At 73.3% G+C, this 112,850-nt stretch carries 108 protein-coding genes, 1 tRNA gene and 2 pseudogenes (2 of these 111 cut by a window edge); 77 read left to right on the plus strand and 34 right to left on the minus strand.

Going from position 1 to position 112,850, the window contains the following annotated elements; all coding sequences use genetic code 11:
- From murG to O7602_RS07415, 17 genes are all read left to right on the plus strand, one after another.
- A protein-coding gene (gene murG / locus O7602_RS07335; RefSeq protein ID WP_281587456.1) for an undecaprenyldiphospho-muramoylpentapeptide beta-N-acetylglucosaminyltransferase crosses the window boundary here: on the plus strand, window positions 1–586 show its 3' portion. 521 nt of this gene lie to the left of the window's left edge; the window shows 586 of its 1,107 coding nt (coding positions 522–1,107); its start codon lies beyond the left edge, outside the window; the stop codon is at window positions 584–586.
- A 31-nt stretch (window positions 587–617) separates the two neighbouring features.
- Complete coding sequence (murC, locus tag O7602_RS07340) at window positions 618–2,099, plus strand: UDP-N-acetylmuramate--L-alanine ligase (protein ID WP_281587457.1); 1,482 nt, start codon at window positions 618–620, stop codon at window positions 2,097–2,099.
- Window positions 2,096–2,914, plus strand: coding sequence for an FtsQ-type POTRA domain-containing protein (locus O7602_RS07345; RefSeq protein ID WP_281587458.1), 819 nt, complete (start codon window positions 2,096–2,098; stop codon window positions 2,912–2,914). Before murC ends, O7602_RS07345 begins: the two co-directional genes overlap by 4 nt.
- Window positions 2,915–3,162: 248 nt before the next feature.
- Window positions 3,163–4,278: a cell division protein FtsZ gene (gene ftsZ / locus O7602_RS07350; RefSeq protein ID WP_135241281.1), complete on the plus strand. Its 1,116-nt coding sequence runs from the start codon at window positions 3,163–3,165 to the stop codon at window positions 4,276–4,278.
- Window positions 4,279–4,287: 9 nt separating this feature from the next.
- Window positions 4,288–5,034, plus strand: coding sequence for a YggS family pyridoxal phosphate-dependent enzyme (locus O7602_RS07355; protein WP_281587459.1), 747 nt, complete (start codon window positions 4,288–4,290; stop codon window positions 5,032–5,034).
- A 194-nt stretch (window positions 5,035–5,228) separates the two neighbouring features.
- Window positions 5,229–5,933 (plus strand): cell division protein SepF, encoded by a 705-nt coding sequence (gene sepF / locus O7602_RS07360; protein WP_281587460.1) that lies wholly within the window; start codon window positions 5,229–5,231, stop codon window positions 5,931–5,933.
- A 28-nt stretch (window positions 5,934–5,961) separates the two neighbouring features.
- Complete coding sequence (locus O7602_RS07365) at window positions 5,962–6,267, plus strand: YggT family protein (protein ID WP_091059628.1); 306 nt, start codon at window positions 5,962–5,964, stop codon at window positions 6,265–6,267.
- Window positions 6,268–6,308: 41 nt separating this feature from the next.
- On the plus strand, window positions 6,309–7,115 hold the full coding sequence (locus tag O7602_RS07370; protein WP_281587461.1) for a DivIVA domain-containing protein: 807 nt from the start codon (window positions 6,309–6,311) through the stop codon (window positions 7,113–7,115).
- 73 nt (window positions 7,116–7,188) lie between these two features.
- Window positions 7,189–7,866, plus strand: coding sequence for a hypothetical protein (locus O7602_RS07375; protein WP_281587462.1), 678 nt, complete (start codon window positions 7,189–7,191; stop codon window positions 7,864–7,866).
- Window positions 7,867–7,868: 2 nt separating this feature from the next.
- Window positions 7,869–8,177 carry a DUF167 domain-containing protein gene (locus O7602_RS07380; protein WP_281587463.1) on the plus strand — a complete coding sequence of 103 codons (309 nt, stop codon included), beginning with the start codon at window positions 7,869–7,871 and terminating at the stop codon, window positions 8,175–8,177.
- 22 nt (window positions 8,178–8,199) lie between these two features.
- Window positions 8,200–9,705: a potassium/proton antiporter gene (locus tag O7602_RS07385; protein WP_281587464.1), complete on the plus strand. Its 1,506-nt coding sequence runs from the start codon at window positions 8,200–8,202 to the stop codon at window positions 9,703–9,705.
- A 218-nt stretch (window positions 9,706–9,923) separates the two neighbouring features.
- Window positions 9,924–10,343, plus strand: a complete 420-nt coding sequence (locus O7602_RS07390) for a TraR/DksA family transcriptional regulator (RefSeq protein ID WP_281587465.1) — start codon at window positions 9,924–9,926, stop codon at window positions 10,341–10,343.
- A 67-nt stretch (window positions 10,344–10,410) separates the two neighbouring features.
- Window positions 10,411–11,013 carry a signal peptidase II gene (gene lspA, locus O7602_RS07395; protein WP_281587466.1) on the plus strand — a complete coding sequence of 201 codons (603 nt, stop codon included), beginning with the start codon at window positions 10,411–10,413 and terminating at the stop codon, window positions 11,011–11,013.
- A complete protein-coding gene (locus O7602_RS07400; protein WP_281587467.1) occupies window positions 11,010–11,954 on the plus strand; it encodes an RluA family pseudouridine synthase in 945 nt (314 codons plus the stop codon). Before lspA ends, O7602_RS07400 begins: the two co-directional genes overlap by 4 nt.
- A 2-nt stretch (window positions 11,955–11,956) precedes the next feature.
- A complete protein-coding gene (locus O7602_RS07405) occupies window positions 11,957–12,832 on the plus strand; it encodes a hypothetical protein (protein WP_281587468.1) in 876 nt (291 codons plus the stop codon).
- A gap of 142 nt (window positions 12,833–12,974) precedes the next feature.
- Window positions 12,975–14,495, plus strand: coding sequence for an ATPase (locus O7602_RS07410; protein WP_281587469.1), 1,521 nt, complete (start codon window positions 12,975–12,977; stop codon window positions 14,493–14,495).
- 49 nt (window positions 14,496–14,544) lie between these two features.
- Complete coding sequence (locus O7602_RS07415; RefSeq protein WP_281587470.1) at window positions 14,545–15,546, plus strand: DUF2567 domain-containing protein; 1,002 nt, start codon at window positions 14,545–14,547, stop codon at window positions 15,544–15,546.
- Here O7602_RS07415 and O7602_RS07420 read toward each other — a convergent pair.
- Window positions 15,512–16,216 (minus strand): LON peptidase substrate-binding domain-containing protein, encoded by a 705-nt coding sequence (locus tag O7602_RS07420; protein WP_281587471.1) that lies wholly within the window; start codon window positions 16,214–16,216, stop codon window positions 15,512–15,514. The two genes, O7602_RS07415 and O7602_RS07420, sit on opposite strands and share 35 nt — an antisense overlap.
- 107 nt (window positions 16,217–16,323) lie before the next feature.
- Here O7602_RS07420 and hisD point away from each other — a divergent pair, with 107 nt between their 5' ends.
- The 12 genes from hisD to hisF all read left to right on the plus strand — a co-directional run bounded on the left by hisD (window position 16,324) and on the right by hisF (window position 24,719).
- Window positions 16,324–17,646, plus strand: coding sequence for a histidinol dehydrogenase (hisD, locus tag O7602_RS07425; RefSeq protein WP_281587472.1), 1,323 nt, complete (start codon window positions 16,324–16,326; stop codon window positions 17,644–17,646).
- Complete coding sequence (locus O7602_RS07430) at window positions 17,643–18,716, plus strand: histidinol-phosphate transaminase (RefSeq protein ID WP_281587473.1); 1,074 nt, start codon at window positions 17,643–17,645, stop codon at window positions 18,714–18,716. The genes hisD and O7602_RS07430 overlap by 4 nt, the downstream gene beginning before the upstream one ends.
- Complete coding sequence (gene hisB / locus O7602_RS07435; RefSeq protein ID WP_281587474.1) at window positions 18,713–19,324, plus strand: imidazoleglycerol-phosphate dehydratase HisB; 612 nt, start codon at window positions 18,713–18,715, stop codon at window positions 19,322–19,324. Before O7602_RS07430 ends, hisB begins: the two co-directional genes overlap by 4 nt.
- A gap of 120 nt (window positions 19,325–19,444) precedes the next feature.
- Window positions 19,445–19,612, plus strand: coding sequence for a hypothetical protein (locus O7602_RS07440; protein WP_281587475.1), 168 nt, complete (start codon window positions 19,445–19,447; stop codon window positions 19,610–19,612).
- A complete protein-coding gene (gene hisH / locus O7602_RS07445; RefSeq protein WP_281587476.1) occupies window positions 19,612–20,238 on the plus strand; it encodes an imidazole glycerol phosphate synthase subunit HisH in 627 nt (208 codons plus the stop codon). Before O7602_RS07440 ends, hisH begins: the two co-directional genes overlap by 1 nt.
- Window positions 20,231–20,551, plus strand: a complete 321-nt coding sequence (locus tag O7602_RS07450; RefSeq protein ID WP_281587477.1) for a hypothetical protein — start codon at window positions 20,231–20,233, stop codon at window positions 20,549–20,551. The genes hisH and O7602_RS07450 overlap by 8 nt, the downstream gene beginning before the upstream one ends.
- Window positions 20,552–20,570: 19 nt before the next feature.
- Window positions 20,571–21,299 (plus strand): bifunctional 1-(5-phosphoribosyl)-5-((5-phosphoribosylamino)methylideneamino)imidazole-4-carboxamide isomerase/phosphoribosylanthranilate isomerase PriA, encoded by a 729-nt coding sequence (gene priA / locus O7602_RS07455; RefSeq protein ID WP_281587478.1) that lies wholly within the window; start codon window positions 20,571–20,573, stop codon window positions 21,297–21,299.
- A complete protein-coding gene (locus O7602_RS07460; RefSeq protein WP_281587479.1) occupies window positions 21,296–21,787 on the plus strand; it encodes a RidA family protein in 492 nt (163 codons plus the stop codon). The genes priA and O7602_RS07460 overlap by 4 nt, the downstream gene beginning before the upstream one ends.
- Before the next feature lie 223 nt (window positions 21,788–22,010).
- Window positions 22,011–22,457, plus strand: a complete 447-nt coding sequence (locus O7602_RS07465; protein ID WP_281587480.1) for a MarR family transcriptional regulator — start codon at window positions 22,011–22,013, stop codon at window positions 22,455–22,457.
- A gap of 2 nt (window positions 22,458–22,459) precedes the next feature.
- On the plus strand, window positions 22,460–22,885 hold the full coding sequence (locus O7602_RS07470; protein ID WP_281590188.1) for an organic hydroperoxide resistance protein: 426 nt from the start codon (window positions 22,460–22,462) through the stop codon (window positions 22,883–22,885).
- On the plus strand, window positions 22,882–23,883 hold the full coding sequence (locus O7602_RS07475; protein ID WP_281587481.1) for an NADP-dependent oxidoreductase: 1,002 nt from the start codon (window positions 22,882–22,884) through the stop codon (window positions 23,881–23,883). The genes O7602_RS07470 and O7602_RS07475 overlap by 4 nt, the downstream gene beginning before the upstream one ends.
- A 68-nt stretch (window positions 23,884–23,951) precedes the next feature.
- The gene (hisF, locus tag O7602_RS07480; RefSeq protein WP_281587482.1) at window positions 23,952–24,719 is read left to right on the plus strand and encodes an imidazole glycerol phosphate synthase subunit HisF; all 768 of its coding nucleotides are present in this window, start codon (window positions 23,952–23,954) and stop codon (window positions 24,717–24,719) included.
- Window positions 24,720–24,773: 54 nt separating this feature from the next.
- On the opposite strand, the gene O7602_RS07485 is transcribed toward hisF, so the two are convergent.
- Both O7602_RS07485 and O7602_RS07490 read right to left on the minus strand, forming a co-directional pair.
- Window positions 24,774–25,235: a hypothetical protein gene (locus O7602_RS07485; RefSeq protein WP_281587483.1), complete on the minus strand. Its 462-nt coding sequence runs from the start codon at window positions 25,233–25,235 to the stop codon at window positions 24,774–24,776.
- 117 nt (window positions 25,236–25,352) lie between these two features.
- A complete protein-coding gene (locus O7602_RS07490) occupies window positions 25,353–25,985 on the minus strand; it encodes a hypothetical protein (RefSeq protein WP_281587484.1) in 633 nt (210 codons plus the stop codon).
- Window positions 25,986–26,044: 59 nt separating this feature from the next.
- On the opposite strand from O7602_RS07490, the gene O7602_RS07495 reads away from it, so the two are divergent.
- Both O7602_RS07495 and O7602_RS07500 read left to right on the plus strand, forming a co-directional pair.
- Window positions 26,045–27,496, plus strand: a complete 1,452-nt coding sequence (locus O7602_RS07495) for a PLP-dependent aminotransferase family protein (RefSeq protein ID WP_281587485.1) — start codon at window positions 26,045–26,047, stop codon at window positions 27,494–27,496.
- A 102-nt stretch (window positions 27,497–27,598) separates the two neighbouring features.
- The gene (locus tag O7602_RS07500; RefSeq protein ID WP_281590190.1) at window positions 27,599–28,870 is read left to right on the plus strand and encodes a low temperature requirement protein A; all 1,272 of its coding nucleotides are present in this window, start codon (window positions 27,599–27,601) and stop codon (window positions 28,868–28,870) included.
- Between the two features lie 72 nt (window positions 28,871–28,942).
- On the opposite strand, the gene O7602_RS07505 is transcribed toward O7602_RS07500, so the two are convergent.
- The 3 genes from O7602_RS07505 to O7602_RS07515 form a co-directional block, all read right to left on the minus strand.
- Entirely contained in the window at window positions 28,943–30,769 is a 1,827-nt protein-coding gene (locus O7602_RS07505; RefSeq protein ID WP_281587486.1) for a long-chain fatty acid--CoA ligase, read from the minus strand.
- Between the two features lie 101 nt (window positions 30,770–30,870).
- A complete protein-coding gene (locus O7602_RS07510) occupies window positions 30,871–31,821 on the minus strand; it encodes a terpene synthase (protein ID WP_281587487.1) in 951 nt (316 codons plus the stop codon).
- Between the two features lie 126 nt (window positions 31,822–31,947).
- Window positions 31,948–32,577: a TIGR03085 family metal-binding protein gene (locus O7602_RS07515; RefSeq protein ID WP_281587488.1), complete on the minus strand. Its 630-nt coding sequence runs from the start codon at window positions 32,575–32,577 to the stop codon at window positions 31,948–31,950.
- 192 nt (window positions 32,578–32,769) lie between these two features.
- Here O7602_RS07515 and O7602_RS07520 point away from each other — a divergent pair, with 192 nt between their 5' ends.
- Together O7602_RS07520 and O7602_RS07525 are read left to right on the plus strand one after the other, a co-directional pair.
- Window positions 32,770–34,644, plus strand: a complete 1,875-nt coding sequence (locus O7602_RS07520) for an ABC transporter ATP-binding protein (protein ID WP_281587489.1) — start codon at window positions 32,770–32,772, stop codon at window positions 34,642–34,644.
- Window positions 34,641–36,413 (plus strand): ABC transporter ATP-binding protein, encoded by a 1,773-nt coding sequence (locus O7602_RS07525; protein WP_281587490.1) that lies wholly within the window; start codon window positions 34,641–34,643, stop codon window positions 36,411–36,413. The genes O7602_RS07520 and O7602_RS07525 overlap by 4 nt, the downstream gene beginning before the upstream one ends.
- 16 nt (window positions 36,414–36,429) lie before the next feature.
- Here O7602_RS07525 and O7602_RS07530 read toward each other — a convergent pair whose 3' ends face one another.
- Genes O7602_RS07530 through O7602_RS07540 form a run of 3 tightly spaced genes read right to left on the minus strand, consistent with a single transcriptional unit; the run spans window position 36,430 to window position 38,539 of the window.
- Window positions 36,430–37,065 (minus strand): TetR family transcriptional regulator, encoded by a 636-nt coding sequence (locus O7602_RS07530; protein ID WP_281587491.1) that lies wholly within the window; start codon window positions 37,063–37,065, stop codon window positions 36,430–36,432.
- Entirely contained in the window at window positions 37,062–37,817 is a 756-nt protein-coding gene (locus O7602_RS07535; protein WP_281587492.1) for an ABC transporter permease, read from the minus strand. Before O7602_RS07535 ends, O7602_RS07530 begins: the two co-directional genes overlap by 4 nt.
- Window positions 37,814–38,539 (minus strand): ABC transporter ATP-binding protein, encoded by a 726-nt coding sequence (locus O7602_RS07540; protein WP_281587493.1) that lies wholly within the window; start codon window positions 38,537–38,539, stop codon window positions 37,814–37,816. Before O7602_RS07540 ends, O7602_RS07535 begins: the two co-directional genes overlap by 4 nt.
- A 107-nt stretch (window positions 38,540–38,646) precedes the next feature.
- On the opposite strand from O7602_RS07540, the gene O7602_RS07545 reads away from it, so the two are divergent.
- From O7602_RS07545 to O7602_RS07560, 4 genes and pseudogenes are all read left to right on the plus strand, one after another.
- Window positions 38,647–39,036, plus strand: a complete 390-nt coding sequence (locus tag O7602_RS07545) for a MerR family transcriptional regulator (protein ID WP_281587494.1) — start codon at window positions 38,647–38,649, stop codon at window positions 39,034–39,036.
- A gap of 163 nt (window positions 39,037–39,199) precedes the next feature.
- Window positions 39,200–39,784: pseudogene (locus tag O7602_RS07550) on the plus strand (phosphoribosyl-AMP cyclohydrolase); the annotation flags it as partial.
- Between the two features lie 228 nt (window positions 39,785–40,012).
- Window positions 40,013–40,447 (plus strand): phosphoribosyl-AMP cyclohydrolase, encoded by a 435-nt coding sequence (gene hisI, locus O7602_RS07555; protein ID WP_281590192.1) that lies wholly within the window; start codon window positions 40,013–40,015, stop codon window positions 40,445–40,447.
- A 40-nt stretch (window positions 40,448–40,487) separates the two neighbouring features.
- Window positions 40,488–41,060: a Trp biosynthesis-associated membrane protein gene (locus tag O7602_RS07560; protein ID WP_281587495.1), complete on the plus strand. Its 573-nt coding sequence runs from the start codon at window positions 40,488–40,490 to the stop codon at window positions 41,058–41,060.
- On the opposite strand, the gene O7602_RS07565 is transcribed toward O7602_RS07560, so the two are convergent.
- The gene (locus O7602_RS07565; protein WP_281587496.1) at window positions 41,053–41,328 is read right to left on the minus strand and encodes a hypothetical protein; all 276 of its coding nucleotides are present in this window, start codon (window positions 41,326–41,328) and stop codon (window positions 41,053–41,055) included. The genes O7602_RS07560 and O7602_RS07565 overlap by 8 nt on opposite strands.
- A 442-nt stretch (window positions 41,329–41,770) precedes the next feature.
- Between O7602_RS07565 and trpC the strand changes: the two genes are divergently transcribed.
- The 5 genes from trpC (at window position 41,771) to O7602_RS07590 (ending at window position 47,673) form a co-directional block, all read left to right on the plus strand.
- Window positions 41,771–42,574, plus strand: a complete 804-nt coding sequence (trpC, locus tag O7602_RS07570) for an indole-3-glycerol phosphate synthase TrpC (RefSeq protein ID WP_281590194.1) — start codon at window positions 41,771–41,773, stop codon at window positions 42,572–42,574.
- 36 nt (window positions 42,575–42,610) lie between these two features.
- Window positions 42,611–43,837, plus strand: coding sequence for a tryptophan synthase subunit beta (gene trpB, locus O7602_RS07575; RefSeq protein WP_281587497.1), 1,227 nt, complete (start codon window positions 42,611–42,613; stop codon window positions 43,835–43,837).
- A 4-nt stretch (window positions 43,838–43,841) separates the two neighbouring features.
- On the plus strand, window positions 43,842–44,645 hold the full coding sequence (gene trpA / locus O7602_RS07580) for a tryptophan synthase subunit alpha (RefSeq protein ID WP_281587498.1): 804 nt from the start codon (window positions 43,842–43,844) through the stop codon (window positions 44,643–44,645).
- A gap of 578 nt (window positions 44,646–45,223) precedes the next feature.
- Entirely contained in the window at window positions 45,224–46,474 is a 1,251-nt protein-coding gene (gene lgt / locus O7602_RS07585) for a prolipoprotein diacylglyceryl transferase (protein WP_281587499.1), read from the plus strand.
- Window positions 46,475–46,485: 11 nt separating this feature from the next.
- Window positions 46,486–47,673 (plus strand): NAD(P)/FAD-dependent oxidoreductase, encoded by a 1,188-nt coding sequence (locus tag O7602_RS07590; RefSeq protein ID WP_281587500.1) that lies wholly within the window; start codon window positions 46,486–46,488, stop codon window positions 47,671–47,673.
- Between the two features lie 10 nt (window positions 47,674–47,683).
- Here the strand turns inward: O7602_RS07590 and O7602_RS07595 are convergent, their stop codons facing one another.
- Complete coding sequence (locus O7602_RS07595) at window positions 47,684–48,526, minus strand: GNAT family N-acetyltransferase (RefSeq protein WP_281587501.1); 843 nt, start codon at window positions 48,524–48,526, stop codon at window positions 47,684–47,686.
- 145 nt (window positions 48,527–48,671) lie between these two features.
- On the opposite strand from O7602_RS07595, the gene gltB reads away from it, so the two are divergent.
- Window positions 48,672–53,330, plus strand: a complete 4,659-nt coding sequence (gene gltB, locus O7602_RS07600; RefSeq protein WP_281587502.1) for a glutamate synthase large subunit — start codon at window positions 48,672–48,674, stop codon at window positions 53,328–53,330.
- Window positions 53,323–54,825, plus strand: a complete 1,503-nt coding sequence (locus O7602_RS07605; protein ID WP_281587503.1) for a glutamate synthase subunit beta — start codon at window positions 53,323–53,325, stop codon at window positions 54,823–54,825. The genes gltB and O7602_RS07605 overlap by 8 nt, the downstream gene beginning before the upstream one ends.
- A gap of 103 nt (window positions 54,826–54,928) precedes the next feature.
- Here O7602_RS07605 and O7602_RS07610 read toward each other — a convergent pair whose 3' ends face one another.
- Window positions 54,929–56,464, minus strand: a complete 1,536-nt coding sequence (locus O7602_RS07610; protein ID WP_281587504.1) for a M1 family metallopeptidase — start codon at window positions 56,462–56,464, stop codon at window positions 54,929–54,931.
- Between the two features lie 198 nt (window positions 56,465–56,662).
- Between O7602_RS07610 and O7602_RS07615 the strand changes: the two genes are divergently transcribed.
- Window positions 56,663–57,448: an SGNH/GDSL hydrolase family protein gene (locus tag O7602_RS07615; RefSeq protein WP_281587505.1), complete on the plus strand. Its 786-nt coding sequence runs from the start codon at window positions 56,663–56,665 to the stop codon at window positions 57,446–57,448.
- Window positions 57,449–57,574: 126 nt separating this feature from the next.
- Entirely contained in the window at window positions 57,575–58,261 is a 687-nt protein-coding gene (locus O7602_RS07620; RefSeq protein ID WP_281587506.1) for a Type 1 glutamine amidotransferase-like domain-containing protein, read from the plus strand.
- A 9-nt stretch (window positions 58,262–58,270) separates the two neighbouring features.
- On the opposite strand, the gene O7602_RS07625 is transcribed toward O7602_RS07620, so the two are convergent.
- Entirely contained in the window at window positions 58,271–59,824 is a 1,554-nt protein-coding gene (locus O7602_RS07625; protein ID WP_281587507.1) for an MFS transporter, read from the minus strand.
- Between the two features lie 163 nt (window positions 59,825–59,987).
- On the opposite strand from O7602_RS07625, the gene O7602_RS07630 reads away from it, so the two are divergent.
- The 4 genes from O7602_RS07630 to O7602_RS07645 all read left to right on the plus strand — a co-directional run bounded on the left by O7602_RS07630 (window position 59,988) and on the right by O7602_RS07645 (window position 61,819).
- Window positions 59,988–60,581 (plus strand): TetR/AcrR family transcriptional regulator, encoded by a 594-nt coding sequence (locus tag O7602_RS07630; protein ID WP_281587508.1) that lies wholly within the window; start codon window positions 59,988–59,990, stop codon window positions 60,579–60,581.
- Window positions 60,582–60,632: 51 nt separating this feature from the next.
- The gene (locus tag O7602_RS07635) at window positions 60,633–60,845 is read left to right on the plus strand and encodes a hypothetical protein (protein WP_281587509.1); all 213 of its coding nucleotides are present in this window, start codon (window positions 60,633–60,635) and stop codon (window positions 60,843–60,845) included.
- A 71-nt stretch (window positions 60,846–60,916) separates the two neighbouring features.
- Window positions 60,917–61,330, plus strand: a complete 414-nt coding sequence (locus O7602_RS07640) for a hypothetical protein (RefSeq protein ID WP_281587510.1) — start codon at window positions 60,917–60,919, stop codon at window positions 61,328–61,330.
- A gap of 57 nt (window positions 61,331–61,387) precedes the next feature.
- Entirely contained in the window at window positions 61,388–61,819 is a 432-nt protein-coding gene (locus O7602_RS07645) for a hypothetical protein (RefSeq protein ID WP_281587511.1), read from the plus strand.
- 99 nt (window positions 61,820–61,918) lie between these two features.
- Here O7602_RS07645 and O7602_RS07650 read toward each other — a convergent pair whose 3' ends face one another.
- From O7602_RS07650 to O7602_RS07660, 3 genes are read right to left on the minus strand one after another with little or no spacing between them, the layout of a single operon-like run.
- Window positions 61,919–62,176: a hypothetical protein gene (locus tag O7602_RS07650; protein WP_281587512.1), complete on the minus strand. Its 258-nt coding sequence runs from the start codon at window positions 62,174–62,176 to the stop codon at window positions 61,919–61,921.
- Window positions 62,173–62,466 (minus strand): hypothetical protein, encoded by a 294-nt coding sequence (locus O7602_RS07655; protein WP_281587513.1) that lies wholly within the window; start codon window positions 62,464–62,466, stop codon window positions 62,173–62,175. Before O7602_RS07655 ends, O7602_RS07650 begins: the two co-directional genes overlap by 4 nt.
- Complete coding sequence (locus O7602_RS07660) at window positions 62,463–62,666, minus strand: hypothetical protein (protein WP_281587514.1); 204 nt, start codon at window positions 62,664–62,666, stop codon at window positions 62,463–62,465. Before O7602_RS07660 ends, O7602_RS07655 begins: the two co-directional genes overlap by 4 nt.
- A 211-nt stretch (window positions 62,667–62,877) precedes the next feature.
- Between O7602_RS07660 and O7602_RS07665 the strand changes: the two genes are divergently transcribed.
- A complete protein-coding gene (locus tag O7602_RS07665; RefSeq protein WP_281587515.1) occupies window positions 62,878–63,135 on the plus strand; it encodes a winged helix-turn-helix domain-containing protein in 258 nt (85 codons plus the stop codon).
- A gap of 199 nt (window positions 63,136–63,334) precedes the next feature.
- Here O7602_RS07665 and O7602_RS07670 read toward each other — a convergent pair whose 3' ends face one another.
- The gene (locus O7602_RS07670; RefSeq protein ID WP_281590195.1) at window positions 63,335–64,192 is read right to left on the minus strand and encodes a LysR family transcriptional regulator; all 858 of its coding nucleotides are present in this window, start codon (window positions 64,190–64,192) and stop codon (window positions 63,335–63,337) included.
- A gap of 90 nt (window positions 64,193–64,282) precedes the next feature.
- Here O7602_RS07670 and O7602_RS07675 point away from each other — a divergent pair, with 90 nt between their 5' ends.
- Window positions 64,283–65,008 (plus strand): SDR family oxidoreductase, encoded by a 726-nt coding sequence (locus O7602_RS07675; RefSeq protein ID WP_281587516.1) that lies wholly within the window; start codon window positions 64,283–64,285, stop codon window positions 65,006–65,008.
- A gap of 342 nt (window positions 65,009–65,350) precedes the next feature.
- Here the strand turns inward: O7602_RS07675 and O7602_RS07680 are convergent, their stop codons facing one another.
- From O7602_RS07680 to O7602_RS07690, 3 genes are all read right to left on the minus strand, one after another.
- A complete protein-coding gene (locus O7602_RS07680) occupies window positions 65,351–65,932 on the minus strand; it encodes a Fic family protein (protein ID WP_281587517.1) in 582 nt (193 codons plus the stop codon).
- A complete protein-coding gene (locus O7602_RS07685) occupies window positions 65,929–66,516 on the minus strand; it encodes a type II toxin-antitoxin system antitoxin SocA domain-containing protein (RefSeq protein WP_281587518.1) in 588 nt (195 codons plus the stop codon). Before O7602_RS07685 ends, O7602_RS07680 begins: the two co-directional genes overlap by 4 nt.
- Window positions 66,517–66,715: 199 nt before the next feature.
- Window positions 66,716–68,125 carry an alkaline phosphatase PhoX gene (locus tag O7602_RS07690; RefSeq protein ID WP_281587519.1) on the minus strand — a complete coding sequence of 470 codons (1,410 nt, stop codon included), beginning with the start codon at window positions 68,123–68,125 and terminating at the stop codon, window positions 66,716–66,718.
- 190 nt (window positions 68,126–68,315) lie between these two features.
- On the opposite strand from O7602_RS07690, the gene O7602_RS07695 reads away from it, so the two are divergent.
- The 3 genes from O7602_RS07695 to O7602_RS07705 all read left to right on the plus strand — a co-directional run bounded on the left by O7602_RS07695 (window position 68,316) and on the right by O7602_RS07705 (window position 72,624).
- Complete coding sequence (locus tag O7602_RS07695) at window positions 68,316–70,817, plus strand: FtsK/SpoIIIE domain-containing protein (protein ID WP_281587520.1); 2,502 nt, start codon at window positions 68,316–68,318, stop codon at window positions 70,815–70,817.
- Between the two features lie 244 nt (window positions 70,818–71,061).
- A complete protein-coding gene (locus O7602_RS07700) occupies window positions 71,062–71,898 on the plus strand; it encodes a hypothetical protein (RefSeq protein WP_281587521.1) in 837 nt (278 codons plus the stop codon).
- 462 nt (window positions 71,899–72,360) lie between these two features.
- Window positions 72,361–72,624 (plus strand): DUF6244 family protein, encoded by a 264-nt coding sequence (locus O7602_RS07705; protein ID WP_089157165.1) that lies wholly within the window; start codon window positions 72,361–72,363, stop codon window positions 72,622–72,624.
- Between the two features lie 7 nt (window positions 72,625–72,631).
- Here O7602_RS07705 and O7602_RS07710 read toward each other — a convergent pair whose 3' ends face one another.
- Window positions 72,632–73,981, minus strand: a complete 1,350-nt coding sequence (locus tag O7602_RS07710) for a pentapeptide repeat-containing protein (RefSeq protein ID WP_281587522.1) — start codon at window positions 73,979–73,981, stop codon at window positions 72,632–72,634.
- 150 nt (window positions 73,982–74,131) lie between these two features.
- Here O7602_RS07710 and O7602_RS07715 point away from each other — a divergent pair, with 150 nt between their 5' ends.
- Window positions 74,132–74,584, plus strand: a complete 453-nt coding sequence (locus O7602_RS07715) for a response regulator (RefSeq protein WP_281587523.1) — start codon at window positions 74,132–74,134, stop codon at window positions 74,582–74,584.
- Window positions 74,585–74,876: 292 nt separating this feature from the next.
- A complete protein-coding gene (locus O7602_RS07720) occupies window positions 74,877–75,773 on the plus strand; it encodes an alpha/beta fold hydrolase (RefSeq protein WP_281587524.1) in 897 nt (298 codons plus the stop codon).
- Between the two features lie 98 nt (window positions 75,774–75,871).
- Here the strand turns inward: O7602_RS07720 and O7602_RS07725 are convergent, their stop codons facing one another.
- From O7602_RS07725 to O7602_RS07735, 3 genes are all read right to left on the minus strand, one after another.
- Window positions 75,872–77,461: a GMC family oxidoreductase N-terminal domain-containing protein gene (locus O7602_RS07725; protein ID WP_281587525.1), complete on the minus strand. Its 1,590-nt coding sequence runs from the start codon at window positions 77,459–77,461 to the stop codon at window positions 75,872–75,874.
- Between the two features lie 67 nt (window positions 77,462–77,528).
- Window positions 77,529–78,395, minus strand: coding sequence for an aldo/keto reductase (locus O7602_RS07730; RefSeq protein ID WP_281587526.1), 867 nt, complete (start codon window positions 78,393–78,395; stop codon window positions 77,529–77,531).
- Window positions 78,396–78,472: 77 nt separating this feature from the next.
- On the minus strand, window positions 78,473–81,133 hold the full coding sequence (locus O7602_RS07735) for a SpoIIE family protein phosphatase (RefSeq protein WP_281587527.1): 2,661 nt from the start codon (window positions 81,131–81,133) through the stop codon (window positions 78,473–78,475).
- Between the two features lie 223 nt (window positions 81,134–81,356).
- On the opposite strand from O7602_RS07735, the gene O7602_RS07740 reads away from it, so the two are divergent.
- From O7602_RS07740 to O7602_RS07765, 6 genes are all read left to right on the plus strand, one after another.
- On the plus strand, window positions 81,357–81,722 hold the full coding sequence (locus O7602_RS07740; RefSeq protein WP_281587528.1) for a YciI family protein: 366 nt from the start codon (window positions 81,357–81,359) through the stop codon (window positions 81,720–81,722).
- Between the two features lie 304 nt (window positions 81,723–82,026).
- Window positions 82,027–83,475, plus strand: a complete 1,449-nt coding sequence (gene pyk, locus O7602_RS07745; RefSeq protein WP_281587529.1) for a pyruvate kinase — start codon at window positions 82,027–82,029, stop codon at window positions 83,473–83,475.
- Window positions 83,476–83,576: 101 nt separating this feature from the next.
- A complete protein-coding gene (locus O7602_RS07750) occupies window positions 83,577–84,461 on the plus strand; it encodes an acyl-CoA thioesterase II (protein WP_281587530.1) in 885 nt (294 codons plus the stop codon).
- Window positions 84,462–84,603: 142 nt separating this feature from the next.
- The gene (locus O7602_RS07755) at window positions 84,604–85,074 is read left to right on the plus strand and encodes an Rrf2 family transcriptional regulator (RefSeq protein WP_281587531.1); all 471 of its coding nucleotides are present in this window, start codon (window positions 84,604–84,606) and stop codon (window positions 85,072–85,074) included.
- A gap of 121 nt (window positions 85,075–85,195) precedes the next feature.
- Entirely contained in the window at window positions 85,196–86,296 is a 1,101-nt protein-coding gene (locus O7602_RS07760; protein ID WP_281587532.1) for a sulfite exporter TauE/SafE family protein, read from the plus strand.
- Window positions 86,297–86,645: 349 nt separating this feature from the next.
- On the plus strand, window positions 86,646–88,925 hold the full coding sequence (locus O7602_RS07765) for a cellulose binding domain-containing protein (RefSeq protein WP_281590197.1): 2,280 nt from the start codon (window positions 86,646–86,648) through the stop codon (window positions 88,923–88,925).
- Between the two features lie 169 nt (window positions 88,926–89,094).
- On the opposite strand, the gene O7602_RS07770 is transcribed toward O7602_RS07765, so the two are convergent.
- Together O7602_RS07770 and O7602_RS07775 are read right to left on the minus strand one after the other, a co-directional pair.
- On the minus strand, window positions 89,095–90,090 hold the full coding sequence (locus O7602_RS07770) for an LLM class flavin-dependent oxidoreductase (protein ID WP_281587533.1): 996 nt from the start codon (window positions 90,088–90,090) through the stop codon (window positions 89,095–89,097).
- A 61-nt stretch (window positions 90,091–90,151) separates the two neighbouring features.
- The gene (locus O7602_RS07775) at window positions 90,152–90,631 is read right to left on the minus strand and encodes an Lrp/AsnC family transcriptional regulator (RefSeq protein WP_281587534.1); all 480 of its coding nucleotides are present in this window, start codon (window positions 90,629–90,631) and stop codon (window positions 90,152–90,154) included.
- Between the two features lie 102 nt (window positions 90,632–90,733).
- Here O7602_RS07775 and O7602_RS07780 point away from each other — a divergent pair, with 102 nt between their 5' ends.
- Window positions 90,734–91,891, plus strand: coding sequence for a PLP-dependent aspartate aminotransferase family protein (locus O7602_RS07780; protein WP_281587535.1), 1,158 nt, complete (start codon window positions 90,734–90,736; stop codon window positions 91,889–91,891).
- A 70-nt stretch (window positions 91,892–91,961) separates the two neighbouring features.
- Here the strand turns inward: O7602_RS07780 and O7602_RS07785 are convergent, their stop codons facing one another.
- Window positions 91,962–92,696, minus strand: a complete 735-nt coding sequence (locus O7602_RS07785) for a transcriptional regulator (protein WP_281587536.1) — start codon at window positions 92,694–92,696, stop codon at window positions 91,962–91,964.
- A gap of 48 nt (window positions 92,697–92,744) precedes the next feature.
- Window positions 92,745–92,827, minus strand: a tRNA-Leu gene (locus O7602_RS07790).
- Between the two features lie 81 nt (window positions 92,828–92,908).
- Here O7602_RS07790 and O7602_RS07795 point away from each other — a divergent pair.
- From O7602_RS07795 to polA, 8 genes are all read left to right on the plus strand, one after another.
- Window positions 92,909–93,529 (plus strand): response regulator, encoded by a 621-nt coding sequence (locus tag O7602_RS07795; RefSeq protein ID WP_281587537.1) that lies wholly within the window; start codon window positions 92,909–92,911, stop codon window positions 93,527–93,529.
- A 48-nt stretch (window positions 93,530–93,577) separates the two neighbouring features.
- Window positions 93,578–94,738: a hypothetical protein gene (locus O7602_RS07800; RefSeq protein WP_281587538.1), complete on the plus strand. Its 1,161-nt coding sequence runs from the start codon at window positions 93,578–93,580 to the stop codon at window positions 94,736–94,738.
- A 260-nt stretch (window positions 94,739–94,998) separates the two neighbouring features.
- Window positions 94,999–96,165 carry a branched-chain amino acid ABC transporter substrate-binding protein gene (locus O7602_RS07805; protein ID WP_281587539.1) on the plus strand — a complete coding sequence of 389 codons (1,167 nt, stop codon included), beginning with the start codon at window positions 94,999–95,001 and terminating at the stop codon, window positions 96,163–96,165.
- Between the two features lie 95 nt (window positions 96,166–96,260).
- Window positions 96,261–97,211: a branched-chain amino acid ABC transporter permease gene (locus O7602_RS07810; RefSeq protein ID WP_281587540.1), complete on the plus strand. Its 951-nt coding sequence runs from the start codon at window positions 96,261–96,263 to the stop codon at window positions 97,209–97,211.
- A complete protein-coding gene (locus tag O7602_RS07815; RefSeq protein WP_281587541.1) occupies window positions 97,208–98,362 on the plus strand; it encodes a branched-chain amino acid ABC transporter permease in 1,155 nt (384 codons plus the stop codon). Before O7602_RS07810 ends, O7602_RS07815 begins: the two co-directional genes overlap by 4 nt.
- The gene (locus tag O7602_RS07820) at window positions 98,355–99,275 is read left to right on the plus strand and encodes an ABC transporter ATP-binding protein (RefSeq protein WP_281587542.1); all 921 of its coding nucleotides are present in this window, start codon (window positions 98,355–98,357) and stop codon (window positions 99,273–99,275) included. Before O7602_RS07815 ends, O7602_RS07820 begins: the two co-directional genes overlap by 8 nt.
- Entirely contained in the window at window positions 99,265–99,975 is a 711-nt protein-coding gene (locus tag O7602_RS07825) for an ABC transporter ATP-binding protein (protein WP_281587543.1), read from the plus strand. The genes O7602_RS07820 and O7602_RS07825 overlap by 11 nt, the downstream gene beginning before the upstream one ends.
- Before the next feature lie 107 nt (window positions 99,976–100,082).
- Window positions 100,083–102,782: a DNA polymerase I gene (gene polA, locus O7602_RS07830; protein ID WP_281587544.1), complete on the plus strand. Its 2,700-nt coding sequence runs from the start codon at window positions 100,083–100,085 to the stop codon at window positions 102,780–102,782.
- Window positions 102,783–102,861: 79 nt separating this feature from the next.
- Here polA and O7602_RS07835 read toward each other — a convergent pair whose 3' ends face one another.
- The 6 genes and pseudogenes from O7602_RS07835 to O7602_RS07860 all read right to left on the minus strand — a co-directional run bounded on the left by O7602_RS07835 (window position 102,862) and on the right by O7602_RS07860 (window position 106,109).
- Window positions 102,862–103,239, minus strand: a complete 378-nt coding sequence (locus tag O7602_RS07835; RefSeq protein WP_281587545.1) for a MerR family transcriptional regulator — start codon at window positions 103,237–103,239, stop codon at window positions 102,862–102,864.
- Between the two features lie 12 nt (window positions 103,240–103,251).
- A complete protein-coding gene (locus O7602_RS07840) occupies window positions 103,252–104,001 on the minus strand; it encodes an SDR family oxidoreductase (RefSeq protein WP_281587546.1) in 750 nt (249 codons plus the stop codon).
- Between the two features lie 53 nt (window positions 104,002–104,054).
- Window positions 104,055–104,399 (minus strand): annotated as a pseudogene (locus tag O7602_RS07845) (DUF3140 domain-containing protein); the annotation flags it as partial.
- On the minus strand, window positions 104,386–104,604 hold the full coding sequence (locus O7602_RS07850; RefSeq protein ID WP_281587547.1) for a DUF2945 domain-containing protein: 219 nt from the start codon (window positions 104,602–104,604) through the stop codon (window positions 104,386–104,388). The pseudogene O7602_RS07845 and the gene O7602_RS07850, both read right to left, overlap by 14 nt.
- 42 nt (window positions 104,605–104,646) lie before the next feature.
- Window positions 104,647–105,198 (minus strand): Uma2 family endonuclease, encoded by a 552-nt coding sequence (locus tag O7602_RS07855; RefSeq protein ID WP_281587548.1) that lies wholly within the window; start codon window positions 105,196–105,198, stop codon window positions 104,647–104,649.
- A 107-nt stretch (window positions 105,199–105,305) separates the two neighbouring features.
- Entirely contained in the window at window positions 105,306–106,109 is an 804-nt protein-coding gene (locus O7602_RS07860) for a methyltransferase domain-containing protein (protein ID WP_281587549.1), read from the minus strand.
- A 311-nt stretch (window positions 106,110–106,420) separates the two neighbouring features.
- Here O7602_RS07860 and rpsA point away from each other — a divergent pair, with 311 nt between their 5' ends.
- The 5 genes from rpsA to O7602_RS07885 all read left to right on the plus strand — a co-directional run.
- On the plus strand, window positions 106,421–107,959 hold the full coding sequence (gene rpsA, locus O7602_RS07865; RefSeq protein WP_281587550.1) for a 30S ribosomal protein S1: 1,539 nt from the start codon (window positions 106,421–106,423) through the stop codon (window positions 107,957–107,959).
- A gap of 159 nt (window positions 107,960–108,118) precedes the next feature.
- Window positions 108,119–109,297, plus strand: coding sequence for a dephospho-CoA kinase (coaE, locus tag O7602_RS07870; RefSeq protein WP_281590198.1), 1,179 nt, complete (start codon window positions 108,119–108,121; stop codon window positions 109,295–109,297).
- Between the two features lie 365 nt (window positions 109,298–109,662).
- A complete protein-coding gene (uvrB, locus tag O7602_RS07875) occupies window positions 109,663–111,774 on the plus strand; it encodes an excinuclease ABC subunit UvrB (RefSeq protein WP_281587551.1) in 2,112 nt (703 codons plus the stop codon).
- Between the two features lie 25 nt (window positions 111,775–111,799).
- A complete protein-coding gene (locus O7602_RS07880; protein WP_281587552.1) occupies window positions 111,800–112,636 on the plus strand; it encodes a helix-turn-helix transcriptional regulator in 837 nt (278 codons plus the stop codon).
- A 24-nt stretch (window positions 112,637–112,660) separates the two neighbouring features.
- Window positions 112,661–112,850, plus strand: the 5' portion of a protein-coding gene (locus tag O7602_RS07885) for a VOC family protein (protein WP_281587553.1). It continues 179 nt past the right edge of the window; the window shows 190 of its 369 coding nt (coding positions 1–190); its start codon is at window positions 112,661–112,663; its stop codon lies off the right edge, out of view.

The raw sequence follows: 112,850 nt of genomic DNA on the forward strand, positions 1-112,850 counted from the left end.
CGGGCTGGACCGGGCCGCCCTGCGGGACGCCGCGCGTGCCCACTTCGGGCTCCGCCCCGACCTGCCGGTGCTCTTCGTGGCCGGCGGCTCGCAGGGCGCCCGCTCGATCAACCTGGCCGTCTCCGGCGCCGCCAAGGAGTTGGCGCGCAACGGCGTGCAGGTGCTGCACGTGATCGGCGCCCGCAACGAGCCGGTCTCCGTCCCCTCCGACCTGCCGGTGCCGTACGTGACGCTGCCCTACCTGTCCGAGATGGAGCTGGGTTACGCGGCGGCCGACCTGATGCTGGGCCGGGGCGGCGCGATGACCTGCGCCGAGGTGGCCGCGATCGGCCTGCCCACGATCTACGTGCCCTATCCGCACAGCAACCAGGAGCAGAAGCGCAACGCGCTGCCCGTGGTGGACGCCGGCGGAGGGCTGCTCGTCGACGACGCCGAGGTGACCCCGGCCTGGGTGGAGCACACGGTGATCCCGCTGATCCGGGACACGCAGCGGCTCTGGGCGATGAGCCACGCCGCGGCCGGCTACGGTCGCCGCGACGGCGACGTGGCGCTGTTGAACTTCGTCTACGAGGCGGTGTCCCGCTGATGCGGGCCGTCGTGACGGGAAGGTACCTGACATGAACACCGCGCAGTTCACGCCCGCCGGCACCATGACCGCGGAGGATCTGGGCCGGATCCACCTGATCGGGGTGGGCGGCGTCGGGATGGCCGGTCTGGCCCGTCTCTTCCTCACCCGCGGGCTGCCGGTCTCCGGCAGCGAGTTGCGGGAGTGGCCGTCGCTTGCCGGCCTGCGGGCGCTGGGCGGGACGATCCACCCCGCTCACGAGGCGTCCAACCTCGACGGGGTGGACACCGTCGTCTACTCCTCGGCGATCCCGCAGGACCATCTGGAGATGGTCGAGGCGCGTCGCCGGGGCCTGCGCGTGCTGCACCGGTCCGAGGCGCTCGCCGCCGCGATGACCGGCCGGCGCACGGTGGCGGTGGCCGGCACGCACGGCAAGACGTCCACCACGTCGATGGTCACCATGGTGCTCCAGCAGGCCGGCACCGATCCGTCCTTCGTGATCGGTGGCGAGATCTCCGAGGTCGGCTCCGGCGCGCACCACGGCACCGGCGAGCACTTCGTGGTGGAGGCGGACGAGAGCGACCGCTCCTTCCTCATCTACCGCCCGTACGTGTCGATCATCACGAACATCGAGGCGGACCACCTCAACACCTACGGCGACCTGGCCAACCTGGAGGCGGCCTTCGCCGAGTTCGCCCGGCTCACCGATCCGGACGGTTTCGTCGTCACCTGCGCCGACGACGCCGGTGGCCGGCGGCTGGCCGAGACGCTGCGGTCCGAGGGGCGTCGGGTCTGGACGTACGGCGAGTCCGCCGACGCCGACCTGCGGATGAGCGAGGTGGTGTCCTCGGCGCGCGGCGTGCGTTACCAGGCCGAGATCGAGGGCCGGTCGCTGGGCGAGATCCGGCTGCCGATCCCGGGCCGGCACATGGCGCTCAACAGCGCCGCCGCGGTGCTCGCGGCGTACCTGCTGGAGCTGCCGGTGGCGGCGGCGGAGGCCGCGCTCGGCGCGTTTCCCGGCGTGCGGCGGCGCTTCGAGCGCAAGGGCGTGGCCGACGGCGTGCTCGTCTACGACGAGTACGCCTACCACCCGACCTCGATGACGCTTGCGCTCCAGACGCTGCGCGAGGTGGCCGGCGACGGCCGGCTGATCGTGGTCTTCCAGCCCTACCGGCTCTACCGCACCCGGGACCTCCAGGCGGAGATCGCCGCCGCGCTCGGCATCGCCGACGAGGTGGTGCTGCTGGAGGTCTTCGGCCCCGGCGAGCAGCGCGACCCCGGCGAGGGGTCGGCCGCGCTGCTCGCGGCGGTGCCGCTGCCGGCGGATCGGAAGGTCTTCGTCGAGGCGTGGGACGACGTGCCGGCCGAGGTGGCCCGCCGGGCCCGTACCGGCGACGTGGTGGTGACCATGGGTGCGCCGCCGATCTCGCTGATGGGTGACCAGCTGCTGGACGCCCTGGTGGCCCGGACCGGCGGCACCGCGGCCCCGGGCGTCGGCGTCGACCCGGACGGCGCGGCGACCACCGCCGGATGAGTCCCGGCCCGGCCCGCGGACGCACGGGCGGCCAGGACGGCGGGGCGGGGCGGCGGAGTCCGGTCCGCCGCTGGCAGCTGGTGCGGGCCGGCGCGGACGCGGTGCCGCCGTCCACCCGCCGTTTCATGGCCCGGGCCCGGCAGCGGCGGATGCGGGCCGCGCTGCCCTGGGCGGTGGCGGCGGCGGTGCTCTCGGGCGCCGGTCTGGTCGCCTGGACGGTGCTCGGCACCGGGCTGTTCGGCGTCCGCGATGTGCGGGTGGTCGGCGCGCGGCTGGTCACGCCGGTGGAGATCCGGGACGCCGCGGCGGTGCCGGACGACGCGCCGTTGGCGCGGGTGGACCTGGCCGCGACCGCCCGTCGGATCGGCACGCTGCCGCCGGTGGCGCGGGCCACGGTGGCGCGGGAGTGGCCGTCGACGCTTGTGATCCGGGTGGTCGAGCGGGTGCCGGTGGCGGCGGTGCCGCAGGGGGAGCGGTTCGCCGTGATCGACGCCGCCGGCGTGGTCTTCCAGCGCCTGGACCGGGCCCCCGACGGTTTGCCGCTGGTCCGGGTGGTCCGGCCGGGCCCGGACGACCCGGGTACCCGGGCCGGCCTGGCGGTGCTCGCCGCGCTCGGCGAGAAGCTGCGGGCCGAGCTGGTCACGGTGGACGTGGCGGGGCTGGCCCGGATCACGGTGCGGCTGCGCGACGGCCGGGAGATCTTCTGGGGCGACGCCTCCCGCAGCGCGGACAAGTCCTCGGTGGCCACCGCGTTGCTGCCGCGCCGCGCCGACCGGATCGACGTCAGCGCGCCGGACGTGGTCACGTTCAAGTGACCGGTGGGTCAGTGGGCGGGCGTTGTGTCGCTGGTCGCTCCGTCGGCGACACGCCGAAAGGGGTCCTTGGCTCCTGGCGCGGCGGCGCATACGTTGCCCCGAAGAGATCAGTGGTTGACATAACTCTAAGCCTCTAGTAGAGGGTTAGGGTTCTCGTCGCGGAGAGGTTCGCCGGAGTTGCTCCGCCGCTGGTCCGGCCAAGCCGTGTGGGGTCGGCCCATGCCAATCTCGAAGGGAAAGGACCGGAGATGACACCTCCGCACAACTACCTGGCGGTCATCAAGGTCGTCGGCATCGGGGGCGGCGGCGTGAACGCCGTCAACCGGATGATCGAGGTTGGGCTCAAGGGCGTCGAGTTCATCGCGATCAACACCGATGCGCAGGCGCTGCTGATGAGCGACGCCGACGTCAAGCTCGACGTGGGGCGGGAACTGACCCGAGGGTTGGGCGCCGGCGCGAATCCGGACGTCGGGAAGAACGCCGCCGAGGACCACCGCGACGAGATCGAGGAGGTGCTCAAGGGCGCCGACATGGTCTTCGTGACCTGCGGCGAGGGTGGCGGCACCGGCACCGGCGGCGCGCCGGTGGTGGCGAACATCGCGCGCAAGCTCGGTGCGCTCACCATCGGCGTGGTCACCCGGCCGTTCTCGTTCGAGGGCAAGCGCCGCCAGGTGCAGGCCGAGGCGGGCATCGAGGAGCTGCGCAACCAGTGCGACACGCTCATCGTGATCCCGAACGACCGGCTGCTCGCGCTCGGCGACCGCAACATCTCCATGATGGACGCCTTCCGCACCGCGGACCAGGTGCTCCTCTCCGGTGTCCAGGGCATCACCGACCTGATCACCACGCCGGGCCTGATCAACCTGGACTTCGCCGACGTGAAGAGCGTGATGAGCGGCGCGGGCAGCGCGCTGATGGGCATCGGCAGCGCCCGGGGTGAGAACCGCGCCGTCGAGGCGGCCGAGGCGGCCATCTCCAGCCCGCTGCTGGAGCAGAGCATGGACGGCGCGCGGGGGGTGCTGCTCTCCATCGCCGGCGGCTCGGACCTCGGCCTGTTCGAAATCAACGACGCGGCGCAGCTGGTCACCGACGCGGCCCACCCGGACGCCAACATCATCTTCGGCGCGGTCATCGACGACGCCCTCGGTGACGAGGTGCGGGTGACCGTGATCGCGGCCGGCTTCGACGGGGGCACGCCGGCCTACAAGGCGGTCGAGCCGCCGCGCAAGAGCAACCAGAATCCGCCCGCCCAGCCGAACGCGCCGGTGAGCCCGCCGGCCACCATGCCGGCCCCGCAGCAGCCGTCGCGCCGGGTGCTCTTCGACGACGTCGACGTGCCCGACTTCCTCAAGAACGGGTCCTGAGCCGCGCCGATGACCGACTCACCCATCGCGGTGCGACCCGAGCGTCGCGCCGAACTCGCGGCCGGCCTGACCCGGGTCCGGGCCCGCGTCGCGGACGCCTGCGCGGCGGCCGGCCGGTCCCGGGACGAGGTGACCCTGGTCGCGGTGACGAAGACCTACCCGGCCGCCGACGTGGTCGCGCTGGCCGGGCTCGGGGTGACCGACGTGGGGGAGAACCGGGACCAGGAGGCGGCACCGAAGGCGGCGGCGGTGACCGATGCCGGGGCCGCCCCGCGCTGGCACTTCATCGGCCAGTTGCAACGCAACAAGGCCCGTTCGGTGGTCCGGTACGCCGATGTGGTCCAGTCGGTCGACAGCGTGCGACTGGCCGCCGCCCTGGACGCCGCCGTGACCGGCGTCCGGGACCGGCCGTTGGACGTGCTGGTGCAGGTCAGCATCGACGGTGACCCGGCCCGGGGCGGGGCGCTGCCGGGCGCGGCCGAGCCGGAACGGGGGCTCGGGCCGGTGGCCGCGGCCGTGGCCGGGGCGGGTGGGCTGCGGCTGGCCGGTCTGATGGCGGTGGCCCCGCTCGGCTGGGAGCCGGATCGGGCGTTCGCCCGGCTGGCCGAGGTGGCGGCGGGGCTGCGGGCCGACCATCCGGGCGCGACGGCGCTGTCCGCGGGGATGAGCGGCGATCTGGAGAGCGCGATCGCTCACGGCGCGACACATGTCCGCGTCGGCAGCGCGTTGCTCGGCATGCGTCCCACGCTGGGGTAGCCTGGCCGCGACGGAAGCAAATTACATCAGTGTTGTTCAGGACGGCGTTTCCCGTAGCCGGGGGCCGTGGCGGGCGGGCCGCGAACCGCACGTCAGGGGATTGCCGATCCGGTCCGGTGGGCATGATCGTCCACTCGTGATCAGGCGACACGGCACGGGGGCGCGTGCCGCATGGCGGACGGAAGGGCGCGGGGATGGGTGCACTGCGCAAGGCGGGGGTCTGGCTCGGTCTCGTCGAGGAGGACGACGAGCGGGCGTACGAGGACGGTGGCTACGACAAGGGTGGCTACCGTGACTCGCGCTACCGGTCGAGCCGGTACGCCGAGGAGTTCGCCGACGAGGACGACGAGGAGCCGGAGGAGCCGCCGGCGCCCCGGACCCGCGCGGGCGACCGGGGTCGGCTGGCCGAGCGCGCCACGAGCCGCGGGGTCGACACCGACCGCTCCGACACCGAGCGTCCGGAGCGCGCGGAGCGGGCCGAGCGGGCCAGCGTCCGGTCGATCACCCGCTCCTCCGCCGGCGAGACGTCCGGCGCGCTGGCCTACCACACCCGGGACAACCTCGCCCTGGCGCCGCAGGCGTCGCCGCGTGAGCGGGCGGTGGTTCCGGAGGACGAGCAGCGCTACCAGATCACCACGCTGCACCCGACCACCTACCGGGAGGCCCGGACCATCGGCGAGCACTTCCGGGACGGGGTGCCGGTGATCATCAACCTCACCGAGATGGACGAGGCGGACGCCCGCCGACTTGTCGACTTCGCCGCCGGGCTCGCGTTCGGCCTGCGCGGTACGATCGAGCGCGTGACCAACCGGGTGTTCCTGCTCTCACCGGCCAACGTCCAGGTCACCGCGGAGGACAAGGCCAAGATCGCTGAGGGCGGCTTTTTCAGTCTGAGCTAGCCCGCACGACCGAGGGACGTCGCCTGCCGTGTTGTCGATCCTGTTCCAGGTGCTCTACCTGCTGCTCTACTTCTTCCTCCTTGTCCTTTTGGCGAGGTTTGTTCTGGGAGCCGTCCTGGCCTACGGCCGCCGCTGGCAGCCGGGGCGAGGCGCATCGGCAGGACTGGAAGTCGTGTGGAGCGTCACTGATCCGCCCCTGCGAGCGTTGAGGCGTGTGATCCCACCTCTGCGAATTGGTACCGTGAGCATCGACCTGGCCTCCCTTGTGCTCCTGGTTATCCTGTTCGTGCTGATGGAGTTCGTGTTACAGCGTCTGATCGTGGCGTTTGCCTGACCAGAGCGCTTTCGCGGCCGCAACTGACCCGAGGAGTTTCGATGCCGCTGACCCCGGCCGACGTCCACAACGTCGCCTTCAAAAAGCCGCCGATCGGCAAGCGGGGGTATGACGAGGAGGAGGTCGACGCCTTCCTGGACGAGGTCGAGCGCGAGCTGGCCCGTCTGATCGAGGAGAACAACGAGCTGCGCGCCCAGGTGGAGCGCGGCGGTCGGGGTGGCGCGCCCGCCGGCCCTGGCGGCGACGCCCGGCTCGCGGCGGAGCTCAACGACGTCAAGGCCCAGCTCGACCGGGTGCAGCGCGACAAGGCGGCCGCCGAGCAGGCGGCCCGGGCGATGCAGGCCGAGCTCGAGCAGGTCCGCACCCAGGGCGGCCCGGCGGGCGTCACCGGTGACGGCGAGCAGCAGGCGCTGCGGGTGCTGATGATGGCCCAGCGCACCGCCGACGACCACGTCTCCGACGCCCGGCGCGAGGCCGACAGCCTGCTCTCCGAGGCCCGGTCCAAGGCCGAGGAGGTCACCCGCGAGGCGCGGGCCAAGGCCGACGCCCTGGAGCGGGACGCCCGCCAGCGGCACCAGGAGGCCATGGGCGGCCTGGACGCCAAGCGCACCGCGCTCCAGAAGCACATCGAGGAGCTCAAGCAGTTCGAGCGGGAGTACCGCACCCGCCTCAAGGCGTACCTGGAGAGCCAGCTGCGTGACCTCGACGGTCGCGGCCAGGGCCTCGAGGTCGAGATGAACCGCGCCGAGGGCAACCGTGCCGCCGGCGGCAGCAACGGCCTCGCCACCGCGGGCCTCGCCGGCTCCTACGGCGGCGGTCGCGGCGGCGCGCTCGAGTCCGGCCGCTGAGCCCACGTCGGTGGCCGTCCCCGCGGCGGCCACCGACCGCACCAGACCGACACGACGCGGCCGGGGGTGAGCCGTGATAGCCGCCAGCATCCTGCTCATCCTCGTCGCGGTCGTGCTCCTGGTGGTCGGGCTGGCCGGTGGGTCCAGCTCGCTGCTGATCGTCTCGATCGCGGCCAGCCTGCTGTCCGCCGTCGCCTTCGTCGCGTTCGCCCGCCAGGCGGCCGCGACCCGGGCCACGGCGGCCCGGGAGGCCGGGCCGCGCTCCCGGACCGCACCCACCGGCCCGTCCCCGGACGAGCCGGTGAGCCCGGTCCCGCACCACACGTCCACGGTCGGCGCCGGTGGACCCGGATGGCGGCAACCGCCCGGGTCCCCGGCCGCCGAGCCGTACGACGCGCCGGCCACCGCGTACTCCCCGGCCGCCGAGCCGTACGACGCGGAGGCGCCGCTGGGCGGCGCGTACTCTCCGATGGCCGAGCCGGCGCCCACCTCGCCCGCGCCCGGTGGTCCGTTCGACGGTGATCCGCCGGCCGAGTTCCTCTCCGCCGGGCAGGTCGCCCGGCTGGTGCGACTGCCCGACGAGGTCCGGGTGGTCGACGGGCATCCCCGCTTCCACCTGACCGACTGCCCCCACCTGGTGGGCCGGCTGGACGAGCCGATGCCGGTCACCGAGGCGATCGGCCTCGGCTTCACCCCGTGCGCCCACTGCGCCGCCGCCAGCACCCTGCTCGCCGACGGCCGGCCGCGCTGACCATGACGAACGCGGAGGCCCCGCTCACCGTCGCGGTGCGGGTGAAGCCCGGCGCGGCCCGTGCCCGGGTCGGCGGGCGGTTCGACGGGCCGCACGGTCCCGCCCTGGTCGTCGCCGTGCACGCCCCGGCGGTGGACGGCCGGGCCACCGAGGCCGCCCGGCGGGCGTTGGCCGACGCGCTCGGCGTCCGGCCGGCGGCGGTGTCGCTGCGCTCCGGTGTGGCCAGCCGGGACAAGCTCTTCCTGGTCGAGCGCCCGACCGACGGGTTGACCGAGGTGCTGCGTCGGCTCCGCGACGGCAGCGCCGGGTGAGGAAGCGTCGGGCCGGTCCGCGATGACTCCGGGGCTGAACCTCGCGCTGCTGGTGGGCGCCGCCGTGCTGCTGGTCGCGGTGGGCGCGGTGCGCTTCTCCACCCGGCTCGGCGTGCCCAGCCTGCTGGTCTACCTGGCGCTCGGCGTGCTGATCGGCGAGGCGGGCCTGGGCATCCGTTTCGACGACGTCGAGCTGACCCGGATGCTCGGTTTCTGCGCGCTCATCGTGATCATCGCCGAGGGCGGCCTGAGCGCGCGGTGGAGCCTGCTGCGTCCGGTGCTCGGCCTGGCCGCCGTGCTCTCCACGGTCGGTGTCGTGGTCAGCATCGTGGCCGTCGGCGTGGTGGTGCACGTGCTGCTCGGCCTGGACTGGCGGCTCGCCCTGCTCTACGGCGCGGTGCTCTCCTCGACCGACGCCGCGGCGGTCTTCGCCACCCTGCGGCGGCTGCGCCTGCCGCCCCGGCTGGTGGCCACGCTCGAGGCCGAGTCCGGGATGAACGACGCCCCGGTGGTCCTGTTGGTGCTGCTGCTGTCCCGGGCCGGGGTGGAGGCCGCCCACCCCTGGTGGTACGAAGCGTTGCTGCTCGCCTACGAGCTGGCCGTCGGCGCGGCGGTCGGGGTGGTCGCGGGCCTGGCCGGGCGGTACGCGTTGCGTCGCGCCGCGCTGCCGTCGGCGGGTCTCTACCCGATCGCGGTGGTCGGCTTCACCGTTCTGGCGTACGCGGCCGGCTCGGCGCTGCACGCCTCGGGTTTCCTCGCCGTCTACGTGGCCGGGGTGCTGCTCGGCAACTCCCGCCTGCCGCACCGGCAGGCGATCCTCGGGTTCGCCGACGGGCTGGCGTGGTTGGCCCAGATCGGCCTGTTCGTGCTGCTCGGCCTGCTCGTCACGCCGGGCCGGCTGGGCTCGGCGGTGGTGCCGGCGGTGATCACCGGGCTGGCCCTGCTGCTGTTCGCCCGGCCGCTGTCGGTGGCGGTGTCCGCGCTGCCGTTCCGGGTTCCCGTGCGCAAGCAGCTCTTCCTCTCCTGGGCCGGGCTGCGCGGCGCGGTGCCGATCGTGCTGGCCACCATCCCGCTGTCGTTGCGGGTGCCGGGCGCGGACCGGCTCTTCGACGCGGTCTTCGTGCTGGTGGTGATCTTCACGCTGCTCCAGGCCGGCACGCTGGCCCCGGCCGCCCGCCGGTTGGGTGTGACCGCGCCGGCGGAGGCGACGGAGATCCTGTTGGAGACCGCCCCGCTGGAGCGGATGCGGGCCGACCTGCTCCAGTTGGAGGTGCCGTCCGCCTCCCGGCTGGCCGGGGTGCACGTGGACGAGCTGCGGCTGCCGGTCGGCGCCGCGGTCACGCTCGTGCTGCGGGACGGGGCCGGGTTCGTGCCCGACGCGGGCACCCGGCTCAAGGTGGGCGACAGCCTGCTCATCGTCGCCACCGCGGGGGTGCGGGACGAGGCGGAACGGCGGTTGCGGGCGGTCAGTCGCCGGGGTCGCCTGGCCCGGTGGTTTGGGGAGGACGGCGAGGACCGGACCGGGTGATCTGCTAGCGTTCCTTTTGCCCCAGTTGTGGCGGTCCGGGGCCGAAACGCGGTGCGACGGTGCGGCACGTTGTCGCACGCGGCGTACGTTCCGTATTCTTGCCAACCTCTGGAGTGCGCGGCTGGCCGCCGCGTGCCCGTTCCGTTCGCGGGGGACACGCCGGTGCCCCCTGCCCACGTACCGCTGACCGCCGCGCCACGCGGCTGAGGGAGCTGACGATGGCGAAGCCAGCCGACACCAGGACCGCCGGCCAGAAGCCGGTGGCGAAGGCCACCCGCAGCGCGGCCGAGACCGAGAAGATCCGGGCCGCGCTGGCGGCCCGACGGGACGAGCTGAACGCCGAGTACGATCAGACGCTGAGCGAGATCACCGAGCTGCAGCGCGACCGGCTGACCGACTCGGCCGGGGACGACCAGGCCGACACCGGCACCAAGACGTTCGAGCGCGAGCAGGAGATCTCTCTCGCCAACAGCATCAAGGAGCGGATCACGCAGGTCGAGCGCGCGCTGGAGCGCCTCGACGAGGGTGGCTACGGCTGGTGCGAGCGGTGCGGCAACCCGATCCCGGTGGAGCGGCTCGCCGCGTTCCCGTCGGCGACCCTCTGCGTGAGCTGCAAGCAGCTGGCGGAGCGGCGCTGACGTCCGCTCCCCGGCCGCCGAACGGCAGACGGTGACCGCCACCGTCGCGAGCGTCGATGGGGAGCAGATGACCGCAGCACCGCCCGCCGGGTCCGGCACCACCGAGCCGGACGCCGGCGCGCCCCGGCGCAGGGCGGTCGGCCTGCTGCTCGGCGTCTCCCTGCTCTCGCTCCTCGCGGACCTGGGCACGAAACAGCTCGCGCTCGGCGAGCTGACCGGCCGGGAGCCCGTGTCCCTGCTCGGCGGCGCCGTCTATCTCACGCTCACCCGCAACAGCGGCGCCGCCTGGAGCATCGGTTCCGACCACACCTGGGTCTTCCCGCTGATCACCTTCGCGGTGATCGGATGGATCGGGTGGATGGCGCTGCGGCTGCGCTCACTGCCGTGGGCGGTGTCGCTGGGCCTGGTGCTGGGCGGCGCGCTGGGCAACCTGACCGACCGGATCTTCCGTGCGCCGGGGCACTTCGTCGGCCACGTGGTCGACATGATCAGCCTGTTCGACCCGTACGGCCAGGTCTGGCCGGTGTTCAACCTGGCCGACAGCTCGCTTGTCTGCGGCGTGGTGCTGGCGGTCTTCCTGGAACTGACCGGCCGGCAGCGCGACGGCTCCCGGGCCGGCGCCGAACCGGCCGGTGACGACGCCCCGGCGGGTCAGCGGGAGCGCGCGTGACCGCCGCGTACGCCACCGGCGGCGACCACCGGTCCCTGCCCGTGCCGGACGGCCTCGACGGCATGCGGCTGGACCAGGCCGTGTCCCGGCTGTTCGGGTTGTCCCGCACCGCCGCGGCGGCGCTCGTGGACGCCGGGGACGCGCTCGTCGACGGCACGGCCCGGGCCAACTCGCACAAGGTGCGGGCCGGGGCCTGGCTGGAGGTCACGCTGCCCGCGCCGGTCGCCCCGCCGACCGTGGTGCCGCAGGCCGTCCCCGGTCTGACCGTGGTCTACGCCGACGACGACATCGTGGTGGTCGACAAGCCGGTCGGGGTGGCCGCGCACCCGAGCCCCGGCTGGACCGGCCCGACCGTGATCGGCGGGCTGGCCGGCATCGGTCACCGGATCTCCACGAGCGGCGCGGCCGAACGGCAGGGCGTGGTGCACCGGCTCGACGTGGGCACCACCGGCGTGATGGCGGTGGCCAAGAGCGAGCTGGCCTACACCGCGTTGAAGCGGGCCTTCAAGGAACGCGAGGTGGAGAAGCGCTACCACGCCGTGGTGCAGGGGCACCCGGACCCGCTGCGCGGCACCATCGACGCGCCGATCGACAGGCACCCGCACCACGACTACCGGTGGGCGGTGGTCTCCGGTGGCAAGCCGAGCATCACCCACTACGACACGCTTGAGGCGTTCCCCTCGGCCAGCCTGCTGGACGTGCGGCTGGAGACCGGGCGTACGCACCAGATCCGGGTGCACTTCTCGACGCTGCGGCACCCCTGTGTGGGTGACCTGACCTACGGCGCCGACCCGACCCTGTCGGCCCGGCTCAAGCTGTCCCGGCAGTGGCTGCACGCCCGCTCGCTGAGCTTCCGGCACCCGCGCACCGGCGACGAGGTCACCTTCGTCAGCGAATACCCGGACGACCTGGCCCGGGCGTTGGAGATCCTGCGCGACTGACCATGAGCGACGACACCACGCCGCCGCGCCGGTCGCGGTCCACGGCGCTGACCTGGCTCGCCCTCGGCTGCGCGCTGGTGGTGCTGGTGGTCACCGTCGCGCAGCGGCGGGACCGGCCGGTGGGGGACCGGACGGTCGGCGAGGTGACCCGCGTCGGGGTGGCCGGCGGCGCGTCCGTCCCGGCGTACCTGCGCACCGCCGGGGACGAGCTGGCCCGGCTCGACGCGCCAGACGGCTACGCCCTGGTCTCGTTCGCGGCCTACCTGACGCCGGCCCGGGTGGCGGAGACGCTTGCCGGCACGCCGGTCTCGGCGGTCCTGGCGCGGGTGCCGCTGCCCGGTCGGCAGACCGAGATCGTCCGGCTCGCCGTGCTGCGCCTGCCCGACGACGCGGTCACCGCGATGGCCGAGGTGGCCGCGCGCAAGGACCGGGAGGCCGCGGAGTACCGCGCCCGCGCCGCCGCCCCGTCGGCCACCGCCGATCCCGGGCGTCGCCGGGAGTACGACACCGGCGCCGCGGTCGCGGCCGGGGAGGCGGCCGGCTACCGGGCCGGCTGCGCCTGCCTCTACGCCGCCGTGGTCCGGGGCGTCCCGGCCGCGCTGCGTGCGCTCGCCGAGCGTCCCGGGGTGCGGGTCGTGGACCCGGCGCCGGAGGTGACCCGGCTGGATCGCACGGTGTTCACCCCGCCGCTGCCCGAGCAGCGCGACGTGGCCCGCCCGCCGGCCGACGCCGGTCCCGCGCCGGCCGACGCCGGTCCCGCGCCGGCCGGTGGAATGGGCGATTCGTCGGAAGCCGCACCGACAGTGAGCGCACCTTCACCGGCCGGCCGTCCACCCGCCTCCGGGTCCGGGCCGCCCAATCCCGCTCCCACCTCCTGAGACATCCGGGTACGCCACCACCGGCCGGACGCCGCGGTGAGCAGACCCACCGGGCGATGTGCGGCGCGGGGAGTGGTCCGAATAGGGTTTCGTTCGTAGCCTGTCAGGCGGAGATCGATGGGCTGGGGGAGAGGGCGAATCCTTGGACGGCAGCGAGACCGGTTGGGGTCGGCAGGGCGAGCCGGCACCGCGGTGGCGGGCGCTGCTCGACCGGGCCCGGCTCGGCGGTCGCGGCGCGGAGCACACCGACGCCGACCGGCGCGTCGAGGAGAACCAGGTGCCGCCCCCTGATCCGCTGCCGCGCCGGGGCGCGGGCACCGGCTGGACCGGGCGCGCCGCCGCCGTCGGCCGCGCCGCGGACGGGTCGTACGGCGCCGAACCCGGCTACCGGGCCGAGGCCACGTTCCGGGTCGATCCGGCCTTCCGCGCCGACCCCCGCTACGACGGCGAGCCCGCCTACCGGGCCGAGCCGGCCTACCGCACCGACCCGGAGCCGCCGGCCGAGGCGTCCTGGCGCGCCGACCCGTCCTACGCCCCCGAGTCGCCGGCCGATCCCTCCTGGCGGGCCGATCCGTCGTACGTCCCGGAGTCGCCGGCCGAGCCGTCCTGGCGGGCCGACCCGGAGCCGCGCGGGCGGGCCGAGGCCCCGGTCGAGTCGCGCTACTCCCTGCTCGACGGCGGCTACCGGCCCGCGCCGCCGCCACCGGAGTCCCGCTACGCCCTGCTGGACCGGGGACGCTACCGACCGGTGCTTCCGCCGGCGCCGGAACAACCCGTGGCGCCCGCCCCACGCCGACCGGTGGCGGGCCGGGCCGAGCCGGCGCAGGCGCAGTGGCGTGCCCCGGAGCAGGATCCGGAGCTGGAGCGGGCGACCGGCGTGCTCCGCCGCGAGCTGGGCACCCCCCGGGTGCTCGCCTTCGCCAACCCCAAGGGCGGGGTGCACAAGACCACCGCCACCGTGCTCGCCGCGGCCACCGTGGGCAGCGTGCGCGGTCGCGGCGTGCTCGCCTGGGACGACAACGAGTTGCGGGGCACCCTCGGCCTGCGCGCCGGCAGCGCCCGGCACGCCCGCACCATCCGGCACCTCGTCCAGGACCTCGCGCACATCGAGATCCTGGAGGGCAACACCCTGCTGTCGCACCTCGACGACTACCTGCGGCACGCCTCCGACGGGTCGTACGACGTGCTGGCCGGCGAGGAGAGCCCGCGCTTCGCCCAGCGGCTCGACCAGTTCACCGTCAAGCGGGTGCTGGAGCTGCTGCGCCGCACCCACGAGGTGGTCTGCGTGGACACCGGCAACAACGTGGAGAGCCCGAACTGGCGCACCGTGATGCAGGCCGCCGACCAGCTCGTGGTGACCACCGTGCCGCGCGAGGACGCCGCCTTCAGCGCGGACTGGATGCTCGACCTGCTGCACGAGGTGGGCATGGGCGAGCTGGCCGACAACGCGGTCACGCTGATCTCCTGCCCGACGCCGGGGCGCACCTCCCTCCAGGACGACCTGGAGCGGCACTTCGCCACCCGCACCCGGGCGGTCGCCGTGGTGCCCTACGACCCGGCGCTGGAGACCGGCTCCTCGATCGAATACCACCAGCTCCAGGCGGAGACGCGCAACGCCTGGCTCAAGGCCGCCTCGGTGATGCTGGAGCCGTTCGCGCGCTGACCGCCGACCACCGCACCCACGCCGCCCTCCGGCCTGAGAGGATCACCGGGTGAGTCCGGACACCCCTGATCCCGAGCGGACCGCCGACCGTCCCGGCGCCGCCGACCATCCGACCGCCGCGGACCCGCTCGCCGGGCATCCGGGCGCGGAGCGGGAGCCATTCGGCGCGGAGCGGGAGACACCCGGCGCGGAGCCGGAGCCATTCGGCGCGGAGCCGGAGACACCCGGCGCGGAGCCGGAGACACTGGGCGCGGCACCCGCGACCCGTCGCGGTGGTGGCCGGGCGGTGGCGACCGTGCTCGGCGTGACGGCGCTGCTCAGCGCGCTCGGCGTGCCGCTGGGGCTGCTCTGGGTGTGGCTGGCGCCGGGCACGCCGGTGCGGCAGACCCCTGGGGGCGCGGTCTACGCCGTCCCGCAGCCGGAACAGCCGATCGCGGCCGACGGCTGGTTCAGCCTTCTCGTGCTCGGCTTCGGGGTGCTCGCCGCCATCGCCCTGTGGATGTTGCTGCGGTGGCGGCGCGGCCCGGTGATCCTGCTCGCGGTGACGCTCGGCGGCCTCGGCGCGGCGGTGGTGGCCTGGCAGGTCGGCCGCCGGATCGGGTTGGCCACCTTCGAGCGGCTGCTGGAGACCGCGCCGCCGGGGACCGACTTCACCAGGCCGGTCGACCTGCGCGCCGGCGGCGTCGACTGGTACGGCCCGCTGCCGGCGCCGCACGGCAACCTGCTGCTCGCGGCGTTCGGCGCGGCCGTCACGTACACCTTGCTGGCCGGCTGGTCGCGGTGGCCGTCGCTGCGCCCGGAGCCGGAGCCCGGCGACTGGCCGCCCCCGCCCGGTTTCAGCGGCACCTGGCCGCCCCCGCCCGGCTTCAGTGGCACCTGGCCGCCCCCACCGGGACGTCAGGGCGACGGGCCGTCCCCGCCAGGGTTCCACGGCGACGGGCCGTCCGCGCCGGGGTCTCGCGGCGACGGGCCGTCCGCGCCGGGGTTCCACGGCGACGGGCCGTCCGCGCCCGGGGTCAGTTCGGGGCCGGAGGGCCCGCCAGCTCGCTGAGCGGCACCGGCACCGCCCGGACCTGGCGCAGCAGCGCCGACTCCCGGTTGAGCAGGCGCAGCTCGGCGCGGAGCCGGCCGGGGGTGTCGTCGATGGCGAGCAGTCGCTGCCGGTCGGCCACGGTCAGCGCGGCGGTCGCCGCGACCAGGTGCGACAGCACGGTCGGATCCTCCGGGAGCTGCTCGGAGATCTCCTCCTGCTCCGGCCGGATCAGGCTGAGATATTGCCGGAACACCGAGATCACCCGGGCCGCCAGCACGTCGGCCACCTCGTCCGGGCCGGCCGGCTCGGGCAGCCACTCCACCTCGGCGGTGAGGTAGGGCTCGGCGGCGTCGTCGATCTCGGCGATCCGGAACCGCCGCCGGCCCACCGTGACGATGTCGAACCCGCCCTCGGCCAGCTCGGTGACCTGCCGCAGCTCGGCGGTGCAGCCGACCTCGTGCAACGTGACGTCGCCGCCGGCCGGCCCGGAGCGGCCCGACGGCCCGGCCGGGGCGACCTCCCAGCCGGCCTGGATCGCCACCACGCCGAACTCGCGTGGCGCGCCCTCGGGCAGGCCCACCAGGTGGCGCACCAGCGCCTGGTAGCGCTCCTCGAAGATGTGCAGCGGAAGGACCAGCCCGGGAAAGAGGACGGTCCCGAGAGGGAACACCGGCAGCCGTGCGCTCACGTGATCGAGCGTATCCCGATCGCGCTCGGCCGGCGTGTCCCGGCTCACCGTCCCGGCGTACGGGCGGCTCCGGCCGGTCCGACCGGCGGCGGCCTAGACTCGCAGGCGTGCTGACTCGGATCGACCTGCGCGGCGGGACACGTGACCCGCGCCGCCTGCTGCCCCGTGCCCAGCTCGACGTCTCCGTGGCGGTCGAGCGGATCCGTCCTCTCGTCGAGGCGGTCCGGGAGCATGGCTACCCGGCGATCCGGGAGGCCAGCGAGCGGTTCGACGGCATCTCCCCGGAGCATCTGCGGGTGCCGGTCGAGGTGATCCGCGCCGCCGAGAGCGAGCTGGACCCGCAGGTTCGCGCCGCGTTGCTGGAGTCGATCACCCGGGCCCGCCGGGTCCACGCCGACCAGCGCCGCACCGACCACACCACCCGGGTGGTGGCCGGCGGCACGGTGACCGAGCGGTGGCTGCCGGTCGACCGGGTCGGCCTCTACGTCCCCGGCGGCCTGGCGATGTATCCGTCGACCGTGGTGATGAACGTGGTCCCGGCCCAGGCGGCCGGGGTCCGGTCGCTTGTGGTGGTGAGCCCGCCGCAGAAGGACAACGACGGCCTCCCGGACCGCCGGGTCCTGGCCGCCTGCGCGCTGCTCGGCGTCGACGAGGTGTACGCGGTGGGCGGCGCCCACGCGGTGGCCATGCTCGCCTACGGCGCCGCCGTCGACCCGGCCGGCGAGCGGCGCTGCGACCCGGTCGACCTGATCACCGGTCCGGGCAACATCTGGGTCACCGCCGCCAAGCGGCTGCTGCGCGGCGTGGTCGGCATCGATGCCGAGGCCGGCCCGACCGAGATCGCCGTGCTGGCCGACCACACCGCCGACCCGGCGCACGTGGCCGCCGACCTGATCAGCCAGGCCGAGCACGACCCCCTCGCGGCGAGCGTGCTGGTCACCCCGTCGACGGAGCTGGCCGACGCGGTCGACGCGGAGCTGGCCCGGCAGGTGCCGGCCGCCAAGCACGCCGAGCGGATCGGCACCGCGCTGCGCGGCGAGCAGAGCGGGGTGGTCCTGGTCGACGACCTGGAGGCCGGGCTGCGGGTGGTCGACGCGTACGCGGCCGAGCACCTGGAGATTCAGACCGAGAACGCCCGCGAGTGGGCGTTGCGGGTGCGCAACGCCGGTGCGATCTTCGTGGGCGCCTGGTCGCCGGTGTCGCTCGGCGACTACTGCGCGGGCTCCAACCACGTGCTGCCCACCGGTGGCTGCGCCCGGCACTCCTCCGGGCTGTCCGTGCAGTCCTTCCTGCGCGGCGTGCACCTGGTCGAATACACCGAGGCGGCGCTGCGCGAGGTGGCCCCGCACGTGGTCACGCTGGCCGGTGTCGAGGACCTGCCGGCGCACGGCCAGGCGGTCAGCGTCCGTTTCCCCGGAGGCGTGTCGTGACCACCCTCGACGACCTGCCGATCCGCGACGACCTGCGGGGGCGCTCCCCGTACGGCGCGCCGCAGCTCGACGTGCCGGTGCGGCTGAACACCAACGAGAATTCCTACCCGGTGCCCGAGCCGGTGGTCGAGGCGATCGGCAAGGCCGTCGCGGCCGAGTTGCGCGACCTCAACCGCTACCCGGACCGGGACGCCGTGGCGCTCCGCGCCGACCTGGCCGCCTACCTGGGCCACGGGCTCACCGTCGACCACGTGTGGGCGGCCAACGGCTCCAACGAGATCCAGCAGCAGCTGCTCCAGGCGTTCGGCGGGCCGGGGCGCACCGCGCTCGGTTTCACCCCGGCCTACTCGATGCATCCGCTGCTGGCGCTCGGCTCCGGCACCGGTTGGGTCGCCGCCGACCGGGACGCCGACTTCGGGTTGACCGCCGCCGACGCGGTCGCCCAGGTGCGCCGGCACCGGCCGGACGTGGTCTTCCTCTGCTCGCCGAACAACCCGACCGGCACCGCGCTCGACCCGTCCGTCGTCGCCGCCGTGCTCGACGAGGCGCCCGGCATGGTGGTGGTGGACGAGGCGTACGCGGAGTTCGCCCGCCCCGGCACGGTCAGCGCGCTCGCCGTGCTGCCCGGCCACCCGCGGCTGGTGGTCACCCGCACCATGAGCAAGGCGTTCGGGTTCGCCGGCGGCCGGCTGGGCTACCTGGCCGCCGACCCGGCGGTGGTGGCGGCGGTGCAACTGGTCCGGCTGCCCTACCACCTGTCCGCGCTCACCCAGGCCGCCGCCCGCGCGGCGCTGGCCCACCGGGACGCCCTGCTCGGCACCGTCACCGCGATCATGGAGCAACGCGACCGGATCGTCGCCGAGCTGCGCGCGCGGGGGCACCGGGTGGCCGACAGCGACGCCAACTTCGTGCTCTTCGCCGTCGACGGCGACCAGGGCGCCGCCTGGCGTACGCTGCTCGACGCCGGCGTGCTGGTCCGCGACGTCGGCCTGCCGGGCTGGCTGCGGGTGACCGCCGGGACCCCGGCCGAGACCGACGCCTTTCTGTCCGCGATGGAGAAGTTGTCATGAACCGCACCGCCCGGATCGAGCGGGTCACCAACGAGACCAAGGTGCTCGTCGAGATCGACCTCGACGGCACCGGCAAGGCCGACATCGAGACCGGTGTCGGCTTCTACGACCACATGCTCAACCAGATCGCCCGGCACGGGGGCTTCGACCTGACCGTGCACACGGTCGGCGACCTGGAGATCGACGCGCACCACACGATGGAGGACACCGCGCTCGCGCTGGGCGCCGCGTTCGACCGGGCGCTCGGCGACAAGGCCGGCATCCGGCGGTACGGCTCGGCCACCGTCCCGATGGACGAGGTGCTGGTCCGGGCCGCGGTCGACCTGTCCGGGCGGCCGTATGTGGTGCACGACGAGCCGGCGCTGTCGCCGTACATCGGGCCGGTCTACCCGACCAGCATGACCCGGCACATCTGGGAGTCGTTCGGCCAGGCGGCCCGGGTGACGTTGCACGTCGACGTGTTGCGGGCGGCCCGGCCGGGCGGCCACCCGGACGCGCACCACGTGGTCGAGGCCCAGTTCAAGGCCGTCTCCCGCGCGCTGCGCGAGGCCACCGCGATCGACCCGCGCAGCGCCGGCGTGGTGCCGTCCACGAAGGGCGCGCTCTGATGAGCGCGAGGAACGCAGCGCAGCGGAGTCCCGCAGTCGCGAATGAAGGACGGCTCTGATGAGCGCGAGGAACGCAGCGCAGCGGAGTCCCGCAGTCGCGAATGAAGGACGGCACTGCCGATGAAGGTGTTGCCGACGCTGCTGTTGATCCTGGCCGGGGTGCTTGTCGGCGGGACGTGGTCGCTGCACAAGCAGGGCGCGGCCCGCCCGGCCGTGGTGGTCACCGGCCTGCTGGCGGTGCTGGCCACCGTCGGCGGGGTGCTCTGGCTGCTGCCGGGGGAGGCGTGATGGGCAGGCGGGTGGTGGTGCTCGACTACGGCTCGGGCAACCTGCGTTCGGCCGAACGCGCGTTGGAGCGGGCCGGCGCCGACGTGACGGTCACCGCCGACCTGGCCGCCGCCGCGACCGCCGACGGCCTGGTGGTGCCGGGTGTCGGCGCGTACGCCGCGTGCATGGCCGGCATCGAGGCGCTCGGCGCCGGCCCGGTCATCGCCGAGCGGGTCGCCGCCGGCCGCCCGGTGCTGGGCATCTGCGTCGGGATGCAGGTGCTCTTCGAGCACGGCGACGAGCACGGCGTGGTGACCAAGGGCCTCGGGCTGCTGCCGGGCGGGGTGACGAAGCTGCCCGCCCCGCGCCTGCCGCACATGGGCTGGAACACCGTGCGCGCGCCGGCGGGTTCGGTGCTCTTCGCCGGGCTGCCGGCGGACGCCCGGTTCTACTTCGTCCACTCCTACGGGGTGACCGACACCGCCGGGTTGGCCGCCGCCGGCGCGACGGTCACCACCGCCGAGCACGGCGCCGACTTCGTCGCCGGGGTGGAGCGGGGCGCCCTCGCCGCGGCCCAGTTCCACCCGGAGAAGTCGGCCGACACCGGCGCCGCGCTGCTGCGCAACTGGTTGGGCACACTTGAGTAAGGAGCGAGCCCGCCGCCGGGCCGCCCGCGAGGCCGACCAGCAGCGGGCGCGCGCCGCCCGGGCCCGCCGGGTGGCGCGCCGGGAACGACGCCGTTCGGTGGTACGCCGGTTGACGCCGCGGCTGCGCCGGGGTCGCACCGGTCGGCTGCGCCGGCACAGCCGGGGTGAGCGGGCGGCCATCGTGCTGCTCACCGCCGTCGCGGTGGCCGGCATCTGGAGTTTCGTCGACGATCTCGCCCTGCGCCTGGCGTTGGTCGTGTTGTTGCTGTTGGTCCTGCCGGCGATCGTGGTGATCGCGTTGGACCGTCGTTGAGCATGCGAGGAGACAAGCGTTGAGCCTTGACCTGTTGCCCGCCGTGGACGTCGCCGACGGCCAGGCCGTCCGGCTCGTGCAGGGCGCCGCCGGCAGCGAGACCGCCTACGGCGACCCGCTGGAGGCGGCCCTCGCCTGGCAGTCCGACGGCGCCGAGTGGATCCACCTGGTCGACCTGGACGCCGCGTTCGGCCGGGGCTCCAACGCCGAGTTGCTCGCCGAGGTGGTCGGCAAGCTCGACGTCAAGGTGGAACTGTCCGGGGGCATCCGGGACGACGGGTCGCTGCGGGCGGCGTTGGGCACCGGGGCGGCCCGGGTCAACATCGGCACCGCCGCGCTCGAGGATCCCGAGTGGTGCGACCGGATCTGCGGCGAGTACGGCGACCGGGTGGCGATCGGGCTGGACGTGCGGGGTCGTACCCTCTCGGCGCGGGGCTGGACCCGCGACGGCGGTGACCTCTACGACGTGCTGGCCCGGCTGGACGCCGCCGGCGCCGCGCGGTACGTGGTGACCGACATCACCAAGGACGGCACGATGCGCGGGCCGAACCTGGACCTGCTGCGCGAGGTGTGCGCCCGCACCGACGCCCCGGTGATCGCCTCCGGCGGGGTGTCCACCCTGGACGACCTGCGGGCGCTTGCGACGCTGGAGCCGGTCGGCGTGGAGGGCGTGATCGCCGGCAAGGCGCTGTACGCCGGCGCGTTCACCGTCGCCGAGGCGCTGGCCACGCTGCGGGCCGGCGCGTGACCACCGACGTGGGCGGGCCGGTCGAGGACCTGGGCGGGCTGGTCGAGGACCTGGGCCGGTCGCCGGTCGACGGCGTGGGGGAGCCGCCGCTCGACGGCGCGGTGGTGACCCGGCTCGGCTCGGGCGGCCCGTGGGAGGCGCTCTACGGCTACTCCCGGGTGGTCCGGGCCGGCGCGCTGGCGATCACCGCCGGTTGCACCTCGACCGTGGACGGCCGGGTGGCGCACGTGGGGGACGCGGCGGCGCAGACCGCGCAGGCGATCCGGATCGGCCTGGACGCCCTGGCCGAGGTGGGCGCCCAGCCGGGCGACGTGGTGCGGACCCGGATGTACGTGACCGACCGGCTCTACACCGACGAGGTGGGTCGGGCGCACAACGCGGTGTTCGGCCCGGTGCGTCCGGTGGCGACCATGGTGGTGGTGGCCGGTCTTCTCGACCCGGAGCACCTGGTCGAGGTGGAGTTGGAGGCGTACCTCCCCGAGGGCTGATCTCCTCGGCCCGCGGCGGCAGGGTCGGCTCTCCGGCGCCTTTCGAGCTGATGTCACGAACGACTCACCGGCCCCGACGCTGCCGAGTCGTTGCTGATATCAGCTCGAAAGGCGTTCTTGGCGCTGGTTTCTCCGCCGCCCCGGACCGGGAACGTGACCGGCCTCGCACCCGGATCCACGCGATTAAGTTGTGCACAACTTGATTGCGCGCTACGGTTTTGGCGTGACCGATGATCTGGTGCTGCGCCGGCAGGTGTGCTTCGCCCTCTACGCGGCGTCGCGCGCCCTGACCGACGTCTACCGGCCCATCCTCGACGAGCACGGCCTGACCTACCCGCAGTACCTGGTGCTGCTGGTGCTCTGGGAGCGCGGCGACGACGCCCCCACGGTCTCCGAGCTCGGCGCGCGACTCCGGCTCGACTCCGGCACGCTCTCCCCGCTGCTCAAGCGGCTGGAGGCGGCCGGCCTGGTGGTGCGCACCCGCTCGGCGACCGATGAGCGCCGGGTCGAGGTGGGCCTCACCGGCCGGGGCCGGGCCCTGCGGGAAGGGATGGACGAGGTGCCGATGCGGGTGGCCCGGGCGACCGGCCTCACCGAGACCGAGCTGATCGGCCTCCGCGACACCCTCACCCGGGTCACCGAGACGATCCACCGACAGAAGGAGCAGTGACCATGCAGGTCCTCTACACCGCGTCCGCCAAGGCCACCGGCGACGGCCGCGACGGCCACGTCCGCACCTCCGACGGCACGGTCGAGCTGGATCTCGCCGTACCCAAGGAGATGGGCGGCGCCGGCGGCGCGGCCAACCCCGAGCAGCTCTTCGCCGCCGGCTACGCGGCGTGCTTCCACTCCGCGCTGCGCGTCGTGGCCCGCCAGGCCAAGGCGGACGTCTCGGGTTCGGTCGTCGAGGCCGAGGTGGGCATCGGCCCGAACGGCAGTGGCGGCTACGGCCTGACCGTGACCCTCGTGGTGGACCTGCCCGCGGTCGAGCGTCCGGCCGCCGAGAAGCTCGTCGAGGCGGCCCACCAGGTCTGCCCCTACTCGAACGCGACCCGCGGCAACATCGAGGTCACGCCGACCGTCCGGGACGCAGCATGAGCAGCGTCAACCGGGAGATCCATCTGGCGTCCCGCCCGGAGGGCTGGCCGACCGCCGACAACTTCCGGCTGGTCACCACCGATGTGCCGACGCCGGGACCGGGTCAGGTCGTGGTCCGCAACCAGTTCATGTCCGTCGACCCGTACATGCGGGGGCGGATGAACGACGCCAAGTCGTACGTGCCGCCGTTCGCGCTCGACGCCCCGCTCGACGGCGGCGCGATCGGCGAGGTGGTGGCCGGCGAGGCCGGCGGGGTCAAGCCCGGCGACGTGGTGCTGCACGGTCTCGGCTGGCGCGAGTACGCGCTCGTCGACGCCCGGGCGGTCCGCAAGGTCGATCCCGGGGTCGCCCCGGTCAGCGCCTACCTGAGCGTGCTCGGCATGACCGGGCTGACCGCGTACGCCGGTCTGCTCGACGTGGCCGCGATGCAGCCGGGGGAGACGGTCTTCGTCTCCGGCGCTGCCGGCGCGGTGGGCAGCATGGTGGGGCAGATCGCGAAGCTGCGCGGCGCCGGCCGGGTGGTCGGCAGCGCCGGCTCCCGGGCGAAGGTCGAGCGGCTGGCCGCGCTCGGTTTCGACGCGGCCTTCGACTACCACGACGGGCCGGTGTACGAGCAGCTCAAGGCCGCCGCCCCGGACGGTGTCGACGTGTACTTCGACAACGTCGGCTCGGACCACCTGGAGGCCGCGATCGGGGCGATGAACCTGCACGGCCGGGCGGCGATCTGCGGCATGATCGCCCAGTACAACTCGGCCGAGCCGCCGGCTGCCCCGCGCAATCTGGCCCTGGTGATCGGCAAGCGGCTGACCCTGCGCGGCTTCCTCGTCGGTGACCACGGCCACCTGCGCGAACAGTTCGTCCAGGAGGTGGCCGGCTGGTTGCGGGAGGGCCGGCTCTCCTACGACGAGACCGTGGTCGACGGCATCGAGCAGGCGCCGGAGGCGTTCCTCGGCCTGCTGCGCGGCGAGAACCTCGGCAAGATGCTCGTCCGCCTCTGACCGGCACGCGCGGCGGCGGTGCCCGGCCGCACCGGCCGGGCGCCGCCGCGTTGGCTAGGCTTTCGGGCATGACGGTGGCGGTACGGGTCATCCCGTGTCTGGACGTGGACGCCGGGCGGGTGGTCAAGGGTGTCAACTTCGTCGACCTGCGCGACGCCGGCGACCCGGTGGAACTGGCGGCGGCGTACGACCGGGCCGGCGCGGACGAGCTGACGTTCCTCGACGTGACGGCGTCGTCGAGCGACCGCGGCACCATGCTCGACGTGGTCCGGCGCACCGCCGAGTCGGTCTTCATCCCGCTCACCGTGGGCGGCGGCATCCGCCGCGTCGAGGACGTGGACACGCTGCTGCGGGCCGGGGCGGACAAGGTCGGGGTGAACACCGCGGCGATCGCCCGGCCGGAGCTGATCGCCGAGATCGCCGACCGGTTCGGCCGGCAGGTGCTGGTGCTCTCGCTCGATGTGCGGCGCGCCCCGGCGGGGGTCGCACCGAGCGGTTTCGAGGTGACCACGCACGGCGGGCGGCGGGGCACCGGCCTGGACGCGGTCGAGTGGGCCGCGCGCGGCGCCGAGCTGGGCGCGGGCGAGATCCTGCTCAACTCGATGGACGCCGACGGCACCAAGGCCGGCTTCGACCTGCCGCTGATCCAGGCGGTGCGTGTCGTGGTCGACGTGCCGGTGATCGCCAGCGGTGGCGCGGGCGCGGTGGCGCACTTCCCGCCGGCCGTCGGCGCGGGCGCCGACGCGGTGCTCGCCGCCAGCGTCTTCCACTTCGGCGAGCTGACCGTCGGCGAGGTCAAGGACGCGCTGCGCGGCGCCGGGCACCCGGTGCGCTGACCCGGTCCGAGGCCACGCGCCAGCGCCCCGGCCGAGGTGTCCGGCGGCCGGCGGTCAGGGCCGGCCGGAGCGTCCCTCGGGGGACCGGCGCGGCATCGGGATGGAACGGACCACATATTCCTGCACGGCCGCCGCGTGGTCGTCCTCGTCGAGCTGCCACTCGGACTCGCCGGGCGGGTGCCGGCGGGTCAGCACGCCCTGCACGGTGTCGACGGTGGTGCCCAGCCCGGCGCTGGGCCGGGTGCGCCACAGCCGTTCACCGTCCGGGGTGACCCGGAACCAGCCGTCGGAGACGCTGACCAGGCCGGCCCCGACGAGCCGGCGGACCGCCCCCTCGACCTCGTGCCGTTCCGGGATGGCCTGGTTGAGGTGGTCGGCGGTGGAGAGGACGTCGGTGAGGCGTACCCCCTCGGGGCGGCGTGTGGCGGCGGCCCGGCGGTGCCGGCCGGCGCCGCTCGCGATGACCAACGCGACGAAGATCCAGGCGTCGCTCCAACGCCATCCGTTCTCCCCCATGCACGCATGATGCCCGCCCGCGACGCCGGAGGAAACACCCGGTTTTCGCCGGCGCGCGTCGTTGCAGCTCAGAGCCGTTGAAGCGGGCGCGCGCGGTGGCGGTGGGCCGGGTGTTGCTCACGCAGCGTAGGCGGCGACCGGGCGGGGTGGCATCGCGAAGATCGGGATGAACAGTTGGGCGAGCGGCCCGATGGCAAGCGCGTAGGCCACGGTGCCGAGGCCGACCGTCCCGCCGAGCAGCCAGCCGAGGCCCAGCACGGTCACCTCGATGGCGGTCCGGACCAGCCGGAGCGACAGGCGGGGGTGGCGGGCGGTGAGGCCGGTCATCAGGCCGTCGCGTGGCCCGGGGCCGAGGCCGGCGCCGAGGTAGAGCCCGGTGGCGGCGCCGTTGGCGACGATGCCGGTGACCAGCAGCGCGGCGCGCGCCGGCAGGCCCTCGCCCGGTGGCAGCACGACCAGGGTGGCGTCGACGACCAGCCCGACCACCACGACGTTGCTGATCGTGCCGAGACCGGGCCGCTGCCGCAGCGGGATCCAGAGCAGCAGCACCACGGCGCCGACGGCGATGGTGACGGTGCCGAAGGAGAGGCCGGTCTGCCGGGCGAGCCCCTGGTGGAACACGTCCCACGGGTCGAGTCCGAGTTCGGAACGGATCATCAGCGCCATGCTGACCCCGTAGACGGCCAGGCCGGCGTAGAGCTGGGTGAGCCGCCGCACCGGCCGGTGCCGGAGATTGCCAAGCTGTGCCATGCATGCCACCCTAGGTGCCAATTGATGAAGGTGAAGAGGCCAATTCCGGAGGTGTGGCCATGACCAGCCAGGTGCGCGGTGCCCAATTGGCGCGGTTGCTCGGTCAGTGGCACGCCCTGCCGGGCCGCCGCCGCAGCCCCGACTACGTGGCGCTGGCCGCCGCCGTCCGTGGTCTGCTGGCAGACGCCCGCCTCCCGCTCGGGATCCGCCTGCCGGCTGAACGGGAACTGGCGGAAGCGTTACGGATCAGCCGGACCACCGTCACGGCCGCGTACCGCGAACTGCGGGAGACCGGCCACCTGGCCAGCCGGCGCGGTGCCGGGAGCTGGACCATGCTGCCCGGCACCCACCGGGTGGCCAGCACCGGCCTGTGGACGCCGCTCGACGACCGGGAGATGATCGACCTCGGTGTGGCCGCGCTGTCCGCCCCGCCGCAGCTCGTCCCCGCCGCCCGGGCGGCGGCCGAGGACCTGCCCCGCTACCTCGGCGGCGCCGGCTACCACCCGACCGGCATCATCGAGCTGCGCGAGGCGGTGGCCCGCGGGTACACCGAGCGCGGGCTGGCCACCAGCCCCGAGCAGATCATGGTCACCAGCGGCACCCAGCACGCGCTCGACCTGGTGCTGCGCCTGGCCCTGTCGCCCGGCGGCGCGGTGCTCGTCGAGTCGCCCACCTACCCCAACGCGCTCGCCGCGCTCGCCGCCCGGCGGGCCCGGATCACCACCCACGGGCTCTCCGACGACGGCTGGGACGCCGACCTGCTGTTCGGCAGTCTCCGGCAGACCCGGCCGAAGCTCGCGTACGTGATTCCGGAGTTCCACAACCCGACCGGCCACCTGATGGCGGCCGACCTGCGGGAGCGGCTGGTCGGCGCGGCCCACGCGGCCGGCACCGACCTGGTGGTCGACGAGTCCTTCGTCGACCTGCCGCTCGACGGCACGCCGCTGCCGCCGCCGGTGGCGGTCTTCGACAGGCACTCCCGGGTGATCAGCATCGGCGGGATGAGCAAACCCTACTGGGGTGGACTGCGGATCGGCTGGGTGCGCGCCTCCGCACCCCAGGTGCAGCGGCTGGCCGCCGCCCGGGTCGGGGTGGACATGGCCAGCCCGGTGCTTGACCAGCTCGTCGCGGTGCACCTGCTCACCCAGGCCCCGACCATCGTCGCGGCCCGCCGCGCGCAGCTCGCCGCCCAACGGGACGCCCTGGTCGCCGCGCTCGCCGACCGCCTGCCCGACTGGCGGGTCACCGTCCCGCGCGGCGGCGTCACGCTCTGGGCCGAGCTGGACGGCCCGATCTCCAGCGCGCTGGCCCGGGCCGCCGAGGAGGTCGGCGTACGGCTGGCGCCCGGCCCCCGGTTCGGGCTGGACGGGACGCTGGAGCGGTTCCTCCGGCTGCCCTTCACCCTGCCCGCCACCGAGCTGGTGGAGGCGGTCGGGCGGCTCGCCGCGGTCCGCTACGACCTGGACCGGGCCGGTCGCCCGCAGTGGCGGGAGCCGAGCGTCATCGCCTGACGCCCGTTCCGGTGGGGATCGGTGGAACGGGACCATCGGCTCGGGAGGTGCCCGCAGACTGCCCGGGTGGGAGACTCCGCCGGTGTCCGGTCGTCGCGCGCCGTGCGGGCCGGCGCGCCCGGTTCCCGGACCACCCGGCTGGAACTCTTCTACGACCTGGTCTTCGTCTTCGCGTTCCTCAGCGTCACCACGCTCACCGCCTCCGAACTCACCCCGGTCAACCTCTACCGCTTCCTGCTGGTGCTGGCGCTGCTCTGGTGGTCGTGGACCGGCTTCGCCCGGATGGGCAACGCGATCCGCGCCGACCAGGGCGTGCTGCCGCTCGTCGGCTTCGTCACCGTGGCGGCGACGTTCCTGCTGGTGCTCAGCGTCCCCGGCGCGTTCGTGGACCGTCCCGGCGGGCTGCCCGGCCCGCTCGTCTTCGCCGGCTGCTACTTCGTGATCCGGGTGGCCCAGCTCACCGTCTTCGGCTGGGTCGACCGCGCCGACCCGGTCCGCCGTCAACGGTTCCTCCTGCGTGCCTCGGTCCCGGCCGTGGCCACCGCGCTGCTGCTGGTCGCCGGCACGGTGCCGGCCCGGCTGCCGCAGGAGCGGTTCGCGGTGGGGTTGCAACTGGCGCTCTGGACGCTCGCCGTGCTTGTCGAGTACGTGGTCGGGTCCACCCTGGCCCGACGCTGGTGGGTGGTGGTCTCGGCCGGGCACTGGGCGGAACGGCACGCGCTGATGGTGCTCGTCGCGCTCGGCGAATCGATCATCGCGCTGGGGCTCGGCCCGAAACGCGGGCTGCCGCTGACCGGGCCGGTGGCGGTGGCCGCGCTGCTCGGCATCCTGATCGTGGCGGCGCTCTGGTGGGTCTACTTCGACACGCTGGCGTTCGCGCTGGAACAGGCGCTGCACCACGCCCGGGACCAGGCCGCCCGGCTGCGGCTGGCCCGCGCGGTCTACACCTTCCTGCACCTGCCGATGGTCACCGGCATCATCCTCTACGCGCTCGGCCTGAAGGACCTGCTGACCGAGGTCGCCGACCCGCCGACCCCGGACTGGGGCTGGCCGCTCGGCGGCTTCTGGGGCGGCGTCATCTTCGGTGGCGTCGCGCTCTACCTGCTCAGCATCGCCGGGTGCTGGTGGCTGACGGTGGGCGAGGTGCACCTGCCGCTGCTGGTCACCGTGGCGGCGCTCGCCGCGGCCGGCCCGTTCGCGTTCCGGATCCCGGAGGTGGTCGCGCTCGGCGTGCTGTGGGTGCTCACCGGCGCCGGCGTGGCCTGGGAGACCCGCAGCGAGGACGGCCGCCGGCGGCGGGTGCGCCGGCTCGCCCTGGAGGAGCAGCTCGCCGCCGAGGCCGAGCAGAGCCGGTGGCGGCAGCGGCACCTGTGACGACCGGCGCCGTCGCGCGCCGGCCGTGCCCCGGGACGGTGGGGCACGGCCCGCGCGGCGTCCGGGGGCACGTCACAACTCGGCGAGCGAGCCCTCGTACATCTTGTCGATCTCGCCGGCGAAGTTGGTCTCGACGCTGCGGCGCTTGATCTTCAGTGACGGGGTGACCTCGCCGTCGGCGATGGTGAGGTCACGGGGGAGGATCGTCACCTTCTTGATCGTCTCCCAGCGGTTGAGCTTGGCGTTCAGCTCGGCCACGTAGCCCTCGACCATCGCCTGCGCCTCCGGCGAGGTGACGATCGTGGTGTAGTCCCGCCCCTCCAGCGGCGTGCCGGCGGCCCAGGCCCGGATCGCGTCCGGGTCCAGGGTGACCAGCATCGTGCAGTAGTTGCGGGCCTGCCCGATCACCACCGCCTGCGAGGTGTACGGGCAGACCGCCTTGAACACGCCCTCGATGTGCGACGGCGCGACGTACTTGCCGCCGGACGTCTTGACCAGGTCCTTCTTCCGGTCGGTGATGCGCAGGTAGCCGTCGTCGTCGAGCGTGCCGATGTCGCCGGTGCGGAAGAAACCGTCCTCGGTGAACGCCTCGGCGGTCTCCTCGGGCAGGTTGTGGTAGCCGCGCATGACCGGACGGCCGCGGAGCAGGACCTCGCCGTCGGTGTCGATCCGGCACTCCAGGTCGCCCATGGCACGACCGACGCTGCCGATCTTGAGCCCGTCGGGCGGGTTGACGAACGCGCCGGCACTGGTCTCGGTCAGGCCGTACCCCTCCGAGATGGGCAGGTTCGCGGCGGCGAAGAAGGTGGCGATCTCCGCGCTCAGCGGCGCCGCGCCGGAGACCAGCACCCGCATCCGGCCACCGAGCCGGGCCTGGAGCTTGCTGAACACAAGCTTCTCGGCCAGCCCGTACTTCAGACGCAGCCCGGCCGGGACCGGCTTGCCGGCCTGCTCCAGCGCGACCTTTTCCTTGCCGACCGCGACCCCCCAGGCGAAGATCTTCGCCTTCGCGCCGCCGGCGCCCTGCGCCGTGGTCACCGCCTTGTTGTAGACCTTCTCGAAGACCCGGGGCGCGCCGCACATCAACGTCGGCCGGACCACGGCGAGCAGCTCGACCAGCTTGTCCACCCGGCCGTCGACGTAGGTGGGCAGCCCGACGTGGGTGGCGCCGCAGAGCAGCGTCTTGCCGAACGAGTGGGACAGCGGCAGCCACAGGTACTGCAGGTCGTCGACGCGCAGCAGGCCCAGCTCGGCCTGCGCCACCCCCTCCCAGCACCAGCCGCCGTGCAGCAGCTCCACGCCCTTGGGCCGGCCGGTGGTGCCCGAGGTGTAGATCAGGGTGGCCAGGTGGTCCGGGCCGATGGCGGTGACAAGCGTGTCGATCAGGCCGGGCTCGGCCGCCAGCGCCGCCGCCCCGCGGTCCTCCAACTCGGCCAGGGTGAGCTGGGGGACGCCGGCCGCCGGGTCGGGCGTTCCGTCGAGGAGCACCACGTGGGTCAGCGCCGGCAACTCCGCACCGGCGATCTTCGCCGCCTGGCCCGGGTCCTCCGCGAACAGCACGCGTGAGCCGGAGTCGGCGAGGATGTAGACCGCGTCCGCGGGCTCGGTGGTGGGGTAGACGGTGGTGGTGGCCCCGCCGGCGCACATGATGCCGAAGTCGGCGAGCACCCACTCCAGCCGCGTGTTGGCCAGGATCGCCACCGGGTCCTCAAGGCCCACCCCGAGCCCGTGCAGCCCGGCCGCGATCGCCTTGGCGCGCTGCCCGACCTGCTCCCACGTCAACCAGACCGGGCCCGAACCGTCCGGGGCGGGGTGGGCGAACGCGTGCCGGTCGGGGGAATCCGCCACGCGCTTGAGGAACATGTCCGGTACGGATCGGTACGGTATGTCGAGAGCCATCGTTGGCGCCGCCTTCGGGGTGGAGGGGCGTGACGGGGGTCACGCCGATCTGCGGTTACCGAAGGGTATTGCCTGTACCGGGGCAGCGGCTAGCCCCGGGATCAGGTGTAGCGGGCGGCGGCGCGGGACCAGTCGTACGTGGCCCGGACCCAGTCCCGCCGGGTCGCCAGGAACGCGCGCAGCCCGTCGTCGGCCCCGGCGACGAGTGCCGCGTCCCGTTCCGCGTACGCCGCGAGCGCCGCGTTGAACCGGGCCGCCGCCGCGGCGAGCGCCGCCTCCTCGCCCTGCCCGGTCTCGCCGGCGATCGTGGTGACCAGGTTGTGCGCCGCCGGGGCGCCGCCGCGTTCCTTGGCGTAGGAGAACAGGTCGTTGCACCAGCAGACCAGGTCGGTGGCGAGCGCGTCCAGCACGGCCAGCGCCGGATCGGCCCGATGGGCCGGCCCGGATCGCGCCGGACGGGTCAGGTCGGTCACCGTGAAGCTGGGCCGTACGCCGCCGGTGTGCCGGCGCATCTGCACGTACTCGGCCACCCCGGGCACCCGGTGACGTTCCCGGTTGGCCGCCTCCCAGAGCAGTGCCAGCAGGTATTCACGCAACTGGCTGACCAGGCGCAACAGCAGCGCGGGCCGCTGCGCCTCGCGGGCCCGCCGGCACAGGTCGTGCAGGGCCACGGCGAGCGGATCCCCGCCGGCCGGGCCGGCCGGGGCCGGGTCGCCGAGCCGGTCGAGCACGGTCAGCAACGCCGCCACGGTGGGCGCGAGCCGGACCGGGTCGGTGCCCAGCCCGTCGTCGTCGCAGGCGTCGTCCACCACGAACAGCCAGTTGATCAGGTCGGTGAGCAGGCGCAGGCCGCCGGGGGACGCCTCCGGGCAGGCCCGCCCGGCCAGCTCGGCGGCGTGCGCGCCGGCCAGCCGGCGCTGCCCGGCGGGGTCGTCGACCAGGCCGAGGTCACGGACCCAGCCGGCGCTCTCCGCGGCAACGCCTTCCACGGCGGGGTGCCGCCGTGCCGGAAAGGGCGGCTCGTGCAGCGCCGCGAGCGCGAAGCCACGCATCCATGCCCCCTGTCCGCCGCCCGTGCGGCCGGGTGACGGGCAGGAGCGTACGGCAGAAACGGATCGGTGAGCATCGTTGGAGATGCAATTTTCACGATGGGTCGGTCACCGACCGCACACCCTGGGTCACAGGCCCAGTTCGGCGGTGCGCAGGCGGTGTGCGGCACCGCTCGGACCGTCCACCTGGACCCGGGCCACCCGCTGCCGGCCGGTCAGGAACAGGACGAGTTCCCCCGGCGCGCCCACCAGGCGCAGCCGTTCACCGCCCCGCCCGCCCCGCACCTCGCCGTGCCCGGGCGCCTGCACCAGCACCTCGGCCGGGAAGCGCCGCAGCGCCATCCGGGCCAGCAGGGCGACCCGCTTCCACAGCACCGCCTGCTGCCCGGCCGGGAGGTCGCGTGGACGCCAGCCGGACCGGGCCCGGCGCACGTCCTCGTGGTGGATGAAGAACTCCATGCCGTTCGCCAGCTCGTCGGTGAGCGGGTTGCTCACCGGGCTCCACACCGGCGGGCGGCGGACCCGGGCGACCAGGTCGGCGTACGGGCCGGCGGCGATCCGGCGACGGACCGCCTCGCCGTAACCGCGCAGCGGCGGCAGCAGGAGCCCGCCGGCCGCGTCCGGGCGACGCTCCCGCACCAGCAGGTGCGCCGCCAGGTCACGGGTGGTCCACCCCTCGTTGACCGTCGGCGCGTCCGGTCCCAGTTCCAGCATCAGGTCGGCGAGCGCCTCGCGCTCCGCTCGGGCGTACCGCGGCATGGCCCGATCGTAGGCCCCACCGGGCGGATCGGCGCGCGGTAACCGCGCGGCGGGCGGCGACCGGCCGGTCACCGCCCGCCGCCGTCGGTGGTCCGTGGGAACGTGACGGCGGACATATCCGCGCGGGTCGGCGGCGGTGGCGGCGAGCGGTAAGGATGGGGGAGAAAATTGCGGCTTACGGCGGGGGCGAGCGTGGCGAGCGGGACAAGTCGGGACGTTCTCGGCAGAGGGCTACGGGTGCTCGGCCAGGCGATCCGGGAACAACCCCGGATCTTCGCGGTGGCGGTGAGCGGCAGCGTGCTGTTCGGCCTCCTGGTGATCGCCAGCGCCCGTGTGGTGGGAGCCGTGATCGGCGAGGTGGCCATCCCCGCCGTCCTGCGGGGCGCCGTCGGCACCGGGACCCTCGCCCTGGCCGCGGCGGCCCTGTTCGGCATCAGCGTGCTGCGGGTGGTGGGCATCTTCGGCCGCCGGCTCGGCGCCGGCTACATGCAGTACCGGCTCCAGGCCGCCTACCGCCGCCGGGTCACCCGCCGCTACCTGGACCTGCCGCTGGCCTGGCACCACCGCAACTCCACCGGCACGTTGCTGTCCAACGCCAACTCCGACGTGGAGGCCGCCTGGTATCCGATCGCGCCGCTGCCGTTCGCGGTCGGCACGCTGGTGATGCTTGTCGGCGCGGTGGCCTCGCTCTTCCTCACCGACTGGGCGCTCGCCCTGGTCGGCCTCGCCGTCTTCCCCGCGCTGTTCGCGCTCAACGTGGTCTACTCCCGCCGGATGGCGCCCCGGCAGGCCCGGGCGCAGCGGCTGCGGGCCGAGGTCAGTGGCATCGCCCACGAGAGCTTCGACGGCGCGCTCGTGGTCAAGACCATGGGCCGCGAGTCGCAGGAGACGGCCCGCTTCGCCGCCCGGGCCGGCGAGCTGCGCGACGCGCTCATCGCGGTCGGGAAACTGCGCGGCGTCTTCGACCCGATGCTGGAGACCCTGCCCAGCCTCGGCACGCTTGCCGTGCTGGTGGTCGGCGCGGTCCGACTCCGCCAGGGCGCGATCACGGTGACCGAGCTGGTCAGCGTCGCCTTCCTCTTCACCGTGCTGGCCTTCCCGGTGCGGGCCATCGGCTGGGTGCTGGCCGAACTGCCGCGCAGCGTCGCCGGCTGGGACCGGGTGCGCCGGGTCCTGGACGCCACCGGCGACATGCCGTACGGCACGACGGCCCTCGACCCCACCACCCCCGACCCGGCCACCCTCGCCTTCCGCGACGTCCACTTCTCGTACGAGCCGGCCGAGGCGCACCTGCCCGGCGCCGAGGTGCTCGGCGAGGTGACGTTCACCGTGCCGGCCGGAAAGACGGTCGCCCTGGTCGGCCCGACCGGCGCCGGCAAGTCCACCATCGCGTCGCTTGCTGTACGCCTGGTCGACCCGCGCACCGGCGGCGTCACCCTGGACGGCGTGGACGTACGCGACCTGACCGCCGCCTCGCTCGCCGCCACGGTGGCGCTGGTGGCCCAGGTGCCGTTCGTCTTCGACGACACCGTCCGGGCCAACATCGCGCTCGACCGGGCCGGCATCGGCGACGACGAGGTGTGGGCGGCGCTGCGGCTGGCCGAGGCGGACGGCTTCGTCGCCGCCCTCCCGGACGGCCTGGACACCATGGTCGGCGAGCGGGGCACGTCGCTCTCCGGCGGGCAACGGCAGCGGCTGACGCTGGCCCGGGCGCTCGCCGGCCGGCCCCGGCTGCTGGTGCTCGACGACGCCACAAGCGCCGTCGACCCGCGCGTCGAGGCCGCCATCCTGGCCGGCCTGCGCGCGCCCACAGGTGGGGGCGCGCAGGCGTCGATCCTGGTGGTGGCGTACCGGCGGGCCACCATCGCGCTCGCCGACGAGGTGATCTACGTGGAGCAGGGCCGGGTGGTCGCCCGCGGCACCCACCCCGAGCTGCTGGCCACCGTGCCCGGCTACGCCGACCTGGTCACCGCGTACGAGCAGGCCGAGCAGGAGCGCGAGCAGAACCGGACGTACGACGAGGTCACGCCGGTGGCCTCCGGCCTGGAGATGGAGGTGGACCGGTGACTGTCGCTGCCGAGGCGCGGACCGAGACGACCTGGGGAACGCTGCGGCGAGGGCTCGCGCTCTCGCCGGAGTTGAAGACCGGGCTCGCCGCCACGCTGGCGCTGGCGCTGGTCTACATGGTCGGCCGGGTGGCCGTGCCGGTGGCGGTGCAGCGCGGCATCGACCACGGCATCGTCGGCGGGCTCGACCTGGACGTCATCTCGCGGACCGTGACGATCACCGCCGCCGTGCTGGTGGTCACCACCACCTGCGGCTACCTGATGATGCGCCGGCTCTTCACGGTCAGCGAGACCGCCCTGGCCGGCGTGCGCACCCGCGCGTTCCGGCACGTGCACGACCTGTCCATGCTGCACCAGCAGTCCGAGCGACGGGGGTCGCTGGTCTCCCGGGTCACCAGCGACGTCGACCAGATCACCCAGTTCCTCCAGTGGGGCGGCGTGATCCTCCTCGTCAACCTGGGCCAACTGGTGGTCACCACCGCGGTGATGCTCGCGTACTCCTGGCAGTTGACGCTCGTGGTGCTCGTGGCGTTCGCGCCCGCGGTGCTCATCATCCGGCAGCTCCAGCGGCGGCTCGCCGCCGCGTACGGGCTGGTCCGGCAGCGGACCGGCGCGCTGCTCGGCGCGATCGGCGAGAGCGTGGTGGGCGCGCCGGTGATCCGGGCGTACGGGATCGCCGGGCGCACCGCCCGCCGGCTGGACGTGGCGATCGAGGGGCAGCGGGTGGCCCAGCAGCGGGCGATCCGGATCAGCATCCTGGGCAGCTCGGTCGGTGAGCTGGCCGCCGGCCTCGCGCTGGCCGGCGTGGTGGTGGTCGGGGTGAGCCTCGGCGTCGACCGCACCCTGTCGGTCGGCCAGCTCACCGCGTTCCTGTTCCTGGTCACGCTCTTCATCCAGCCGGTGCAGATCGCCACCGAGGTGCTCAACGAGGCGCAGAACGCGATCGCCGGCTGGCGCCGGGTGCTCGACGTGCTGGACGTCGAACCGGACGTCGCCGACCCGGGCGAGCAGGGCCGGGAGCTGCCCGGCGGTCCGCTCGACGTCCGGTTCGCCGGCGTGACGTACGCCTACCCGGGCGGGCCGCCGGTGCTGCACGACGTGACGCTTGACATCGCGGCGAAGAGTCGGGTGGCCGTGGTGGGCGAGACCGGCAGCGGCAAGACCACGTTCGCCAAGCTGCTCACCCGGCTGATGGATCCGACCGAGGGCGAGGTGCTGCTCTCCGGCGTCGACCTGCGCCAGGTGCGCTTCGACTCGCTGCGCGCCCGGGTGGTGATGGTGCCGCAGGACGGGTTCCTGTTCGACGCCACGGTCGGGGAGAACGTCCGCTTCGCCCGGCCGGAGCTGACCGACGCGCGCCTCGCCGCCGCCTTCACCGAGCTGGGCCTGGCCGACTGGCTGGACGGGTTGCCGGCCGGGCTGGACACCCCGGTCGGGGAGCGGGGCGAGGCGCTCAGCGTCGGCGAGCGGCAGCTCGTGGCGCTGGCCCGCGCGTACGTGGCGGACCCGGACCTGCTGGTGCTGGACGAGGCGACGAGCGCGGTCGACCCGGCCACCGAGGTGCGCCTCCAGCGCACCCTGGACGCGGTAACCCGGGGGCGTACCACGCTCGCCATCGCGCACCGGCTCTCCACCGCGCAGGCGGCCGACGAGGTGATCGTGGTGGACCGGGGCCGGATCGTCCAGCGTGGCCCGCACGAGGAGCTGGTCCGGGACGCCGACTCGGTCTACGCCCTGCTTTACGCCTCCTGGCTGGAGCAGACCCGCTGACCCCGCCGCCGGCCCGTCAGCCGATGGCCAGCGGGCCGGTGAGATAGCGCTGCACGGTCGGGCCGATCGTGGCGGCCAGCGTGTCGTGAGACGCGGACGCGACCGGTTCCAGGCGGATCACGTAGCGCATCATGGCCAGGCCGGCGATCTGGGTGGCGACGAGCGCGCCCCGCAGCGGCGCCTCGGCCGGGTCCAGGTCGAGCTGGTCGAGGACCCGGCGCAGGATCTGGGTGGTCAGGAACTCGCGCAGCAGGCGGCCGGTCCACGTGTTGCTCACCGCGGAACGCAGCAGGGCCACCGCGGCGGCGCCGGCCGGGGAGTCCCACACGGTCAGGAACGTGCGGACCAGCCGCTCGCCGACCTCGCCGGCGCCGCCCGCCAGCACCCGCGGCACCAGCTCGGCCGGGTCGATCGGGATCGCCATGGCGGCCCGGAACAGCTCCTCCTTGGCGCCGAAGTAGTGGTGCACGAGCGCCGGGTCCACGCCTGCGGCGGCGGCGACCGCCCGGATCGGGGTGGCGTCGTAGCCCCGTTCGGCGAACGCGGTCCGGGCCGCCGCGAGGATCGCCTCCCGGGTCTCCGGGTTGCCGGGCCGCCGCCCGGTGCGCTGCCGGCTCGTCCGCCGGGCCGGCTCGTCGGGGCGCGGGCTCATCCGCTGCGCCGGCGCAGCGTCGCGGCGGCAAGCACCAGGGCGACCACCGCCGCTCCGGCCACGATCGCCACGTCGCGCCACATGGTGCCGGTCGGATCGGCGTGCGCGCCGACCTCCTGGAGGGCCTCGACCGCGTACGACAAGGGCAGCACGTCGCTCACCGCCTGGAGCCACCCGGCCATCTGGCCGCGCGGCACGAACAGCCCGCAGAGCAGCAGTTGCGGGGCGACCACCACCGGCATGAACTGCACCGCCTGGAACTCGGTGCGGGCGAACGCCGAGCAGAACAGGCCGAGCGCCACGGCCAGCACCGCGTTCACCCCGGCGATCAGGACGACGAGCCCGGGGCTGCCGACGGTGTCCAGGCCGAACACCAGGTACGCCACGAGCGAGGCGACGGTGGACTGGAGCACCCCGGCCAGGCCGAATGCGATGCCGTAGCCGAAGAGCAGGTCGAGCTTGCCCAGCGGCGTGGTGAGCAGTCGCTCCAGCGTCCCGGTGGTGCGCTCGCGGAGCATGGCGATGCTTGTCACCAGGAACATGATGATGAACGGGAAGAAGCCCAGCATGATCAGCGCGACCCGGTCGAACGTGCTCGGCGCGCCGGGTGGGGTGGGCTGGTCGACGTACATGAAGTAGACGAGCGCGAGCAGCACGGCCGGCACCAGGAGGAGCAGCGCCACGGTGCGCCGGTCGTGCCGGAGCTGGCGCAGGATCCGCCCGGTCGTGGCGGCCAGGATCCGGCCGTTCATGCGGCGTCCTCCTGCTCGGTGTCGCGGATGAGGCGCAGGAACGCCTCCTCCAGGTCGTCCACGCCGGTGGTGGCGCGGACCGCGGCCGGGGTGTCGTCAGCGATCAGCCGGCCCTCGCGGATGAGCAGCAGCCGGTCGCAGCGGGCCGCCTCGTCCATCACGTGACTGGAGACCAGCAGCGTGGTGCCGGCGGCGGCCATGGCGTGGAACCTGGCCCACAGGTCGGCCCGCAACACCGGGTCCTGACCGACCGTGGGTTCGTCGAGGACGACCAGCTCCGGTTCGCCGACCAGGGCGCAGGCGAGCGAGGCGCGGCTGCGCTGGCCGCCGGAGAGCGTGCCGACCAGCTGGTCCGCGGCGGCGGCCAGGCCGACGTCGGTGACCGCGCGGTCGGCCTCGGCGCGGCCCCGGCCCTGGAGCACGGCGAAGTAGCGGGCGTTCTCCCGGACCGTGAGGTCGGCGTAGACGCTCGGCGCCTGCGTCAGGTAGCCCACCCGCTGGCGCAGGTCGGCCGAGCCGGCGTGCCGGCCGAGCACGTCGACCGTGCCGCCGTCGATGGTCTGCACGCCCACCACCGCCCGCATCAGCGTGGTCTTGCCGCTGCCGCTGGGCCCGAGCAACCCGGTGACCGTGCCCCGGGGCACGTCGCAGCTGATGCCGTGCAGCACCCGCCGTCCGCCCCGGTCGACCACCAGGCCACGGACCGACACCGCGTCGTCCATGTCCGCCTCCGACAATTCATCAACCGATGAAATCAACGCTAGATGAATTTCTCCGACCGCGCAATTGTGGTTGACTTCGAGTGGACTCGAACTGGGAACCTGGAGCGGTGGACATCGGTATCCGGGAGCAGAGCGTCAGCGTCGGCGAGGCCGCCGAGCGGGTCGGTCTGACCACCTACACGCTGCGCTGGTACGAGCAGGAGGGGCTGGTCGCCCCGGTCGGGCGGGACTCCGCCGGGCGGCGGCGCTACACCGAGGCGGACGTCAACTGGCTGTTCCTGCTCACCCGGCTACGCCGTACCGGGATGCCGGTGCGCGACATGCGCCGCTACGCCGAACTGGCCCGGCAGGGGGACCGCACGCTCGGCGCGCGGCGCGCGCTGTTCGAGGCGCACCGGGCCCGGGTGCTGGCCCGGATGGCCGAGCTGACGGAAGATCTGACAGTCCTCGACCACAAGATCGACGCGTACCGGCGGGCCGAGGAGGAACTGGGCTGAAGCCGCCCGCAGCGGACACCATGTCCGGCATCGGGCATTGCGCCGAAGATCGGACTTCCGGCACCATTGCCCGGTGGGTCCCGCCGCGTTGCCCGATTCCGGATTCCTCGACGAATGGGCCACCCGCCTCCGCCTGGCCGCCGATCGCCCCGTCGTCGGGATCATGCTGCGGGGCAGTCACGCCCGGCGGGCCGCCACCGAGCACAGCGACGTCGACGTCGACGTGCTCGTCGCGACCGACCACCGTCCCGCCGCCACCACCCGAGCCTGCCCCACCCCGTACGCGGCCCGGCGCGCCTACCTGGCCGACTTCGACGGCCGCCTGGTGCACGTCTCGGTGGCCGCCCGGGACGTGCGTTCCTGGGTACGCCGGCTCGGCCAGCCCGCCGACTGGGCGTTCGGGCTCCCGGTCACCGCGCCCGCCCGACTGCTCTGGGCGGTGCCGGAGTGGCGCCGCCGGATCGACCTGCCGGTGCTCTGCCAGCCCGCCGACGAACCACGCCTGGAGGAGCTGATCGCCACGCTGGGAAAGGTGGCCGGCGCGCACTGGGCCGACGACCCGGTCGGGGTCCGACTCGCCGCCGCCGACCTGGCCCGGCTCTGCCCCTCGGTGCTCCGGCTGGCCAACCCCTCGATCCGGGTGGTGTCCCGCCGGGCGGCCCTGACCGCCGCGCTCGACCTGCCGGTCGCCCCGCCCCACTACCGCGCCGACATGCTGCTCTGCCTCGGGCTGCGCGCCGGCCACCCGGCCGAGGTCGGCGCCGCCGCCGGCCGGCTGGTCACCGGGATCGTCCCGCTCGTCCGCCCGTACACCGGGGAGATCGCCGCGGTGAACGGCGCGGACCTGGCCGAGGCGCTCGCCGACGGGCGGGTGGACCGTTACCTCGGTCAACTGAGCGAGGCGCTGGGCACGGTGCCACCCGTCACCCGGGACACGTCGGCGGTTCCGGCGCCGCGTACGGGAGAATGGTCAACCGTGCCCGCCTCTGACGCGCCGGTGACCGGCGCCCCCGCCCGCCCCGGCGGTGCCCCGGCCCCCGGCCCGGCCCGCCCCTCCCGGCTCGACCCGGCCATCGCCGCCAAGCTCCGGCGCGGGCCGGACGGCCTGGTCGCCGCCGTGGTCCGCGCCCACGACTCCGGTGAGGTGCTGATGGTCGCCTGGATGGACGACGAGGCGCTGCACCGCACACTCACCACCGGCCGGGCCACCTACTGGTCGCGCAGCCGGGCAGAATACTGGGTCAAGGGTGCCACCTCCGGCCACCACCAGTACGTCCGCTCCGTCGCGCTGGACTGCGACGGCGACGCGCTGCTGGTGAGCGTGGAGCAGGTCGGGGCGGCCTGCCACACCGGGCACCGCACCTGCTTCCACACCGACCTGCCGGTCAGCCCGCCGGAGGTGACCGAGTGACCGGTCGTGACCGCCGCCGCCGAGACACCGCGGCCGGCCGATGAGCGTGCCCGACACCGCCACGACCGGCCCGTCCGCCGTCCGCGGCCGGCGCGAGCTGGCGTACGCGGTGCTGCTCTGCCTGGCCGGCGCGGGCCTGGCCGCCTGGGCGGTGACCCGCACCTGGTCGGTGGAGCTGACCACCCGCGGCGCCCTGCCACCGGGGGAGCGGACCCGCACCGGAGCGGAGCTGCTGCCCTGGGTGTCGGCGCTGGCCTACGTCGGGCTGGCCGGCGGCGGCGCGGTGCTGGCGACCCGGGGGCGACTGCGCCGGCTGCTGGGCGCGCTGCTGGCCGCCGTCGGGCTGGCCGTGGCGGTCGGCGGCGGCGTCGGCATCACCGAGTCCGGGGTGAGCCGGCACTGGCCGGCGCTGGTGCTGGCGGGCGGGCTGGCCCTGGCAGTCGGTGGGGTGCTGACCGGGTGGCGCGGCGGCGGATGGCCGGCGATGGGGGCCCGCTACGAGCGGCGGCCGGGGTCGACCGGGCCCGCCGACGCCAACCGGCCTGCGGTCGAGCGGGGCACCCGCGACGCGTGGGACGCGCTGGACCGCGGCGAGGACCCGACGGTCACCTGACCGGCTGGGCCTCGCGCGCGTCGCGGCGCACCCGGGCCGCGGCCCGGGCGGCGGCCAACTCGGCGACCAGCCGTTCCAGCTCGCGGCGCTGCTCGGCGCGGGCCCGGTCGGCGCAGACCGCCTCCCAGGCGTTGCCCCGGGCGGTACGCGTGCGGCCGTCGCCGGCCACGGCGCGTTCGAGCGTGTGCACCACGCCGACGGCGAGCGAGGCGACGGTACGGGAGATGGTGGTCAGTCCGATGTTCTGGTGCGGCCCGTTGGCGCTCATGATTCACCCCGCGCGAGATCGTTGGTGACGGTCGGCAGCCGCCTCGTCGAGTCTGCCCTGCGACGATGCTGCCGGGCTCACGTTTCGTCGCCGTGAAGCACAGGTCAACGGTCCGACGGGGGGAGCGACCTGGGCAGAGGCGGAAGTCCTTGACCTTGGTCACAGCGGGGCGGACGCCGCCATGCGGTCCGGAGCCGGCCATGGTGAGATAGGGCATGTGCGGTGGTCGATGCGTATGGTGGCGCTGCGTGACACCGTGTTCACCACAAGTCGGCCATCATGACACAGCCCATCTGGTGAGGTGCGCCATACCCCCCGGCATGTGTCGCCAGGTGGCGCCCCCTAGCATCGGCCCATGACACCCGGAGAGGGGAGTCCGTTGGTGACTGCTGAGCATGCGCACGCGGAGGGGGACGACGCCGGAGCGGCGCCGTCCGCAGGCGTGCTCGACGAGATCCTGGCCGGCGTGCGCGAGGACGTGGCCCGGCGACAGGAGCAGATCCCGCTGGAGCGGATCCGCGAGCTGGCCGCCGCCGCACCGCCACCACTCGACGCGTACGCGGCGCTGCGCCGACCCGGCGTCGCGGTGATCGCCGAGGTGAAGCGCTCGTCGCCGTCCAAGGGCCGGCTGGCCGAGATCGCCGACCCGGCGGACCTGGCCGGCGACTATGCGGCCGGCGGCGCGCGGGCGATCAGCGTGCTGACCGAGGGCCGTTGGTTCGGCGGGTCGCTCGACGACCTGGCCGCGGTCCGCGCGGCGGTGAACGTGCCGGTGCTGCGCAAGGACTTCGTGGTCTCCAGCTACCAGGTGCACGAGGCCCGCGCGCACGGCGCCGACCTGGTGCTGCTGATCGTCGCCGCGCTGGAGCAGAACGCGCTCGTCGGGCTGCTGGAGCGGATCGAGTCGCTGGGCATGTGCGCGCTCGTCGAGGTGCACACCGAGGAGGAGGCGGACCGGGCCATGGAGGCCGGCGCGCAGGTGATCGGCGTCAACGCCCGTGATCTGCGTACCCTTGAGGTCGACCGCTCGGTGTTCGAGCGGATCGCACCCGGCCTGCCGAGCAGCGTCGTCAAGATCGCCGAGTCGGGCGTGCGCGGGCCGCACGACCTGATCCGGTACGCCTCGGCCGGCGCCGACGCCGTCTTGGTGGGCGAGGGCCTGGTCACCCAGAAGAGCCCCCGCGAGGCCGTCGCGGAGCTGGTGAACGCCGGCAACCACCCGGCCACGCCCCGTCCGGTGCGCTGACCGCGCCGGGTTACCCCGACCGAGAGGACGCCCGCGATGAGCGCCGCAGACGCAGCCGGCCAGCTTCCCGACGCCGCCGGCCACTTCGGCCGGTTCGGCGGCCGGTTCGTCCCCGAGGCGCTCGTCGCCGCGCTCGACGAGCTGGACGCGGCCTACCGGAAGGCGATGGGCGACGAGGAGTTCCTGGCCGAGTTCGACGCCCTGCTGCGCGACTACGCCGGCACCCCCTCCGAGCTGTACGAGGCCCGGCGGCTCTCCGCGCAGCTCGGGGCGCGGATCCTGCTCAAGCGGGAGGACCTCAACCACACCGGCGCCCACAAGGTCCGCAACGTGCTCGGTCAGGCGCTGCTCACCCGGCGGATGGGCAAGCGGCGGGTGATCGCGGAGACCGGCGCCGGCCAGCACGGCGTGGCGACCGCGACCGCCGCCGCCCTGTTCGACCTCGAGTGCGTGGTCTACATGGGTGAGGTGGACACCGAGCGGCAGGCGCTCAACGTCGCCCGGATGCGGATGCTCGGCGCCACCGTCGTCCCGGTCACCGCCGGCTCGCGCACGCTGAAGGACGCGATGAACGAGGCGATGCGCGACTGGGTCGCCAACGTCGACGACACCCACTACCTGATCGGCACCGCCGCCGGTCCGCACCCGTTCCCCGAAATGGTCCGGGACTTCGTCCGCGGCATCGGGGTGGAGGCCCGCCAGCAGTGCCTGGACCTGACCGGCGCGCTGCCGGACGCGGTCGCGGCCTGCGTCGGCGGCGGCTCCAACGCGCTCGGCATCTTCCACGCCTTCATCCCCGACGCCGGGGTGCGGCTCTACGGCTTCGAGGCCGGCGGCGAGGGCGTGACCACCGGCCGGCACGCCGCCAGCATCACCGGCGGCTCGTCGGGTGTGCTGCACGGCACCCGCACGTACGTCCTGCAGAACTCCGACGGGCAGACCATCGAGTCGCACTCGATCTCGGCCGGCCTGGACTACCCGGGCGTCGGGCCGGAGCACGCCTGGCTGCACGACGCCGGCCGGGCCACCTACCTGCCGGTCGACGACGCCGAGGCGATGGCCGCGTTCGAGCTGCTCTGCCGCACCGAGGGCGTGATCCCGGCGATCGAGAGCGCGCACGCGCTCGCCGGCGCCCGCCGGATCGCCCCGGAGCTCGCCGCCGAGCTGGGCCGCGAGCCGGTGATCGTGGTCAACCTCTCCGGCCGGGGCGACAAGGACGTGCACACCGCCGGGGCATACTTCGGCATCCTCGACAAGGAGTGACAGCGTGAGCCGCATCGGGGTCGCCTTCGACAAGGCCCGCGCCGACGGGCGGGCCGTGCTTGTCGGCTGCATGCCGGCCGGCTTCCCGACCGTCGAGGGCAGCATCGCCGCCATGACCGCGATGGTCGAGGCGGGCGTCGACGTCATCGAGGTGGAGATCCCCTACTCCGATCCGGTGATGGACGGCCCGGTCATCCAGAAGGCAAGCGACATCGCGCTCGCCGGCGGCGTACGCACCGCCGACGCGCTGCGCGTGGTCGAGGCGGTCGCCGCCACCGGGGCCCAGGTGGTCACGATGACCTACTGGAACCCGATCGAGCAGTACGGCGTCGACGTGTTCGCCCGGGACATGGCCGCAGCCGGTGGCACCGGACTCATCACGCCGGACCTGATCCCCGACGAGGCCGCCGAGTGGCTCGCCGCCTCCGACGCGCACGGCCTCGACCGGACGTTCCTGGTGTCGCCGTCCTCCACCGACGCGCGGCTGCGGATGACCGTCGAGCACTGCCGCGGCTTCGTCTACGCCACCGCGCTCATGGGCGTCACCGGCGCCCGCGCGCAGACCTCCGAGGCGGCGCCGGTCCTGGTCTCCCGGCTGCGCGAGGTCACCGACCTGCCGGTCGGGGTCGGGCTGGGCGTGGGCACCGGCGCGCAGGCCGCCACCGTAGCCGGCTACGCCGACGCGGTGATCGTGGGTAGCGCGCTGGTCCGGTGCGTGCTCGACGCGCCGGACCAGGCCGCCGGACTGACCGCCCTGCGCAAGCTCAGCGCCGAACTCGCCGAGGGCGTCCGCAACCCCGCTCGCTGACCTCGTCGTCGGTGCCGGCGCGGGCCTTCCGCGCCCCGTGCGTGCCTCCGCGTCTGGCGCTCCTTCCGCACCTGCGTGCCTCCGCGCCTGTGCGTGCCTTCCGCACCTGCGTGCCTCCGCGCCTGTCGCACCTTTCGTACCTTCCGCACCTGGGCGTGCCCCTCCGCGCCGGTCCTCCGCTTGTGCGTGCCTGTGTGTCGGTCCGCCCCGCGTCGGTCCGCCCCGCGTCTCTGCGTGCCTCCATGCCGACCCGGCCGGATGCTGGTTTCCCGCCTACAAACTTGATGGCGTAAATGACTCAGGTGGTGGCGAACCACCCCGGCTTGGCTGAGTCATCTGCGTCATCAAGTTTGTAGGCAATGGAGGGCACTGGTGGGAGGCCCGGGGTGCCGGCGACTGGATCGGCGGGACGCACCCGGCGAAGCCCACCGAGGCCGAGCCCACCGGCCCAGCCCACCGGCCGTGCGAACCGGCCGTCCGGACCAACGGAGCGGACCTGCCGAGCGGACCAGTGCAGCCCACCGGCGGAGCGGACCGGGGTGCCGCGCACACGGTCCGCACCGGTACCGTGTGCAACCGTGACCCTCGCCCCGATGACTCCACTGGCGGCCATGCCCAGCCCCAGCACCGCCGTCTGGCAGCTCGGTCCGGTTCCGATCCGGGCGTACGCGCTCTGCATCATTCTCGGCATCGTGGTGGCCTGCGTGGTCACCGAGTACCGGTTGCGCCGTCGTGGCGTCGCGCCGGGCGCAGTGCTCGACATCGCCGTCTGGGCGGTGCCGGCCGGCATCATCGGCGCCCGGATCTACCATGTGATCACCTCGCCGGAGAAATACTTCGGTGCTGACGGTCAGCCGCTCAAGGCGTTCGCCATCTGGGAGGGCGGTCTCGGTATCTGGGGCGCGGTGGCCGGCGGCGCGGTCGGCGCCTGGCTCGCCGCCCGACAGCTCGGCATCCCGCTCACCGTGGTGGCCGACGCGCTGGCACCGGGAATGCCGCTGGCACAGGCCGTGGGCCGGCTCGGCAACTGGTTCAACAACGAGTTGTACGGCGGTCGGACCAGCCTGCCCTGGGGTCTCGAGGTGCACGTGATGGACCCGGACAATCCCGGGCACGCGCTGCGCGACGACGCCGGCAGCCCGGTTCTGCAACCGGGGCTCTACCACCCGACGTTCCTCTACGAGTTGCTCTGGAACGTGGGTGTCGCCGCGTTTGTGCTGGTCCTCGACCGTAAGCTGCGGCTCGGCCGGGGCCGGGCGTTCGCGCTCTACGTGATGGGCTACACGGCGGGCCGGTTCTGGATCGAGCTGATGCGTACCGACGAGGCCAACCACATCCTCGGCGTCCGGCTCAACGTCTGGACCGCGGCGCTCGTCTTCCTCGGCGCGCTCGCCTACTTCCTCCGGACCCGCGGCCCGCGCGAATACCTCGTCCCGGTGGGCGAGCCGACCGCGTCGGTGACGCCGGACGGCGATGTGTCCCAGGTCGACCTCTCCGCCCGGGAGGGCGCGGCGGCGACGGTGGCGCCCGAGGGTTACCGGGTGGTGACCGAGGAGCAGTTCCGGGCGTACCGGGAGAACGGCGAACTGCCCCCGGCGGACCCGGCGGCGACCGGCGGCCCCACAGCCGGCGACGCCGCGACCCCTGACGACGGAGCCGGCGGCGCGACCGACCGCACCACGGTGACCGACGCCGAGCGCGCCGACGCCGAGCGCGCCGAGGTCGAGCGGGCCGACGTCGAGCGGGCCGACGTCGAGCGGGCCGACGTCGAGCGGGCCGACGCCGAGCGGGCCGACGCCGGCGGGCGCCCGGTGGACCGGGACAGCTGAGCGGGGGCGTCATGCGCAGCGCGGTGGTGGTCGGCGCCGGACTCGGTGGGATGGCGACGGCCGGCGTGCTGGCCCGCTCCGGGTGGCGGGTCACGCTGCTGGAACGCGCCGACCGCGTTCGGCCCGAGGCGACCGCCGTGGTGCTCTGGCCGAACGGGGTACGCGCGCTGCGCGCCCTCGGCCTCGGCGACGGGCTGGACGCGATCGCCACCCCGCTGCCCGACGGGGGGATCCGCCGCCCGGACGGGCAGTGGCTGGTGCAACCCCGGCCGACCTCGGCCGATCGAATGCCGGTGGTGGTGCACCGGGAGGATCTGCACGACGCGCTCATCGCCGGGCTGGGCGAGCGGGTGGAGCTGCGCACCGGGGTGAGCGTGCGGAGCGTACGCGCGGTGGCCGGCGAGCGACCCGCGGTGGGTGACGGCCGGCACACCTTCGAGGCCGACCTGGTGGTGGCCGCCGACGGCACGGACAGCGAGATCCGGCGGCAGCTCGCCCCGGAGACCGCCGTGGTGAGCTCCGGTTGCGCCGCCTGGCGGGCGGTCATCCCCTGGTACCAAGCCCCACAACTGCCCGACGACCAGCCGGTGCACGGCGAGACGCTCGGTGCCGGCTACCGGTTCGTGGCCGCCTCGCTCGGCGAGCGCGGCGGTGCCGGCGCCTCCCGTCGGGGCGGCATCTACTGGGTGGCCACCGCCGCGGGCGCGCCCCGCCCCGAGCCGCCGGAGATCCAGCTCGCCCTGCTCAAGCGGTGGTTCGCGGGCTGGCCCGCGCCGATCGCCACCCTGCTGGAGGCGACTGACCCGGCCGACGTGGTGCAGCAGGAGGTGCGGGAGCTGCGTCCGCTGCCCCGGGCGTACGGCTTTCCGGCCGGCCCGGGCGGTGTGGTGCTGCTCGGCGACGCCGCGCACGCCATGCCGCCGCACCTCGGGCAGGGCGCCTGCCTCGCGTTCGAGGACGCGGCCACGCTCGCCGGGCTGCTCCGCGAGGCGCGGCTGCCGGATGCGGTGACCGCGTACGACCGGTTGCGTCGGCCCCGCGCGGCCACCATGGTCCGGCAGACCCGCCGGATGTCGGCGGTGCTCCAGACCCGGGGGCGGCTGGCGCTGCGCGCCCGGGACGCCGCCCTGGGCACGATCAGCCCCCGGATGCGCAACACCGCCGCCGCGGCGGCCGACGCCTGGCAGCCGCCGTCCTGACCGGGGGTGCTCAGATGACCGCGGCCGGCTCGGCGATGCAGGCCGTGCCGACCCGGCGGAAGCCGACCCGCAGGTAGACCCGGGCGATCTCCTCGCTGCCCGCGCTCAGGAAGATCAGGTCGGTGCCGGCGGCGCGTAGTTCCCGGGCCAGCGTGGCGGTCACCGCGGCGCCCAGGCCGCGCCGCCGGGCGGACGGCAGGGTGGCCACTCCGGCGATCTCCGCCACGTCGCCGACCCGCATGGCCATGCCGCTCGCGAGCGCCCCGTCCAGTGGGGTGCCGGCGAGCACCGAGACGCGCCGGCCGTCGGCCACCCGGGTCGCCTCCTCCTCCAGCGCGTCGACGTCCAGCCGGGCCAGCGCGGCGTCCCGTTCGGCCGGCCCGGCCTCGCCCCGGGCGGTGCCGCCGTGGGCGAAGCCGATCGCGGCGACGGCCCGGCGCAGCGCGATGTCCGCCGCGAAGCCGGGGTCGCCGGGGTCCAGCACCCGCACCGGTACGTCGCTGAGCGTCGCCGGGTCGGGCAGCCGCTCCGGTTCGAGCCGCATGAGTGGCGCCTCCAGCACGGTCAGGCCCGCCGAGCGGGCCACCGCCAGCAGGCCCGGCTGGTGCTCGTGCACCCACTCGAACGTCTCCGGCAGGCCCAGCTCCCGCTGCCGGGACCGGACCGCGGTAACCTCGGCCAGCGTGGGTGGCGCGGTGGCGTCGAGGCGGGGGCGGGCGTAGAACGGCCATCCGGCGCCGTCCCGGACGAACAGCACCAGGGCGTCGAACTCCTCCGCCCGGGCGCCGTCGCGGGGCACCGCGTCGTAGAACCGCTCCACCCGGTCGAGCACGTCAGCTCGTAGGACATCCACCGCGCGAGACTACACGTCCCAGCATCTGGAAGTGTGATCAATCTGAACTGGCCTTGCGTGGGAAGCCCTAACGTAGACTCAATAAACCCCAGCGGGCCGACGTCGTCCCCACCATGATCAAATCTGAGTGACGACAGGAGGCCCGGTGGCCTTTCCGTACCCTCACAGCCCGCAGCCGGCCCCGCAGCCGGCCGGGCTCTACGACCCCGCGTACGAGCACGACGCCTGCGGGGTGGCCTTCGTGGCCGACCTGCACGGGCGCCGTTCGCACCAGGTCGTCGCGAACGGTCTCGGGGCGCTGTGCCGGCTGGACCACCGGGGCGCCCGGGGCGCGGAGCACAACACCGGTGACGGCGCCGGGATCATGATCCAGGTGCCGGACGCGTTCCTGCGGGCGACCGTCGACTTCCCGCTCCCCCCGCCCGGCCAGTACGCCACCGGCCTGGTCTTCCTGGCCGACGACGACGCGGCCGAGGCCCGGGCCCGCCAGGTCGTCGACAAGTACGCGCTCGTCGAGGGCGCCGAGGTGCTCGGCTGGCGGGAGGTGCCGACCGACCCGTCCGGCCTGGGGGAGACCGCGCTCGCGGCGATGCCCCGGATCCGGCAGCTCTTCGTGGCCGCGCGCCGGCTGACCGACTCGCCGGCCGGACCGGCCGGCTCCCCGCTGACCGGGCTCGACCTGGACCGGGTGGCGTTCTGCCTGCGCAAGCAGGTCGAGCGGGAGACCGCCGAGCGCGGCCAGCCGGCCTACTTCCCGTCGCTGTCCGGCCGGACCATGGTCTTCAAGGGCATGCTCACCCCGGACCAGTTGCCGGCGTTCTACCCGGAACTGACCGACGAGCGGGTGGACAGCGCGATCGCGCTCGTGCACTCCCGCTTCTCCACCAACACGTTCCCGTCGTGGCCGCTGGCGCACCCGTACCGGTTCATCGCCCACAACGGCGAGATCAACACGATCCGGGGCAACCGCAACTGGATGCAGGCCCGGGAGGCGCTGCTCCGGAGCCCGAACCTGTCCGGCAACATCCGCCGGGTCTTCCCGGTCTGCACCCCGGCCGCGTCCGACTCGGCCAACTTCGACGAGGTTCTGGAGCTGCTGCACCTGGCCGGGCGGAGCCTGCCGCACGCGGTGCTCATGATGATCCCCGAGGCGTGGGAGAACGACCCGGACATGCGCGCCGACAAGCGCGCGTTCTACCGCTTCCACGCCAGCCTGATGGAGCCGTGGGACGGCCCGGCCTCGGTGGCGTTCACCGACGGCGAGATCGTCGGCGCGGTGCTGGACCGCAACGGTCTGCGCCCGGGCCGCTGGTGGCACACGAGCGACGGGCTGGTGGTGCTGGGCAGCGAGGCGGGCGTGCTCGACCTCGACCCGGCCACCGTGGTGGCCAAGGGGCGGCTCCAGCCGGGGCGGATGTTCCTGGTCGACACCGTCAACGGCCGGATCGTCTCCGACGACGAGATCAAGACCGAGTTGGCCGCCGCCGAGCCGTACCAGGAGTGGCTGCACGCCGGCCTGATCGAGATGGACGACCTGCCGCCGCGCGAGCACATCGTCTACACCCACGACTCGGTGCGCCGCCGGCAGCAGACCTTCGGCTACACCGAGGAGGAGCTGAAGATCCTGCTCGGCCCGATGGCCCGCAGCGGCGCGGAGCCGATCGGCTCGATGGGCACCGACACCCCGATCGCCGCGCTGTCCACCCGGCCGCGGCTGCTCTACGACTACTTCCACCAGCTCTTCGCCCAGGTCACCAACCCGCCGCTGGACGCCATCCGGGAGGAGCTGGTGACCAGCCTGGCGTCCACCATCGGGCCGGAGGGCAACCTGCTCGACCCGGGGCCGGCGAGCTGCCGTCAGATCGTCCTGCCCCACCCGGTGATCGACAACGACGAGCTGGCGAAGATCCTCTCCGTGGACGAGGACGGCGACCTGCCCGGCTTCAAGGCGGTCCGGGTCTCCGGCCTCTACCCGATCCGGGACGGCGGGGCCGGCATCAAGGCCCGGCTGACCGAGATCTGCCGGCATGTCTCCGAGGCGATCGAGGACGGCGTACGCATCCTGGTGCTCTCCGACCGGGACTCCAACGCGGACCTGGCCCCGATCCCGTCGCTGCTGCTGACCGCCGCGGTGCACCAGCACCTGGTACGCGAGCAGACCCGCACGCAGGCGGCGCTGATCGTGGAGTCCGGCGACTGCCGGGAGGTGCACCACGCGGCCGTGCTCATCGGGTACGGCGCGGCGGCGGTGAACCCCTACCTCGCGTTCGAGTCGGTGGAGGACATGATCTCCACCGGCGCGCTGGCCGGGGTGGACCGGGTCAAGGCGGTCCGCAACTACGTCAAGGCGCTCGGCAAGGGCGTCCTGAAGATCATGTCCAAGATGGGCATCTCGACCGTGTCGTCGTACTGCGGCGCCCAGGTGTTCGAGGCGGTCGGCCTGGACCCCCGCCTGGTCGACCGCTACTTCCGTGGCACGCCGAGCACCGTCGGCGGCATCGGGCTGGCCGAGGTCCACGCCGAGGTAGCCGCCCGGCACGCGCTGGCCTGGCCGGCGCCGGGCGCGCAGGCGAACGACCGGCTGGAGGTCGGCGGCGAATACCAGTGGCGTCGCGAGGGCGAGCTGCACCTGTTCAACCCGGAGACGGTCTTCCTGCTCCAGCACGCCACCCGCAGCCGCCAGTACGACGTCTTCCGGCAGTACACCGCGAAGGTCGACGAGCTGGCCGCGAAGGCGGGCTCGCTGCGCGGACTGTTCACGCTGCGCACCGGCGTACGCCCGGCGGTGCCGCTGGACGAGGTCGAGCCGGCCACCGAGATCGTCAAGCGCTTCGCCACCGGCGCCATGTCGTACGGGTCGATCTCGGCCGAGGCGCACGAGACCCTCGCCATCGCGATGAACCGGCTCGGCGGCAAGTCCAACACCGGCGAGGGCGGCGAGGACGTCGAGCGGCTGCACGACCCGGCGCGGCGCTCCGCGGTCAAGCAGATCGCCAGCGGCCGGTTCGGCGTGACGAGCGAATACCTGGTCAACGCCGACGACCTCCAGATCAAGATGGCGCAGGGTGCGAAGCCGGGCGAGGGCGGGCAGCTGCCCGGCAACAAGGTCTGGCCGTGGATCGCCCGGACCCGGCACGCCACCCCGGGCGTCGGCCTGATCTCCCCGCCGCCGCACCACGACATCTACTCCATCGAGGACCTGGCCCAGCTCGTGCACGACCTGAAGTGCGTCAACCCGGCCGCCCGGGTGCACGTCAAGCTGGTCAGCGAGGTGGGCGTGGGCACCGTGGCGGCCGGCGTGGCCAAGCTCAAGGCCGACGTCATCCTGATCTCCGGGCACGACGGCGGCACCGGCGCGTCCCCACTCAACTCGCTCAAGCACGCCGGCACCCCGTGGGAGCTGGGCCTGGCCGAGGCGCAGCAGACGCTGCTGCTCAACAAGCTGCGTGACCGGGTCACCGTGCAGGTCGACGGCCAGCTCAAGACCGGCCGGGACGTGCTCGTCGCGGCGCTGCTCGGCGCGGAGGAGTTCGGCTTCGCCACCGCCCCGCTGATCGTCGAGGGCTGCGTGATGATGCGCGTCTGCCACCTGGACACCTGCCCGGTCGGCATCGCCACCCAGAACCCGGTGCTGCGGGAACGGTTCACCGGCAAGCCGGAGTTCGTGGTCAACTTCTTCCTGTTCCTCGCCGAGGAGGTCCGGGGCTACCTGGCCGAGCTGGGTTTCCGGAGCATCGACGAGGCGATCGGGCACACCGAGCTGCTCGACGTCGCCGGCGCGATCGACCACTGGAAGGGCCACGGGCTCGACCTGGGTCGCGTCCTGCACCTGCCCGAGCTGCCCGAGGGTGCGGCCCGGCGCGGGGTGCGCGCCCAGGACCACGGCCTCGACGTGGCGCTCGACAACCAGCTCATCGACCTGGCCGGCCCGGCGCTGCGCGACGGCACCCCGGTCCGGGTCGAGGTCGACGTGCGCAACGAGCACCGCAGCGTCGGCGCGATGCTCGGCGGCGAGGTGACCCGCCGGTTCGGCGGCGCCGGGCTGCCCGACGACACCGTCGAGTTCCTGCTGCGCGGCACCGCCGGGCAGTCGTTCGGCGCGTTCCTGCCGCGCGGGGTCACCCTGCGCCTGCACGGCGACGCCAACGACTACGTCGGCAAGGGCCTGTCCGGCGGACGGATCGTGGTCCGGCCGGACGCCGCCGCGCCGTTCGCCGGCCATCACGCCGAGCCGGGCCGACGCGCCGAGGACCAGATCATCGCCGGCAACACGATCCTCTACGGCGCCACCGGTGGCGAGGTGTTCCTGCGCGGCCGGGTCGGGGAGCGTTTCGCGGTGCGCAACTCCGGCGCGGTGGCCGTGGTCGAGGGCCTCGGCGACCACGGCTGCGAGTACATGACCGGCGGCACGGTGGTGGTGCTCGGGCCGACCGGGCGTAACTTCGCCGCCGGCATGTCCGGCGGCACCGCGTTCGTGCACCGGCTCGACCGGCGACTGGTGAACGCCGAACTTGTCGACCTGGCCCCGCTGAGCGACTCCGAACGCAACCGACTGCACGAGCTGGTCCAGCGGCATCTGGCCGAGACCGACTCGACGGTCGCGGAGGCGCTGCTCAAGCGCTGGCCGGAGGCGGTGGAGGAGTTCACCGCCGTGGTGCCCCGGGACTACCGCCGGGTCATGGAGATCATGCGGGCCGCCGAAGCCGCCGGCCGCGACGTCGACGACGCGGTGATGAGTGCGCTCTCACCAGCCCCGGCGCCGGCCGCGCCGCGGGTGGTCGCCCAGGAGGTGGCTCGTGCCTGACCCGAACGGTTTCCTGCGTTACGACAGGCGGCTGCCCGCCCGCCGCCCGGTCCCGGTGCGGATCATGGACTGGCGGGAGGTCTACCCGCCGGCCGGCGAGGAGTTGATCCGCGAGCAGGCCACCAGGTGCATGGACTGCGGCATCCCGTTCTGCCACGACGGCTGCCCGCTCGGCAACCGCATCCCGGACTGGAACGACCTGGTCCGCACCGGCAACTGGGACGCCGCGGTGGAGTCGCTGCACGCCACGAACAACTTCCCCGAGTTCACCGGCCGGCTCTGCCCGGCGCCGTGCGAGGCGGCCTGCGTGCTCGGCCTCGGCGGTCAGCAGCCGGTCACCATCAAGCAGGTCGAGGTGGAGATCGCCGACGCGGCGGTGGCCGGCGACGGGCTGCGACCCCGGCCCGCGTCGACCTCGACCGGCCGTTCGGTCGCCGTGGTCGGCTCCGGTCCGGCCGGGCTGGCCGCCGCGCAGCAGCTCGCCCGCGCCGGCCACACGGTCACCGTGTACGAGCGCGACGACGTCCCCGGCGGCCTGCTCCGCTACGGCATCCCCGACTTCAAGTTGGAGAAGCAGCACGTCGACCGTCGGGTCGCCCAGCTCACCGCCGAGGGGGTGCGCTTCCGCACCGGGGTGAACGTCGGCGTGGACGTGACCGCCGAGCAGTTGCGCGCCGAACACGACGCGGTGCTGTTGACCTGCGGCGCGTTGCAGGGGCGGGACACCCCGGAGACGCCGGGCCGGGCGTTGCGCGGCGTACACCAGGCGATGTCGCACCTGGTGGCCGCGAACCGGGTGGTGGCGGCTGCCGGCGACGGGCGGCCGGCCCCGGCCACGCTGCCGGACGGTACGCCGATCGACGCCGCCGGCAAGCACGTGGTGATCATCGGTGGCGGGGACACCGCCGCGGACTGCCTCGGCGTGGCGCACCGGCAGGGCGCGGCCGGCGTACACCAGCTCGACCTCTACCCGCAGCCGCCGACGGAGCGGGACGGCGCCCGGGATCCGTGGCCGACCTGGCCGTGGGTGCTGCGCTCCTACCCGGCGCACGAGGAGGGCGGCGAGCGGGTCTTCGCGGTGGCGGTGCAGGAGTTCGTCGACGACGGCACCGGGCAGGTCCGGGCCGTCCGGATCGCCGAGGTCACCGTCGCGAAGGTCGACGGCCGGCGGATCGTCACCGTGCTGCCCGGCTCGGAACGGGAGATCCCGGCCGACCTGGTGCTGCTCGCGATCGGCTTCGAGGGCACCGAGGAGCAGCCGCTGCTGACCCAGCTCGGGGTGGCCCGCAACGGGCGCGGCGCGATCGACGCCCGCCCCGACTGGCAGGCCGCCGACGGCGTCTTCGTCGCCGGGGACATGCACCGGGGCGCGTCGCTGATCGTCTGGGCGATCGCCGAGGGGCGGGCCGCCGCCGCGGCGATCCACACCTACCTGAACGGGGTGGGCGAGCTGCCCGCCCCCGTCACCCCGGCGCGCCAACCCCTCGCGGTGTAAGGAGGGGCCCCCGCTTAACGCTTTCGGTATAGGCGGGGGCCCCGCTTAACAACCGCCGGCCGGGCCCGCTCTCCCGCAGGGGGAGCGGACCCGGCCGGACCGGTCAGCGGCCGAGCAGGTCGTGCGCCGCCCGGATCTTCGTCCAGGAGGCCGGGCGGGCCGGTGCCGCCGAGGTGCGGGCGGTGGCGGCCACCTCGGGGCGGCCGGCGGTGAACAGCCAGGTGGTGAACACCGCGTCCAGGTCCCGGCCGGCGATCCGCTCGGCGAGCGCCTGGAACTGCTCGATGGTGCCGTTGCCGTACTGGTGCTGGGCCGTCCAGGTGCGCAGGATCCGGAAGAACGCCGGATCGCCGACGGCCAGCCGGATCTGGTGCAGCGCCATCGCGCCCCGGTCGTACACCGCTCCGTCGAAGACCCGATCGGCGCCCGGGTCACCGGGGAGCACCTGCCAGAACTCCGAGTCGGCCGGGTAGTAGTCGTAGGTGAAGTCGAACAGCTCCTGCGCGGTGCCCTCGTCCTGCTCCTCCGACCAGAGCCACTCGGCGTACGAAGCGAAGCCCTCGTTGAGCCAGATGTTGCGCCAGGCCGCCACCGAGACCGAGTCGCCGAACCACTGGTGGGCGTTCTCGTGCACGACCACGTACGGGTTCGAGCCGCGCCGCCAGAAGCCGGGGCCGTAGACCGGCCGGGTCTGCGTCTCCAGGGCGAAGCCGACGCCGTCGGTCGGGCCGGCCACGCCGCCCTGCGCCTCGAACGGGTACGGGCCGAACACCCCGCTCTCCCAGTCGACGACCTCGGCGGTGCGTTCGATGCTGGCCCGGGCGGCGGGCCCGAGCGCGCCGAGCGTGGTGCTGTACGCGTTCACCACCGGCTGCCCGTTCGGCGCGGTGTCGGTGACGATGTCGTACTGCCCGATGGCCAGGAACGCCTGGTAGGTGGCGCCGGGCTTGACGCTGCGCCAGCTCCACCGGGTGCGGTTGCCGGCCTCGGGCAGCGGGTCGCGTGGCTGCACGCCGTTGCTGACCACCTCGACGCCGGTCGGCACCGAGACCGAGATGTCCCAGGTGGCCTTGTCCTTCGGGTGGTCGTTGCTCGGGAACCACCACCAGGCCGACTCGGGTTCGTTCACGGCGAGCGCGCCGTCGGCGGTGCGGGTCCAACCGGTGTAGCCGTACACCTTGGTCTGAGACGGGATGCCGGCGTACTTCACCACGACGGTGAGCTGCTGGCCCTTGCTCAGCGTCCGGGGCGGGGTGATCACCAACTCGTGGTCACCGGCCCGGGCGAAACCGGCGACCCAGCCGTTGACCCGTACCGATTCGACGTCGAGCGCGAAGTCGAGGTTGAACCGGGACAGGTCCTGGGTGGCGGTGGCCAGGATCGTGGTGGTGCCGCTGAGCCGGTCGGTGGCCGGCTCGTAGCGCAGCCGGATGTCGTAGTGGTCGACGTCGTAGCCGCCGTTGCCGTAGTCGGGGAAGTAGCTGTCGCCCAGCCCGGGGCTGCCCGGCGCGGGGGTGGCCGCCGAGACGTGCGGGCGGCCCCATCCGGTCGGGGCGGCCTGGCCGGGTGCGCCGGTCACGGTGGTGACGGCGGTGGTGAGGGTCAGAGCGGCGATCGCCGCCGTGAGTGCGCGTGGCACGGGTGGGACTCCCTCCGTCGGGTGTACGCACCGCCAACTTAATCGACACATGTAAACGGATCTGCCCCGAACCGGCGCCCGGAGCTATTCAGATCTTGCAAATATTTCGATAGCATTACCGACTAGTAACAAGCACGACCCCTCGGCCACGCGCGCGGTCAACGGGCTCCACCACCCCTGTCCCGTGGAGGTCCTGTCATGTCCCGTCGCGTCCGCATCACCCTCGCCGCGGTGCTGGCGGCCGTCCTCGGCGCCGTGCTCCTGCCCGGCGTCGCCCGGGCGGCCACCGTCAACTACGTCGCCCTCGGCGACTCCTACTCCTCCGGCGTCGGCGCCGGGCCGTACGACTTCTCCACCTGCCTGCGCAGTCAGAAGTCGTACGCCCCGCTCTGGGCCGCGGCGCACGCGGTCACCAGCTTCCGCTTCCCGGCCTGCGGCGGCGCGGTCACCGCCGACGTGCGCAACAGCCAGGTGGGGCAGCTCAGCTACGCCACCACGCTGGTCACCATCACGATCGGCGGCAACGACGCCGGCTTCGCCGACGTGATGACCAGCTGCCGCTTCGGCAGCACGTCGAGCTGCGAGAGCGCGGTGAACGGGGCCAAGGCGTTCGCCACCGCGACGCTGCCCGGCCGGCTCGACGCCACCTACGCCGCGATCCGTGAGCGGGCCCCGAACGCCCGCCTCGTAGTGCTCGGCTACCCGCGCCTGTTCGAGACCGGTTCGTGCGGTCTGCTCGCCATGAGCAGCTACAAGCGGACCATCCTCAACCAGGCCGCCGACGTGTTGAACGGGGTCACCGCCGGCCGGGCCGGCGCCGCCGGGGCGACCTTCGTCGACGCGCGGTCGTCCTTCACCGGGCACGGCGTGTGTGCCGCCGACCCGTGGATCCGCGACGTCACCGGGGTGATCGAGGCGTACCACCCGAACGCGAACGGCTATCGCTACGGCTACCTGGCCGCCCTCACGGCCGCCATCGGCTGAGGTGTAAGGCGGGGGCCCCGCTTAACGCTTTCTGCATAGGAGGGGCCCCCTATTAACACCTCACCAGGCCGCGGCATGGGATCGGGTGCCGTACGATTCTGCCGTGCTTCAGGAGGGGCGGGTTTCGTGAAGTTCCTTCTCACGTCGTCGGGGATCTGCAACCCGAGGATCTCCGACGCGCTCGTCGACCTGCTGGGCAAGCCGATCGGCGAGTCCACGGCCCTGTTCGTCCCCACCGGCGTCTATCCCTTCCCCGGCGGGGGCCAGAGAGCGTGGAAGGCGATCCACGGCCAAGCTTCGATCCCGCTGACCCAACTGGGTTGGAAGTCCCTGGGGATGTTGGAACTCACCGCGCTGCCGACCATTCGAGAAGAGAACTGGGTCCCGGCGGTCCGGGAGGCCGACGCCCTCCTCGTCTGGGGCGGCGACGTGCTGTACCTGACCTACTGGTTGCGCCAGTCGGGTCTGGCTGCCCTCCTGCCGTCGCTGACCGACACGGTTTACGTCGGGGTCAGCGCCGGGAGCATCGCGGTCACCCCGTACAACTGCGACGCCGAATTCGACCTCCAATTCGTCCCTGAGGGCAGCGACATGGCGCGGGGCGCCGACCAGGCGCTGGGGCTGGTGGATTTCACGCTGTACCCGCACCTCAACCATCCGGACATGGAGGACGCCGAACTGTCCAGCATCCAGAAGTGGGCGTCCGGAATCCCGGTCCCGACCTACGCCATCGACGACAACACCGCCATCAAGGTGGTCGATGGCGGTGTTGAGGTCATCTCCGAAGGCGACTGGAGACTGATCAGTCCCTGACCGGAGTCGTCACGCGCGTGGTCCGAGACTCACCGACACCGACCTCCGCCGAATTGCGGTGGCACCCAGAGTCGCAGACGGGTGGGGCCCGAACTCCCCGACCGAACCAGCCGGCACGGCCGGAGCGCCGGGCACGCCCGGTGCGACCTGCGGCACCGGCACGACATGCCGCCGAGGCCGCGCGCGACGCCCGGACGGTACGGCGAGCGCGGCGAGCGCGGCGGCCAGCGAGATGCCGGTGAGCAGCAGGAAGCCGGCGGTGTAACCGGCCTCCCGGGGCAGCCCGCTCGGCTGCGGGTTGGCGGTGATCACGGTGCTGGCCAGGGCCGCGCCGATCGCGCCGCCGATGGTGCGGATGTTGGCGTTCATGCCGGTCGCCGCGCCGGTTTGTGCGGCCGGCACGTTGCCCACGATCAGGTTGGCCATCGAGGCGAAGGCCAGCCCCACGCCGAGCCCGACCAGGCCACCGGCCACGGCGACCTGCCAGCGGGTGTCGTGCGCGACGGTGAGCATCGCGGCGGCGGTCACGTTGAACACCGCGCCGGTGCTCAGTTGCGCCTTGGGGCTGAACCGGGGCTCCAGCCGTCCGGCCAGCACTCCGGCGGTGAACATGCCGACGAGCATCGGCAGCATGAGCAGCCCGGCCTGGGTGATGCTGGCGCCGAAGCCGTAGCCGGCGCTTGTCGGGATCTGGGTGAACTGCGGCAGGAAGGCGAAGACGGCGAACATGGAGGCGCCGTAGAGCAGGGCGACCAGGTTGGTGGTCCAGACCGCGGGCAGGCGCATCATCCGCAGGTCGATCAGCGGGTTCGCGGTGCGGGCCTCGACCGCCAGCCAGCCGGCCACGAGCACCGCGGCAAGCGCCAGCAGCCCGGTCACCGGCCCGGAGGTCCAGCCCCAGGCGGCGCCCTTGCTGACCGGCAGCAGCAGCGCCACCAGCCAGCCGGAGAGCAGGACGGCGCTGGCCCAGTTGATCCGGCCCGGTGTGCGTACCGGTGAGCGTGGCACGAACCGGTGCGCGGCGACCGCGGTGAGGCCGACCACGACCAGCGGGATCCAGAACAGCCAGCGGTAGCCCAGGGTGGCGACGATCGGCCCGGCGAGCACCACGCCCAGTCCGCCGCCGGCGGCCACGACCGCCGAGATCAACGCGACCGCCGAGCTGACCCGCGCGGCGGGGAACTCGTCGCGGATGATGCCGAACGACAGCGGGAAGACGGCGCCGCCCACGCCTTGGACCACCCGGGCGGCGATGAGTACGCCGATGTTCGGCGCGACGGCGGCCAGCAGGCAGCCCAGCGCGAGCGCGGCGAGCGAGACGACGAGCATCCGCTCCTTGCCCACCATGTCGCCGACCCGGCCGAGGATCGGCGTGAAGATCGACGCGGAGAGCAGGTAGGCGGTCAGCACCCAGGTCACCGTGTTCGGCGAGGTGTGCAGGTCGTGCTGGATGGTGGGCAGCACCGGCGTGATCAGCGACTGGAGCATCGCGAAGAAGCCGGCGCCGGCCGCGAGGACGAGGAACGTCATCCGGCGCGAGCCGCGCCGGAAGGTGTCGATCATGTAGAACAACTTCCGTTCGGTACGAGGGTGGCCGCTCGCGCGGTGGGGCGGCGGTGGCGGCGCGGAGGGCCGGGTCCTCCGGAGTACGCTATCCGGAGGGGTGCCTCCACCAACGTAGTGGAGGGATGCCTCCGGTTGCAAGACGGAAGGAGTGAGCCGCGTCATGCCCAGCGCCGATCAGGCGGCCGAGGTCTTCGCGCGCCGCCCGAAGCGCGCCGACGCCCGGCGCAACTACGACGCGCTGATCGCCGCCGCCCGCGACGTGTTCGGTGAGTACGGCGCGGGCGCGTCGCTGGAGCAGATCGCCCGCCGGGCCGGCGTCGGCATCGGCACGCTCTACCGCAACTTCCCGCAGCGGCGGGACCTGTTCGAGGCCGTCTACGTCGAGGAGGTGCGCGCGCTCAGCGCCTCCGCCGCCGACCTGGCCGACCTCGACCCGTGGAGCGCCCTGGTCCGCTGGCTGCGCCGGTTCGTCGACCACGTCGGCGCCAAGCGCGCGCTTGCCGACGAGCTGGTGCACGACTCCGAGGTGTTCCGCAGCTGCCGCACCGAGATCTACGCCGCGGGCGAGCCGCTGCTGCGCCGCGCCCAAACCGCAGGCGCGGCCCGGACCGACGCCGACTTCGACGACGTGGTACGCCTGATCAGCGGCATCGCCGCGTACCAGTTTCCCGATCCGGCGCAGCGTGACCGCGTCCTGGCGATCGCGCTCGACGGCCTGCGCCCGCCGCCGCCGTCAGGCGGCGCCCCCGCCTGACGCGCCGCGCGGACCGGTTGCGGCGCGGCCGGCGGTCGCTACGGTGGCACCATGGCGCTGCCGTTCGTGGTCACGTTGCGCGGCTACGACATGCGCCAGGTCGAGCGCCTCCTCGCCCGGGCCGACGAGGCGCTGGCCGCCGACAGCCAAGCGACGCGGGCGTCCGCCCGCGACACCCTCCGGACGGCCACCCTGAGACGGGCGTTACGGGGCTACGCCCGCCGCGACGTGGACTCCGCGATCGCCGAGCGCCGTCAAAGATGAACCTTGGTACGCGGACGCCCCGCAAGGGGCGGTCCCGTACCAAGATCTGTGCCGAAGGGACTGGTGAGGGAATGAGTGGTGGCGAGTTGGACGGGTTCCACATCGGATTTCTGCCGCCCGGCATCGGGGAGGTGGGGTCGGATTTCGCGAGCGAGTGGGAGGACGTCAGCTTCGCGACGCGGGTCTGGGAGCGCCAGGTCGAGGACGGCTACCGGGTCGACCTGCGGGTGCACGTGCTCCGGGGTGAGCGTCTCACCGATCTCGGCGCGGTCCGTGCGTTCCTCGCCGATTACCACGAGCGCGACGGCGGCGCGTGGGAGCTTGCCGACTTCGCGCACCCGGACGGGCCCGGCCTGATCGGTGCCGCCGAGGCGTTCTGGCTGGTCGAGCCCGGGGTCGCCGTTGATGTGCTTGTCGATCCGGAAGTGGTGGACGCCGGTGCGCTCCGGTCGATCGCTGACGGGATGGTTCGAGGCGTCCGGTGAAACGCATCCGGCGTTGTCGGCCTCGTCGGGACGTGGGCGGGCACTAGCGTGTCAGGCATGTCCGCTGCTCATGCCTATGAATTCGAGGTCCCCGAGCACTCGCCCGCCCCGGCCGAGGCGGTTGACCGGGCGGTTGACGGCAACGTCGTCTACCTCACCCGCAGCGGTCGTCGCGTCGCCGCAGTCGTGCCGGCCGGACGCACCCAGGCTGACATCGAGGTGATCATCGGCGGGCTGCTCGCGGTGGTGGAGCCGATCGTCGAGAGTGATCCGGCGAATGGCGAGCGACTGCTCCAGACCTGGATCGCCAGCGTGGAGGCGGGTAGGGACGACGAGATGGCTCGGGACATGGTCGAGGCGTTGCAGGACATGCTCGACGACCTCAGGGAGTTGCCAGACGCGACTGACCGCCTGGCCGCCTATCGTGCCGGCCAGGCGAGCGCCATCTCGTGGGAGCAGGCCAAGCGGGAGCTAGATCTTCGGACCTGAGCCAACAAGCAGCTCAACGTGGTCCAGCTCTGGCCGAGTTCGCCGCCATTGCTGAGGTGCTGGGATCAGGTCACAAGGATCTCCCGGCGAAGCCTGTCCTCAGGGGAGCCGCGGTGCCCAACCGGCGAAGCGGGCGAACAGCGCTCGCGGGCTCGGCGCCTCGTCGGGGTTGAGGCGGTGCAGCTCTTGAGCCGCCTCGTAAAGCTGCCCGTACAGGTAGACAGACAGGGTGAGGCGGTCACCCGCGTACTCGGTCAGCAGGGCGAGTCGAGCCTCCGCGCACGGCCACGGGTGCGCGCAGCGCCGACAGATCCAGAGCGGGCGGATGGGCAGATGCGGGCGGGTGCCGATACTCATGCCGGCACCCGCGGCCGTGCGGCGATGGAGGCGCTTCGGTTGACGGTAGGGCGTTCGCCGGCCCGGGCGTTGAGCCAACGCAGCCCGGCCGGCTGCACGAACAACTCTCGCTTGGCGACCGCATCACCCCTGCCGTCCAACTCGTACGCCTCGATCCATGCCCAACCGTCGAACGTCTGACGGTCGGTGATCTCGCGAATGACGCGCACGATGATCGGGCGGCAGAACTGCACGCTCGCCGCGCGGTCGAGCCGCAGAAGATCTCCCGCCTTGATCGGACGAGTGCTCACCGCTCGTCGGGCCCGGTGACGGTGGCCCTGACCAGGCGAGCGAAGACCACCTCCAGACAGGGATAGTCCTCGCCGCAGCCGCACACCCAGCGGACGACCCGGCGTGGCGGGTGCGCGAAGAGGATGTCCTCAGCGTCCTCGATGTCCTGCGCCGAGACGAAGGGTTCACCGGGGGATATGTCGTCGGTGCGCTCGCCCATCGGGCCTCCCGTCGGTGCGACGTGCGGGTGACAAGTACGCACGCTCGACCGTCCGGGGGATCGGTCGGCCGAGCGCTCCGCGCGGTGGGAACGGACCAACTCCGGGTTTGCAGACCTGGGAGTCAGCCGTGCATGAGCGTATATAACAGGTACCCGGCCTTGCAAGCATCGGGCCGAACATTCCTTGCTATATAAAGTTTCACATGATCGAATGGCGGGGCAGACCTGGGAGTTGTCCATGCCCGCCAAAGCGAAGTGGGCGCAGATTGCCGACGGCATCCGCGCCGAGATCCAGTCCGGTGCGCTCGCGCCGGGCGACAAGCTGCCGTCGACGTCCGAACTGTGCCGTCAGCACGGCGTATCGGCCATCGTGGTGCGCCAAGCGATCAACGCCTTGAAGATCGAAGGGTTCCTCGAAGGAGTTGGCGGCGTCGGCGTGTTCGTCGCTGAACGCGCCGGCTCGCAGTGACCTGGAAGGAAGCGAACTCTGGAAGCGTGTTGATCCACTCCGCTTCGCCGAAGTGGCGGTATTCGAGCGCGCCCGACCCGGCCATTTCGGCGAAGCGGAGTCGATCAAGCTAGCTGTCTCGGTTTTCGGGACTTTTTCCCACCCTTCGGGAGCTGTCTCAGCCCCAGAGGTCTTCTGAGGCGGCCCTAGCGGGGAACTTCTAGATCGGCGCAGAGTCGCGGAGCCCGGCTGCCGTGCGGACGATGCCGGCGACCGCCCGCGACCGACTGCCGGCCGGCCACGCGAGCACCGTGGTGATGGCCGGCGCGTCGACGACGGGCACGGCAACGTGCTGCGGCCACTGCCAGGCGCGGCTGGAGGCCGGGATGACAAGCAACGTCCGGCCGAGCGCCACGAGTTGGGCGAGCTGCGACTGGGTGCGTACCTCCGGGCCTGGTCCTTCCGGGTAGGTCCCGTCGAGCCGGGGCCATCGCGCGATCGGCAGGCCCGGCACGTGCTGGACCTCCGCCAGGGTGAGCTGGTCGCGGGCGGCGAGCGGATGCCCGGCCGGAAGCATCGCGACCTGGCCCTCGGTGAGGAGGTCCTCGGTGTCGAACCCGGCGAGGTCGTCGACGGGCCGGTGCATGATCGCGACGTCGGCGCGGCCCGTGCGGAGCAGCCCGGCCTGCTCTCCGACCTCGCACAGCATCACCTCGACCGGTGGGGCGCCGGGTTCGTCCGCGACGGCGTCGAGAAGGCGTCGCAGCAGCTCGTGGGACGCGCCGGCCTTCGTCGCCAGCACCAGCGAGCGCGAGGAGTCGCCGGCCCGTCGGGTACGACTCACGGCGGCCGTCACCGCGTCGAGGGCGGTCCCGGCCTCGCGCAGCAGCACCCGGCCGGCGTCGGTGAGCGCCACGCCACGCCGGTCCCGGTCGAAGAGCCGCACGCCGAGCCGCCGTTCCAGCTGACCGATCGCGCGGGAGAGCGGCGGCTGGGCGATCCCGAGCCGGGCGGCGGCGCGACCGAAGTGCAGCTCCTCGGCGACGGCGACGAAATAGCGCAGCTCGCGCGTCTCCAGGTCGTCCACCCGGGAAGCCTAGCGCTGATACCCGCGGGGTATCACAGCCCACCGGATCGGTCTTGGCCACCGCGCCCGCCGCTCGCCAGCATGGGTCAGGTGAAAGAGAACAGGACCGCGCTTGTCACCGGCGCGAACAAGGGCATCGGCTTCGCCGTCGCACAGGGCCTCGGCGCGATCGGCTTCACGGTCGCGGTGGGCGCCCGTGACGACGCCAGGCGGGAGGAGGCGGTCGCGCGGCTGCGTACCACCGGGGTCGACGCGTTCGGGATCGCGCTCGACGTCACCTCCGACGACAGCGTCACCGCGGCGGCGACCACCGTCGAGCGGACGGGCGGACGGCTCGACGTGCTGGTCAACAACGCGGGCATCTCCGGCCCGGCCGACGGCGGTGCGCAGGATCCGACGACGCTCGACCTCGACGTCCTGCGCACCGTCCTCGACACGAACGTGTTCGGCGTGATCCGGGTGACGAACGCGATGCTGCCACTGCTGCGGCGTGCACCGTCGCCACGCGTGGTCAACATGTCGAGCAACATGGGCTCGCTGACGCTCGCCACCGGCCCGGTGCTGGCCGCCTACGCCCCGTCGAAAACAATGCTGAACAGCATCACCGCCCAGTACGCCCGCCGGCTCGCCGACACGAACGTCATCGTCAACGCGGCCTGCCCCGGCTGGGTGGCCACCGACTTCACCAACTTCGCCGCACCTCGCACCCCGGAACAGGGCGCCGCGATCGCCGTCCGGCTGGCCACCCTGCCCGACGACGGCCCGCGCGGCGGCTTCTTCGACGACAACGGCGCGATCCCCTGGTGACCGTCTGACGCCAAGCCCTGCCAGCGCTGCGTCCGCCCGGGAAGGACCCGGCGCGGCGCGCGTCGCCAGGCCCCGTCGTCCGGCAGGATCTGGGTATGACCGGCCCGGCGCGGAAGAAGTCGTTCTCGCTGCCTACGGACGTCGCGCAGCGTCTGGAGCGCGAGTCGAACGCGAGCGCCTACGTCGTTGACGCCGTGCGGGCGCGAATGCGTGCCGAGGACCTCGACGCCGAGCTTGCCCGACCTGGGACGGCCGTTTCCGATCAGGGTCGGGCTCGTACGCGGGCGCAGCGTGCCGAGGTGGAGATGCGAGAAGTTGGGAGCGGGGGCCATTCGGAGCGGCTCAGCTGATCCGCCGCACAACCGGATCAAGCGTTGTCACCAACAGATCCGTCTTGTCGGTGTTCAGGTGCCGGAGACAGGCGGCGATGTTGTCCGCCGCGTTGAGTTCCGACCAGTCGAGCAGATAGCCGGCCGCCGCGCCGAGCTGGCGCAGGAAGGCGCGCAAGGTGCGGCCGTTCCCCTCCCGGAACGGGTGGCAGACGTTCAGTTCGCCGTAGTAGTGGGCGAGCGACTCCACGAACGGCTCGCGCTTCAGACCGAGCAGGAAGCCGTCTTCGGACAGTCGGCCGAGCACAGTGCCCACCTGGTCGTCGATGAACCGCCAGTGGCAGAAGCGGGCACCGGGCTTACTGATGTCGACCGTGCGTGTCTGGCCCGCCCATCCGTACACGTCACCGAAGAGATGACGGTGGAAGGCTTGGAGGTGGCCCAGACCATAGTTTCCCGGAATGATGTTTCGAGCGACCTGCACGTCCCGGATCGAGACGAGGCGGAACTCTGTGTCGCGCAGGGTGGCGGCATCCTTCAGGCCCAATTTGTTGACCAGGCAATCCGTACCCGGCCAGCAGTACGGATCACTCATCCACGCAGGCGGGCGATCTCTTCGGCGATCAGGTCCTCCGCGCTGACCAGACCCGAGGCCACGTCGCGAAGTCGCTCCTGCCAGTCCTCGCCGAACTCCTCGCCCTCGATGGCGGCGTTCGCCGTGGCCGAGGCGACTGCCGTCTCCGTGCTCGCCATCTGCCTCGCGTAGTACGTCCGCATCAGGTCGACGTCGAGATGTTCCGAGGAACTGGCGGATTCGGGCAGCGCCCTCCGAGCCGCTCGCCAGGGCAGTTCGTTGTGTGTCATCGCTGACAACTCAGCCGCCGAGAACTTGCCGTACTCGCGGGTGACCCAGCGGACGCAGTCGAGCTGGGCGTCGGTGAGCTGGGCGGCGTCCCCGAGGGGCCAGTCCGACACGTAGAGCTGCTGGCGGTGTTGCCGGTATAGCTGGGGAACGACAGGGCCCTCCCGCCAAGCCTCGATCGGCTCGGTGAACAGGGGGGCTCCGCTGCGGGCCAGGTGCCACCCCTGGCAGTAGTAGACGAGCTTTTCGAGCTTCATCGCCGTGACCCGGCCGACCTCGGCGAGCACTGCCGCAGCGACGTCGTGTGCATTGGCCATCGGGGGACACCTCCTTCATCGGCCCTGCTCAGAGACTACCGATGATCCGCCTGGCCAGGCGACCCGCCGAGCGGTGTCGAGCGAGGAATCTACGCCTACCGAGTAGGGACTCACCGATCCGCCGATCTGCGACGTCTGTCGTACACCAGGAGGCGCTCAGGCCGGCGGCTCCCCACACGGAACCGCCGGCCGACACGACTCAGCGGTGCGCGTTGCTCGGGCGCCCCCACGGCCCGGTGATCGCGAACACGTACCCCGGCGTCTGGATGTTCGCGAACAGGATCTTCCCGTCCGCGCTGAACGTCGGACCGGTGAACTCGCTGTCGTTCAGCTCGTTGCGGGCCAGCGGGTACGCCTTGCCCTGCTCGGTGATCCCCACCAGGTGCGACACGCCCTCGCCGTCCTCGGCCAGGATCACCCCGCCGTACGGGGAGACGGTGATGTTGTCCGGCCCGTCGTAGTTGCCGTGGTCGGCCTCCGGGTCGGTGTTCACCCCGAAGATCGTCTTCAGCGTGACGGTCTGCCGCCGCGGGTCGTAGAACCAGACCTGGCCGTCGTGCTCGTTGACGCTGCCGTCGTCGTGCCGGGCGAAGCTGGCCACGAAGTACGCGCCGCCGTCGCCCCACCAGGCGCCCTCCAGCTTGCGGCTGCGGGTCACCTCGGCGTCGGTGAACTGCTTGCGCACCGACACGGTCCGGGCGTCCCGGTCCGGCACCTGCACCCACTCCACCTTGTACCGGGTGCCCGGCCTGGTGGCTTCGGACAGGTCGGCCACGTGCCCGTCGCCCCGCAGGCAGCGCATCGCTTCGAGGGTGCCGGCGGTGCCGCCGTCGGGCCGCTGGGCGAGCGCCCGCAGCGCGCCCTTGCCGGCCCGGAAGCCGGGCGGCGGCGTCCACCGGAAGTAGAGCCCGTGCGGGCCGCTCGCGTCCTCGGTCAGATAGATCGAGTGGGTGTACGGGTCGACCGCCACCGCCTCGTGGGAGTAGCGGCCGAGGAACGTCAGCGCCACCGGATCCTGGTTGGCCGACCGGTCGTGCGGGTCGACCTCGAAGACGTACCCGTGGTCCTTCTGGAACTGACCGCCGGCCCGCTGCTCGGTCTCCTCGCAGGTCAACCACGTGCCCCACGGGGTGATGCCGCCGGCGCAGTTGTTGTGCGTGCCGGCCACGCTGACGTATTCGCGCAGCCGCCGGCCGTGCCTGTCCACCTCGATGGTGGTGGTGCCGCCGCGCGCGCCGGGGTCGTAGGTGAGGCCGGGCAGCGCCGGCACCGGGTACGGCTCGTCGCCGCCGATCTCGTGGTTGTTCACCAGCACCGAGCCGCGCGGGCCGCGGAAGCAGCCGGTGCCGTCGGCGTCGCTCGGGGTCGCCTGCCCCGATTCGAGCAGCGTCGCGCCCGCCTGGGCGACGACGGTGTAGGAGAAGCCGGGCGGCAGCGCCAGCAGCCCGGCCGGGTCCGGCACCAGGTCGCCGTAGCCGGCGGCGGGGCGGCACGCGGCCCGGGCCGCCGCCGGGCCGGCGATGGCGTCCAGGTTGCCGGCCACCACGATGCCGAGGCCGCCGGCCGCGCCGCCCAGCAGGGACCGCCGGGAAAGAGGAGAGGAGGTCACGTCGTCGCCTTCCTGTGCACATGAGGTTGCCTTGGCAGGCAAGCCGGGCCGGGGGAACGGCGGGCGGCGGGGCCGGCCCCGGCCGGGTGAACAGTGGACGAATCCCGGGTGCCGAGCACGTCGTGCCCTCGCGGTGCGCGTCCGTTAGGGTTCCCTCGATCGCAGACGGTGGCGTCGGAGGGCGGACGGGGTGAACAGGCTCGCGGCGGCGTACCGGCATGCGGTCGAGCGGCATCGGGCGGCGCGGCGGCACTGGGAGTCGGCCCGCGGGGCGCTGAGCGCCGCCGGCCCGGCCCCCGTCGGCAGCCCCGAGCTGGTCGCCCGGCTGGCCCGCCTGGGCGGGGAGTTGGCCGCCGCGGTGCCCGGCACGGCCCGCGTCGCGACCCACCCCGCGCCGGTACGCCTCGGCGTCGCCACCACTGTCGACGGCGCGTTCCCGGTGCTCGTGCCGGTCGGGGCCGGCGCCCACCTGGCGATCGACGCCGACGCCCGCGACCCGCGCGTCGGTGAGCTGCTGCGCGTGGTGGTGGTGCGGCTGCTCACCGCCGCCCCGGCCGGCGCGGTCCGGGTGGTCGGCGTCGACCAGGCCGCGTTCGGCGCGGCGTTCCTGCCGCTGCGCCCGCTGCACGACGCGGGGGTGCTCGGCGCGACGGCGACCACCGAGGCGGAGACGACCGCGCTGCTGGACGCCGCCGAGCGGCACGCGCGTACCGCCCAGCGGGCCGACCCGGAGGACCGGGAGTTGCTCGTGGTGGTCGTCGCGTCGGCGCCGCCGGCGCGGGAGTTGGCCCGGTTGGCCGCGCTCACCCACGCCGGCCCGGCCGCGGCGGTGTGCGTGCTGCTGGCCGGGGCACGCGGGGCGCCGCCGCTGGGTGCCACCACCCAGCTCCGGGTGACCGAGCGTTACGCCCTGGTCGGCGACCCGCCGGGGCGCCCGTTCAGCGCCGACGGCAGTGGGCTGGCCGCGCCCGTGGTGCTCGACGGCGGCCCGTCGCACGCGGCGGTGACCGCGCTGGCCCGCCGGCTCGCCGAGGCCGCCGACGACTCCTCCGGCATCACCTTCGCCGACCTGCTGCCGCCGGACCGCTGGACCGAGTCGGCCGCCGCCGGGCTGCGCACGGTGCTCGGCCGGGCGGGGCGGAAACCGGTGAGCGTGGCGTTCGACGACGCCACGCCGCACTGGCTGGTCGGCGGGCGCACCGGCGCCGGCAAGACGGTGCTGCTGCTCGACGTGCTCTACGGGCTGGCCGCCCGCTACTCCCCGGCCGAGCTGCGCCTGATGCTGCTCGACTTCAAGGAGGGCGTCAGCTTCACCGAGTTCGTGCCGACCCCGCGCGACCCGTCCTGGCTGCCGCACGCCGGGGCCGTCGGCATCGAGTCCGACCGCGAGTACGGCGTGGCGGTGCTCCGGGAGCTGCGCGCCGAGCTGACCCGCCGGGCCGAGCTGCTCAAGCGCCACGGCGTCAGCCGGCTCGCCGACGTGCCGCCGAACGCCCGGCCGCCCCGGATCGTCACCGTCGTCGACGAGTTCCAGGTGCTGTTCGCCGGCAACGACGCGCTGGCCCGGCAGGCCGTCGACCTGATCGAGGAGCTGGCCCGCAAGGGCCGCTCGTACGGCCTGCACCTGGTGCTGGCCAGCCAGAGCACCACAGGCGTCGAGGCCCTCTACGGCCGTGCCGAGGCCATCTTCGGCCAGTTCCCGCTGCGTATCGCGCTGCCCGGCGGGGACGGCGTGCTGGACCCGCGCAACGACGCCGCCCGCGGGTTGACCGTCGGCACGGCCGTGGTGAACACCGCCGCCGGCGCGCCCGGCGCGGACGTCGAGGTGCGCTTCCCCGACGCGCACGCCGCCGCGGTCGACCTGGCGGCGCTGCGCCACGAGCTGCACGCGGCCCGGCCGGAGGGGGCGCACCCGCCGGCGGTCTTCCGCGGCCACGACACGCCCCGGCTCGCCGACGACCCCGCCTGGGCGGCGCTGACCCCCGGCACCGACCCGCCGTACGCCCTGGTCGGCCGCGTGGTGGACGTCGCCGGCAGCCCGGCCGGGTTCGCCCTCGACGCCAGCCCCGGCCGGCACCTGGCCGTGGTCGGCACCGCCGCCACCGGCGCGGAGGTGCTCCGGTGCGCGGCCCTGGCACTGGCCCGGCAGCACGTCCCGGGCACCGCCCGGTTCCTCTTCGCGCCGCTGGCCCCCGGCACCACCGACCTCGCCGACGACCTCGCCATGACGTTCGCCGCCGCCGGCCACCCGGTCCGCCGGCTCGACGCCGACGCGCTGCGCGCGTACCTCGCCGAGGCGGCCGGCGACGCGCCCGACCCGGGCCGCACCTACCTGGTGGGGTTCGGGATGGACGCCGCCGCCGGCACGCTCGCGGCCACCGACCCGGGCACGTTCCGCTCCGGCCACGACGACCTGCGCGCGGTGCTGCGGCACGGCCCGGGGCGCGGCGTGCACGTGCTCGGCTGGTGGCGCGGGCTGCGCCGGCTCGCCGACGACCTCGGCGGCAGCGGGCACCGCGACGACGTGACCGGCCTGGTCGCGTTGAACGTGCCGGCCGCCGACCTGGGGCTGCACCTCGGGGTGCACGACCTCGCCTACACCCCGCGTGACGGCCGCGCCCTGCTCGTCGACCGGCACGACCACCGCACCGCCCTGATCGTGCCGTTCGCCGCCGAGAGCGACAGCCCATGAGTGCGAGGAGTGAGCCGGTTTTGCGAGCCCCGCAGTCGCGAATGAGCAGTGGTACCGCATGAGTGCGAGGAGTGAGCCGGTTTTGCGAGCCCCGCAGTCGCGAATGAGCAGTGGTACCGCATGAGTGCGAGGAGTGAGCCGGTTTTGCGAGCCCCGCAGTCGCGAATGAACAGTGGTACCGCATGAGTGCGAGGAGTGAGCCGGTTTTGCGAGCCCCGCAGTCGCGAATGAGCAGTGGTACCGCATGAGTGGGTTCGACGACTACGCGGCGCTGCTCCGGGAGTTGTCCACCCGGCAGCGGGGCGGGGAGCGGGCGGTCGCCGCCGAGGCGGAGCGCCGGCGTGACCTCCAGTCCGGCGTGGACACGGTCGGGCGGCGGCTGGCCGCCCAGGGGGAGCGCCTGGACCGGCTGGGTGAGGCGGTCGGCATGCCGATGCGGTCGGTCCCGGAGGCAGCCGGCCCGCCCGTCGGGCCTGGACCGGTGGCTGGTTCGCCTGTCGGGCCCGGGTCTGGGGACGGTTCGCCCGTCGGGCCTGGAACGGTGGCTGGTTCGACCGTCGGGCCCGGGTCTGGGGACGGGGCGATCGGCGGCGCAGCCGCCGCGCCAGGGCGGCCGGGGGTCGGGGCGTACCCCGAGGGGAGCGGGACCGCGTCGGCGGGTGACCCGGCGGCGGAGCTGGCGTTGGCCGGGCGGCTGGCCGACGAGGCCGACCGGCACGGGCAGGAGGCGGAGGCGCTGGCCCGCCGGCCGGTGCTGCTGCCGACCTGGTCCGCGCCGGGCCGGGCGGTGGCCGTCTACGCCGGGTGCGCGCTCGTCGGGTCGCTGCTGATGCTGGTCGCGCTTGTCGGCACGCCGCTGCCGGTCTCCGGGATGGACCTGGTGGCGGCGGTGTCGTGCGCGGGCGTGCCGTTGATGTCCTTCGTGGCCGGTCAGCTCGTGCTGGGGAAGTGGGGCCGCCCGGTGCTGGCCGACGCTGAGGCCCCGGCCGGGCGCTACGTGCCGCTCGGCTTCGTGATCTGCGGGCTGGTCTCCCCGTCGCTGTTCTGCCTCTACCTGGTCCTGTTCCGCCTCCTGCGCTAAACGCCCGCCTCCTGGACAAGTCATCTCGCCTGTCGGGAACCGGAGAGATCTTGGAAGCTCCGGGCCCCTCCGGGGGCCGTTTCCTTCCAAGATCCGGGCGGCGGTGTCGATCTGTGAGTGGGGTTGTCGAGGGGTTCGTGGTGTTGAGGGTTCGGGGCGCTGTTCCAGCGGGTCAACTTCGTGATCATCTGGCCGGCCGAGCCCGTCGGATGGGCGAGTTGACCGGGTGGAGCGGCACGGGTGTGCCGGGCACCCACGCCGTTCCGGGCCCCGACAGGGCGGTGATCATGAAGTTGACCCCGCCAGATCGACATCGCCGCCAACCTCATGATCACGGGATCTTCGACTTATGGTGCCGGGGAATGCGGCGTCTGTGGCTTTGTGGGGTGCCACAACTCCATGATGCGGGGTGGTCGGGCGGGGCAGCGGGGGTAGGCTGGCGCGAGCGAATGGGGAGGGCTTGTGAGCGCTGCGGAGGTCATCGCCAGGCTGGCGGCGGCGGCACAGAAGCTGGACGAGGCGAAGGCCCGCACGGCCGCCGCCGCACAGGACGCGGCCGAGGCGCGGGCGCTTGTCGCCGGCGCGCTCGAAGGCGCGACGGCGGGGCCGCTGATCGGGGTCATCGACGCGTACCGGCAGGCGCTCGCCCAGGCCGCGCAGGGCGGCGAGCCGGCCCGCCAGCACGTTCAGGAGACCATCGCCAAGGTCCAGGCGCTCGGCAACTGACCGGCCGTCACGGGTCGGTGAGGACGAGCCAGTCGTCGTCGCGTCGCGTCACCGTGACGTCCCGGGGCCAGTCGTGGGTGACGGATGTCGACGCGCGGGCCTGGTCGACCAGGGGCCGGCGGGCCAGCTCCGCCCCCTCGAAGTGGGCCCCGCCGTGGAACACGGCCCGGCCGAAGTTGGTGCCGCCCTCGAAGCGGGCGCCCTCGAACCACGCCTCCGCGCCGAACTCGGTCCAGCGGAACAACGCCAGGTCGGCGAAGCGGGTCCGGCGGAAGCCCGCGTACCCGGCGAAACCGGTGTGCTCCATGGAGAGCCCGGCCAGGAACACCGCCTCCCGGAACGTGGCGGCGCCGGCGAACGTGGCCCGGTCGAAGCTGCTCGGCTGCCGCAGCGTGGCGGCGTGGAAGGACGCCTGCCCGAAGCGCGTCCCGAGGCAGGACAGCGCCCCACCGAGGTCGGCCCGGTCGAAGCTGGCCCGGCCGGTGACCCGGGCGTCGTCGAGCACGATGTCGGCGTCGCCGGTGAGGTCGTCGCACACGAGGTCGGCGAACTCGGCGGTCAGCCGCATCCGGCCGTGCGCGACCGCGCCGGCGAAGCTTGTGACGCCGGTGCAGACCGCGCCGGTCAGGTCCAGATCGACGAGGGTGCAGCCGGCGGCGTCGAAGTCGTCCAGCCGGGCGCCGGTCAGGTCCAGCGCGATGTCCGGCCACCAGGTGTCCCGGTCCGCCCGCAGGTGCCGGGTGAGCATCCGCTGCGCGGTGCGGCGCACCTCGGTCTCGCGCGGGTCGTCGGGCGCCGGCATCCGCAGGTACGCGCAGAGCACCGCCACGGTGGTCGGCCGCTGCCCCGGGTTGTCCTGACCGAGCCGCTCCAGGGCGTGCAGGCCGCCGAGGCGTACCGCCGGGTTGTCGCTGCCGACCAGCTCGATCGCCCGGACGTAGAGTTCGGTGAGTCGCCGCTCACCGGCGTCGTGCTCGGCGGCGGTGGCCTGGCGTTCCTGGTGCCGTGCGGCGGCCTCGGCGACCGCCTCGGCGTGCGCCTGCACCCGGTCCCGGTGCGCCTGGTCGTGGGCGGCGACGGCCTCCTGGTGCCGCTGGCCGCGTTCGCTGATCCACTGTCGACGGGCGGCGAACAGCAGCGCGAGCCCGCCGCCGGTGCCGGCGACCACGGTGAGGCCGGTGCGGATGGCGTCGACGCGCAGCGTGGCCCGGGTGTCGGGCTGGGCCGCCCGGTCGGCCTCGGTGAGCAGCCAGCCGAGCACCAGCCAGCCGAGACCGGCAGCCAGCAGCAGCCCGAGCAGCGCCAGCCACCAGGGCATCACCCGGAGCGGCTTCTCCGGCGGCGGTGGGGCGGACACGGCGCCCAGCATGCCACCCACGCGGGTCGCCGTGGGACCGGTCCTCGCCGGTGCAGACCGTCCATATCGGCTGGCCGACCATGCGGGCGGTCGGGCCGTCGCCATGCATTAGCTTCGGTGAATTCTTTCACTGTCTCACGGAACGGTGACATGGCGGACATCTTGCGAGCGGTGGCCATGTTGGCGTGGCCACTCCTGGTGATCGTGGTGCTGGTATATCTACTGCCCGCAGCGCGTCGGCTGCTTCGCGACAGTCACTCGGTCGACGACGAGCCGGAGGCGAACGTGTACGAGCGCGCCCGGGCCGTCGACGGCGGCTACGAGGTGGTGCAGGCGACGTCGACGGAGATGGCTCTGAAGCTGATCAGTGGCACCGGGCCAACCGTCATCGTGTCGGACATGGGCCGGATGGAGAACGGTCGGTTCAACGCCACCGCAGGGCTTGATCTTGTGCGCGACCTGCGCAGGCAAGGGGATCAGACGCCTGTGGTCTTCTACACCTCGCCGCGCGGAGTCGCGCGGTATCGAGCCGAGTCCGGGGCCATCGCCGGCGTCAGTTGCACCGCGTCTCCAACCGAGTTGGCACGGATTCTCCACGTCTGACCGACAGTCGTCCTCGTGGCTGTGCCGAGGTGACTCTTGATCCACTCCATTTCGGCGAAGTGGTGGGGTCGGCATGTCCCGGAAGCAGCCAGTTCGGCGAGGTGGAGTGGATCAGGTCAGGCGGCGGTGTCCGAGGTGCCGGTTTGCGCGCAGGGCGCACCAACTGGTTACCGGTGCGTAACTTTCCATTGACGGGTGTGAAATCTGACACGCATCATCGTTCCCACGATCGATCGGATCCCACCCGTCCCTCCCGGTCCCGACCGGGTGCCTCCCATCGGAGGTGCAGCCCATGCTGCTCCGAACGATCCTCGCCACGACCGCCACCGCTACCGCCGCCGCCCTGCTCGTCCCGGCCACCGCCGTCGCCCTGCTCGTCCCGGCCACCGCCGCCCACGCCGCCGAGCCCGCGTCACCGACGACCGCCAGCACCACCACCACCACCACCGCTGCCAGCACCACCGCCACCGGCACCACTGCCACCACCGGCACCACTGCCGCCACGGCCGCCGAACGGGCTGCCGCCGCGGCGGCCGACCCGGTCATCGTGGTCGGCGGACTGATCGGGGTCTCCATCGCGTACGAGCCGATCGCCGCCCGGCTGCGCGCCGACGGCTACCGGGTCTCGATCTACCAACTGCCGAACCTCGGCCTCGGCGACATCCGCGAGTCCGCCCGGGCGCTGTCGTCCTACGTGGACCAGGTGCGCGCCGCCACCGGGGCGAGCCGGGTCGACCTGGTCACCCACTCCGAGGGTGGGCTGGTCAGCCGCTGGTACGTGCGGAACCTCGGCGGCGCCGACCGGGTCGACCAGTACATCAGCCTGGGCAGCCCGCAGTACGGCACGTACGTCGCCAACATCCTCGCCGTCGTCGGGTTGGGCAGCTGCGCCGGCATCGTCGCCTGCCAGCAGATGACCATCGGGTCGAGCTTCCTGGCCGACCTGAACGCCGGTGACGACACCCCCGGGCCGGTCCGCTGGACCACGCTGCGCACCTGGCAGGACGAGCTGGTCCGGCCGGTCGACAACGCGGTGCTCGCCGACGGCGCGACGAACATCCTGGTGCAGGCATGGTGCCCGCTGCGGGTCGTCGGCCACCTCGGCCTGGTCCTCGACGGCACCACCTACACGGCGGTGCGGCAGACCCTCGCGGGCGCCGCGATCCGGCCCAACTGCTTCGCGATCTGAGCGGCTCCGGGCCCGCCACGACCGGGCGGGCCCGCGAACGCCGCGCCGGGGCGGGCCCGGCGAACGCCGCGCCGGGCGGGCGCGCGAACGCCACGCGGTCACCCCTCGGCGCGGCCCCGGATCACGTCGGCGGCCCGCCAGGCCAGCGCCGTCACCGGCGCGCTGGTCCAACCCGCCACCATCACCGGCAGCACCGAGGCGTCCACCACCCGCAGCCCGTCGACGCCGCGTACCCGCAGCTCGGCGTCGACCACGTCGTCGTCGTCCGCGCCCATCGCGCAGGTGCCGATCGCGTGGTAGCCGCAGTAGCCGTGCGCCACCGCCGCCTCGACGATCTCCTCGTCCGTCCGGGTCGCCAGGCCGGGCACCGTCTCCGCGTCGATCCGCTTGGCGATCGGCCCGCTGGCGAAGAACTCCCGCATCCGCCGGAACAGGTCCACCGCCACCCGCCGGTCGTGCCCGGTGGCGAGGTAGTTCGCCACGATCGACGGCGGGGTGCGCGGGTCGGCGTCGGTGACGGTGAGACTGCCCTCGCTGTCCGGCCGGGTCACCGTGCCCAGGCACATCACGCCCGGTTCCCGTTCCAGCTCCAGCGCCCGGCCCGGGCGGGGCGGGGCGGCCGAGAACGGCGCCATCAGCAGGTGGCCGTCCGGCCGGTCCAGGTCCGGCCGGGACTTCACGTGCGCCGCCACGTCGAACACCGGCAACGCCAGCGGGCCGCCGCGGGTGAGCAGCCAGCGCACCGTCGCGCGGGCTTGCCCGAGTGGGCCCGCCAGCCGGGCGTTGTGGCCGCCGGTCTCGGCGAGCCGGTACTGCAACGCGATCGACAGGTGCTCCCGCAGCCCGGCGCCCACCCGGGGCCGGTCGAGCAGCACCGGCACCCCGGCGGCACGCAGCGTCCCGGCCGGGCCGATGCCGGAGACCTGCAACAGCTGCGGGGTGGCCAGGGCGCCCGCGGCGAGGATCACCTCGCCGGCAGCCCGGTGCTCGACCTCCCGGCCGCGGTGCGCCACCCGTACGCCGACCGCCCGGCCGCCCTCGACGAGCACGCGCAGCGCGACCGCGCCGACCACGACGGTCAGGTTCGGGCGGCGACGCGCCGGGTGCAGGAACGCGTCGGCGGCGCTGACCCGGCGTCCCCTGTGGATGGTCGCGGTCGGGTAGCCGATCCGTTCGTCGTCGCCGGCGTCCAGGTCGTCCGCCGGCCGCCAGCCCAGCTCGGCGCCGGTGGCCACCATCTCCTCGGCGAGCGGGTCGGTGCCGGTGGCCACGGAGAGCCGCACCGGCCCGCCGACGCCCCGGTGCGGCGCGGGTCCCAGCGGGTGGTCCTCCACCCGCTGGAACACCTGCCGCATGACCGACCAGCCCCACCCCAGCGGTGCCAGCGCGTCCCAGTCCCGGGCCGCGCCGCGGCTCCAGATCATGCCGTTGACCGAGGTGGAACCGCCGATCATCCGGCCGCGCTGCCAGGTCTCCCGCCGGCCCGGCCCGGTCGTCGCCGGGTAGTGCCAGGCGGTACGCGGATCGTCCATCAGCCGCGCGAACGCCTTCGGCACCCGGACGAACGGGCTGCGGTCCCAGCCGCCCGCCTCCAGCAGCAGGACCCGGGTGCCCGGATCCTCGGTCAGCCGGTCGGCCAGCACGCATCCCGCCGCGCCGGCCCCGACGACGACGTAATCGAATTCCACTGCCGTGGACCCCCAGTCACGAGAATCCTTCCGACAGTAGTTGCTCGACCACACCGCGCATAGAGGCTCAGGCCGCCTTCGCCAGCGCCTCGTACTCGTCGTCGGTCAGCTCGACCTCGGCCGCCGCGACGTTCTCCTCCAGGTGCGCCACCGACGACGTACCCGGAATGGGAAGCATCACCGGCGACCGGCGCAACAGCCACGCCAGGGCGAGCTGCGCGGGGCTGGCGCCGTGCGCGGTGGAGATCTCGTCCAGCGGCCCGCCGGGTCGCGCCAGGTTGCCGGTGGCGATCGGGAACCACGGGATGAACGCCAGGTCATTGCGCTCGCAGTGGGTCAGCACGTCCTCGGCGCCGCGGTCGGCCAGGTTGTAGAGGTTCTGCACGGACACGATCGGGGTGATCTTCCGGGCCGCCTCGATCTGCTCGACCGTCACCTCGGAGAGCCCGATGTGCCGGATCTTGCCCTCCTCCTTCAGCAACGCCAACTCACCGAGCTGATCCGCGAGCGGCACCTTGGTGTCGATCCGGTGCAACTGATAGAGCGGAATCGCGTCCAGGCCCAGATGGCGCAGGCTCAGCTCGCACTGCTGGCGCAGATATTCCGGGCGCCCCACCGGCCGCCAGTCGCCCGGACCGGAGCGGGTCAGCCCGGCCTTCGTCGCGATCACCAGGTCGTCGGCGTACGGGTGCAGCGCCTCTCGGATCAGCAGCTCGCTGACGAACGGCCCGTACGAGTCGGCGGTGTCGACGAACGTGACCCCCAGCTCGTACGCGCGGCGCAGCACCCGCACCGCCTCGGCCGGGTCCTTCGGGTCGCCCCAGACACCGGGGCCGGTGAGCTGCATCGCCCCGTATCCGAGGCGGTCGACCCGCAGGTCACCGCCGATCCGGTAGCTGCCCGACGCCTTGGCCGGCTGCGTGCCTGTGGTCATCATGGTCCTCCTGCTGGTCCTCACCGGTTCGGGTCCCGACCGGAGGACATTCCCCGAAACCTGCCGCCGAAGCCTGTTCACCGCCGATGCCGCAAGACCACGAGCGCCTGGTCGTCCTCCGAGCCGGCCAGATCGTGCAGCAGCGCGTCCGCGATCGCCTCCGCCGGCTCGTCCCGCACCGCGGCAAGCGTCCGGTGCAGCGCCGCGACGCCCTCGTCGTACGGCCGGCCGCGTCGCTCCACCAGCCCGTCGGTGTACGCGACGAGCACGTCACCCGGAGCGAACGGGATCGTGGCCACGGTCATCGGCGCGTCCACCATGCCCAGCGGCAGCGCGTGGGCCGTCGGCACGGCGCGCGGCGGCTGCCCGGCCGGCAGCAGCACCGGATGCGGGTGCCCGGCCCGGGCCACCTGCGCCGTGCCGGCCACCGGGTCGACCACCGCGATCAGGCAGGTGCCCAGGAACCCGACGCCGAGCAGCTCGGTGAGGCGGAGGAACACCTCCGCCAGCGGCACCCCCAACCGGATCAGCGTGTTCAGCATGGTGCGCAGCTGGGCCATGTCGGCGGCGGCCTCGACCTGGTGCCCGACCACGTCGCCGACCACCACGGCCAGCCGGTCGCCGTCCTGCCGGACCAGGTCGTACCAGTCGCCGCCCAGGTGCAGGCCGCTCATCGCCGGTCGGTAGCGGGTGGCGACCTCCAGGCCCTTCGGCGGGGTCAGCGACGAACTGCGCAGGCGGCCGGCCAGGCGGGTCACCAGATTGTGCTCGGCGGCGGCCAGCCGGACCCGCTCCAGCGTCTGCTCGCACAGGTCGGCGACGGTGTTCAGCGACGCCAGGTCGGTGTCGCGCAGCGGGCGCTCCCGCCGCCAGCCGAAACCCAGCGCGGCGATCGGCCGGCGCTCGGCGCCGAACAGCGGCAGCGCCACGGTGGTCACCAGGCCGTGCGCGCCGACCGGGTCGGGCAGGCCGGGGAACCGGGCGGCGAACTCGGCGCGGTCCCGCAGCACGATGCGCGTCCCGTCGCGCAGCGCGCGCACGAGCGGGCGCGGGTCGTCGACGCCCAGGTCGTGGAACGCCGCGGCGAGCGTGCCCGGCACGTCGTCGTGGTACCAGAGCCGGACCCGGCGGCCCTCGTCCCGCATGGCGAGGCCGGGCAACTCCGCGCCGAACACCGTGGTGGGGGCGTCGAGGATCACCTCGATCGCCTCGGCGGTGGAGCGGGTCACGCTCAACCGGGCCGCGAACACGGCCATGGCCTGCGCCGACCCGATCAGCTCGGCCCGCTGCAACGCCTGGCTGCACAGCGCGGCCACCGCGTCGAGCAGGTTGTGCAGCGCGTCGTCGTCGCTGACCGGGTCGGCCCAACGCACCTCCAGAGCGCCGAGCGCGACACCGTCGCCGTAGCGCAGCGGCAGGCAGAGCCCCGTGGTCCGGCCGTCGGCGCCGGTCACCGGCAGCACCGCGTTGTCGCGTACCGCCCGGGCCAGCGGGGCGTCGGTGTCGAGCGGCAACGGCCCGGGCGGGGCGTCGCCACCGGTCACGTCGAGCACGGTACGGCCGGGCAGGGCGACCGCCACCCGCAGCGCGGCGGCGTCCACCACGTCCGGGGCGACGGTGGTGAGCACCTCCACGATGGCCTCCCGGCCCCGCGCCGAGCTGAGCGCCCCGGCCAGCCGGGCGAGCGCCTCCGCCCGCCGCAGCGCCCGCTGCCGGTCGCTGACGTCCCGCGTCACGGCGGCCACGAACGCGGTACGCCGGTCGCCGGTGTCCACGGTGACGGCGGCGTCCGGCCCGGCGCGGTCGGTGGACCGGCGGCGGCGCGCCCGGGCCGCCGCCAGCGCGACGCCCACCTGACCGGCGAGCAGCCCGACGAACGCACGGTGGTCGGCGTCGACCGCGCGGTGCGGGTCCAGCCCGACCACGAGCACCCCGGCCGGGGCAGCGGCGCCCGGATCGGGCACCGGCAGCACGGCCACCACCGGCGCGTCCGCCCGACCGCCGGCAAGGTGCGGCGGCACCAGCCGGGGCGCGCCGTCGGCAAGCACCTCGGCCAGCGGCAGGTCGCCCACCGGCGGGACCTCGGCCCCGGCCGTGGCGGCCAGCCGCGGGCCGCCCGGCGTGGCCAGGTGGAGTCGGACGAACGGCATCGAGGCGGCGCCACCGAGCGTGTCGACCGCCCGCCGGGCCACCTCCTCCGGGTCGGCCGCGTCGGCGAGCGCGGCGCCCAGCGCCACGAGCAGCCGCAGCCGGCGCTCGCCCACCACCCGCGCGGTGGTCTCCGCGCCGACGCTGAGGACACCCGCCGGCCGGCCCGACTCGTCGGTCACCGGGCTGTGCGTGAAGGTGAACCAGCGGTCGCCGTCGCGCGCGTGCCGCACCCGTACGTCCGGGCTGGTGCCGGCGTCCCGGCGGGCGAGCAGCGGAACGAGCGCGTCCCAGTCACCCGGCCACGCCCGCGCCGCCGGCCGGTCCGGCGCGACCTCCCGGCCCGGGCCGAGCAACCGCCGGTACGCGTCGTTGGGCAGCGGCACCGGCCCGTCGCCCCACCACAGCACCGCCGGGCCGGGGGAGCGCAGGCAGAGCGCCAGCGCGGTACGCAGGCTCTGCGGCCAGCCCTCGATCGGTCCGAGCGGGGTGCCGGACCAGTCGTACGCCGTGATCACCGCGCCCGCGCGCCCGCCGGTGGCGGCGACGGTGTCCGGCCACCGAGGGTCGTCCGGCGGGGTGACGTTCACCCGGGACCTCCGCTCGGCCGGTGGGCGTCGGCAGTACCGGGAAACGTACCAGCGGCCCGCCGTGCCGACGATCGTCGATCCGGTTCGGAGCATGGGGACGACGGGCGGGGACGAAGCTCCCGGCACGTCGGCAACCGGGCGGGGCCGGGGCAGTTGCCGCGAGCCCGCCCGGGGGCCGGGTCCGCCGTGCGAGGCTGGGCGGGACGGTGGTCAGGAGGTGCGCATGGGCGCGACGCCCCGGCTCGACTTCGCGTTGGACACCTACGAGTGCATCGTGCTCTACCCGGGCCCGTCCGGCCGGGCGCTGCCGGAGGAGACCGTACGGCGGCTCCAGGCCGAACACCTGCGACACATGCAGGCGTTGCAGCGGCGCGGCATCGTGCTCGTCGACGGCTCGGTGGACGGCCCGGCGCGCGAACCCGACCCGCCGATCGGCTTCGGGCTGTCCCGAACCGGTTCGGTGGACGACGTACGCAGCGTCATGGAGGCCGACCCGGCGGTGCAGGCCGGGCTCTACCGGGTGGAGGTGCTCACCTTCCTCTGCGCGGCCGGGTCGCTGGACTTTCCGCTGGTCAAGACCGAGAGCTGAGGCGCCGACGCGTCGGTGCCGGCCGGGGCCGCGACGTCGGTGTCCGGCCCGCCGTCCCCGGTCGCGTCCGGCCCGCCGGCGCCCCGGTCCAGCCGGTTGCCCGGAGCGCACCGGGAGCACCCCGCCGGCCGGCGACGGCGAGCGGTACGATTTCCGCCGCGCGGTCGCCGATGCCCGCCACACACGACGTTCCGGTGCGGTACGCCCACCGCCCGCTCGCGCGGGTTTCGCGCGTCGTTGGACAACTGTTCCGCAGTCCGCAAGGGGTCGGTCGGCAGGCCGATCCGAAGGAGAGACTAGCCTGATGGGCGTGACACGCCGCGCGAAGATCGTCTGCACTCTCGGCCCCGCCACCTCGTCCCCGGAGCGTATCCGCGGGCTCGTCGAGGCCGGCATGAACGTGGCGAGGCTCAACTTCAGCCACGGCAGTCACGCCGACCACGAGTCGGTCTACCGGATGGTCCGCGAGGCCGCCGAGGCGGCCGGGGCGCCGGTCGCCGTGCTCGCCGACCTCCAGGGCCCCAAGATCCGCCTCGGGCGCTTCGCCGACGGGCCGCACGAGTGGCGCACCGGCGACTCCGTGACGATCACCGGCGACGAGATCGTCGGCACCAAGGAGCGGGTCTCCTGCACCTACCGCAAGCTGCCGCAGGAGGTGAAGCCGGGCGACCGGCTGCTGATCGACGACGGCCGGGTCGCGGTCGAGGTCAGCGACGTCACCGGCAACGACATCCGCTGTCTGGTCACCGAGGGCGGCCCGGTCTCCAACAACAAGGGCGTCTCGCTGCCGAACGTGGCGGTCAGCGTCCCGGCCATGTCCGACAAGGACGCCGAGGACCTGCGCTTCGCCCTCGGCCTCGGCGTCGACCTGGTCGCGCTCTCCTTCGTCCGCTCGCCGGAGGACATCAAGCTCGTCCACGCGATCATGGACGAGGAGGGCGTCCGCCGCCCGGTCCTGGCCAAGGTCGAGAAGCCGGAGGCGGTCGACCACCTGGAGGCGATCGTGCTCGCCTTCGACGGCGTCATGGTCGCCCGCGGCGACCTCGGCGTCGAGCTGCCGCTGGACCAGGTCCCGCTGGTGCAGAAGCGCGCCGTGCAGCTCTGCCGGGAGAACGCCAAGCCGGTCATCGTGGCCACCCAGATGCTCGACTCCATGATCGAGAATTCGCGACCGACCCGCGCCGAGGCCTCCGACGTGGCGAACGCGGTGCTCGACGGCGCGGACGCGGTGATGCTCTCCGGCGAGACGAGCGTCGGCAAGTACCCGGTGCTCACCGTGAGCACCATGGCCAAGATCATCACCACCACCGAGGCCGGCTCCATCGCCGTCCCCCGGCTCCAGCACGACCCGCGTACGCACGGCGGCGCGCTCACCGTCGCCGCGTCGTCGATCGCCCGCGCCATCGGCGCCAAGGCCATGGTGGCGTTCTCGCAGACCGGCGACACCGTGAAGCGGCTCAGCCGACTGCACTGCGACCTGCCGCTGCTGGCTTTCACCCCGGTCCCGGAGGTGCGCCACCAGCTCGCGCTCTGCTGGGGCGTGGAGACGTTCCTGATGCCGTTCGTGCAGCACACCGACGACATGTTCCGACAGGTCGACCAGGCGCTCCTCGGCCTCGACCGGGCCAACCCGGGCGACTACGTGGTGATCGTGGCCGGCAGCCCGCCCGGCACCCCCGGCTCCACCAACACGCTGCGCGTACACCAGCTCGGTTCGCTCGTCGACGCCGCGTCGGCGCGCGCGCTCCAGTGAGCCCGCTCGGCGGGCCCCGCGGTCACGGACGGAGGTTGCATGGTGAGCGCGAGGAGTGAGCCGGTTGTGCGGGCCACGCGGTCGCGAACGAAGGCCAACCAGTGAGTGACGCTCCGGCGGCGACCGGGCAGGCCGCCGTCGACCAGCTCCTCGAGGTGCTGGACCTGGCGCCGACCGGCGACATGACCTTCCGCGGGATGAGCCCGCCGGTGGGCCCGCAGCGGGTCTACGGCGGGCAGGTCGCCGGGCAGGCGCTGGTGGCGGCCGGCCGCACGGTCGACCCGGAGCGGGCCGTGCACTCGCTGCACGGCTACTTCGTGCGGCCCGGCGACCCGGCCGAGCCGATCGACTACCAGGTGGAGAACGTCCGGGACGGCCGCTCCTTCTCGGTGCGCCGCTCGGTGGCGTTGCAGCACGACAAGCCGATCTTCTTCATGTCGGCCTCGTTCCAGCGGCGGGAGGAGGGGCTGGACCACCACGCCCCGGTCCCGCCCGACGTGCCCGGCCCGGACGACGTACCGACCATGGCCGACCGGCTCTCCCGCTACCCGGAGCGGCTCGGCATCTGGGGTCAGATCCCGCGTCCGATCGACGTCCGCTACGTCGGCGAGCCCGGCTGGGTCCGCCCCGGCGACCGTCCCGCCGAGCCGCACCAGCGGGTCTGGATGCGCATCGACGGCAAGCTTCCCGACGATCCGCTGCTGCACGCGTGCGCGCTGACGTACGCCTCCGACCTGACGCTGCTGGACTCGGTGCTGTCGGTCCACGGCGAGGTGTGGGGGCCCGGTGGCGTGGTCGGCGCGAGCCTGGACCACGCGCTCTGGTTCCACCGGTCGTTCCGGGCCGACGAGTGGTTCCTCTACGACTGCTGGAGCCCGTCCGCCTCGGGTGCCCGGGGCCTGGCCACCGGCCGGATGTTCACCACAAGGGGCAACCACATCGCCAGCGCCGTCCAGGAGGGCCTGCTGCGCCGCGTCGGCGCCTGAGGTGCAAGGCGGGGCCCCCTCTTAACGCCTCCGGTAGAGGCGGGGCCCCTTTTTAACACGTACGGCGGCGGCCGGGTCCCGCTCAACGTCCGGTCGCGGGTCGGGGGACCGGTCGGCTGAGCAGGCGACTAACCTTGCCGGCATGCGTCTCTCCGCCCGGGTCGACTATGCCCTCCGTGCGGCTGCCGAGCTGGCCTCGGTCGCCGAGGGCACGACCTCCGGGCGGAGCCGGCCGGTGACCGCCGAACAGATCGCCCGGTCACAGGACATCCCGCCGAAGTTTCTTGAGAGCATCCTGCTCCAACTGCGCCGGGGCGGCGTCGTGCACGCCCAGCGTGGCCCCGAGGGCGGCTACTGGCTGGCCCGCCCGGCCGCGGAGATATCCCTGGCCGAGGTGATCCGGGTGATCGACGGGCCGCTCGCGCACGTCCGCGGGCAACGCCCGGAGCAGCTCGGCTACCAGGGCGCGGCCCGCGCCTTGCAGGACGTGTGGATCGCGTTGCGGGCCAGTGAGCGGGAGATTCTGGAGCTGGTCACCATCGCCGACGTGGCCGCCGGGCAGCTGCCGGGCCGGGTGAACGAGCTGGCCGCCGACCCGCGCGCCTGGAGCTGACGACTCTCCGACGGGCCGTCCGGCGCGTCTCACCAACCGGATGGGGGACTTGACCGAGGACGCCTCCGTGCCGCATTGTCGACCAAGTCGATAGGAGATGCCGAAAAGTCAGGGGGCGCTCGTGCGCAAGCTGTTGGTCCTCGCCCTCGTCGGGCTCGCCGCGCAACTGGTCGACGGCGCGCTCGGCATGGCCTACGGGTTGACCTCCTCGACCCTGCTCCTCTTCGCCGGTGTCGCGCCGGCCGCCGCGTCCGCCTCGGTGCACCTCGCCGAGATCGGCACCACACTCGCCGCCGGCGTGGCCCACTGGCGCTTCGGCAACGTCGACTGGAAGGTGGTCGCCCGGATCGCGCTGCCCGGCGCGCTCGGCGCGTTCGCCGGGGCCACGTTCCTCAGCTCCATCTCCACCGAGTCGGCCGCCCCGTGGATGGCCGCGATCCTGTTCACCCTCGGCGCGTACCTGCTGGTCCGTTTCTCCCGGCCGCTGCGGGCCAACCGCGCCGCCGGCCGGCTGCGCAGTCGCTTCCTCGCCCCGCTCGGCCTGGTCGCCGGCTTCGTCGACGCCACCGGCGGCGGCGGATGGGGTCCGGTCGCCACGCCGGCCCTGCTGGTCTCCGGGCGGATGGAACCCCGCAAGGTCATCGGCTCGGTGGACACCTCCGAGTTCGTGGTCGCCGGCGCGGCCAGCCTCGGCTTCCTGATCGGCCTCGGGTCCGACGGCTTCCTGCTGCCCACCGTGGCCGCGCTCCTGATCGGCGGCCTGATCGCGGCGCCGATCGCGGCCTGGCTGGTCCGCATCGTGCCGGCCCAGGTGCTCGGCGCCGTCATCGGCGGCGTGATCGTGCTGACCAACGCCCGTACCCTGCTGCGCGCCGGCGACCTCGGCGGCCCGGTGCCGGCCCTGGTCTACGCCGTGCTCGGCGCGGGCTGGCTGGCCGCCGTGGTGCTGGCGGTGCGGGCCCTGCGCCGCGTCCGCCGGGCACGGGCCACGGTCGAGGCGGCGCTCGCCGCCACTCCGGCCGACGCCGTCGTGTCCGACGCCGCGGGGTCCGACACCGTCGTCCCGGGGTCCGCCGCGGGCGCGGCGCCGATTGCCGAGGCGGCGGATCCGGCGGTCGCGGCGGTGGATCCGGCGGTCGAGGCCGCTCCGGCCGTTGCCGCCGCCGCCCCGGCCGTCGAGGCCGAGCCGTCCCGGCGGCTTGCCGCCGCCGTCGAGGGCTGAGTCTCCACCGGTACGGACGAGCCGCGGGCCGCTCCGGTCCGGCTCCCCGCCAGGCGTCGCCCACCCTGTGCGTGTGTCCACGCCATCGCGCGCTCGCCGACGCCGCAGGCGTGAGCCGACGCCGGGGGTGTTAACCGGGGGCCCTTCCTCTACCGAAAGCGTTAAGCGGGGCCCCCGCCTTTACCCCCTGCTTGTGGGGCGTGGGGTGGTGTCTTAGGCTGGCGGGGCACGGGAGCTAATTACATGCGTCGATGTCTGACGTTCCGTCGCGTCAACGCGCGTGCACACTTCCCGCCGGCCCGGGCAGGCCGGCGTCGCCGCGTGCCTGACCTTCGCGAAAGGCAACCCCGTGCACCACACCACCTCACGCCGGATCGCACTGCTCGCCGCGGTCTCGGCGGCCACCCTGACGGCGGGCGCGCTCACCACCATGACGGCCTCGGCCGCGGCCGCCGCCTGCCGGGTCGACTACCGGGTCACCAACCAGTGGGGCGGCGGCTTCGGCGCCGACGTCACCGTGACCAACCTCGGCGATCCGGTCAACGGCTGGACGCTCGGTTGGAGCTTCGCCAACGGTCAGCAGGTCGTCCAGGCTTGGAACGCCACGGTCAGCCAGTCCGGCGCCCAGGTCACCGCCCGCGACGCCGGTTACAACGCCACGATCGGCACCGGTGGCACCGCCAACTTCGGCTTCAACGGCTCGTGGAACAACGCCTCCAACCCGGCCCCGACCACGTTCACGCTCAACGGCACCACCTGCACCGGCGCGCCCCCGACCGCGACGCCGACGACGTCCGGTCCGACGACTCCGCCACCCACCACGCCGCCACCGACGGAGCCGCCGCCCACCACCACGCCGCCGCCCACCACCCCGCCGGCCGGCGCCAAGCAGATGGAGAAACTCGACCGTGGGCTGGTGAGTGTCCGCTCCGGCAGCGGGAACCTGGTGTCCTGGCGACTGCTCGGCACCGAGACCTCGGGTGTGTCGTTCAACCTCTACCGGGGCGGCACGAAGGTCAACGGCAGTCCGATCACCGGCGCCACCAGCTACCTGGACAACGGTGCGTCCGCCGGGTCCGCGTACACCGTGCGGGCTGTGGTGAACGGCGCCGAGCAGGCGGCGTCCGCCCCGGCGTTGCAGTTCGCCAACGGCTACCTGGACGTCCCGATCCAGGCCCCGCCGGGCGGCACCACGCCGAGCGGCGAGTCCTACAGTTACTCCGCCAACGACGCCAGCGTCGGCGACCTCGACGGCGACGGCCGCTACGAGTTCGTGCTCAAGTGGGACCCGTCGAACGCCAAGGACAACTCGCAGTCCGGCTACACCGGCAACGTCTACGTCGACGCGTACACCCTCACCGGCACGCGGCTGTGGCGCATCGACCTGGGCCGCAACATCCGCGCCGGGGCCCACTACACCCAGTTCCAGGTGTACGACTACGACGGCGACGGCGACGCCGAGGTGGCCATGAAGACCGCCGACGGCTCCCGCTCCGGCACCGGCCAGGTGATCGGCTCCTCCTCGGCCGACTACCGCAACTCCAGCGGCTACGTGCTCGCCGGCCCGGAATACCTGACCATGTTCGACGGCCGCACCGGCGCGGCGCTGTCCACGGTCAACTACGACCCGCCGCGCGGCACCGTCTCGTCCTGGGGCGACTCGTACGGCAACCGGGTCGACCGGTTCCTCGCCGGCACCGCCTACCTGGACGGCCAGCGCCCGTCACTGATCATGGCGCGTGGCTACTACACCCGGGCGGTGATCGCCGCGTGGGACTTCCGCAACGGGTCGCTGACCAAGCGCTGGACGTTCGACTCCAACTCCTCCGGCAACGGCGCCGCCGCCGGCCAGGGCAACCACCAGCTCTCCGTGGCCGACGTGGACAACGACGGCCGCCAGGAGATCGTGTACGGGGCGGCCACCATCGACGACAACGGCCGGCTGCTCTACTCCACCGGCAACGGGCACGGCGACGCGCTGCACGTCGGCGACCTCGATCCGTCCCGTTCCGGCATGGAGGTCTTCAAGGTGGACGAGGACGGCAGCAAGCCCAGCTCGTGGATGTCCGACGCGCGTACCGGCCAGATCCTCTGGCAGACGTCGCCGAACGGCGACAACGGCCGTGGCGTCTCCGGTGACGTCTGGGCCGGCAGCCCGGGCGCGGAGTCCTGGTCGTCGGCGGCGGACGGCCTGCTCAACACCCGCGGGCAGAACGTCGGCCGCAAGCCGTCCTCGGCGAACTTCCTGATCTGGTGGGACGGTGACCCGGTCCGCGAGCTGCTCGACGCCACCAAGATCGACAAGTATGGCACCGGCGGCGAGACCCGGCTGCTCACCGGCAGCAACGTCGCGTCCAACAACGGCACCAAGTCCACCCCGGCGCTCTCCGGCGACATCCTCGGCGACTGGCGCGAGGAGGTGGTGTGGCGCACCTCCGACAGCTCCGCGCTGCGCATCTACAGCACGCCCGTCACCACGGGCCTGCGCCTGCCGACCCTGATGCACGACCCGCAGTATCGGGTGGCCGTCGCCTGGCAGAACACCGCCTACAACCAGCCGCCGCACCCGAGTTTCTTCCTCGGTGACGGCATGAGCACGCCTGCCGCGCCGAACATCTACCTGCGCTGAGGCGAAAAAGGCACCGGGTCGCCGGCCGCGGAATCCGCTCCGCCGGCGACCCGGTGCACCACACCGCAGCATTCCCGACCCGTCCCGACCGGGAATGCCGTACCACCACCGAGGACTAAGTTATGCGCCCCACGCGACGCTGCGGTGACGTGGCTATGAAGAGCGTGTTTCAGCCGTCCCGGCGCAGGCCGCCGGCGACCTTCTCGGCGATCAACTCGTACGAGCGGACCCGGTCGGCCACGTCGTAGACCATCGCGGTCAGCATCAACTCGTCCGCGCCGGTGCGCTCCAGCAACTCCCCGAGCTGCCGGGCCACCGTCTCCGGTGAACCGGTCGCCTGGCCGTCGCGGCGCTGCGCCACGAACTCCCGCTCCAGCTCCGAGTACGGGTAGGCCGCCGCCTCCTCCGGCGTCACCAGCGGCTCCGGCCGCCCCGAGCGCAGCTTCAGGAACGACAACCCGGCCGGCCCGGCCAGCCACTCCGCCCGCTCGTCGGTCTCCGCGCACACCGCGTTCACCGCCACCATCGCGTACGGCCGATCCAGCCACCGCGACGGCCGGAAGTGTTGCCGGTAGAGCCGCAACGCCGGGATCGTGTGCTGCGAGCTGAAGTGGTGCGCGAAGGAGAACGGCAACCCGAGCAGGCCGGCGAGCTGGGCGCTGAACCCGCTCGACCCGAGCAGCCACACCTGCGGCGACTGCCCCCGCCCCGGCGTCGCCGTGATCGGCGCCGGCTCCTCGCCGCTGAAGTAGTTCATCAGGTCGGCCAGCTCACGCGGGAAGTGCTCGGCGGACAGGCCCTCCATGGTGCGGCGCAGCGCCAACGCGGTCACCTGGTCGGTGCCGGGCGCCCGCCCGATGCCCAGGTCGATCCGGCCCGGGTGCAGCGCGTCCAGGGTGCCGAACTGCTCCGCCACCACCAGCGGCGCGTGGTTGGGCAGCATCACCCCACCGGAACCCAACCGGATCGTGGTGGTGTTGGCGGCCAGGTGCGCCAGCAGCACCGCCGGCGCCGAACTGGCGATCGCCGGCATGTTGTGGTGCTCGGCCACCCAGAACCGGCGGTAGCCCAGCTCCTCGGTGCGCCGGGCCAGCTCGGTGGTGTGCCGCAGCGCCTCACCGGCACTGCCGGTCGCGGCCACCGGGGCAAGGTCAAGAACAGACATCGGTACGTCGATCACGCCCTGGTGCAACCCGCCACCTGCCGGAATTGTTCCGTCGGGTGGGTCAGCCCATACCCCGGGCCTGCTCGAAGATGAGGCTGGTCTGGGTGTGCTGGACCGCCGGATCCACCGCCAGATGGTCGAGCACGAAGTCCCGCAGCGCGTCCCCGGACGCCGCCCGCACGTGCAACACGTAGTCCTCCGCGCCCGCCACGTGGAACACCGACACCACCCCCGGCAGCCGCACCGACCGGGCCCGGAACGCGTCCACCGCGGCCCGTTCGTGCGCGGTCAGCCGCACCGACACCAGCGCCTGCAACGGCAACCCCACCGCCGCCGGATCCACGTCGGCGTGGAACCCGCGGATCGCCCCGCACTCACGCAAGGCCCGGGTCCGGGTCAGGCACGTCGACGGGGCCACCCCCACCCGCTCGGCGAGCGCGTTGTTCGGCAGCCGGCCGTCCGCGGTCAGCTCGGTCAGGATCGCGCGGTCCACGTCGTCCAGCCCGGAGAACTGCCGTACATCATTCGGTGCGAGAGGCATGCCGCCATCCTCCACCGAAGATGCGTACGGCGAAAGCATGATCACCAGAATCTTGTTCGTTTCTCTTGCCCTTCGGTGTGAGGATGTTCGACGCTTCCGGGCATGACCGCCGTGGACACCGCAGCCGTGCACGCCGGGCGTGACGACCTCGCCGGCCTCGGCGTCCACGTCCCGCCCATCGACCTCTCCACCACCAACCCCCTGCCCTCGGTGGCCGACGGCGGCAACGACTACGAGACCCTCGCCACCGGCGGCACCCTCCCGGCCGGCGGCAGCGCCGTCTACCAGCGGCTCTGGAACCCCACCGTGGCCCGCTTCGAAACGGCCCTCGCCCAGCTCGAAGGCACCGCCGAGGCGGTCGCCTTCGCCAGCGGCATGGCCGCGCTCACCGCCACCCTGCTCGCCGCCACCCGCGACGGGAAACGCCACGTCGTCGCCGTCCGCCCCCTCTACGGCGGCACCGACCACGTCCTCGCCACCGGCCTGCTCGGCACCGAGGTCACCTGGGCCCGCGCCGACGACGTCGCTGCCGCGATCCGCCCCGACACCGCCCTGGTCGTCGTCGAGACCCCGGCCAACCCGACCCTCGACCTGGTCGACATCGCCGCGCTCGCCACCGCCGCCGGCGACGTCCCGCTGCTCGTCGACAACACCGTCGCCACCCCGGTGCTCCAACAACCCGCCCGGCACGGCGCCACCCTCGTCCTGCACAGCGCCACCAAGAGCATCGGCGGCCACGGCGACGTCCTCGCCGGCGTCGTCGCCTGCGCGCCCGACTGGGCGGCCCGGCTGCGCCAGGTCCGCGCCGTCACCGGCGCCGTCCTGCACCCGCTCGGCGCGTACCTGCTGCACCGCGGCCTCCAGACCCTGCCGCTGCGGGTCCGCGCCCAGCAGGCCGGCGCCGAGAAGCTCGCCGCCTGGCTCGCCGGCCACCCCGCCGTCGAAGGGGTCCACCACCCGTCCCGGCACGACCCGGCCGGCCTGGTCGGCCGCCAGATGTCCGGCGGCGGCAGCCTGCTCGCCTTCGAGGTACGCGGCGGCGCGCCCGCCGCGGCCACGGTCGCCGGCGCCTGCGCGCTGATCACCCACGCCGTCTCGCTCGGCGGCGTCGACACGCTGATCCAGCACCCGGCCTCGCTGACCCACCGGCCGGTCGAGGGCGACGCCAAGCCGGGCGGCGCGCTGCTGCGGGTCTCGGTCGGGCTGGAGGACCCGGAGGACCTGCGCGCGGACCTGGCGCGGGCGCTGGCGTCGCTCTGACGCGTGCCGGTGCGGTGCGGGCAACGGCCGCCGGACGCTGCCGGCGTCCTGCCCACAGCGTGCCGTCCGGTCAGGACTTCGGGCCGACGTGCTGGTCCAGCGCGGCGACCGCCTCCCGCCGGGCCACCGACAGGGACCACGGCAGGTTCATCCGCCACGCGATACCGAGCAGGTCGAGGGCCCACTGGCAGAGCGCCATGATGTCGGTGGAGCGGTTGGAGAACATGTAACGGGGATAGACGTACTCCTTTCCGCGGACGACGACCCGGTTGGCGAAGCGGCAGCCGTCGGAGTGGAACAGGCCGCGCAGGAAGTGGCCCGGGTGTGCCTCGACGATGATCCGTTGCCAGTCCGTGAGGACAATCGGGCGCTCGTGCTTCTTGCCCGGCCCGTGCTGGGGAAACAGGCACGGCCAGTGGAGCGCGGTGCTCTGCACGGCGACGCAACCCCGCTTCTGGATGCGCTGCACCTTGTTGGCCGGGACCGCGCGCATCGCGGCGTCGCACTGCTCGATCAGGTTCGGCCAGGCGTCGGCGCAGTAGATCCGGAGCACCGGTGTCCGGTCGGTGGTGACCAGGTGTCCGTCGCCGAGGTAGAGCCCGAGCAGGTAGGCGTAGGCAGCCTGATCGGGTGGGCCTTCCTGGCCGGGGCGGCAACGGAAGCACCGGACCGCGCTACCGAAGATCGCCGGTTCGGGCCGGTCGACGCACCAGTGCCAGATCGTGGTGTAGGGCAGGGAGAGGCTGCGGGCCACGGAACGGATGTTGTGACCCCGGGCGCGAAGGGCGCGGGCTCGTGCCCGCATTTCGGGAGGATGCACAGCAGCATCCTCGAACACGTGTATGACAAGAAGTGCCGGGAGCGGGATTCGAACCCGCAAGCCCTTTCGGGCAGAAGTGTTTGAGACTTCCGTGTATGCCGTTCCACCATCCCGGCGGGGTGGGGTAACTGTACCCGACTACGCTCATGCGGGAGCATGGGTGGTGACCGTGCCGGGATCGATGGTGGGAGTGGCTCGTGGGCGAGATGCAGACGGATGCCGAGCGCAAGCGCGTTCTGATCGCCGAGGACGAGGCGCTGATCCGACTGGACCTGGCCGAGATGCTTGTCGAGGAGGGCTACGAGGTGGTCGGCGAGGCCGGCGACGGGGAGACCGCCGTCAAGCTCGCCGAGGAGCTCAAGCCGGATCTGGTCATCCTCGACATCAAGATGCCGATCATGGACGGGCTGGCCGCCGCCGAGCGGATCGCCGGCGCGCGCATCGCCCCGGTGATCATCCTGACCGCGTTCAGCCAGCGTGACCTGGTCGAGCGCGCGCGGGCGGCCGGCGCGATGGCCTACCTGGTCAAGCCGTTCCAGAAGAGCGACCTGGTGCCGGCGGTGGAGATCGCGTTGTCCCGCTACTCCGAGGTGGCCGCGCTGGAGGCGGAGGTGGCCGGTCTGACCGATCGGCTGGAGATCCGCAAGACCGTGGAGCGGGCCAAGGGCGCGCTGATGACGACGTACGGGATGACCGAGCCCGAGGCGTTCAAGTGGATCCAGCGCACCGCGATGGACCACCGGATGACCATGAAGGAGGTCGCCGAGCGGATCCTCGCCGAGACCGCCGGCGGCGAGGTGGCGCAGCCCGCCTCCTGACCCGGCGGCCGGTTCCCGGCGTCGCCTCCGATCGATACGGTTGTCGCCATGCGACGTCCGCTGGCGGTGCTCGGCCTGCTCGTGACGCTGGTGGCTGCCTGCCGGGCGCCCGAGGCGCCCGCCCCCGCGCCCGAGCCGCTGCGTCCGGCCTGGCAGCCGGTCGATCTGCCGCTCCCGTCGGGTCTTTCCGGCCGGGTGGCGTTGCGGGACGCCGCGGCCTGCGGGGGCCGCTGGTTCGTGGTGGGCGCGGTGCTGGACGCCGACGGGGTCCCGCATCCGGCGGCGTGGTCGAGTGTGGACGCCCGTGCCTGGACCGCGCTGCGTCCGGTGCCGCGCAGCCCGTACGGCCCGGAGAATCTGCTCACCGCGGTCGGCTGCCGGGACGGGCGGCCGGTGGCGGTCGGTGGCCGCAGCGGCGGGGTGCACGGCAACCCCCGGATCAGCACCTGGCGGCTGGACGCCGACGGTGCGCTGGTGGAGGTGCCGGCGGAGTTCGAGGTGTTCGGTGGGCCGGACGCGGTGAACGTGGGCCGGGTCGTGGGTGGGCCGGGCGGCTGGTTGATCTCCGGGAACCGGGCCACCGGCGCGGCCGCGTGGGTGTCGGCGGACGGGTCGGACTTCCGTCTGGTGAGTGGCGTGCCGGGGTTGGCCACGGACGGGGCGGGCCGGCCGTGGGTGGCCGACGGCGCGGCGGCCGGGTCGGGGTGGCTCATGGTGGGCTCGGTGCTGCCGTCGGGGCGTACCGGAACGGACGCGGCGGTGTGGACGTCGCCGGACGGGTCGGCCTGGCGGCGCGCGGTGCTGCCCGGCGGTGGCGTCGACCAGGACCTGCAACGGGTGGTCCGGGTGGGCGACCGGGCGGTGGCGGTGGGCCGGCGGGGCGACGGCCTGGGCGCGTGGGTGGCCGAGGGCGACGACTGGCGGCCGGGTGGCGACGTTCCGGGTGGCGCGGAGCGGCCGGGTCGGGTCTGGGGTCTGTCGGCGCGGGGTGACGGCGCGTTCGCCGTGGTGGCCGGCGTGGCGTCGGAGGCGGGCTGGTTTTCGCCGGACGGTGGCCGGTGGTCGCCGGTGGCGCTGCCGGTGGCGGTTCCGTGGGGTAACGACAGGTCGGTCGCGGTGGCGGCGGCGGGTGATGTCGCCCTGCTGTCGGTGGACGACGGGGTGCGGGCGCGGGTGTGGTCGGCGCGGGGGGCGTGGCGGCCCGCCTGAGCTTTTCACCAGGGTGTTTCCGGCAGGTGTCGGATGTCCGATGGTCCCCCCGGTGATCCCGGTGTGTTACACCACCGCTGTGAATCCGGCCACTCAACGTAACGGTTAGGTCAACCCCGCTTCTCAGGTCTACCTTCGGCACCCGCCGGTGGGATAACGTCCCGGCCCAGACCGGGATCGCGGTCGGTCCGGCCAACCCTCGCAAGGTCCAATTCGCGCTGGGTGGTTTCCGGGCCTTCGGACGGAGGAGGGTACGAGCCGTGAGGCAGAAGCTCGCACGGGTGCTCGGTGGTGTGGCCATCGGCGCGCTCGTTTTCAGTGGCGCGGCCTGCAAGGCTGACAGTGGTGATGACGCGGGTGGCGGCAGCAAGGCCGCCTGCGACCTGAAGATCGGCTTCTTCGGCCCGCTGACCGGCGACGCCGCGGGTCTCGGTATCCACATGCGCAACGGCACCAAGCTGGCCATCGACCAGTACAACAAGGACAACGCGGACTGCAAGGTCAACCTGGAGGAGTACGACTCGCAGGGTGACCCGGCCAAGGCGCCGGCGCTGGCCCAGAAGGCAGCCGGCGACAGCAAGGTCGTCGGCGTCGTCGGCCCGGCGTTCTCGGGTGAGTCGGAGGTGGCCGACCCGATCTTCGACGAGGCCGGCCTGCCGATCATCACGCCGTCGGCCACCCGGCCGAGCCTGAGCACCAAGGGCTGGAAGATCTTCCACCGGGGCGTCGGCAACGACACCTCGCAGGGTCCGGCCGCCGGCCGTTACATCAAGGACGTGCTGAAGGCCGACAAGGTCTACGTGGTGGACGACCAGTCGGCGTACGGCGCGGGTCTGGTGGACGAGGTGAAGAAGGTCCTCGGCGCGGTCGCGGGCGAGGACAAGATCCAGGTCAAGCAGACCAACTTCTCCGCAGTGGTCACCAAGATCCAGAGCAGTGGCGCGAACGTCCTCTTCTTCGGTGGCTACTACACCGAGGCCGGCCTGCTGCTCAAGCAGCTCAAGGGCGCGGGCTGGAAGGGCACGATGGTCGCCGGTGACGGTGTCAACGACGCCAACTTCATCAAGGTGGCCGGCCAGCAGGTCGCCGAGGGCACGATCCTGACCTGCCCGTGCGCCCCGGCCACGGCGGCCAAGGGCTCGTTCGTGACCGACTACAAGGCCGCGTTCGACAACGCCGAGCCGGGCACCTACGCCGACGTGTCGTACGACATCACGAAGATCATGCTGGCGGGCATCAAGGACGGCAAGGGCACCCGCGCGGACCTGCTGAGCTTCATCAAGTCCTACGACAAGACCGGTGACGCGACCGGCGTGGCCTACAAGTTCGAGTCCACCGGCGAGCTGGACCCGGCGCAGGTCATCGTGTGGGCGTTCAAGGTGAACGCGGGCAAGGTCGTCCCCGACATCGAGATCCCCAAGAGCTGACCGGTTCATCCGGTCCTGTCACGGGACACCAGGCGTGCGGCCGGGAGTGAGTTTCTCCCGGCCGCACGGCTTGGCCGCACAGTTGGAGCCCCCATTTGAACTTCGATGAGCTCTTCGGGAACTTCCCGGCGCTGACCATCACCGGGCTGGAGCAGGGCGCTATCTACGCGCTCATCGCCCTCGGCTACACCCTGGTGTACGGCGTTCTACGCTTGATCAACTTTGCGCACTCCGAGGTCTTCATGGTCGGTACCTTCACCGCCCTGTGGACCTGGCAGGCCCTCGGCTACGACCAGAACTCGCCCGCACCGGCCCTCGGCCCGCTGATCCTGGCGGTGGTCGCCGGTCTCGCGGTGGCGATGGTCGCCTCGGCCGCCACGGCGGTCACCGTCGAGCTGGTGGCCTACCGTCCGCTGCGGAAGCGCAACGCGCCGCCGCTGGCCTTCCTCATCACCGCGATCGGCGCCTCGTTCGTGCTCGCCGAGTCCTTCGGCATCGGCACCAGCCGCGCGCCGTTCGGCATGGCGACGATGATCCCGCAGGAGCCGGTGTTCACCGTCTTCGGCGCCGACGTGACAAACCTCCAGTTGGTGATCCTCGGCGTCACGCTTGTCATGATGGTGGCGTTGGACCAGTTCGTGAACCGCAGCCGGCTGGGCCGCGGCATCCGCGCGGTGGCCCAGGACGCGGACACCGCCGCCCTGATGGGCGTCAACAAGAACCGGGTCATCCTGTTGGTCTTCGTGCTCGGCGGCCTGATGGCCGGCGTCGGCGCGCTGCTGTGGGACCTGCGGTTCAGCTACACCAAGTTCAACGTCGGCTTCCTGATCGGGCTCAAGGCGTTCTCGGCCGCGGTGCTCGGCGGCATCGGCAACCTGCGCGGCGCGCTGCTCGGCGGCCTGCTGCTCGGGGTGGCGGAGAACTACGCCGCCGGCCTGTTCGGCGGCGACTGGAAGGACTTCACCGGCTTCGTGCTGCTGATCGTGCTGCTGATGTTCCGGCCGACCGGTCTGCTCGGCGAATCTCTCGGGAGGGCGCGCGCATGACCGCCACCGTGGACAAGAAGCGGACCGGGGGCTTCACGAGCCGCTGGGCCGCCATGCCCAGGCAGGTGCGCTGGGCGGCGATCGCGGCGCTGATCGTGCTGCTCTACATCCTGCCGAACAAGTGGTTCTACGAATACCTGGGCTTCCCGATCGGCAGCGAGTACTTCGCCCTCTACACCACCCGCTCGGACTTCGCCGGGGTGCTCTTCGACACCGCCGTGTTCGTGCTGCTGGCCGTGGGCCTCAACGTGGTGGTCGGTTTCGCCGGCCTGCTCGACCTGGGCTACTTCGGCTTCTACGCGCTCGGCGCGTACACGGTCGCGTTGCTCACCTCGCCGGAGAGCCGGTTCGGCACGGACTGGCCGTGGCTGGCGGCGGTGCCGCTGGCGGTGATGGTGGCGATGGTCTCCGGTGTGATCCTCGGTGGCCCGACGCTGCGCCTGCGCGGTGACTACCTGGCCATCGTGACGCTCGGCTTCGCCGAGATGATCCGGTTGTACGCGGCCCGCCAGGACGGCCTTCTCCAGGGCCAGCGGGGCATTCCGGCGATCCCGCACCCGCCGGGCAGCGGCAGCGACGGCAAGGCGCTGTTCGGGGTGGTCGACTCCCGGCCGTACTACTGGCTCATGCTGACGCTGATCCTGGTCGTGCTGGTGCTGATCCGGAACCTGGCCAACAGCCGGGTCGGCCGGGCCTGGGTGGCGATCCGGGAGGACGAGGACGCCGCCGAGGTGATGGGCGTGCCCACGTTCAAGTACAAGCTGTGGGCGTTCGCGATCGGGGCGGCGGTGGCCGGCCTGACCGGCGCGGTCTTCGCCGGCAAGCAGACGTTCATCAACTCGGACCAGTTCGTGCTGGAGAGTTCCATCCTGGTGCTCGCCGCGGTGATCCTCGGCGGGGCCGGCAACATCAAGGGCGCCATCGTCGGCGGCGCGGTCACCTGGTACCTGCCGGAGTGGCTGCGTGGCGTCGGCGACCTCCTCGGGCTGGAGTTCGACGCCGCCGAGTACCGGATCCTGGTGTTCGGCCTCGTGGTCATCATCATGATGATCTTCCGGCCGCAGGGTCTGGTGCCCAACCGGCGGCGGGCGGCCGAGCTCGCCGACCGGCGCAAGGAAGCGGTTCCCCAGGAGGCGGTGCCCAATGAGTGAGCCGCAGATGCACAGCGAGCGCGACGCGACGAGCGAGCGGGACATCGCCGACGACGGGCGCAGCACGGTCGGCACGCCGCCGGAGTCCGGTTCGGACACGCCGGTGGAGCCGACGCCGGGCGACACCGCGCCGGCCGGTCGCGAGCCGCTGCTGGAGGTCGACCACGTCACCCTCCGCTTCGGCGGCGTGGTGGCGCTGAACGACGTCGCGTTCACCCTCTACAAGGGGGAGATCCTCGGCCTGATCGGCCCGAACGGCGCCGGCAAGACGACCTGCTTCAACGCGATGACGGGCGTCTACCGGCCCACCGAGGGCGAGATCCGGTTCGCCGGACAGCGGATCAACGGCAAGCGCCGGAGCTGGATCACCAAGGCGGGCATCGCCCGCACGTTCCAGAACATCCGGCTGTTCCCGGAGATGACCGCGCTGGAGAACGTCATGGTGGGCGCGGACGCCCACCACAAGACCAGCGTGATCTCCGCGATGCTGCGGCTGCCACGGCACTGGCGGGAGGAGCGGGAGGGCCGGGAGAAGGCCCGCGAACTGCTGCGCTTCGTCGGTATCGAGCGCCGCGCGGGGGACCTGGCGCGCAATCTCTCGTACGGCGAGCAGCGCCGGCTGGAGATCGCGCGGGCCCTGGCGACCGACCCGAGCCTGCTCTGCCTGGACGAGCCGGCCGCCGGCTTCACCCCGGCGGAGAAGGAGGAACTGCTCGGGCTGATCCGGAAGATCCGCGACAATGGCACCACGGTGTTGCTCATCGAGCACGACATGCGACTCGTCATGGGCGTGACCGACCGGATCGTGGTGCTGGAGTTCGGCAAGAAGATCGCCGAGGGCCTGCCGGCCACGGTCCGCGAGGACCCGAAGGTGATCGCCGCGTACCTGGGGGTGCCGACCGATGCTGCTTGAGATCAAGGACCTGACGCTGCTGTACGGGCGGATCCAGGCGCTGCACGGGATCAGCCTGCACGTCAACGAGGGTGAGGTGGTGGCCCTGATCGGCGCGAACGGCGCCGGCAAGACCACCACCATGCGGGCCATCTCCGGGCTGCGCCCGGTGGCCGAGGGCTCGATCGTCTTCAACGGCACCGACGTCACCAGGATGCGGGCCGACCTGCGGGTGATCCGGGGCATCGGGCAGGCGCCCGAGGGTCGCGGCGTCTTCCCCGGCATGACGGTCATCGAGAACCTGGAGATGGGCGCGTACACCCGGCGGGACCGGGCCGGCATCGCCGAGGACATGAAGATGGTCATGGACCTCTTCCCGCGGCTGCACGAGCGGCGCAAGCAGGCCGGCGGCACGCTCTCCGGTGGCGAGCAGCAGATGTTGGCGGTGGGCCGGGCGCTGATGGCCCGCCCGAAGCTGTTGCTGCTCGACGAGCCTTCGATGGGTCTCGCGCCGATGCTGATCCAGCAGATCTTCGAGATCATCACCCGGATCAACGAGCAGGGCACCACCATCCTGCTGGTCGAGCAGAACGCCCAGCAGGCGCTCTCCCGGGCCCACCGGGCCTACGTGCTGGAGACCGGCCGGATCGTCAAGGAGGGCACCGGCCAGGAGCTGCTGCACGACCAGGCGGTCAAGGACGCGTACCTCGGCGTGGCCTGAGGTCGTACCGGCCGGCGGCCGGCCCTCCCCACGCCGGGGAAGGGCCGGCCGCCGTCGTCGGTGCGGCCGGGCCCGGCTTGTCGGGCGTACGGACTAGAGTCGCTGCCGTGACAGCTACGACGCCGCGCCTGCTCCTCGTCGACGGACATTCCCTGGCATACCGGGCGTTCTTCGCTCTGCCGGTGGAAAACTTCTCCACCACCACGGGGCAGCCGACAAACGCCGTCTACGGCTTCACCTCGATGCTGATCAACGTGCTCCGGGACGAGCAGCCGACCCACATCGTGGTCGCCTTCGACGTCTCCCGCCGGTCCTTCCGCACCGACAGATATGCCGAGTACAAGGCCGGCCGCAGCGAGACCCCGACCGACTTCAAGGGCCAGGTGAGCCTGGTCAAGGAGGTCCTCGCGGCGCTGCGGGTGCCGGTGGTGGAGGCGCCGGGCTACGAGGCCGACGACGTCATCGCCACGCTCGCCTGTCAGGCCCGCGACCAGGGCATGGACGTGCTGATCACCACCGGCGACCGGGACGCGTTCCAGCTCGTCGGCGACCAGGTCACCGTGCTCTACCCGCGCAAGGGCGTCTCCGACCTGGCCCGGATGGACCCGGCGGCGGTCGAGGCGAAATACGGTGTCCCGCCGGACCGCTACCGCGACCTGGCCGCGCTCGTCGGCGAGACGAGCGACAACCTGCCCGGCGTCCCCGGCGTCGGCCCGAAGACCGCAGCCAAGTGGATCAACCTGTACGGCGGTGTCGAGGGCGTGGTGGCCCGGGCCGACGAGATCAAGGGCAAGGCCGGCGAGAGCCTGCGCGAGCGCCTGGCCGACGTGATCCGCAACTACGAGATCAACTGCCTGGTCGCCGACCTGGAGCTTCCGGTGCGTCCCGAGGACGCCCGCTGGCAGGGCTGGGACCGGGAGGCCGTGCACCAGGTCTTCGACACGCTCCAGTTCCGCATCCTGCGGGACCGCCTCTACCAATACCTGGAGGCGGTCGAGCCGGAGGCCGAGGCCGGCTTCGAGCTGGCCGGCGAGGTGCTCACCGAGCCGGGCGCGCTCGCCGGCTGGCTGGACACCCACGGCGGGGCCGGCACGCCCGTCGGCCTGGCCGCCACGCTCGACACCGGCCCCAACCGCCGGCACACCGCCACCGTGACCGCGATGGCGCTCGCCACCACCGACGGCGCGGCGGCCTGGTTCGACCCGAGCCGGCTGGACGCCGGCGACGACGCCGCCCTGGCCGGCTGGCTGGCCGACGCCGGACGCCCGAAGGTGCTGCACGACAGCAAGCCAGCGGTGCTGGCGTTCGCCGCGCACGGCTGGGAGCTTCGGGGCATCGCCCGCGACACCCAGATCGCCGCCTACCTGGCCCGCCCCGACCAGCGTTCCTACGACCTCACCGACCTGGCGCTGCGCTACCTGCACCGGGAGCTGCGCGTCGACGCGCCGGAGACCGGCCAGCTCACCCTGGACGGGTTCGGTGACGAGGGCGCGGCCGAGCAGAACCTGATGCTCCAGGCCCGGGCCACGCTCGACCTGGCCGACGCGATCGACGCCGAGCTGTCCCGCGACGGCGAGCAGTCCGCCCGGCTGATGGCCGAGGTGGAGCTGCCGCTGATGCGGGTCCTCGCCGCCATGGAGCGCACCGGCATTGCCGCCGACACCGACTACCTCTCCGAGCTGGAGGCCCACTTCGCCGCCGAGGTGAAGGCCGCCGCGCAGAGCGCCTACGAGGTGGTCGGCCGGGAGTTCAACCTCGGCTCGCCCAAGCAGTTGCAGGAGATCCTCTTCACCGAGCTGGGCCTGCCCAAGACCAAGCGGATCAAGACCGGCTACACCACCGACGCCGACGCCCTCCAGTGGCTCTTCGCCCAGACCGAGCACCCGCTGCTGCACCACCTGCTGCGCCACCGCGACGTGGCCAAGCTCAAGTCGACTGTCGACGGGCTGCTCAAGTCGGTCTCCGACGACGGCCGGATCCACACCACGTTCAACCAGACGGTGGCCGCGACCGGGCGCCTGTCGTCCACCGAGCCCAACCTGCAGAACATCCCGATCCGCACCGAGGAGGGGCGGCGGATCCGGCGCGCGTTCGTCGTCGGCGAGGGCTACGAGTGCCTGCTCACCGCCGACTACAGTCAGATCGAGATGCGGATCATGGCGCACCTGTCCGCCGACGACGCGCTGGTCGAGGCGTTCAACTCCGGGCACGACTTCCACGCCGCGACCGCCTCCTCGGTCTTCACCGTCGACGTCGGCGCGGTCACCGCCGACCAGCGCCGCAAGATCAAGGCGATGAACTACGGCCTGGCGTACGGGCTGAGCGCGTTCGGCCTGTCCCAGCAGCTCGGCATCACCGCCGAGGAGGCGCGCGGGCTGATGGAGAACTACTTCGCCGGGTTCGGCGGGGTCCGCGACTACCTGCACGAGGTGGTGGCCCGGGCCCGGCAGGACGGCTACACCTCCACCATCCTGGGCCGCCGCCGCTACCTGCCCGACCTGGTCAGCGACAACCGGCAGCGCCGGGAGATGGCCGAGCGGATGGCGCTCAACGCCCCGATCCAGGGTTCGGCGGCCGACATCATCAAGGTCGCCATGCTGCGCGTCGACGGCGCGCTGCGCGAGGCGGGGCTGCGGTCGCGGATGCTGTTGCAGGTGCACGACGAGCTGGTCTTCGAGGTCGCCCCGGGCGAGCGGGAGGCGCTGGAGGCTCTGGTGCGCAAGGAGATGGGCGCGGCCCACCCGCTGTCGGTGCCGATGGAGGTGTCCGTCGGCGAGGGCCGCGACTGGAACAGCGCCGACCACTGACCCACCACCCACCCGGTGTCCGTGTCGACCAAGGAGTTTGCGTCGCGAGGCGTGCGTGAGCACGACACGAACTCCTTGATCAACGCCCGGGGACGGGGGAGGGAGGGGGCGGTGCTGCGGCGTGCAGGGCGGCGGCCAGGCGGTCCCGGACGGTGACCTGGGCGGCGATCCGGGCGTTCAACACGGCCAGCCGGTCCCGGCCGACCTTGAGCCCGGCCGGTGACGGCGGCGCGGCGGCCACGTCACCGTCCAGGCAGGGCAGGAAGACCTGGACGTCGTCCAGGGTCAGGCCGGCGTCGAGCAGGTGGCGGATGTTGCGGACCCGCGTCACCACCGCCGGGTCGTACTCGCGGTATCCGTTCATCGCCCGGGTCGAGACGATCAGGCCGCGCTCCTCGTAGTGCCGCAGGGCACGAGGCGTGCAGCCCGTCGCCCTCGCCACCTCGCCGATCCGCATGCGCCCGTCCCTTCAGGCGACCACCGCGCCCCCGTCCACCGGCAGCACCACGCCGGTGACGAACGCCGCCTCCGGGTCGCAAAGCCGCCGGATCGCCCAGGCTACTTCCTCGGGCCGGCCGATCCGCCCGGCCGGGGTGCGCGCGATCTGCCAGTCCCGAATCGCGGCTCGTTGCTCGGGCGACAGGCCGCCGTGCACGCCGATGGGCGTGTCGACCGCACCGGGCGCCACCGCCACCACCCGGACGCCCCGCGGTGCCAGCTCCACCGCCCAACTGCGGGTCAACGAGTCCAGCGCCGCCTTGCCCGCCGCGTACACCGAAGCGCCCGGCCAGGCGCGCGACCCGACGGACGTGGTGACGTTGACGAGCACGCCGCGAGTGTCGGCGAGCGCATCCACGGCGGCGTGCGCCAGCCGGATCGGAGCCAGCACGTTTGTCTCCATCTGCCGCCGCGCGGCGTCCTCGTCCAGGTCGGCCAGGGCGCCACCGCCGGCCACCCCGGCGTTGTTGACCAGCACGTCCAGCCGGCCGTACCGGTCGAGGGCGGCGTCGACGATCCGGGCGGGCGCGTCCGGCGCGGTGACGTCGGTGGTCAGCGGCACGATGCCGGGCCGGCCGGCAGCGGTCTCCGCCAGCGTCGCGGCCCGGCGGCCGACCGCGACGACCTGGTTGCCGGCGGCGGCGAAGGATTGCGCGGTGGCCCGGCCGATGCCGGTGCCCGCACCGGTGACCACGACGACGCGTGGGGTCCTGCGTGTCATACCGCCATGCTCCGACCCTGCCGTCAGCGGCAGGGTCAAGCGGCATGACCTCAGCCCTTGAGCGGGTCGTGGCCCCAGTTCATCAGCGACCAGCGCCACCTCGTGTCGCGGACGTCGCCGGACGGGCGCTGGGCCAGGTGCCGGTGCACGTACCCGACCACCTTGCGCATGTGCTTGTAGTCGGCGGCGGTGAGCTGGTCGCGCTTGCGGCGCAGCAGGTCCACGATCCGGCGGCCGGAGTCGTGCCCGACGGACTCGCCGCCCTTCGTGCCCGGCTTGTGCCAGCCGACGTGCTTGGACTCGTCGGTCTCCAACCAGCGGGTCAGCTCGGCCGGCTTCATGTTCACCGCGTCGGTGAACTCCCGGTACGTCTGCTCCGGATCCTCACTGCGGCTCACGGCGCAGCACCTCCGGTCGGTGGGCGACGTCGCGACCCGAGTCGTCGTTGACGATCCGGTACTGCGGCTGCTCCGGGGAGGCGTTCACCGGGTGCCCGCGTACGTGGGTGCGCGCGGTCAGTTTCTCCTTGACCACGCCGTGCGCCCGGCCGCTGTGGCTGGCCCAGGAGACGTGGTCGCCAGCGCGGAACTCCTGCTCGGCCATGCCGTGCGGTTACCCGCCGCCGGGGGCGAGTAACGAGAGGAATCAGGGCCGGATCTCGGCGATCGGCAGCTTGAGGTCGAACGGTTCGGTCAGCTCGATCACCTCGCTGCCGTCGGTCACCAGCTCGTACTGGCGTTCGCCGCCCGGGCCGATCCGGTCCCCGAGGCGGTACGCGTAGAGGTGCACCGGCTCCTGCTCGATCCGCCAGTAGAACGGGATGCCGGCGGCGGCGTACTCGCCGGGCTTGGCGAACCGGTCCACCCGCCGGGTGCCGGGCGAGACGATCTCCACGGCGAGGACGACATCCGCCGGTCGGAGCCGGAAACGGTCAGTTGGCAGCCCGGCGCGGCACAGCAGCACGTCCGGCTGCCGGCTGGTGTTGGGGCTGAGCCCAACGCCGACGGGCAGGGACGCCTGCAGATGGATCGGCGCGTGGGACCGAAGCCAGTGCCACAGCAGGCCGACTATGGTCTGGTGGCCCATGGTGGGGGAGGGTGTCACCTGGATGACTCCGTCGACGAGTTCGACGCGGGGGGCGTCGTCCGGCAGGTTGAGCAGGTCGTCAAGCGTGTAGTCCGCACGCTGCTGCCGCATCGGGTCCGGACACCAGGGGCCAGGTGATGTCGGGATGGGCGCGGCGCTCATGCGAGGAGCCTAGCGCCGCACGGCGATGCTGACGTCGCACCGGGCGTGCGACGTGCTCAGCCCGCCGGCTTCTCGGTGACGAAGATGGCGGTGCCGGGGAAGAGCCGGCCGCGCAGCGGGCTCCACTGGCCCCACGTCCCCTTGTGTCCGGCCGGCCACTCCGGCTCCACCAAATCGAGCAGGCGGAAGCCGGCGCCGACCAGCTCCCGGATCCGGTCGCCGAGGGTACGGTGCTGCTCGACGTACGTGGCGGCGCCGTGTTCGTCCTGCTCGACGTAGGGGGAGCGGTCGAAGTACGGGTGCACGGCGGTCAGCCCGCCCTCGCCCGGGTCGTCGAGGAAGATCCAGCGCATCGGGTGGGTGACCGAGAAGACCCACCGGCCGCCCGGGCGCAACACGCGGGCCACCTCGCGCATCGCCGCCGCGGAGTCGTCCACGAACGGGATCGCCCCGAACGCGGTGCAGACCGTGTCGAAGGCGGCGTCGGCGAAGGGCAGGGCCAGCGCGTCGGCCTGGACCAGCGGTACGCGTACCCCGGTCCGGTCGGCGGCGTGCGCGGCGTGCCGCAACATGCCGGCGGACAGGTCCAGGGCGACCGGCCGGGCGCCCTGGGCGGCGAGCCAGCGGGCGGCGGCGGCCGCGCCGGCGCCGAGTTCGAGGATCCGCCGGCCGGTGACGTCGCCGAGCAGCCGGGCGTCGGCCTCGCGCAGACCCTCCGGGCACCAGACGAAGTCGACCTCGCCCAGGAACGCGCCGTGCTCGGCCTGGTAGGCGTCGGCGTCGGTGTCCCACCAGCCGCGGTTGGCGCGGCGGATCTCGGCGGCCCCGACCCGCCGGCGGGTCACCCTGTCGTCGTCCACCCGGTCCACGCTAGGGCCGGTCGGACACCGGGGTGCGGGCGGGGCGGCGTGTGACGGATGTGACGGACGAGACAGGCGTGGCGCCTTACCGCGCAAAATCTCCGCTTTCGCAGCGGATGCGGGCGCGGAGACCCGGGAGGGCTTGCACGCTGTGGTAATGCAGCGGGTAGGCTAGACGATGCGCTCGCGGATCGTGTGCCTCGGCAGGGAGCAGGTGTGCGGTCACCGGAGCCACTAATGATCTTCTCGCGTCGATCGTTCGGTGTGCCCGGCGACGGATCCGTTGGCGCGGAAGAGTCACCGCGACACCCATGCCCGCTGTGACAACCCATCCGACCGGAGCAACCGCCCACATGACGAGCAGCATCGAGGCCACCTCGAGCGCCAACAAGGTCACGCACGACGATCTCGGCTCTGAGGAAGCTTTCCTCGCCGCCATCGACGAGACCATCAAGTACTTCAACGACGGCGACATTGTCGAAGGCACCGTCGTCAAGGTCGATCGGGACGAGGTCCTGCTCGACATCGGCTACAAGACCGAGGGCGTGATCCCCTCTCGGGAGCTGTCGATCAAGCACGACGTGGACCCGGCCGAGGTCGTTTCGGTCGGCGACCACATCGAGGCCCTCGTCCTCCAGAAGGAGGACAAGGAGGGTCGGCTGATCCTCTCCAAGAAGCGGGCGCAGTACGAGCGGGCCTGGGGCACGATCGAGAAGATCAAGGACGAGGACGGCGTCGTCCGCGGTTCGGTCATCGAGGTCGTCAAGGGTGGTCTCATCCTCGACATCGGCCTGCGCGGCTTCCTGCCCGCGTCGCTCGTCGAGATGCGGCGCGTGCGCGACCTCCAGCCGTACGTCGGCCGTGAGCTCGAAGCCAAGATCATCGAGCTGGACAAGAACCGCAACAACGTGGTCCTGTCCCGCCGGGCCTGGCTGGAGCAGACGCAGTCCGAGGTGCGCACCGAGTTCCTCAACAAGCTCCAGAAGGGGCAGGTCCGCAAGGGCGTCGTCTCCTCGATCGTCAACTTCGGCGCGTTCGTCGACCTGGGTGGCGTGGACGGCCTGGTGCACGTCTCCGAGCTGTCCTGGAAGCACATCGACCACCCGTCCGAGGTCGTCGAGGTGGGCCAGGAGGTCGAGGTCGAGGTCCTGGACGTCGACCTGGACCGGGAGCGGGTCTCGCTGTCGCTGAAGGCGACCCAGGAGGACCCGTGGCGTCAGTTCGCCCGCACCCACGCGATCCAGCAGATCGTGCCGGGTAAGGTCACCAAGCTGGTGCCGTTCGGCGCGTTCGTCCGGGTGGACGACGGCATCGAGGGCCTGGTCCACATCTCCGAGCTGGCCGAGCGCCACGTGGAGATCCCGGAGCAGGTCGTGCAGGTCGGCTCCGAGGTCATGGTCAAGGTCATCGACATCGACCTGGAGCGTCGCCGGATCTCGCTGTCGCTCAAGCAGGCCAACGAGGGCTTCGTCGAGGGCGAGGAGCACTTCGACCCGACCCTCTACGGCATGGCCGCCACGTACGACAACGAGGGCAACTACATCTACCCGGAGGGCTTCGACCCGGAGACGGGCGAGTGGCTCGAGGGCTACGACAAGCAGCGCGAGACCTGGGAGAACCAGTACGCCGAGGCGCGTCAGCGCTGGGAGGCCCACACCAAGCAGGTGCAGACCTCCCGCGCCGCCGACGCCGAGGCCGCGGCCAACCCGGCTCCGCCCGCCACCTCCAGCAGCAGCACCTCGACCTCGACCTCGTCGGCCCCGAGCCGTCAGGCCGAGGAGCCGGCCGGCACGCTTGCCACCGACGAGGCGCTCGCCGCGCTGCGGGAGAAGCTCGCCGGCGGCAAGTGACAGGTCGCTGACGCCGGTTCGTCCGCACGGACGCACCGACTCGCCGACAGACTGATGGGCCCCGTCCCCGCGTTCCGCAGCAGCGGAGCGCCGGGGGCGGGGCCCGCGGTCGTCGTCTGCCTGTTTGGCATGCGCACACCCATCGGGTTGACTGTCCCGATGCTGAAGGTGGGGCTGACGGGCGGTATCGGGTCCGGCAAGAGCGCGGTGGCGAGCCGCCTGGCGACGCTCGGCGCGGTCGTGGTCGACTCGGACCGGATCGCCCGCGAGGTCGTGGCCCCGGGCACCGAAGGGCTGGCCGAGGTGGTCGCCGCGTTCTCCGAGCGGGTCCTCGGCCCCGACGGCGCGCTCGACCGGGCCGCCCTGGGCGCCGTGGTCTTCGGCGACCAGACCGCCCGCCGCCGGCTGGAGGGGATCACCCATCCGCGGGTACGCGCGCGGGCCGCCGAACTGGTCGCCGCCGCGCCCGCCGACGCGGTGGTGGTCAACGACGTGCCGCTGCTTGTCGAGGTGGGGCTCGCGCCGACGTACCACCTGGTGCTCGTGGTGCAGACGGCGGCGCCGACCCGGCTGGCGCGGTTGTCCCGCGACCGCGGCATGGACCCGGCCGAGGCGCGGCGGCGGATCGCCGCGCAGGCCGACGACGCGGGCCGGCGGGCGGTGGCGGACGTGCTGCTCACCAACGACGGCCCGCTGGCCGACCTGCACGGCGCGGTGGACGCGCTCTGGCGCGACCGGCTGCTGCCCTACGAGCGCAACGTCCGCGAACGGCACGCGGTGCTCGTCGACCCGCCGACGCTCACCGAGCCCGACCCGACGTGGCCCGAGCAGTACGCCCGGCTCGCCGCGCGGATCCGCCACGCGGCCGGCGACGACGTCCGGATCGACCACGTCGGCTCCACCGCCGTGCCCGGGTTGACCGCGCCGGACGTCATCGACATCCAGTTGACCGTGCCGGCGCTGGCGGAGGCGGACGGTCCGCTCGCCGACCGGCTGGCCGAGGCGGGCTTTCCCCGGCTGCCCGGCGAGTGGTGGGACGCGCCGCGCCGCCCCGACCGGGCGCACTGGGCGAAGCGGCTGCACGGCGGCGCGGACCCGGGTCGCCCGGTGCTCCTGCACCTGCGGGCGGCCGGCTCGGCCGGCTGGCGGTACGCGCTGCTGCTGCGGGACCACCTCCGCGCCGACCCGGCCCGGCGATCCGCCTACCTCCAGGTCAAGCGGGACCTGGCGGCCGCCGCGCCGGAGAGCGCCGAGCCGGCGACGCTCCACGATCCGTGGTTCGACGAGGAGCACCTGCGGGCCGAGGAGTGGGCCACGCACACCAACTGGCACCCCTGACCCGCCCCGCGCCCTCCCGTGTCTTGCCCCCTGATTCACGGAAAGAGTGCTCATTCCGCGTCGGATGGCCACTGTTTCCGTGAATCAGCGAGCACGGGGATGGGCAGGGGCGCTCGCGGCGGCCGGTGAGCGCCTCAGCGCGACCACCGTGGGCGCGCACGCCGGTCGTCCCGGGTGCTGCGGCCCTGGCGCCGGGGGCGGCCGGGCCCCGAAGGGGCGGCCACCGGCCCGGTCGGCCGCCGCGAGCGGCCTACGGTACGAGGGTAGTCGCGTGAGATGAGCCACACAATGGGAATATCGAAGCCGGTCAGGGACGGTCCGTGGTCGGTCCGGAAGTGTCGGACCGCGGGCGTACCGTTGGGTTCATGGCGCTCGACATTCCCCGGCTCGACGGTCGTTTCCAGGTCGTCAGTGAGTTCCAGCCGGCCGGCGACCAGCCGGCGGCCATCGACGACCTTGAGCGTCGCGTGCGGCGCGGCGACCGCAACACGGTGCTGCTCGGCGCGACCGGCACCGGCAAGAGCGCCACCACGGCGTGGCTGGTCGAGCGGTTGCAGCGGCCCACCCTGGTGCTCGCGCCCAACAAGACCCTCGCCGCCCAGCTCGCCAAGGAGTTCGGCGAGCTGCTGCCGCACAACGCGGTGGAATACTTCGTCTCCTACTACGACTACTACCAGCCCGAGGCATACATCCCGCAGACCGACACCTACATCGAGAAGGACTCCTCGATCAACGAGGAGGTCGAGCGGCTGCGGCACTCGGCGACCATGTCGCTGCTGACCCGGCGGGACGTCATCGTGGTGGCCACCGTGTCGGCGATCTACGGCCTGGGCACGCCGGAGGAATACCTCGACCGCGCCGTGCGGGTGAAGGTGGGGCAGGAGCTCGACCGCGACCAACTGCTGCGCCGGCTGGTCGACATCCAGTACACGCGCAACGACATGGCCTTCCAGCGCGGCACGTTCCGGGTGCGTGGCGACACGCTGGAGATCATCCCGGCCTACGAGGAGCTGGCCGTCCGGATCGAGCTGTTCGGTGACGAGATCGAGAAGCTCTACTACCTCAACCCGTTGACCGGGGACGTGGTCCGTGAGGTCGACAGCCTGATGATCTTCCCGGCCACGCACTACGCCGCCGGTCCGGAGCGGATGGAGCGGGCCACCCGCGACATCGAGGCCGAGCTGGGCGAGCGGCTGGCCGAGCTGGAGCGGCAGGGCAAGCTGCTGGAGGCGCAGCGACTGCGCATGCGCACCACCTACGACCTGGAGATGATGCGCCAGGTGGGCTTCTGCTCCGGCATCGAGAACTACTCGATGCACATCGACGGCCGGCTGCCCGGCAGCCCGCCGCACTGCCTGCTCGACTACTTCCCGGACGACTTCCTCACCGTGGTCGACGAGTCACACGTGACCATCCCGCAGATCGGCGGCATGTACGAGGGCGACGCCTCCCGCAAGCGGATGCTCATCGACCACGGCTTCCGGTTGCCCAGCGCCGCCGACAACCGGCCCCTGCGCTTCGACGAATACCTGGAGCGGGTGGGCCAGATGGTCTTCCTCTCCGCCACCCCCGGCCCGTGGGAGCTGGAGCAGGCCCAGGGCGAGTTCGTCGAGCAGGTGATCCGCCCGACCGGCCTGATCGACCCCGAGGTGGTGGTGAAGCCGACCAAGGGGCAGATCGACGACCTCATGCACGAGATCAAGCTGCGCACCGAGCGGGACGAGCGGGTGCTCGTCACCACGCTCACCAAGAAGATGGCCGAGGATCTCTCCGACTATCTGTTGGAGAACGGCATCCGGGTGCGTTACCTGCACTCCGAGGTGGACACGCTGCGCCGGGTCGAGTTGCTGCGCGAGCTGCGCAAGGGCGACTACGACGTGCTTGTCGGCATCAACCTGCTCCGCGAGGGTCTCGACCTGCCCGAGGTCTCCCTGGTGGCGATCCTCGACGCCGACAAGGAGGGCTTCCTGCGCAGCGGCCGGTCGCTGATCCAGACCATCGGTCGCGCGGCCCGTAACGTCTCCGGCCAGGTCCACATGTACGCCGACAAGATCACCCCATCGATGGCGTCCGCGATCGACGAGACCAACCGGCGTCGGGCCAAGCAGATCGCGCACAACGAGGCCCACGGCATCAACCCCGAGCCGCTGCGCAAGAAGATCCACGACATCCTCGACGACATCTACCGCGAGGCGGAGGACACCGAGGCCACCACGGTCGGCGGCGCCGCCCGGCAGCTGTCCCGGGGCAAGGCGCCGGTCAAGGAGACGCGCAGCCGCAACGGTCGGGGCGGCGCGGCCACCCCGTCCCGGGAGGGCATGGCCCGGGCCGACCTCGCGAACCTCATCCAGGAGCTCAACGACCAGATGCTGGCCGCCGCGCGGGAGCTCCAGTTCGAGCTGGCCGCGCGGATCCGCGACGAGGTCTCCGACCTCAAGAAGGAGCTGCGCGGGATGGACGCGGCCGGGGTGCGGTGAGCGGCGCGACGGCCGGGCGGGCGCGATGCTGACCGAGGCCGTGGTCGGGCTGCCCGCCCCCGCGCTACGTCCCTGGGTGGACCGTTACCTCGGCTACCGGGAGGAGCTGCCCGGGCCGGTGGTGCGCCGTGAGGTCGCCGGCGCGTTCGTCGTGCTGGTCCTCGGCTGGGGCGACCCGCTTGACATCACCGATCCGCGCGCCGCCGGGCGCGGCGCGTACGGCGCCAACGCGTTCCTCGCCGGCCCGTTCGACGGTTGGTGCGCCACCCGCGGCGCCGGCACGGGCACCGGGGCGCAGGTGCTGCTGACCGCCCCGGCGGCGCGGCGGTTGCTCGGGTTGCCGCTCGGCGAGTTGGCCAACCGGGTGGCCCCGGTCGACCGGGTCGCCGGGTGGCTGGCCCGGCTCCGCGACGAGCTGGCCGGCGAGCCCGGCTGGCCGGGGCGCTTCGCCCGCCTCGACGCCGCCCTGACCGCCCGGCTGGCGGCCACCGACCCGGTCGACGGCCGCCTGCTGGCCGCCTGGCGGCGGCTCGACGGGAGCGGGGGCGCGGTCGGGGTGGCCGCGCTGGCCGACGAGATCGGCTGGTCCCGTCGTCACCTGGCGGTGCGGTTCCGCCAAGAGTTCGGGTTGCCGCCGAAGACCGTCGCCCGGCTGCTGCGCTTCCAGCGGGCGTACGCCACCCTGGGCCGGACGGTGCTGACCGCGCCGGCGGCCGACCCGGACGGGTCGGGCTGGGCGGAACGGGCGGCCCGGTGGGGCTACTACGACCAGTCGCACCTGACCCGGGAGTTCCGGGAGTTCGCCGGTGCCCCGCCGGCGGCGTTGGCCCGGGCCGGATCGCATTCGTCCAATCCCGGCTGACCCGGCCGGCGGCAGACTGGGGGCATGCGAAGCATCTATCCGGTCCTCAGATATCCCGACGTCCACGCCGCCGTCGACTTCCTCCGGTCGGCGTTCGGCCTCACCGTCCACGAGGTGCACGCCGGGCCCGACGGCGCGGTGCGCCACGCTCAGCTCGGCCACGGCGACGACCTGGTCATGGTGGGTCCGGGTCCCGCGCCGGCGAGCCGGCCGG

Origin of the sequence: Micromonospora sp. WMMD1128 (assembly GCF_027497235.1) — a bacterium.
Taxonomy (GTDB): domain Bacteria; phylum Actinomycetota; class Actinomycetes; order Mycobacteriales; family Micromonosporaceae; genus Micromonospora.

What these genes read in the sequence shown, in the direction of transcription:
- murC (WP_281587457.1), top strand. Translation starts at nt 618, where the DNA reads ATGAACACCGCGCAGTTCACGCCCGCCGGCACCATGACCGCGGAGGAT.
- O7602_RS07345 (WP_281587458.1), top strand. Translation starts at nt 2,096, where the DNA reads ATGAGTCCCGGCCCGGCCCGCGGACGCACGGGCGGCCAGGACGGCGGG.
- ftsZ (WP_135241281.1), top strand. Translation starts at nt 3,163, where the DNA reads ATGACACCTCCGCACAACTACCTGGCGGTCATCAAGGTCGTCGGCATC.
- O7602_RS07355 (WP_281587459.1), top strand. Translation starts at nt 4,288, where the DNA reads ATGACCGACTCACCCATCGCGGTGCGACCCGAGCGTCGCGCCGAACTC.
- sepF (WP_281587460.1), top strand. Translation starts at nt 5,229, where the DNA reads ATGGGTGCACTGCGCAAGGCGGGGGTCTGGCTCGGTCTCGTCGAGGAG.
- O7602_RS07370 (WP_281587461.1), top strand. Translation starts at nt 6,309, where the DNA reads ATGCCGCTGACCCCGGCCGACGTCCACAACGTCGCCTTCAAAAAGCCG.
- O7602_RS07380 (WP_281587463.1), top strand. Translation starts at nt 7,869, where the DNA reads ATGACGAACGCGGAGGCCCCGCTCACCGTCGCGGTGCGGGTGAAGCCC.
- O7602_RS07385 (WP_281587464.1), top strand. Translation starts at nt 8,200, where the DNA reads ATGACTCCGGGGCTGAACCTCGCGCTGCTGGTGGGCGCCGCCGTGCTG.
- O7602_RS07390 (WP_281587465.1), top strand. Translation starts at nt 9,924, where the DNA reads ATGGCGAAGCCAGCCGACACCAGGACCGCCGGCCAGAAGCCGGTGGCG.
- lspA (WP_281587466.1), top strand. Translation starts at nt 10,411, where the DNA reads ATGACCGCAGCACCGCCCGCCGGGTCCGGCACCACCGAGCCGGACGCC.
- O7602_RS07405 (WP_281587468.1), top strand. Translation starts at nt 11,957, where the DNA reads ATGAGCGACGACACCACGCCGCCGCGCCGGTCGCGGTCCACGGCGCTG.
- hisB (WP_281587474.1), top strand. Translation starts at nt 18,713, where the DNA reads ATGAACCGCACCGCCCGGATCGAGCGGGTCACCAACGAGACCAAGGTG.
- O7602_RS07440 (WP_281587475.1), top strand. Translation starts at nt 19,445, where the DNA reads ATGAAGGTGTTGCCGACGCTGCTGTTGATCCTGGCCGGGGTGCTTGTC.
- hisH (WP_281587476.1), top strand. Translation starts at nt 19,612, where the DNA reads ATGGGCAGGCGGGTGGTGGTGCTCGACTACGGCTCGGGCAACCTGCGT.
- O7602_RS07470 (WP_281590188.1), top strand. Translation starts at nt 22,460, where the DNA reads ATGCAGGTCCTCTACACCGCGTCCGCCAAGGCCACCGGCGACGGCCGC.
- O7602_RS07475 (WP_281587481.1), top strand. Translation starts at nt 22,882, where the DNA reads ATGAGCAGCGTCAACCGGGAGATCCATCTGGCGTCCCGCCCGGAGGGC.
- hisF (WP_281587482.1), top strand. Translation starts at nt 23,952, where the DNA reads ATGACGGTGGCGGTACGGGTCATCCCGTGTCTGGACGTGGACGCCGGG.
- O7602_RS07485 (WP_281587483.1), bottom strand. Translation starts at nt 25,235, where the DNA reads ATGGGGGAGAACGGATGGCGTTGGAGCGACGCCTGGATCTTCGTCGCG.
- O7602_RS07490 (WP_281587484.1), bottom strand. Translation starts at nt 25,985, where the DNA reads ATGGCACAGCTTGGCAATCTCCGGCACCGGCCGGTGCGGCGGCTCACC.
- O7602_RS07495 (WP_281587485.1), top strand. Translation starts at nt 26,045, where the DNA reads ATGACCAGCCAGGTGCGCGGTGCCCAATTGGCGCGGTTGCTCGGTCAG.
- O7602_RS07505 (WP_281587486.1), bottom strand. Translation starts at nt 30,769, where the DNA reads ATGGCTCTCGACATACCGTACCGATCCGTACCGGACATGTTCCTCAAG.
- O7602_RS07510 (WP_281587487.1), bottom strand. Translation starts at nt 31,821, where the DNA reads ATGCGTGGCTTCGCGCTCGCGGCGCTGCACGAGCCGCCCTTTCCGGCA.
- O7602_RS07515 (WP_281587488.1), bottom strand. Translation starts at nt 32,577, where the DNA reads ATGCCGCGGTACGCCCGAGCGGAGCGCGAGGCGCTCGCCGACCTGATG.
- O7602_RS07530 (WP_281587491.1), bottom strand. Translation starts at nt 37,065, where the DNA reads ATGAGCCCGCGCCCCGACGAGCCGGCCCGGCGGACGAGCCGGCAGCGC.
- O7602_RS07535 (WP_281587492.1), bottom strand. Translation starts at nt 37,817, where the DNA reads ATGAACGGCCGGATCCTGGCCGCCACGACCGGGCGGATCCTGCGCCAG.
- O7602_RS07540 (WP_281587493.1), bottom strand. Translation starts at nt 38,539, where the DNA reads ATGGACGACGCGGTGTCGGTCCGTGGCCTGGTGGTCGACCGGGGCGGA.
- O7602_RS07560 (WP_281587495.1), top strand. Translation starts at nt 40,488, where the DNA reads ATGAGCGTGCCCGACACCGCCACGACCGGCCCGTCCGCCGTCCGCGGC.
- O7602_RS07565 (WP_281587496.1), bottom strand. Translation starts at nt 41,328, where the DNA reads ATGAGCGCCAACGGGCCGCACCAGAACATCGGACTGACCACCATCTCC.
- trpB (WP_281587497.1), top strand. Translation starts at nt 42,611, where the DNA reads ATGAGCGCCGCAGACGCAGCCGGCCAGCTTCCCGACGCCGCCGGCCAC.
- O7602_RS07590 (WP_281587500.1), top strand. Translation starts at nt 46,486, where the DNA reads ATGCGCAGCGCGGTGGTGGTCGGCGCCGGACTCGGTGGGATGGCGACG.
- O7602_RS07615 (WP_281587505.1), top strand. Translation starts at nt 56,663, where the DNA reads ATGTCCCGTCGCGTCCGCATCACCCTCGCCGCGGTGCTGGCGGCCGTC.
- O7602_RS07625 (WP_281587507.1), bottom strand. Translation starts at nt 59,824, where the DNA reads ATGATCGACACCTTCCGGCGCGGCTCGCGCCGGATGACGTTCCTCGTC.
- O7602_RS07630 (WP_281587508.1), top strand. Translation starts at nt 59,988, where the DNA reads ATGCCCAGCGCCGATCAGGCGGCCGAGGTCTTCGCGCGCCGCCCGAAG.
- O7602_RS07635 (WP_281587509.1), top strand. Translation starts at nt 60,633, where the DNA reads ATGGCGCTGCCGTTCGTGGTCACGTTGCGCGGCTACGACATGCGCCAG.
- O7602_RS07640 (WP_281587510.1), top strand. Translation starts at nt 60,917, where the DNA reads ATGAGTGGTGGCGAGTTGGACGGGTTCCACATCGGATTTCTGCCGCCC.
- O7602_RS07645 (WP_281587511.1), top strand. Translation starts at nt 61,388, where the DNA reads ATGTCCGCTGCTCATGCCTATGAATTCGAGGTCCCCGAGCACTCGCCC.
- O7602_RS07650 (WP_281587512.1), bottom strand. Translation starts at nt 62,176, where the DNA reads ATGAGTATCGGCACCCGCCCGCATCTGCCCATCCGCCCGCTCTGGATC.
- O7602_RS07660 (WP_281587514.1), bottom strand. Translation starts at nt 62,666, where the DNA reads ATGGGCGAGCGCACCGACGACATATCCCCCGGTGAACCCTTCGTCTCG.
- O7602_RS07665 (WP_281587515.1), top strand. Translation starts at nt 62,878, where the DNA reads ATGGCGGGGCAGACCTGGGAGTTGTCCATGCCCGCCAAAGCGAAGTGG.
- O7602_RS07675 (WP_281587516.1), top strand. Translation starts at nt 64,283, where the DNA reads ATGGGTCAGGTGAAAGAGAACAGGACCGCGCTTGTCACCGGCGCGAAC.
- O7602_RS07680 (WP_281587517.1), bottom strand. Translation starts at nt 65,932, where the DNA reads ATGAGTGATCCGTACTGCTGGCCGGGTACGGATTGCCTGGTCAACAAA.
- O7602_RS07685 (WP_281587518.1), bottom strand. Translation starts at nt 66,516, where the DNA reads ATGGCCAATGCACACGACGTCGCTGCGGCAGTGCTCGCCGAGGTCGGC.
- O7602_RS07700 (WP_281587521.1), top strand. Translation starts at nt 71,062, where the DNA reads ATGAGTGGGTTCGACGACTACGCGGCGCTGCTCCGGGAGTTGTCCACC.
- O7602_RS07715 (WP_281587523.1), top strand. Translation starts at nt 74,132, where the DNA reads ATGGCGGACATCTTGCGAGCGGTGGCCATGTTGGCGTGGCCACTCCTG.
- O7602_RS07720 (WP_281587524.1), top strand. Translation starts at nt 74,877, where the DNA reads ATGCTGCTCCGAACGATCCTCGCCACGACCGCCACCGCTACCGCCGCC.
- O7602_RS07730 (WP_281587526.1), bottom strand. Translation starts at nt 78,395, where the DNA reads ATGACCACAGGCACGCAGCCGGCCAAGGCGTCGGGCAGCTACCGGATC.
- O7602_RS07740 (WP_281587528.1), top strand. Translation starts at nt 81,357, where the DNA reads ATGGGCGCGACGCCCCGGCTCGACTTCGCGTTGGACACCTACGAGTGC.
- pyk (WP_281587529.1), top strand. Translation starts at nt 82,027, where the DNA reads ATGGGCGTGACACGCCGCGCGAAGATCGTCTGCACTCTCGGCCCCGCC.
- O7602_RS07755 (WP_281587531.1), top strand. Translation starts at nt 84,604, where the DNA reads ATGCGTCTCTCCGCCCGGGTCGACTATGCCCTCCGTGCGGCTGCCGAG.
- O7602_RS07770 (WP_281587533.1), bottom strand. Translation starts at nt 90,090, where the DNA reads ATGTCTGTTCTTGACCTTGCCCCGGTGGCCGCGACCGGCAGTGCCGGT.
- O7602_RS07775 (WP_281587534.1), bottom strand. Translation starts at nt 90,631, where the DNA reads ATGCCTCTCGCACCGAATGATGTACGGCAGTTCTCCGGGCTGGACGAC.
- O7602_RS07780 (WP_281587535.1), top strand. Translation starts at nt 90,734, where the DNA reads ATGACCGCCGTGGACACCGCAGCCGTGCACGCCGGGCGTGACGACCTC.
- O7602_RS07785 (WP_281587536.1), bottom strand. Translation starts at nt 92,696, where the DNA reads ATGCGGGCACGAGCCCGCGCCCTTCGCGCCCGGGGTCACAACATCCGT.
- O7602_RS07800 (WP_281587538.1), top strand. Translation starts at nt 93,578, where the DNA reads ATGCGACGTCCGCTGGCGGTGCTCGGCCTGCTCGTGACGCTGGTGGCT.
- O7602_RS07815 (WP_281587541.1), top strand. Translation starts at nt 97,208, where the DNA reads ATGACCGCCACCGTGGACAAGAAGCGGACCGGGGGCTTCACGAGCCGC.
- O7602_RS07820 (WP_281587542.1), top strand. Translation starts at nt 98,355, where the DNA reads ATGAGTGAGCCGCAGATGCACAGCGAGCGCGACGCGACGAGCGAGCGG.
- O7602_RS07825 (WP_281587543.1), top strand. Translation starts at nt 99,265, where the DNA reads ATGCTGCTTGAGATCAAGGACCTGACGCTGCTGTACGGGCGGATCCAG.
- O7602_RS07835 (WP_281587545.1), bottom strand. Translation starts at nt 103,239, where the DNA reads ATGCGGATCGGCGAGGTGGCGAGGGCGACGGGCTGCACGCCTCGTGCC.
- O7602_RS07840 (WP_281587546.1), bottom strand. Translation starts at nt 104,001, where the DNA reads ATGACACGCAGGACCCCACGCGTCGTCGTGGTCACCGGTGCGGGCACC.
- O7602_RS07850 (WP_281587547.1), bottom strand. Translation starts at nt 104,604, where the DNA reads ATGGCCGAGCAGGAGTTCCGCGCTGGCGACCACGTCTCCTGGGCCAGC.
- O7602_RS07855 (WP_281587548.1), bottom strand. Translation starts at nt 105,198, where the DNA reads ATGCGGCAGCAGCGTGCGGACTACACGCTTGACGACCTGCTCAACCTG.
- rpsA (WP_281587550.1), top strand. Translation starts at nt 106,421, where the DNA reads ATGCCCGCTGTGACAACCCATCCGACCGGAGCAACCGCCCACATGACG.
- coaE (WP_281590198.1), top strand. Translation starts at nt 108,119, where the DNA reads ATGCTGAAGGTGGGGCTGACGGGCGGTATCGGGTCCGGCAAGAGCGCG.
- uvrB (WP_281587551.1), top strand. Translation starts at nt 109,663, where the DNA reads ATGGCGCTCGACATTCCCCGGCTCGACGGTCGTTTCCAGGTCGTCAGT.
- O7602_RS07880 (WP_281587552.1), top strand. Translation starts at nt 111,800, where the DNA reads ATGCTGACCGAGGCCGTGGTCGGGCTGCCCGCCCCCGCGCTACGTCCC.